At 71.7% G+C, this 110,104-nt stretch carries 99 protein-coding genes, 4 tRNA genes and 1 pseudogene (1 of these 104 cut by a window edge); 28 read left to right on the top strand and 76 right to left on the bottom strand.

The window, feature by feature from the left end:
• The 4 genes from GRQ65_RS22770 to GRQ65_RS12025 form a co-directional block, all read right to left on the bottom strand.
• A partial coding sequence (locus GRQ65_RS22770) for a leucine zipper domain-containing protein (protein WP_237448137.1) occupies positions 1 to 579 on the bottom strand: 579 nt, incomplete at its 3' end.
• 206 nt (positions 580 to 785) lie between these two features.
• Entirely contained in the window at positions 786 to 1,394 is a 609-nt protein-coding gene (locus tag GRQ65_RS12035; protein ID WP_160878193.1) for a VldE C-terminal domain-containing protein, read from the bottom strand.
• A gap of 109 nt (positions 1,395 to 1,503) precedes the next feature.
• On the bottom strand, positions 1,504 to 1,815 hold the full coding sequence (locus GRQ65_RS12030; protein WP_160878192.1) for a ribosomal protein L7/L12: 312 nt from the start codon (positions 1,813 to 1,815) through the stop codon (positions 1,504 to 1,506).
• A gap of 10 nt (positions 1,816 to 1,825) precedes the next feature.
• Positions 1,826 to 2,374, bottom strand: coding sequence for a GNAT family N-acetyltransferase (locus GRQ65_RS12025; RefSeq protein WP_337191674.1), 549 nt, complete (start codon positions 2,372 to 2,374; stop codon positions 1,826 to 1,828).
• 18 nt (positions 2,375 to 2,392) lie between these two features.
• On the opposite strand from GRQ65_RS12025, the gene serC reads away from it, so the two are divergent.
• Complete coding sequence (gene serC / locus GRQ65_RS12020) at positions 2,393 to 3,526, top strand: phosphoserine transaminase (protein WP_160878191.1); 1,134 nt, start codon at positions 2,393 to 2,395, stop codon at positions 3,524 to 3,526.
• A gap of 114 nt (positions 3,527 to 3,640) precedes the next feature.
• Here serC and GRQ65_RS12015 read toward each other — a convergent pair whose 3' ends face one another.
• The 4 genes from GRQ65_RS12015 to GRQ65_RS12000 all read right to left on the bottom strand — a co-directional run bounded on the left by GRQ65_RS12015 (position 3,641) and on the right by GRQ65_RS12000 (position 8,112).
• On the bottom strand, positions 3,641 to 5,662 hold the full coding sequence (locus tag GRQ65_RS12015) for a PhoX family protein (RefSeq protein WP_160878190.1): 2,022 nt from the start codon (positions 5,660 to 5,662) through the stop codon (positions 3,641 to 3,643).
• A gap of 205 nt (positions 5,663 to 5,867) precedes the next feature.
• Positions 5,868 to 6,359, bottom strand: a complete 492-nt coding sequence (locus GRQ65_RS12010) for an O-acetyl-ADP-ribose deacetylase (RefSeq protein WP_160878189.1) — start codon at positions 6,357 to 6,359, stop codon at positions 5,868 to 5,870.
• 11 nt (positions 6,360 to 6,370) lie between these two features.
• A complete protein-coding gene (locus tag GRQ65_RS12005; protein WP_160878188.1) occupies positions 6,371 to 7,378 on the bottom strand; it encodes a DNA topoisomerase IB in 1,008 nt (335 codons plus the stop codon).
• A 29-nt stretch (positions 7,379 to 7,407) separates the two neighbouring features.
• Positions 7,408 to 8,112: a TetR/AcrR family transcriptional regulator gene (locus tag GRQ65_RS12000; protein WP_160878187.1), complete on the bottom strand. Its 705-nt coding sequence runs from the start codon at positions 8,110 to 8,112 to the stop codon at positions 7,408 to 7,410.
• Between the two features lie 74 nt (positions 8,113 to 8,186).
• Here GRQ65_RS12000 and GRQ65_RS11995 point away from each other — a divergent pair, with 74 nt between their 5' ends.
• Complete coding sequence (locus GRQ65_RS11995) at positions 8,187 to 9,035, top strand: NAD(P)H-binding protein (RefSeq protein WP_439331859.1); 849 nt, start codon at positions 8,187 to 8,189, stop codon at positions 9,033 to 9,035.
• Here GRQ65_RS11995 and GRQ65_RS11990 read toward each other — a convergent pair.
• The 9 genes from GRQ65_RS11990 to GRQ65_RS11950 all read right to left on the bottom strand — a co-directional run bounded on the left by GRQ65_RS11990 (position 8,998) and on the right by GRQ65_RS11950 (position 20,079).
• Positions 8,998 to 10,092 carry an esterase-like activity of phytase family protein gene (locus GRQ65_RS11990; RefSeq protein WP_160878185.1) on the bottom strand — a complete coding sequence of 365 codons (1,095 nt, stop codon included), beginning with the start codon at positions 10,090 to 10,092 and terminating at the stop codon, positions 8,998 to 9,000. The two genes, GRQ65_RS11995 and GRQ65_RS11990, sit on opposite strands and share 38 nt — an antisense overlap.
• Before the next feature lie 21 nt (positions 10,093 to 10,113).
• Positions 10,114 to 11,319, bottom strand: coding sequence for a class I SAM-dependent methyltransferase (locus GRQ65_RS11985; protein ID WP_337191673.1), 1,206 nt, complete (start codon positions 11,317 to 11,319; stop codon positions 10,114 to 10,116).
• Positions 11,320 to 11,711: 392 nt separating this feature from the next.
• A complete protein-coding gene (locus GRQ65_RS11980; protein WP_337191672.1) occupies positions 11,712 to 14,513 on the bottom strand; it encodes an FAD-binding and (Fe-S)-binding domain-containing protein in 2,802 nt (933 codons plus the stop codon).
• A gap of 1 nt (position 14,514) precedes the next feature.
• On the bottom strand, positions 14,515 to 15,786 hold the full coding sequence (locus GRQ65_RS11975; protein WP_160878184.1) for an iron-containing alcohol dehydrogenase: 1,272 nt from the start codon (positions 15,784 to 15,786) through the stop codon (positions 14,515 to 14,517).
• Between the two features lie 9 nt (positions 15,787 to 15,795).
• The gene (locus GRQ65_RS24030; RefSeq protein WP_337191671.1) at positions 15,796 to 16,746 is read right to left on the bottom strand and encodes an NUDIX domain-containing protein; all 951 of its coding nucleotides are present in this window, start codon (positions 16,744 to 16,746) and stop codon (positions 15,796 to 15,798) included.
• 9 nt (positions 16,747 to 16,755) lie between these two features.
• Entirely contained in the window at positions 16,756 to 17,574 is an 819-nt protein-coding gene (locus GRQ65_RS11965) for a 1-acyl-sn-glycerol-3-phosphate acyltransferase (RefSeq protein ID WP_160878183.1), read from the bottom strand.
• 3 nt (positions 17,575 to 17,577) lie between these two features.
• Positions 17,578 to 18,840: a geranylgeranyl reductase family protein gene (locus GRQ65_RS11960; protein ID WP_160878182.1), complete on the bottom strand. Its 1,263-nt coding sequence runs from the start codon at positions 18,838 to 18,840 to the stop codon at positions 17,578 to 17,580.
• Between the two features lie 43 nt (positions 18,841 to 18,883).
• On the bottom strand, positions 18,884 to 19,129 hold the full coding sequence (locus tag GRQ65_RS11955) for a hypothetical protein (RefSeq protein ID WP_160878181.1): 246 nt from the start codon (positions 19,127 to 19,129) through the stop codon (positions 18,884 to 18,886).
• The gene (locus GRQ65_RS11950) at positions 19,129 to 20,079 is read right to left on the bottom strand and encodes an SDR family oxidoreductase (protein WP_160878180.1); all 951 of its coding nucleotides are present in this window, start codon (positions 20,077 to 20,079) and stop codon (positions 19,129 to 19,131) included. Before GRQ65_RS11950 ends, GRQ65_RS11955 begins: the two co-directional genes overlap by 1 nt.
• A 144-nt stretch (positions 20,080 to 20,223) precedes the next feature.
• Between GRQ65_RS11950 and GRQ65_RS11945 the strand changes: the two genes are divergently transcribed.
• Complete coding sequence (locus GRQ65_RS11945) at positions 20,224 to 21,057, top strand: MmyB family transcriptional regulator (RefSeq protein ID WP_160878179.1); 834 nt, start codon at positions 20,224 to 20,226, stop codon at positions 21,055 to 21,057.
• Here GRQ65_RS11945 and GRQ65_RS11940 read toward each other — a convergent pair.
• The 23 genes from GRQ65_RS11940 to GRQ65_RS11830 all read right to left on the bottom strand — a co-directional run bounded on the left by GRQ65_RS11940 (position 21,048) and on the right by GRQ65_RS11830 (position 47,582).
• Positions 21,048 to 21,560 (bottom strand): DUF4232 domain-containing protein, encoded by a 513-nt coding sequence (locus GRQ65_RS11940; protein ID WP_160878178.1) that lies wholly within the window; start codon positions 21,558 to 21,560, stop codon positions 21,048 to 21,050. The genes GRQ65_RS11945 and GRQ65_RS11940 overlap by 10 nt on opposite strands.
• A gap of 270 nt (positions 21,561 to 21,830) precedes the next feature.
• Complete coding sequence (locus GRQ65_RS11935) at positions 21,831 to 25,724, bottom strand: DNA-directed RNA polymerase subunit beta' (RefSeq protein WP_160878177.1); 3,894 nt, start codon at positions 25,722 to 25,724, stop codon at positions 21,831 to 21,833.
• Positions 25,725 to 25,870: 146 nt separating this feature from the next.
• Positions 25,871 to 29,380 carry a DNA-directed RNA polymerase subunit beta gene (gene rpoB / locus GRQ65_RS11930; protein WP_237448136.1) on the bottom strand — a complete coding sequence of 1,170 codons (3,510 nt, stop codon included), beginning with the start codon at positions 29,378 to 29,380 and terminating at the stop codon, positions 25,871 to 25,873.
• Positions 29,381 to 29,654: 274 nt separating this feature from the next.
• Entirely contained in the window at positions 29,655 to 30,446 is a 792-nt protein-coding gene (locus GRQ65_RS11925) for a DnaJ domain-containing protein (RefSeq protein WP_160878175.1), read from the bottom strand.
• A complete protein-coding gene (locus tag GRQ65_RS24025; protein WP_160878174.1) occupies positions 30,443 to 31,174 on the bottom strand; it encodes a hypothetical protein in 732 nt (243 codons plus the stop codon). Before GRQ65_RS24025 ends, GRQ65_RS11925 begins: the two co-directional genes overlap by 4 nt.
• Entirely contained in the window at positions 31,171 to 32,499 is a 1,329-nt protein-coding gene (locus tag GRQ65_RS11915) for an MCE family protein (protein ID WP_160878173.1), read from the bottom strand. The genes GRQ65_RS24025 and GRQ65_RS11915 overlap by 4 nt, the downstream gene beginning before the upstream one ends.
• Positions 32,496 to 34,025 (bottom strand): MCE family protein, encoded by a 1,530-nt coding sequence (locus GRQ65_RS11910; protein WP_160878172.1) that lies wholly within the window; start codon positions 34,023 to 34,025, stop codon positions 32,496 to 32,498. The genes GRQ65_RS11915 and GRQ65_RS11910 overlap by 4 nt, the downstream gene beginning before the upstream one ends.
• Positions 34,022 to 35,170: an MCE family protein gene (locus tag GRQ65_RS11905; RefSeq protein ID WP_237448135.1), complete on the bottom strand. Its 1,149-nt coding sequence runs from the start codon at positions 35,168 to 35,170 to the stop codon at positions 34,022 to 34,024. Before GRQ65_RS11905 ends, GRQ65_RS11910 begins: the two co-directional genes overlap by 4 nt.
• On the bottom strand, positions 35,170 to 36,150 hold the full coding sequence (locus GRQ65_RS11900) for an MCE family protein (RefSeq protein WP_160878171.1): 981 nt from the start codon (positions 36,148 to 36,150) through the stop codon (positions 35,170 to 35,172). The genes GRQ65_RS11905 and GRQ65_RS11900 overlap by 1 nt, the downstream gene beginning before the upstream one ends.
• The gene (locus tag GRQ65_RS11895) at positions 36,147 to 37,178 is read right to left on the bottom strand and encodes an MCE family protein (RefSeq protein ID WP_337191670.1); all 1,032 of its coding nucleotides are present in this window, start codon (positions 37,176 to 37,178) and stop codon (positions 36,147 to 36,149) included. The genes GRQ65_RS11900 and GRQ65_RS11895 overlap by 4 nt, the downstream gene beginning before the upstream one ends.
• The gene (locus GRQ65_RS11890) at positions 37,175 to 38,527 is read right to left on the bottom strand and encodes an MCE family protein (protein ID WP_160878170.1); all 1,353 of its coding nucleotides are present in this window, start codon (positions 38,525 to 38,527) and stop codon (positions 37,175 to 37,177) included. Before GRQ65_RS11890 ends, GRQ65_RS11895 begins: the two co-directional genes overlap by 4 nt.
• A complete protein-coding gene (locus GRQ65_RS11885) occupies positions 38,524 to 39,351 on the bottom strand; it encodes an MlaE family ABC transporter permease (RefSeq protein WP_160878169.1) in 828 nt (275 codons plus the stop codon). The genes GRQ65_RS11890 and GRQ65_RS11885 overlap by 4 nt, the downstream gene beginning before the upstream one ends.
• Before the next feature lies 1 nt (position 39,352).
• Positions 39,353 to 40,138 (bottom strand): MlaE family ABC transporter permease, encoded by a 786-nt coding sequence (locus tag GRQ65_RS11880; protein ID WP_160878168.1) that lies wholly within the window; start codon positions 40,136 to 40,138, stop codon positions 39,353 to 39,355.
• 5 nt (positions 40,139 to 40,143) lie between these two features.
• Positions 40,144 to 41,100: an ABC transporter ATP-binding protein gene (locus GRQ65_RS11875; protein ID WP_160878167.1), complete on the bottom strand. Its 957-nt coding sequence runs from the start codon at positions 41,098 to 41,100 to the stop codon at positions 40,144 to 40,146.
• 333 nt (positions 41,101 to 41,433) lie between these two features.
• The gene (gene rplL, locus GRQ65_RS11870; protein ID WP_160878166.1) at positions 41,434 to 41,826 is read right to left on the bottom strand and encodes a 50S ribosomal protein L7/L12; all 393 of its coding nucleotides are present in this window, start codon (positions 41,824 to 41,826) and stop codon (positions 41,434 to 41,436) included.
• 78 nt (positions 41,827 to 41,904) lie between these two features.
• Positions 41,905 to 42,555, bottom strand: a complete 651-nt coding sequence (rplJ, locus tag GRQ65_RS11865; RefSeq protein ID WP_160878165.1) for a 50S ribosomal protein L10 — start codon at positions 42,553 to 42,555, stop codon at positions 41,905 to 41,907.
• Positions 42,556 to 42,937: 382 nt separating this feature from the next.
• The gene (locus GRQ65_RS11860) at positions 42,938 to 43,888 is read right to left on the bottom strand and encodes an NAD(P)-dependent oxidoreductase (RefSeq protein WP_160878164.1); all 951 of its coding nucleotides are present in this window, start codon (positions 43,886 to 43,888) and stop codon (positions 42,938 to 42,940) included.
• A 45-nt stretch (positions 43,889 to 43,933) separates the two neighbouring features.
• On the bottom strand, positions 43,934 to 44,563 hold the full coding sequence (locus GRQ65_RS22765; protein WP_160878163.1) for a DUF1684 domain-containing protein: 630 nt from the start codon (positions 44,561 to 44,563) through the stop codon (positions 43,934 to 43,936).
• A 124-nt stretch (positions 44,564 to 44,687) separates the two neighbouring features.
• Positions 44,688 to 45,407, bottom strand: coding sequence for a 50S ribosomal protein L1 (rplA, locus tag GRQ65_RS11850; RefSeq protein ID WP_160878162.1), 720 nt, complete (start codon positions 45,405 to 45,407; stop codon positions 44,688 to 44,690).
• Between the two features lie 88 nt (positions 45,408 to 45,495).
• A complete protein-coding gene (gene rplK, locus GRQ65_RS11845; RefSeq protein ID WP_160878161.1) occupies positions 45,496 to 45,924 on the bottom strand; it encodes a 50S ribosomal protein L11 in 429 nt (142 codons plus the stop codon).
• A 194-nt stretch (positions 45,925 to 46,118) separates the two neighbouring features.
• On the bottom strand, positions 46,119 to 47,135 hold the full coding sequence (nusG, locus tag GRQ65_RS11840) for a transcription termination/antitermination protein NusG (protein WP_439331861.1): 1,017 nt from the start codon (positions 47,133 to 47,135) through the stop codon (positions 46,119 to 46,121).
• A 50-nt stretch (positions 47,136 to 47,185) separates the two neighbouring features.
• Positions 47,186 to 47,431, bottom strand: coding sequence for a preprotein translocase subunit SecE (gene secE / locus GRQ65_RS22760; RefSeq protein WP_337191669.1), 246 nt, complete (start codon positions 47,429 to 47,431; stop codon positions 47,186 to 47,188).
• Positions 47,432 to 47,509: 78 nt separating this feature from the next.
• A tRNA-Trp gene (locus GRQ65_RS11830) sits at positions 47,510 to 47,582 on the bottom strand.
• A gap of 184 nt (positions 47,583 to 47,766) precedes the next feature.
• On the opposite strand from GRQ65_RS11830, the gene GRQ65_RS11825 reads away from it, so the two are divergent.
• A complete protein-coding gene (locus GRQ65_RS11825; protein ID WP_160878160.1) occupies positions 47,767 to 48,975 on the top strand; it encodes a pyridoxal phosphate-dependent aminotransferase in 1,209 nt (402 codons plus the stop codon).
• Complete coding sequence (locus GRQ65_RS11820) at positions 48,972 to 50,003, top strand: adenosine deaminase (RefSeq protein ID WP_160878246.1); 1,032 nt, start codon at positions 48,972 to 48,974, stop codon at positions 50,001 to 50,003. The genes GRQ65_RS11825 and GRQ65_RS11820 overlap by 4 nt, the downstream gene beginning before the upstream one ends.
• Before the next feature lie 97 nt (positions 50,004 to 50,100).
• Here GRQ65_RS11820 and GRQ65_RS11815 read toward each other — a convergent pair whose 3' ends face one another.
• From GRQ65_RS11815 to GRQ65_RS11775, 9 genes are all read right to left on the bottom strand, one after another.
• On the bottom strand, positions 50,101 to 51,141 hold the full coding sequence (locus tag GRQ65_RS11815; protein ID WP_160878159.1) for a UDP-N-acetylmuramate dehydrogenase: 1,041 nt from the start codon (positions 51,139 to 51,141) through the stop codon (positions 50,101 to 50,103).
• On the bottom strand, positions 51,134 to 51,523 hold the full coding sequence (locus GRQ65_RS11810; RefSeq protein WP_160878158.1) for a MaoC/PaaZ C-terminal domain-containing protein: 390 nt from the start codon (positions 51,521 to 51,523) through the stop codon (positions 51,134 to 51,136). The genes GRQ65_RS11815 and GRQ65_RS11810 overlap by 8 nt, the downstream gene beginning before the upstream one ends.
• Positions 51,520 to 51,921, bottom strand: a complete 402-nt coding sequence (locus GRQ65_RS11805) for an FAS1-like dehydratase domain-containing protein (protein ID WP_160878157.1) — start codon at positions 51,919 to 51,921, stop codon at positions 51,520 to 51,522. The genes GRQ65_RS11810 and GRQ65_RS11805 overlap by 4 nt, the downstream gene beginning before the upstream one ends.
• Before the next feature lie 97 nt (positions 51,922 to 52,018).
• Positions 52,019 to 52,189, bottom strand: a complete 171-nt coding sequence (gene rpmG / locus GRQ65_RS11800) for a 50S ribosomal protein L33 (protein ID WP_160878156.1) — start codon at positions 52,187 to 52,189, stop codon at positions 52,019 to 52,021.
• Between the two features lie 36 nt (positions 52,190 to 52,225).
• A tRNA-Met gene (locus GRQ65_RS11795) sits at positions 52,226 to 52,299 on the bottom strand.
• A 49-nt stretch (positions 52,300 to 52,348) separates the two neighbouring features.
• Positions 52,349 to 52,421 (bottom strand) — tRNA-Thr (locus GRQ65_RS11790).
• Positions 52,422 to 52,507: 86 nt separating this feature from the next.
• Positions 52,508 to 53,122 carry a DNA-3-methyladenine glycosylase I gene (locus GRQ65_RS11785; RefSeq protein ID WP_160878155.1) on the bottom strand — a complete coding sequence of 205 codons (615 nt, stop codon included), beginning with the start codon at positions 53,120 to 53,122 and terminating at the stop codon, positions 52,508 to 52,510.
• A complete protein-coding gene (locus GRQ65_RS11780) occupies positions 53,122 to 54,132 on the bottom strand; it encodes a pirin family protein (protein WP_160878154.1) in 1,011 nt (336 codons plus the stop codon). The genes GRQ65_RS11785 and GRQ65_RS11780 overlap by 1 nt, the downstream gene beginning before the upstream one ends.
• Before the next feature lie 69 nt (positions 54,133 to 54,201).
• Positions 54,202 to 56,604, bottom strand: coding sequence for an FdhF/YdeP family oxidoreductase (locus GRQ65_RS11775; RefSeq protein ID WP_160878153.1), 2,403 nt, complete (start codon positions 56,602 to 56,604; stop codon positions 54,202 to 54,204).
• A gap of 173 nt (positions 56,605 to 56,777) precedes the next feature.
• On the opposite strand from GRQ65_RS11775, the gene GRQ65_RS11770 reads away from it, so the two are divergent.
• The gene (locus GRQ65_RS11770) at positions 56,778 to 57,440 is read left to right on the top strand and encodes an RDD family protein (RefSeq protein WP_160878152.1); all 663 of its coding nucleotides are present in this window, start codon (positions 56,778 to 56,780) and stop codon (positions 57,438 to 57,440) included.
• Between the two features lie 495 nt (positions 57,441 to 57,935).
• Here the strand turns inward: GRQ65_RS11770 and GRQ65_RS11765 are convergent, their stop codons facing one another.
• The gene (locus GRQ65_RS11765; protein ID WP_160878151.1) at positions 57,936 to 59,108 is read right to left on the bottom strand and encodes a glycosyltransferase family 87 protein; all 1,173 of its coding nucleotides are present in this window, start codon (positions 59,106 to 59,108) and stop codon (positions 57,936 to 57,938) included.
• 101 nt (positions 59,109 to 59,209) lie between these two features.
• On the opposite strand from GRQ65_RS11765, the gene GRQ65_RS11760 reads away from it, so the two are divergent.
• Positions 59,210 to 60,304, top strand: a complete 1,095-nt coding sequence (locus GRQ65_RS11760; protein ID WP_337191668.1) for a glycosyltransferase — start codon at positions 59,210 to 59,212, stop codon at positions 60,302 to 60,304.
• A 303-nt stretch (positions 60,305 to 60,607) separates the two neighbouring features.
• Here GRQ65_RS11760 and mptB read toward each other — a convergent pair whose 3' ends face one another.
• Positions 60,608 to 62,050 carry a polyprenol phosphomannose-dependent alpha 1,6 mannosyltransferase MptB gene (mptB, locus tag GRQ65_RS11755; RefSeq protein ID WP_160878150.1) on the bottom strand — a complete coding sequence of 481 codons (1,443 nt, stop codon included), beginning with the start codon at positions 62,048 to 62,050 and terminating at the stop codon, positions 60,608 to 60,610.
• Between the two features lie 112 nt (positions 62,051 to 62,162).
• Here mptB and GRQ65_RS11750 point away from each other — a divergent pair, with 112 nt between their 5' ends.
• Positions 62,163 to 63,110, top strand: a complete 948-nt coding sequence (locus GRQ65_RS11750; protein WP_160878149.1) for a metallophosphoesterase — start codon at positions 62,163 to 62,165, stop codon at positions 63,108 to 63,110.
• A gap of 37 nt (positions 63,111 to 63,147) precedes the next feature.
• Here GRQ65_RS11750 and GRQ65_RS11745 read toward each other — a convergent pair whose 3' ends face one another.
• Positions 63,148 to 63,801, bottom strand: coding sequence for a hypothetical protein (locus tag GRQ65_RS11745; protein WP_160878148.1), 654 nt, complete (start codon positions 63,799 to 63,801; stop codon positions 63,148 to 63,150).
• Between the two features lie 142 nt (positions 63,802 to 63,943).
• Between GRQ65_RS11745 and GRQ65_RS11740 the strand changes: the two genes are divergently transcribed.
• Both GRQ65_RS11740 and GRQ65_RS11735 read left to right on the top strand, forming a co-directional pair.
• Positions 63,944 to 64,504, top strand: a complete 561-nt coding sequence (locus GRQ65_RS11740; protein ID WP_160878147.1) for an RNA polymerase sigma factor — start codon at positions 63,944 to 63,946, stop codon at positions 64,502 to 64,504.
• A complete protein-coding gene (locus GRQ65_RS11735; RefSeq protein ID WP_160878146.1) occupies positions 64,501 to 65,106 on the top strand; it encodes a hypothetical protein in 606 nt (201 codons plus the stop codon). The genes GRQ65_RS11740 and GRQ65_RS11735 overlap by 4 nt, the downstream gene beginning before the upstream one ends.
• Before the next feature lie 182 nt (positions 65,107 to 65,288).
• Here the strand turns inward: GRQ65_RS11735 and GRQ65_RS11730 are convergent, their stop codons facing one another.
• Positions 65,289 to 66,116: a glycosyltransferase family 2 protein gene (locus GRQ65_RS11730; protein WP_337191667.1), complete on the bottom strand. Its 828-nt coding sequence runs from the start codon at positions 66,114 to 66,116 to the stop codon at positions 65,289 to 65,291.
• 177 nt (positions 66,117 to 66,293) lie between these two features.
• Here GRQ65_RS11730 and GRQ65_RS11725 point away from each other — a divergent pair, with 177 nt between their 5' ends.
• A complete protein-coding gene (locus tag GRQ65_RS11725; protein ID WP_160878144.1) occupies positions 66,294 to 66,731 on the top strand; it encodes a Fur family transcriptional regulator in 438 nt (145 codons plus the stop codon).
• A gap of 22 nt (positions 66,732 to 66,753) precedes the next feature.
• Positions 66,754 to 69,030 carry a catalase/peroxidase HPI gene (gene katG / locus GRQ65_RS11720; RefSeq protein WP_160878143.1) on the top strand — a complete coding sequence of 759 codons (2,277 nt, stop codon included), beginning with the start codon at positions 66,754 to 66,756 and terminating at the stop codon, positions 69,028 to 69,030.
• A gap of 95 nt (positions 69,031 to 69,125) precedes the next feature.
• Here katG and GRQ65_RS11715 read toward each other — a convergent pair whose 3' ends face one another.
• Positions 69,126 to 70,391: a dihydrolipoamide acetyltransferase family protein gene (locus tag GRQ65_RS11715; RefSeq protein ID WP_337191666.1), complete on the bottom strand. Its 1,266-nt coding sequence runs from the start codon at positions 70,389 to 70,391 to the stop codon at positions 69,126 to 69,128.
• A gap of 19 nt (positions 70,392 to 70,410) precedes the next feature.
• Positions 70,411 to 72,615, bottom strand: coding sequence for a thiamine pyrophosphate-dependent enzyme (locus GRQ65_RS11710; RefSeq protein ID WP_160878141.1), 2,205 nt, complete (start codon positions 72,613 to 72,615; stop codon positions 70,411 to 70,413).
• An 85-nt stretch (positions 72,616 to 72,700) separates the two neighbouring features.
• Between GRQ65_RS11710 and GRQ65_RS11705 the strand changes: the two genes are divergently transcribed.
• Positions 72,701 to 73,201, top strand: coding sequence for a VOC family protein (locus GRQ65_RS11705; protein WP_160878140.1), 501 nt, complete (start codon positions 72,701 to 72,703; stop codon positions 73,199 to 73,201).
• Between the two features lie 23 nt (positions 73,202 to 73,224).
• The gene (locus GRQ65_RS11700; protein ID WP_160878139.1) at positions 73,225 to 73,872 is read left to right on the top strand and encodes an FCD domain-containing protein; all 648 of its coding nucleotides are present in this window, start codon (positions 73,225 to 73,227) and stop codon (positions 73,870 to 73,872) included.
• 92 nt (positions 73,873 to 73,964) lie between these two features.
• On the opposite strand, the gene GRQ65_RS11695 is transcribed toward GRQ65_RS11700, so the two are convergent.
• On the bottom strand, positions 73,965 to 75,347 hold the full coding sequence (locus GRQ65_RS11695; RefSeq protein WP_160878138.1) for a M24 family metallopeptidase: 1,383 nt from the start codon (positions 75,345 to 75,347) through the stop codon (positions 73,965 to 73,967).
• A gap of 64 nt (positions 75,348 to 75,411) precedes the next feature.
• Here GRQ65_RS11695 and GRQ65_RS24020 point away from each other — a divergent pair, with 64 nt between their 5' ends.
• On the top strand, positions 75,412 to 76,092 hold the full coding sequence (locus tag GRQ65_RS24020) for a helix-turn-helix domain-containing protein (RefSeq protein ID WP_160878137.1): 681 nt from the start codon (positions 75,412 to 75,414) through the stop codon (positions 76,090 to 76,092).
• A gap of 4 nt (positions 76,093 to 76,096) precedes the next feature.
• Here the strand turns inward: GRQ65_RS24020 and GRQ65_RS11685 are convergent, their stop codons facing one another.
• Positions 76,097 to 77,473, bottom strand: a complete 1,377-nt coding sequence (locus GRQ65_RS11685) for an amidohydrolase family protein (RefSeq protein WP_160878136.1) — start codon at positions 77,471 to 77,473, stop codon at positions 76,097 to 76,099.
• Positions 77,474 to 77,688: 215 nt separating this feature from the next.
• On the opposite strand from GRQ65_RS11685, the gene GRQ65_RS24015 reads away from it, so the two are divergent.
• Positions 77,689 to 80,613 carry an amidase family protein gene (locus GRQ65_RS24015; RefSeq protein ID WP_160878135.1) on the top strand — a complete coding sequence of 975 codons (2,925 nt, stop codon included), beginning with the start codon at positions 77,689 to 77,691 and terminating at the stop codon, positions 80,611 to 80,613.
• Positions 80,614 to 80,703: 90 nt separating this feature from the next.
• On the opposite strand, the gene GRQ65_RS11675 is transcribed toward GRQ65_RS24015, so the two are convergent.
• Together GRQ65_RS11675 and GRQ65_RS11670 are read right to left on the bottom strand one after the other, a co-directional pair.
• Positions 80,704 to 81,573, bottom strand: a complete 870-nt coding sequence (locus GRQ65_RS11675) for a DODA-type extradiol aromatic ring-opening family dioxygenase (protein ID WP_337191665.1) — start codon at positions 81,571 to 81,573, stop codon at positions 80,704 to 80,706.
• Positions 81,574 to 81,586: 13 nt separating this feature from the next.
• Entirely contained in the window at positions 81,587 to 81,967 is a 381-nt protein-coding gene (locus tag GRQ65_RS11670) for a DoxX family protein (protein WP_160878134.1), read from the bottom strand.
• 89 nt (positions 81,968 to 82,056) lie between these two features.
• On the opposite strand from GRQ65_RS11670, the gene GRQ65_RS11665 reads away from it, so the two are divergent.
• Positions 82,057 to 82,560 carry a MarR family winged helix-turn-helix transcriptional regulator gene (locus GRQ65_RS11665; protein WP_237448132.1) on the top strand — a complete coding sequence of 168 codons (504 nt, stop codon included), beginning with the start codon at positions 82,057 to 82,059 and terminating at the stop codon, positions 82,558 to 82,560.
• Positions 82,561 to 82,587: 27 nt separating this feature from the next.
• Here the strand turns inward: GRQ65_RS11665 and GRQ65_RS11660 are convergent, their stop codons facing one another.
• Entirely contained in the window at positions 82,588 to 83,682 is a 1,095-nt protein-coding gene (locus GRQ65_RS11660) for an alkene reductase (RefSeq protein WP_160878133.1), read from the bottom strand.
• Positions 83,683 to 83,813: 131 nt separating this feature from the next.
• Between GRQ65_RS11660 and GRQ65_RS11655 the strand changes: the two genes are divergently transcribed.
• Positions 83,814 to 84,194: a MerR family transcriptional regulator gene (locus GRQ65_RS11655; RefSeq protein ID WP_202387971.1), complete on the top strand. Its 381-nt coding sequence runs from the start codon at positions 83,814 to 83,816 to the stop codon at positions 84,192 to 84,194.
• Positions 84,195 to 84,198: 4 nt separating this feature from the next.
• Here GRQ65_RS11655 and GRQ65_RS11650 read toward each other — a convergent pair whose 3' ends face one another.
• From GRQ65_RS11650 to GRQ65_RS11635, 4 genes are all read right to left on the bottom strand, one after another.
• Positions 84,199 to 84,576, bottom strand: coding sequence for a universal stress protein (locus GRQ65_RS11650; protein ID WP_160878132.1), 378 nt, complete (start codon positions 84,574 to 84,576; stop codon positions 84,199 to 84,201).
• 47 nt (positions 84,577 to 84,623) lie between these two features.
• Positions 84,624 to 86,132, bottom strand: coding sequence for a tripartite tricarboxylate transporter permease (locus GRQ65_RS11645; RefSeq protein ID WP_160878131.1), 1,509 nt, complete (start codon positions 86,130 to 86,132; stop codon positions 84,624 to 84,626).
• 9 nt (positions 86,133 to 86,141) lie between these two features.
• Positions 86,142 to 86,645: a tripartite tricarboxylate transporter TctB family protein gene (locus GRQ65_RS11640; RefSeq protein WP_160878130.1), complete on the bottom strand. Its 504-nt coding sequence runs from the start codon at positions 86,643 to 86,645 to the stop codon at positions 86,142 to 86,144.
• 94 nt (positions 86,646 to 86,739) lie between these two features.
• On the bottom strand, positions 86,740 to 87,756 hold the full coding sequence (locus tag GRQ65_RS11635; protein WP_160878129.1) for a tripartite tricarboxylate transporter substrate-binding protein: 1,017 nt from the start codon (positions 87,754 to 87,756) through the stop codon (positions 86,740 to 86,742).
• A 201-nt stretch (positions 87,757 to 87,957) separates the two neighbouring features.
• On the opposite strand from GRQ65_RS11635, the gene GRQ65_RS11630 reads away from it, so the two are divergent.
• The 5 genes and pseudogenes from GRQ65_RS11630 to GRQ65_RS24275 all read left to right on the top strand — a co-directional run.
• Positions 87,958 to 88,614, top strand: a complete 657-nt coding sequence (locus tag GRQ65_RS11630; protein WP_160878128.1) for a response regulator transcription factor — start codon at positions 87,958 to 87,960, stop codon at positions 88,612 to 88,614.
• Entirely contained in the window at positions 88,614 to 90,023 is a 1,410-nt protein-coding gene (locus tag GRQ65_RS11625; protein ID WP_160878127.1) for a HAMP domain-containing sensor histidine kinase, read from the top strand. Before GRQ65_RS11630 ends, GRQ65_RS11625 begins: the two co-directional genes overlap by 1 nt.
• Positions 90,020 to 90,961: a TAXI family TRAP transporter solute-binding subunit gene (locus GRQ65_RS11620; protein WP_160878126.1), complete on the top strand. Its 942-nt coding sequence runs from the start codon at positions 90,020 to 90,022 to the stop codon at positions 90,959 to 90,961. The genes GRQ65_RS11625 and GRQ65_RS11620 overlap by 4 nt, the downstream gene beginning before the upstream one ends.
• Before the next feature lie 93 nt (positions 90,962 to 91,054).
• Positions 91,055 to 91,774: a DUF433 domain-containing protein gene (locus GRQ65_RS11615; protein ID WP_160878125.1), complete on the top strand. Its 720-nt coding sequence runs from the start codon at positions 91,055 to 91,057 to the stop codon at positions 91,772 to 91,774.
• A gap of 8 nt (positions 91,775 to 91,782) precedes the next feature.
• Positions 91,783 to 92,034 (top strand): annotated as a pseudogene (locus tag GRQ65_RS24275) (PIN-like domain-containing protein); the annotation flags it as partial.
• A gap of 276 nt (positions 92,035 to 92,310) precedes the next feature.
• On the opposite strand, the gene GRQ65_RS11605 reads toward GRQ65_RS24275, so the two are convergent.
• Positions 92,311 to 92,392 (bottom strand) — tRNA-Tyr (locus GRQ65_RS11605).
• A gap of 96 nt (positions 92,393 to 92,488) precedes the next feature.
• Here GRQ65_RS11605 and GRQ65_RS11600 point away from each other — a divergent pair.
• On the top strand, positions 92,489 to 92,980 hold the full coding sequence (locus GRQ65_RS11600; protein WP_160878124.1) for a YajQ family cyclic di-GMP-binding protein: 492 nt from the start codon (positions 92,489 to 92,491) through the stop codon (positions 92,978 to 92,980).
• Between the two features lie 433 nt (positions 92,981 to 93,413).
• Positions 93,414 to 93,926 carry a 2'-5' RNA ligase family protein gene (locus GRQ65_RS11595; RefSeq protein ID WP_202387970.1) on the top strand — a complete coding sequence of 171 codons (513 nt, stop codon included), beginning with the start codon at positions 93,414 to 93,416 and terminating at the stop codon, positions 93,924 to 93,926.
• On the opposite strand, the gene GRQ65_RS11590 is transcribed toward GRQ65_RS11595, so the two are convergent.
• Genes GRQ65_RS11590 through GRQ65_RS11570 form a run of 5 tightly spaced genes read right to left on the bottom strand, consistent with a single transcriptional unit; the run spans position 93,866 to position 98,844 of the window.
• Positions 93,866 to 95,032 carry a geranylgeranyl reductase family protein gene (locus GRQ65_RS11590; protein ID WP_160878123.1) on the bottom strand — a complete coding sequence of 389 codons (1,167 nt, stop codon included), beginning with the start codon at positions 95,030 to 95,032 and terminating at the stop codon, positions 93,866 to 93,868. The genes GRQ65_RS11595 and GRQ65_RS11590 overlap by 61 nt on opposite strands.
• A gap of 38 nt (positions 95,033 to 95,070) precedes the next feature.
• The gene (locus GRQ65_RS11585) at positions 95,071 to 96,066 is read right to left on the bottom strand and encodes a sulfate/molybdate ABC transporter ATP-binding protein (protein WP_160878122.1); all 996 of its coding nucleotides are present in this window, start codon (positions 96,064 to 96,066) and stop codon (positions 95,071 to 95,073) included.
• Positions 96,067 to 96,102: 36 nt separating this feature from the next.
• The gene (locus tag GRQ65_RS11580) at positions 96,103 to 96,915 is read right to left on the bottom strand and encodes a sulfate ABC transporter permease subunit (protein ID WP_160878121.1); all 813 of its coding nucleotides are present in this window, start codon (positions 96,913 to 96,915) and stop codon (positions 96,103 to 96,105) included.
• A complete protein-coding gene (cysT, locus tag GRQ65_RS11575) occupies positions 96,908 to 97,789 on the bottom strand; it encodes a sulfate ABC transporter permease subunit CysT (protein ID WP_160878120.1) in 882 nt (293 codons plus the stop codon). Before cysT ends, GRQ65_RS11580 begins: the two co-directional genes overlap by 8 nt.
• Complete coding sequence (locus GRQ65_RS11570; RefSeq protein WP_160878119.1) at positions 97,789 to 98,844, bottom strand: sulfate ABC transporter substrate-binding protein; 1,056 nt, start codon at positions 98,842 to 98,844, stop codon at positions 97,789 to 97,791. The genes cysT and GRQ65_RS11570 overlap by 1 nt, the downstream gene beginning before the upstream one ends.
• Positions 98,845 to 99,097: 253 nt before the next feature.
• Here GRQ65_RS11570 and GRQ65_RS11565 point away from each other — a divergent pair, with 253 nt between their 5' ends.
• Both GRQ65_RS11565 and GRQ65_RS11560 read left to right on the top strand, forming a co-directional pair.
• Entirely contained in the window at positions 99,098 to 101,047 is a 1,950-nt protein-coding gene (locus GRQ65_RS11565) for a 2-oxoacid:acceptor oxidoreductase subunit alpha (protein WP_160878118.1), read from the top strand.
• The gene (locus GRQ65_RS11560; protein WP_160878117.1) at positions 101,044 to 102,123 is read left to right on the top strand and encodes a 2-oxoacid:ferredoxin oxidoreductase subunit beta; all 1,080 of its coding nucleotides are present in this window, start codon (positions 101,044 to 101,046) and stop codon (positions 102,121 to 102,123) included. Before GRQ65_RS11565 ends, GRQ65_RS11560 begins: the two co-directional genes overlap by 4 nt.
• Positions 102,124 to 102,348: 225 nt before the next feature.
• Here the strand turns inward: GRQ65_RS11560 and GRQ65_RS11555 are convergent, their stop codons facing one another.
• Positions 102,349 to 102,750 carry a hypothetical protein gene (locus GRQ65_RS11555; protein ID WP_160878116.1) on the bottom strand — a complete coding sequence of 134 codons (402 nt, stop codon included), beginning with the start codon at positions 102,748 to 102,750 and terminating at the stop codon, positions 102,349 to 102,351.
• Between the two features lie 101 nt (positions 102,751 to 102,851).
• Here GRQ65_RS11555 and rarD point away from each other — a divergent pair, with 101 nt between their 5' ends.
• Positions 102,852 to 103,760 carry an EamA family transporter RarD gene (gene rarD, locus GRQ65_RS11550; protein WP_160878115.1) on the top strand — a complete coding sequence of 303 codons (909 nt, stop codon included), beginning with the start codon at positions 102,852 to 102,854 and terminating at the stop codon, positions 103,758 to 103,760.
• Between the two features lie 4 nt (positions 103,761 to 103,764).
• Here rarD and GRQ65_RS11545 read toward each other — a convergent pair whose 3' ends face one another.
• From GRQ65_RS11545 to nuoL, 5 genes are all read right to left on the bottom strand, one after another.
• A complete protein-coding gene (locus tag GRQ65_RS11545; protein WP_160878114.1) occupies positions 103,765 to 104,505 on the bottom strand; it encodes a hypothetical protein in 741 nt (246 codons plus the stop codon).
• Between the two features lie 151 nt (positions 104,506 to 104,656).
• A complete protein-coding gene (locus GRQ65_RS11540; protein ID WP_439331858.1) occupies positions 104,657 to 105,676 on the bottom strand; it encodes a polyprenyl synthetase family protein in 1,020 nt (339 codons plus the stop codon).
• Complete coding sequence (gene nuoN, locus GRQ65_RS11535; RefSeq protein ID WP_160878113.1) at positions 105,673 to 107,340, bottom strand: NADH-quinone oxidoreductase subunit NuoN; 1,668 nt, start codon at positions 107,338 to 107,340, stop codon at positions 105,673 to 105,675. The genes GRQ65_RS11540 and nuoN overlap by 4 nt, the downstream gene beginning before the upstream one ends.
• Positions 107,340 to 108,911, bottom strand: coding sequence for an NADH-quinone oxidoreductase subunit M (locus GRQ65_RS11530; protein WP_160878112.1), 1,572 nt, complete (start codon positions 108,909 to 108,911; stop codon positions 107,340 to 107,342). The genes nuoN and GRQ65_RS11530 overlap by 1 nt, the downstream gene beginning before the upstream one ends.
• A protein-coding gene (gene nuoL, locus GRQ65_RS11525; RefSeq protein ID WP_237448131.1) for an NADH-quinone oxidoreductase subunit L crosses the window boundary here: on the bottom strand, positions 108,908 to 110,104 show its 3' portion. Its footprint extends 741 nt past the window's final position; 1,197 of the gene's 1,938 nt are visible here — the last part of the coding sequence; its start codon lies off the right edge, out of view; it ends in the stop codon at positions 108,908 to 108,910. The genes GRQ65_RS11530 and nuoL overlap by 4 nt, the downstream gene beginning before the upstream one ends.

Raw genomic sequence — 110,104 nt, 5'->3', positions numbered from 1 at the left:
CACTCTGGAGTGGTCGTCGATGACGGTGTGCAGGTAGCAGGTGCCGCGTCTGCTGGTGTTGGTCTTGGTGCGGGTGTTCTTGGTGCCTTGTTGTTTGCCGACGTAGCGCCATCCGCCGCCGTCGGGGACACGGGCGAGTTTCTTGACGTCGACGTGCAGCATCGAACCGGGGTAGGCGTGCTCGTAGCGGCGGATCGGTTCACCGGTGACGCGGTCGAGGTGGGTGAGCCGGTTCAGGCGGCATCGCACGAGGACTGCGTGCACGGTCGAGGCCGGCATCGCGAGCCGGTGACCGATCTCGACGGGTCCGAGGCGGTGCTTGAGGCGTAGGTGAACGATCTTGCGGACCACCGGTCGTGGGGTCCGCTTGGGTTGGGTGTGGCGTGCGGAGCTGCGATCACGCATCCCGTCGACGCCCTCGCGTGCGTAGCGCTCGGCCCACTTCTTCGCGGTGCGCCACGAGACGTCGTAGCGCTCGGCGGCTCGGGCGATGTCCCAGCCCTCGTCGATGATCAGGCGGGCCAGCTTGAGCCGTGCCGGCGGGGTCAGCGCAGCGTTGGGGTGGATAGCGTGGGGCATGAAGACCTCCTGTTGGTGAAGCGGTTTGGCCTAGACAGCTCCACTTCACAACAGGGGGTCTTCACCTATCTACGGCATCAGATCGTGTCGTCGCACGATCTCGACCAACGTGCCTGGACATCACAGCTAGCGCGACCTCCTCAACCGCCGTTCCGGTGGTTGAGGAAGGACGAATTCCTGTCTCGAAACCACTCTCGTCACGCACCTCACCCAGCGGCGAGCGCGAGGTAGAACGACGTCTGCCCGCGGGCGCCGGGGCGCGAGAGCGAGAGGTGCACGTGGTCGCGGTGGCGCAGCGTGACCGAGCACTTCTTGCGTGAGCGGCACGACGACGACAGGTAGGGCTCGGGCGCGAAGCCGTTCCACGCGGCGTACATCCGGTCGGCCCAGATGACGTACATCAGCCCCATCCGTCGGGCCAGCGCGGCGGGCTCCCCGCTCGCGTCGGGTGCGAACGCCGCGTCGAGGAACGACTGGGCCCGGGCCCGGTCGGCCGGGTCGGCGGCCGACAGCGTCCAGTCGATCGCCCGGCCGTCCTGGTGCTCGGACGTCGAGGTCTTGCTGCAGGCCCGGTTGACCGCTCCGCCGCCACCGCCGTACGTCGCGACCAGCCAGGTGCCGAGCGCGACGGTGCCGGGCTTGGGTCGCTTCGTGCAGGTCGTCTGGGGCTGGTAGGTCGCGAACGGCTCGAGGGGGTACGCCGCCAGCGCGTCGGCGCTCGGTCCCGGACCGGGAGCGGGCGCGGCGTCGGAGCTCGGCGTCGGGCCGGCGATGAGCGCGGCGAGGACCGCCGCCGCGACGAGGAGCAGGCGCATCCCTCGACGCTAGGTCGGCGCCCGCGCGGGCGAGGGACTCTCGCCCGAGATCTGACCGAACGGACGACGCCGCCCGGCGTGTCGCGCTGGACCCGGCCTGATCAGGCGCTCAGCTCCGCGACCACTCCATGGCCTCGACGGCGTCCTTCGCCTCCTTGAGGCCCGCGCCGGTGCCCTCACGGTAGACCTTGATCGCCTGGATCTTCTTGCCCCGCACGAGCAGGGAGCGCACCTCGACCAGCCAGGCCGGGTCGGGCGGCGGGGGCGCCGCCGCGACCGCGCCCCCGCCCGCGCCGAGCTGCGCCTCGAGGCGCGCGACCGCCGCCTCGAGCTGCGTCACCCGCGCGGTCAGGTCGGCGACCTGGCGCGAGTCGACGTCGGCTTGCGGGGAGTCGGACGAGGAACCACCGAAGAAGCCCATGCCCGGGACGCTAACGGGTGGGATCGAGCCGCGTCCGGGAGACGACCGGGAGACGCTTGGCGAAGCAGCGGTTGAGCGGAGCGTCCTTGTAGTGACCGAACGGCGCGATCGCCTCGTAGCCGGACGAGGTGTAGAGCGCGATCGCCTCCGGCTGGGCGGTGCCGGTCTCGAGCACCATCGCCTCGGCGCCGCTCTCCGCCGCCGTCCGCTCGAGGTGGGAGAGCATCGCGCGCGCGTGGCCGTGACCGCGGTGGGTCGCGGCGACGTACATCCGCTTGACCTCGGCCGTGCGGCGTACGCCGGCCGCGGCCAGCGAGACCAGGTCGGGGTGGTCGACGTGGCTGCGCCACGCACCGCTCGCGACCGGCTCCTCACCCTCGGGGCCGTCGACGTAGCCGACGAAGAACGAGCCCGTCGGCGGCTCGAACATCAGCGGGTCCAGCGGGGTCTTGTCGGCACCGCCGTAGCGGACGACGTACTCCGCCTGGACCTCGGCGATCAGCCGCACCGCGTCGGGGTGGCCGTAGTCGACCCGCTCGATCCGCAGCTCGTCTCGCACCCTGCCAGAATAGGAGCCGTGACCGACAGCGCCGACGCGTCCCTCCGGATCCCGGCGGAGCTCCTGCCGGCCGACGGCCGGTTCGGTGCCGGACCCTCGAAGATCCAGGCCTCCCACCTCGACGCGCTCGCCGCGACCGGCACCTCGCTGATGGGCACCTCGCACCGCCAGGCGCCGGTGCGCTCGCTCGTGGGCCGCGTGGTGGAGGGCGTCTCCGAGCTGTTCTCGCTGCCCGAGGGCTACGAGGTCGTGCTGGGCAACGGCGGGTCGACGGCGTTCTGGGACGTCGCGACGTACGGCCTGATCGAGCGCAGGAGCCAGCACCTGCGCTTCGGGGAGTTCACCGCCAAGTTCGCGCAGGCGGCGCAGGCCGCGCCGTGGCTCGACGAGCCGTCGGTCGTCGCGAGCGAGCCCGGCTCGCTGCCCGAGCCGGTCGCCGAGGCGGGCGTCGACGCCTACGCCTGGGCCCACAACGAGACCTCGACGGCCGTGATGGCGCCGGTGGTGCGCCCGGCCGGCGCCGACGACGGCGCGCTGGTGCTGATCGACGCGACCTCCGCCGCGGGCGGACTTCCGGTCGACGTCAGCGAGAGCGACGTCTACTACTTCGCCCCGCAGAAGTCCTTCGCCTCCGACGGCGGGCTCTGGCTGGCGCTCTTCTCCCCCGCCGCGATCGAGCGCGCGGAGCGGATCGCGGCCTCCGAGCGGCACGTGCCGGCGTTCTTCGACCTCGCGACCGCCATCGAGAACTCCCGCAAGCAGCAGACCTACAACACCCCGTCGGTGGCCACGCTGTTCCTCATGGCCGAGCAGCTCGACTGGATGCACGCCCAGGGCGGCCTGAAGGGGATGGTCGAGCGCACCACGGCGTCCTCCGACGCGCTCTACGGCTGGGCAGAGGCCTCACCGGTGGCCTACCCGTACGTCGCCGACCCGGCCCACCGCTCGCTGGTCATCGGCACCGTCGATTTCACCGACGACGTCGACGCCGCCCGGATCGCCGCCGTGCTGCGCGCCAACGGCGTCGTCGACACCGAGCCCTACCGCAAGCTCGGGCGCAACCAGCTCCGCATCTCGATGTACCCCGCCGTCGACCCCGAGGACGTCGCCGCGCTCACCCGCTGCGTCGACTGGGTCGTCGAGCGCCTCTGAGCGGATCGGAACGTCGAGTGGTTTCGAGACGGCGCTAGCGCGCCTCCTCAACCACCGGGCTCACCCGGTGGTCGAGGAAGGACGGAGTCCTGTCTCGAAACCACCCGGGGTGGGTCAGCGGCGCTTCTTGGTGACCTGTACGACGGCCGGGCGGGGCCCGGCGAAGTCGCCGGGCTTCGCGGTCGTGCCGGCGGGCACGTAGTCGGGGAAGTGCGACTGCGGCACCGCCCAGGTGCCCTCCTCGCCCGGGTGCTGCACGGCCACGAAGACCGAGCCGTCCTGGTCGTGGACGACCGGCCCGCACGTCTCCGCGCCGGCCGGGACGGCGAGGAACTGGCGGACGCGGCCGCGGTTCTTCCCCTCGAGGTCGACCTTGAACAGACCGTCGTTGAGGGTCAGCGCCGACGGCATGCCGTCGGTCGAGATCCACAGGTCGCCGACCGAGTCGAAGGCGAGGTTGTCGGGGCACGAGATCGGCGAGACCGGGCCGGTGTAGCCACCGAAGTAGGTGCCGGCGGTGCCGGGCTGACCGCAGATGAGCAGCAGGTCCCAGGAGAAGGTGCGCCCGGTGTGGTCCTTCTTGGTCGGCTTGATCTCGACGATGTGGCCGTCCTTGTTGGCGGTGCGCGGGTTGGGCTCGGTCGCGCCCTCCTTGCCCGTCTTGCCACGGTCGGTGTTGTTGGTGCACGCGACGTAGACGCGACCGTTGACGAGGTTGGGCTGCACGTCCTCGGGGCGGTCCATCTTGGTCGGCTGCACGGCGTCGGCGGCCAGACGCGTGTAGACGAGCACCTGCTCGGTGGTGAAGCCGGGCACCACGGACTCGCCGTTCACGGTCAGCGGCAGCCACTCGCCGGTGCCGTCGCTGACCCCGTCCTCGAGACCGTCGCCGTAGAAGCGGGCCACCGAGAGGTCGCCCTCGCTGAGCAGCTTCAGGTTGTGCTTGCGGGCCTGCTTGGTGTCGCCCTTGCGGAACTTCCGCTTCGAGACGAAGCGGTAGAGGTAGTCGAAGCGCTCGTCGTCGCCCATGTAGGCGACCACGTGGCCGTCCTTGTTGACGACGACGTTGGCGCCCTCGTGCTTGAAGCGGCCCATGGCGGTGTGCTTGACCGGCGTCGACGTCGGGTCGGTCGGGTCGATCTCGACGATCCAGCCGAAGCGGTTGGGCTCGTTGACGTAGTCGGGGTTGGTGGCGTCCCAGCGGGGGTCGACCGAGCGCCAGTTGCGCGAGTCCTGGGTGGCGGAGAGGCCGTAGCGGGTCTCCTTCACGTCGGTGCCCGTGGCCTTGAAGTACTGGTTGAAGTTCTCCTCGCCCGAGAGCACCGTGCCCCACGGCGTGGTGCCGCCGGAGCAGTTGTTCATGGTGCCGAGCACGCGGGTGCCGGTCGGGTCGGCGGCGGTGCGCAGCAGCGCCGAGCCGGCGGCCGGGCCGTCGAGCTCGAACGGCGTGGTGAGGGTGATGCGGCGGTTGAGCTTGCCGCGCTTCTCGTACTCCCACTGCTTGCCCGGGCGCTTGCGCTCGAGCTCGACGACCGACATGCCGTGCGCCTCCCACACGGTGCGGATGAGGGTGGCCGGGTCGGTGCCGGGCGGGAACATGATGTTCTCGTTGGTGTACTCGTGGTTGGCCACGAGCAGCGCCTTCGTGCCCTCGTCGTTCGTCACGATGATGTCGAGGTAGTCGTTGTTGTAGCCGAACTGCGCGGCCTGCGACTGCGGGGTCTGGGCGTTGGGGTCGAACGCCGGCGCGCCCTTCAGGATCGGGTCGCCCCAGCGGATGATCGGCTCCCAGCGCCAGCCGGCCGGCACGGTGAGCGCGTCGGCGCTGGCGGGCTGCGAGGCGATCGCGTTGAACTTCAGCTTCTTGGTCTTGGGGGCCGCGGCGGCCGGCAGGGCGCCGCCGGCGGCGACGAGACCGGCGGCGGTCGCGCCGGCGCCCAGGACGGCGCGGCGGCTGAGGGCCTGGCCGACCACGTCGCGGAAGTACGACGTCTCGGTCGCGTTGGGCGCCGGCACGGAGCAGGCGTCACCGCAGCGCAGGTGGCAGGTGACGGGGCTGCGCTTGCCGTGGGTGAGGCCGGCCATCGGGAGCAGCCGGGGGCGCTGGACGTCGTGGTCGGTGGTCGGAGCAGTCATGGGGAGCCTTCCCAGATGGTGCAGACGAGGACGGTCGCACCGTGCCGGGCGCCGATGAGCGGCTCGGAACCCTCCGGTGTACGCCGGGTGAACCTGCAGGTCAGGTGGCTTCGAGACGGGCCTGACGGCCCTCCTCGACCACCGGATCGGGTGGTTGAGGAAGGACGGGGTCCTGTCTCGAAACCATGCTCCGAGAGCAGGACGCTCAGAGCTGCGCAGCGATCCGCTCGTACGTCGCCGCGTCGAAGGCCACGAGCCGCGCCTCCTCGACCTGCGTCTCGGCGGCGCGGAACACCTCGAGCGCGCAGGCGATGGCGTCGTCCTTGGGCCACCCGTAGACCCCGGCGCTGACGAGCGGGAAGGCGACGGTGCGCGCACCGAGTTCATCGGCGACCTCGAGCGCCCGGGCGTAGCAGGAGGTGAGCAGCGAGCGGTCGGTCTCGCCGGCGTTGCGGTTGGGCCCGACGACGTGGATCACCCACCGGGCCGGCATCTCGCCGGCGGTCGTCCAGCCGGCGTCGCCGGTCGCGAGCCCGTGCGGGAAGCGCCGACGGCAGTCCTCGAGCACGGCCGGGCCACCGGCGCGGTGGATCGCGCCGTCGACGCCGCCTCCACCACGCATCGCCCGGTTGGCGGCGTTGACGACGGCGTCGACCTGCTGCTCGGTGATGTCGCCCTGGACGGCGGTGATCTCCACGTCCGGTCTCCTCAGCTCTCCTTGAGCAGCTTCAGCGTCGCGCGCTCGAGCGCGGCCTGCCGCTCGTCGGGGGTGTCGAAGGTGCGCCGCGTCGTGCGGTGGATGGTGCGGCCTTCCTCGTAGGCCTCGATCACCCGCGGGTCGACGTACGACGAGCGGGCGAGGGTCGGGGTGTTGCCGAGGAAGGAGCTGACCTCCTTCATCGCCCCCGACACCGCACGCTTGCGCGAGGCCTGGGTCTCCCCGTGCTCCGGGGTCTCGGCGAGCGCGGCAGCGGCCAGGACGGTCGCGTGCCAGGTGCGGAAGTCCTTCGCGGTCGCGTGCAGGCCCGTGGTCTCCTGGACGTACTCGTTGACCAGCTCGGGCAGGATCGAGCGCCAGCTGCGGCCGTTGCGGTAGGCGAGCAACCGCGGGTCGTCGGCGGCGCGACGGCGTCGCATCACCTCGATCGCGGCCACGACCACGGCGTCGTCGATCTCGATCGAGTGGTGGACGCCGGACTTGCCGACGAAGGTGAAGACCAGCTTCTCCTGCCGCTTGCGCACGTGTCGCCGCTCGAGCGTGGTGAGCCCGAACGAGCCGTTGTCGGCGGCGTAGACGTCGTTGCCGATGCGGAAGTAGCCGAGGTCGAGCAGGCGCACCGCGGCGGCGCAGGCCCGTTCGAGCGGCATCCCCTCGGAGCCGAGGTCGAGCACGACCCGCTCGCGCGCCTTGGTCAGCGCCTTGCCGAACAGCATCATCCGCTCGAACTTCTCCGCGTCGCGGCGGGTGCGCCAGTCCGGGTGGTAGAGGTACTGCTTGCGTCCCGCGGCGTCCGTGCCGACCGCCTGCAGGTGGCCGTTGGCGTACGGCGTGATCCAGACGTCCTGCCAGGCCGGCGGGATGACGAGCTCCTTCACGCGCTGCGCGTCGTCGGCGGCGAGCCGGTGGCCCTGCTGGTCGAGGTAGGTGAAGCCCGTGCCGGCCCGACGACGGGTCCACCCCGGCTGGTCGGGGGAGGTACGGCGCAGGCGCGGCATGCGGCCCCGGTAGCCAGTCGGCCCTGACGTCACGCTCCCCCGGCCGGATCCTGCCCGGGCGCGGCGATCCGGTCGAGCCAGTCCACCAGCAGAGTGCGCTCCGCGGGGTTGAGCGCCGTGACGTCGTCGACCTGCGCCCGCAGCGCGATCGCGGCGCCGGCGGGCCCCGGCCCGGGCGTGACGGGGGCGTCCGTGGTCAGCGCCCCGATGGTGGCCTCACGCACCTGCTCGGCGACCGCCAGGGCGACGGCACGGTCGGGTGCTTCGAGCACCATGAGGGTGGCCCCGTGGCCACCGGCCCGGAAGAGCAGCAGGGCGTGCTCCTCGGGCACGGCGAGCCGGCCCTGCTCGGCGATGCGCCGGATGATCGCGCGGAGGAAGTCGACCCCCGCCGCGACGACCGCACCCGGGTCACCGAGACGGGGCTCGGTCATGAGGACGTAGAGCGCCGGGTTGGCGACCGCGAACTCCAGGTGGAGCTGCCAGCCGCGCCGCAGGTCCTCGACCGGGTCGTCGGAGGCGGCGCGGGTGAGCTTGTCGGCGACGTAGTCGGCGTAGCCCTGCTGGGCGACCGCGTCGAGGAGTCCCTGCTTGTCGCCGAACAGCCGGTAGATGGTCGGCGCCTGCACCCCGGCCGCGGCCGCCACCGCCCGGGTCGAGACCGCCTCACGGCCGCCGGCGGCGAGCAGCCGGGTCGCCTCGCGGACGATGCGCTCCGCCGTCGTACCGGACATGTTGCCAACGTTAACAGGATCCGGTTACCGTCGTTGTTATCAACGGAAACAACATGGAGGTAGCGATGATTCTGGTGACAGGTGCGACGGGACGGCTGGGCGGTCTCGTGGTCGAGCGGCTCCTGGAGCGGCACCCGGCGTCCGAGGTGGCGGTCAGCGTGCGGGACCCGGAGAGGGCCACCGCCCTCGCGGAGCGCGGGGTGGACGTGCGCCGCGGCGACTTCGCCGACCCCGCGAGCCTGGGCACGGCCTTCGCCGGGGTCGGCACTGCGCTCGTCGTGTCGTCGGGCGGGCTGGGTGAGGAGGGGCCACGGCTCCACGGCGCGGCGATCACGGCCGCCCGCGAGGCCGGGGTGGGGCGTCTCGTCTACACCAGCCACCAGGGCGCCGGCGCCGACTCGGCGTTCGACCCCATGCACACGCACGCCCGGACCGAGGAGCTGCTGGCGGCCAGCGGTCTGCGCTGGACCGCGCTGCGCAACGGCTTCTACGCCTCGACGATCGCGATGCTCCTCCAGCAGGCCCGCGACGGGGTGCTGCGCATCCCCGGGGACGGCCCGGTCTCGTGGACGACCCACGAGGACCTGGCCGAGGCCGCCGCCCTCGTGCTCCTGGACGACGAGGCGCCCGACGGCCCGACTCCCCCGCTGACGGCGGGGCGCGCCGTCGAGGTCGCCTCGGCGGTGGGCCCGGAGGTGCGCGTGGAGCTGGTCGACCCCGACGCCCACCTCGCCGCGATGCTCGGCCACGGCGTGCCCGAGGACCGCGCCCGGATGGTGCTGGGCATGTTCGCGGCGTTCGCCGCCGGAGAGTTCGACGTGGTCGACCCGCACCTGGCTGTCCTGCTGGGGCGTGAGCCGGTCAGCCAGCCGGTCAGTGGGCCGGTCAGCGCGTCCGCAGCGAGCGGGCCAGCACCACGATGAACCCGACCGCGAGCAGCCCGGTGAGGAACCACGGCCAGGCGTTGGGCTCGGTCCGGGTCGCCTCGGGCAGCTCGCGGTCCTCGCGGGACTCGGTGGTGTACGGCGAGCCGTCGCTCGCGCTGGGAGCGGGGCCGGAGCTCGCGCTGGCACTGGGCTCGGCACTGGGCTCGGCGCTGGGCTCGGCGCTGGGCTCGGCGCTGGGCTCGGCGCTGGGCTCACTGCTCGGACCGGCTGCGCCGCCGCCGAGCAGCTCGGCCGGCACCTGCGCCGGGACCACCTCCGCGCCGACCCCCTCCGAGCTCAGCAGCAGCCGCCCGGTGTCGTCGACCACCGCGAGCCCCTCACCCTGCTGCTGGGCGGGCAGCGCGAAGGTGCCGAGCCGCTCCATGGCGGGGAAGGAGTAGACCGCGGCCGCGGAGTAGTTGCGCACCACCAGGTGGCGACCGTCGGGCAGGAACCCGCCGTCGGTCGCGATCGGGAGCACGCCCTCGGCGACCTGGGTGAGCCGGTTGGGTCCGTCGGTGCGCAGCTGCTCGGGCGCGGCGTACAACGCACCGCCGAGCACCGACTTGGTGGCGACGTAGAGCCGCCCGGTGGTCGGGTCGGCGAGCAGGGTCTCGGCGTCGTGGGCGCCGTCGGGATAGGTCAGCTCGTAGACGGGCACGTCGACCTGGGCGTCCTCGCGCCCGACCGGGACTCGCGCGACCTGCACGCTCGCGCGACGCTTTAGGTTGTCGCCGATGTCGCCGACCCAGGCCTCGCCGGGGCCTGCCGGGGCGAGGCCCTCGACGTCGGTGGGGTCGTCGGACCAGGTCGTGACGCCGACGGTCTCGCCGGTGGTGGCGTCGACCGCGAAGACGCGGCCGGTGTCACCGGAGTCGTTGACGGTCCAGACGGTGTCCGGGTCGCCCGGGTCGACGACCAGGCCGCTCGACTCGGCGATCTCGCGGTCGGCGAAGGCGAAGGCCGGACGGGCCTCGTCGGCACTCGGCACGGAGGCCGCGCCGAGGACGAACGGCACGACGAGCAGCCCCGCGAAGGCTCGGTCGCTCCACACGTCGCTCTCGCCCGCCCTCTCTCAGTCGTCGAGGAGGACGGACAGGCGCGGGGTGATCTGCCAGGTCGACACGAGCTCGTCGTACTCGCGCCGCAGCGAGCCGCCGGCGACCCGCGACCCGGCGCGGGTGGCGCGCAGCAGGGTGTTGCGCGGGGTGTGCTGGCTCTCGACGAACTGCACCACGTCGACCTTGTAGCCCTGCAGCCGCATCAGCGTGGCCCGCAGCGCGTCGGTGAGCGTGTCGGCGAACCTCTCGCGCAGGATGCCGTGGCGGGTGAGCATGGCGTACGGCGAGGGCGTGGGCGAGCGACGCAGCTGGGCGGCGACGTCGTGGTGGCAGCACGGCGCGGCCAGCACCAGGGGCGCCTGCCAGCGCACGGCCTGCGCGAGCGCGTCATCGGTGGCGGTGTCGCAGGCGTGCAGCGCCAGCACCACCTCGGGCGCGGGGTCGAGCTCGACCCCGCCGATGGTGCCGACGACGAACTCCGCGTCGACGCCGAGCTCGCCCGCGACCTTCTGGTTGTGCTCGCGCGACTGGTCCTTGACGTCGACGCCGGTGAGCTTCACCGGCAGGCCGCGGACGCCGGCGAGGTAGCGCTCGGCGGCGAAGGTCAGGTAGGCGTTGCCGCAGCCGAGGTCGACCACCCGTAGCGGGTCCTGCTCGGTGGGCTTGCGCAGCTGGCCCTTGGAGATCGCCTCGGTGACCGCGGTGTCGAGCAGGCGCAGGAACTCCTCGACCTGGCGGTGCTTGTCGCGTCGGCTCGGCTTGAGCCGCCCGTCGGCGTCGGCGAGGCCGAGCGCTCGGAACAGCGGGTCGTCCTCGGGCAGCAGGCGCTGCTTGCCGCGGTCGTGGCCGCGCTCGATCTCGACCTCGGTGGCGCGCGGCGTGACGTGCAGCAGCGCCTGGCCCTTGCGCGTCACCCGCAGCTGCAAGGTCTCGACCATCGTCTCGACGTGCCAGTTGGCGAACGCCTCGTCGAGCAGCGCGTCGACCGCCTCCCGGTCGCCGACCGGGTGGTTGGAGGTGTGCGCCTGCGTGTCGTCGTACGCCACGACCTGGAGGTGGCGACCCGCCTTGAGGTCGACGTACCTCAGCTCGACGCGGCGCCAGCGCGGCTGCTGGCCCTTCTGCCGACCCGACGCCACCGCGCGGACCAGCGCGTCCGGGTCGACCAGCGCGGCCCGCACCTGCGACATCGCCCGCAGCAGGTTCTCCGGCCCGCTCACCGCAGCACCGCCGCGACCACCACCACGACCAGCAGCCCCACCAGCGCCACGGGGATGACCAGTCGACGGTGGCGCGGGTTCACCCCTCGATCGTACGGAGGCGTGGGTGGGCGTCCGTCGGGTGTCCCCGCCGTCGACAGTCGAACTTTCGGGACACCAGGTGACCCCGGATGTTGCACTGTCGACGGCTGAGCCGGTGCGCGAGGCGTCTGTGCAACTTATGGGTCATCAGGTGACCCGGAAGTTGCACAGATCCATGGCCGGGCCCGTCCGAGGCGCCCCCGCGTCGACAGTCGAACTTCCTGGTCACCAGGCGACCCCGGAAGTTCGACAGTCGAGGACTGCAGCCATCGAGAGGACCACAACCCTCGACTGTCGAGGAGAACGGCGGCTCAGCGCACTCGCGAGGCGAACAGCTCGGCGAGGTGGAGGGTGGGGACGTCGGCGAGGTCGTCGAGCTGGACGCGACACGACATGCCGTCGGCGAGGACGACGGCGTCGGGGTGGGAGCGGACGGCCGGGAGCAGGTGGGTCTCGGCGACGGCGACGGAGACGTCGTAGTGGCCCTGCTCCATGCCGAAGTTGCCGGCGAGGCCGCAGCAGCCGGCGACCCGGGTGACGGTGGCGCCGGCCTTCTCGAGCAGGGCCTGGTCGGCGGCCCAGCCGAGGACGGCGTGGTGGTGGCAGTGCGGCTGGGCGACGACCTCGACGCCGGTGAGGTCGGGGAGCTCGAGGTCGAGGCGGGTGACGAGCTCGGCAAAGGTCAGCACGTCGGGCATCTCGCCGACGAGCTCCTCGGCGTCGCTGCGCAGGGTGGCCAGGCACGACGGCTCGAGACCGATCACTGGCACCCCCGAGGCGACGTAGGGCCGCAGCCGCTCGACCGTACGACGCATCAGGGTGCGCGCGGCGTCGAGCTGGCCGGTCGAGATCAGGGTCAGGCCGCAGCACGCGTCGGCGGGGACGACCCGGGCGGTGAGGCCCCGCGCCTCGAGGAACTCGATCGCCGCGTGCCCGTTGCCCGGGAAGAAGTGGTCGCTGAAGGAGTCGGCCCAGATCCACACGTCGGGCGTGCCGGTGACCGGGGGCGCGGAGCGGCGCAGCGTACGACGCGCGAAGGCCGGGATCGAGCGGCGCTGGTCGATGCCGGCCGTGGCGCGGGCGATCCGGGCGACCGGTCCGAGGCGGGTGAGGGCGTTGGCCAGCGGCGCCACCGGCGCGGCGAGGTCGGCCCAGCGCGGCAGCCGGCCGAGCAGGTGGTGGCTGCGGGGACGGCGCACGCCCTGCACGTCGTGCTTCTGGTGCAGCGCCTCGGCCTTGTACGTCGCCATGTCGACACCGGTCGGGCAGTCGGAGGCGCACCCCTTGCAAGCCAGGCACAGGTCGAGCGCGTCGGTGACCGCCGGGTCGGCGAGACCGCCGGGCAGCCCCCCGGTGACGGCCTCCTGCAGCACGCGCGCGCGGCCGCGGGTGGAGTCCTTCTCCTCGTGGGTGGCGAGGTAGGAGGGGCACATGACCCCGGTGGTGCGCGGCGCCACGCACTTGCCGACGCCGGTGCAGCGGTGCACGGCGTCGCCGAGCGAGCCGCCGTCGTGGGGCAGGCGCAGCAGCGGCGTGATCGGCAGCCGCTCGCGCACCGGTCGCAGGGCCTCGTCGAGCGGGTCCGGGTCGACGATGTTGCCGGGGTTGAGCAGGTTGGTGGGGTCGCAGACCGCCTTGACGGCGGCGAAGAGCCGGAGCGACTCGGCGTCGTACATCAGCGGCATCAGCTCCGAGCGCGCGCGGCCGTCGCCGTGCTCGCCCGACAGCGAGCCGCCGTGCTCGCGCAGCTTCAGCGCGCAGGCGGTGAGGAAGTCGCGGAAGACCCGCGAGGACCCGGCGTCGCCGGGCGCGAACGGGAAGTCGATGCGCACGTGGACGCACCCGTCCGCGAAGTGGCCGTAGGGCACCCCGTCGAGGTCGTGGTCGCGCAGCAGGCCGTCGAAGTCGCGCAGCCAGGCGCCGAGCCGCTCGGGCGGCACGGCGGCGTCCTCCCAGCCGGAGTACGCCGGGGTCTTCAGGGAGCGGGCGGCGAGCCCGGCGCCGTCCTCGCGGATGCGCCACAGCGCGGTCGCCTCGGCGGCGGAGCCGACGTGGCGGTGGCCGAGGGCGCCGGACTCGGCGACGACCCGGCCGACCAGAGCGCGGGCGTCGGGGCCGACCAGCTCGACGAAGAGCCACCCGGCGCCGGGCGGCAGGTCGGGCACCGCGTTGCCCTTGGCGCGGACCAGCTCGACGATCCGCGCGTCGAGCCCCTCGCACGCCGTCATCGCGGCGTCCTCCTGCCCAACGGTGGCGGCCAGCAGGGCGGGCACGGCGTCGGCGGCCTCGATCATCGAGGGGTAGCCGAGCACCACGAGCTGAGGGTCGGCCGGGTCCTCGACCAGGCGCACGGTGGCCTCGCGGATCAGCGCGAGGGTGCCCTCGGACCCGGCGAGGAGCCGGTCGAGGGAGCGGCCGCGCTCGGGCAGCAGGTGCTCGAGGGAGTAGCCGCTGACCTGGCGCCCGAAGCGGCCGAACGTCGTGCGCACGTGGCCGAGGTGGCCGTCGACGACGCGGGCGAGACCGGCCTCGACGTCGGCCCGGCTGCCCGCCCCGGGTCCGAAGGCCGCGTCGAGGGCGACGACGTTGTCGACGGTGCGGCCGTAGCCGAGGGCCCGTGAGCCGCAGGCGTTGTTGCCGATCATCCCGCCGATGGTGCAGCGGGGGTGCGTGGACGGGTCGGGGCCGAAGCGCAGCCCGTGCGGCGCGGCCGCACGCTGCAGGTCGGCGTGCACGACGCCGGGCTGGACGCGGGCGGTGCGGGCCTCGGGGTCGATCTCGAGCACCCGGTCGAGGTGGCGTCGGGTGTCGACGACGATGCCGGGGCCCACGGCGTTGCCGGCGATGGAGGTGCCGGCGCCGCGCATGGTGATCGGGGTCTGCGTGACGCGGGCCGCGTCGAGGACCGCGTCGAGCTCGTCGGCCTCGCGGGGGCGGACGACGACCTGCGGCAGGATCCGGTAGAGCGAGGCGTCGGTGGAGTAGAGGGCACGGGCCAGTGGCGAGTCGTCGACGTCGCTCACGCCGCGGGCGCGCAGCTCGGCGACCACGTCGGCGGTGTCAGAAGCGCCGGCGGCGCCCGTCCCGGCCGGGGTCTCGACGGTGGAGCTCACCTCACCAGTGTTCCATCGAGCCGGCGAACACCCGCGCCAGGTCCTCGTCCGTGGGCACCTTGGGCGCACCGGCCAGGAGGCGCTGCTGCTGCACTGCGCCGGCCACGAGGTCGTCGACGTCGGACTCGGTGTAGCCGACCTCGCCGAGGCCGTTGGGGATGCCGATGTCGCGCATCAGCCGGGTCAGCACCCCGGGCAGCACGTCGGGTCCGTCTCCACTCACGTCGGGCTCGAGCAGCCGCGCGGCCGCGAGGTGCCGCTCGGGGCTGGCCTCGAAGGTGAACCGGAACGCCTCCGGCGCCGTCAGCACCACCGCCATGCCGTGCGGCACGATCGCCTCGCCCTCGGGGTAGCCGTCGGGGACGTAGGACCGCACCCGCCCGGCGATCGGGTAGGCGTTGGCGTGCGGGATGTGCAGTCCCGCGTTGCCGAAGCCCATCCCGGCGAACGTCGCCGCGAGCGCCATCTGCTCGCGCGCCTCGTCACGGGCCGGCCCGTCGTCCTCGCGCACGGCGCGCCGGAAGGTGCCGGACAGCAGCCGCAGCGACTCCTGCACCCACAGGTCCGAGATCGGGTTGGCGCCGCAGTAGGGCACCCGCTGCTCGGGGGTCTTGGCGTCGAAGTCGCCGAACCACTTCGCCGTCCAGCTCTCGAGGGCGTGGCACAGGATGTCCATGCCCGAGGCGGCCACGACCATCGCGGGCTGCGAGACGGCCAGCGACGGGTCGACGACGGCGAGGCGGGGACGCAGCGCCGGGTGGCTGATGCCGGTCTTGACGTGGAGCGAGAGCACGTCGAGCACGCACACGGTCGTGCTCTCGCTGCCCGTGCCGGTGGTGGTCGGCACGGCGACCAGCGGCAACAGCGGCTTCTCGGGCGCACGCGCCTTGCCGACCGGGGCGTTGACGTAGTCCATGAGCTCGCCGGGGTTGGTGAGCAGCAGCGCGACCGCCTTGGCGGTGTCGATCGAGGAGCCGCCGCCGACCGCGACGACCCCGTCGAAGGGCCCGGCGTCGCGGGCGAAGGCGATCGCCTCCTCCATCGAGGTGTCGGTGGGCTCGACGCGCGCGCCGTCGAAGACGACGGTCTCGATGCCGTGGGCGCCGATCTGCTCGGCGATCCGGGTCGGGTGGCCGGTCGCCATCACGCCGGCGTCGGTGACGAGCAGCGCCCGCGTGACGCCGTACGTCGAGAGGTCGTGGCCGACCTCGGCACTCGCGCCCGCGCCGAACTTGAGCCCGGGGGCGCCGTAGGTGAAGACGGTCTCGCTCACTCCTGCAATCTACGTCGGCCCACCGACACCGGCAGCGCGGCGGCGCCGCGTCTCGAGAGCGCGCGCGACGACCGGGCGCACGTCCATCTCCCCCAGCCGCGCCAGCGGCACCCACGCCGCCTCCGCGGTGGTGCCGTCCTGCTCGACGACCCGAGGCTCGCCAGCGTCCACAGCGGCGTCGAAGACGACCATCACCGCGTGGAAGTCCTCGCGGCGCCCCGACGGCGCCGTGCCCTCGAAGTGGCTCGAGACCACGTCGAGCACTTCGCCGGGCCGCGCGGTCAGACCGGTCTCCTCGTGCACCTCGCGCACGACCGCGTCGCGCGGGTCCTCGCCGTGGTCGATGCCGCCACCGGGCAGCGTCCAGGCCCCGGGGTGCGGCCCCCGCGCCGAGAGCCGGGTCAGCAGCACCTCGACCCCGGGCCCGTCTCCCGTGTCGGAGCCCCGCGTCACCAGGGCGTACGCCGCGACCCGCTGCAGGCGGAACGGCCGGTGCTCGGCCAGCACCTCGGCCACCATCGGCACGGTCGGCACGGTGCCGTCGAGGACGTCGGCGAGCGGCTTCCAGGCGGCGTCCATGGTCGAGCCGTCGACCTCGACGACGTGCGGCTCGGGGCTGTCGACGGGCACCCAGCCGTCGTAGACGATGCGCAGCGCGTGGGAGTCGGCGCGGCGTCCGTGGCGCCAGGCGTTGCGCACGTGGGCGGAGTAGACGTGGGCGGTCTCGCCGATCTCGACGTCGAGACCGGTCTCCTCGTGCACCTCGCGCACGACGGCGTCACGCGGGTCCTCGCCGTGCTCGACGCCGCCGCCGGGTAGCGTCCACAGCTCCTTGGAGGTGAGCCGGTCGGCGAGGCGGCTCAGCAGGATGCGGTCCTCACGCAGCACGACGGCGTACGCCGCGACGCGCTGGACCTTGCGCACCGGGCGCGTCGGCCGTGCCTGCCGCTTCTCGCCCACCGCTCCAACCTATGCGTCGCCGTCAGCCGGCGGGCCGGGACCCCACGTCGGCGCGATCGCGGCCCGCGGCAGCCCGTCGAGCGCGAAGGACTCGGCCCGCGGCACGGCGTCACCACCGAGGTGCGCGGGGTGCCAGGGCGCCCACTCCCCCGGCCGCGGCCGGTGCTCGGGCAGCCGCTGCAGCGTCTCGAGCCCCGCCTGGAGCACGTGACCCAGCGCCTCGGTCGTCGGCTCGGCCAGGGGCGGGTGGAACACGACGTCGACCAGCCGCCCGCGCGCCGGCGTCGGCCGCGGGAACGGGTCCTCGAGGGTGCGCTTCTGAGGCCACAACCGCTGCCCGCCCCACACGCTCACCGGCACCAGCGGGGCCCCGGTCTCGCGCGCCAGCGCCACGGCGCCGGGCATGAGCGCCCGCACGACGTACGCCGCAGAGATGCCGGCCTCCGGGAAGACGCAGACGGCCTCGGCCTCACGCAGCAGCGCGCGGGCCCGGAGGTACGCCGCGGCCGGGGCGGCCCGGTCGACGGGCACCTGGCGCATCCGGTCCATCGCCGCGCCGACCACCGGCACGCCCCAGATCTCGTGGCGGCACAGGAACCGCGCGAGCCGACCACCCGAGCCGGCCGGACCCGCGAGGAGCGCCTGCTGCACGAAGACGAAGTCGGGGAACGACACGTGGTTGGCGGCGAGCACCACCGGCCCGGTCGCCGGCACGTGCTCGTGGCCCGCCGAGCGGACGGTCAGGTCGAGGGCGCGCAGCAGCCCCCGCCCGCCGGCGACGACCGCACGCTGCAGCCCGTCCCCGCGCCGACGCCCGACCCGCGCCACGGCTCAGCTGAACGGCGGGCGCGCGTCGACCGCGAGGGAGCGGCGCCCGGCCCAGCGCCAGACCCGCGCCGCCCGATCGCGGTCCTCGTCGGTGACGAGGTTGCCCATCCAGCGCAGCGCCAGCGTCATCAGCCAGTCCGAGCGCATCCCGAGTGGCCCGAGGCTCTTGAGCACGCCCGGCACCGTCGTCAGACCGGCCAGGCGCCGGGCGATCGAGAACGCCTCGCCGTAGTGCTCGCGCAGCAGCGCCGGCCACGCGGTCTCGAGCCGCTCGCCGGCGGCGATGCTGTCGGCCACCAGACGACCGGTCTCGAGGCCGTAGTCGATGCCTTCCCCGTTGAGTGGGTTGACGCACGCGGCCGCGTCGCCGATGAGCGCCCAGTTGGGCCCGGCCACGCCGCTGACCGCGCCGCCCATCGGTAGCAGCGCGCTGGTCGGGGCCCGCAGGTCGCCGGAGAGGCCGAAGTCGGAGCGACGCTGCTCGGCGTAGTAGGCCATGAGCGGCTTGATCGCGAGCTCCGCGGGGCGCTTGCTGGTCGCGAGCGCACCGACGCCGAGGTTCACCTCACCGGTGCCGAGCGGGAAGATCCAGCCGTAGCCCGGCAGCACGGTGCCGTCCTCGCCGCGCAGCTCGAGGTGGCTGCTGATCCACGGGTCGTCCGACATCGTGCTCGCGACGTAGGAGCGTCCGGCCACGCCGTAGACGGTGTCGCGGTGCCACTCGCGACCGAGCTGCTTGCCTAGCGGCGAGCGCACGCCGTCGGCCACGACCAGGTGGCGGCACGCGATCTCGCTCTCGCCGGTGGCGGTGCGGAACGTTACGCCCTCGACCGCGCCGTTCGAGCCGCGGCGTACGCCGACCGCACGGGCGCCGTCGACGGCCGTCGCGCCGGACTTGATCGCGGTCGTGCGCAGGTGGTCGTCGAGCTCGGTGCGCGGCACGGCCGAGCCCCACTCCGGCAGGGTGTCGCTCGAGGCGACGCCGCGTCCGGCCGACCAGGGCAGCAGCAGTGTCTGCCCGAAGCCGTGGGCGCGCAGGCCCCGGTTGACCGGGTGGGCCCGCAGCCAGTCCTCGAGGCCGAGCGCGGTCATCTCGTGGACCGCGCGCGGCGTCAGTCCGTCGCCGCAGGTCTTGTCGCGGGGGAAGACCGCCGCGTCGGCGAGCACCACGTCGGCGCCGCCCCTGGCCGCCCAGGCCGCCGCGGCCGACCCGGCCGGACCGGCTCCCACGACGAGGACGTCGGCGCTGGAGGGCGTGCTGCTCACCCCTCCAGTGTCTCAGGCCCCCGAAGAGCCCGGGAATCAGCGCTCAGACCTCGGTGCTGAACTCCTCGTCGGTCTGCTCGTAGTCCTCGGAGTCGGTGAACATCCCCTTGGCCGCGTCGAAGTCGCGGTCGGTGTTGTCCACCTCGGCGTGGTCGGGCCGGTTGTCGGGGTCGAGGCGTCGCTCCCGCTCCTCGGCGATCGCCGCCTCGTCCTCCGGGTCGATCTCGGCCTCCTCCGACGTAACGCCGGACTCCGCGTCTGACTCTGCGTCTGAATCTGTGCCGCTCATCACACGGCGGTACCCGAGATGGCCAGTCCCGTCATCTCCTCGCTGACCTCCCAGATGCGCGCGCCGTCCTCCGCGCTGCGCAGCGACCGGTAGGGCCGCTGCTCAGCCGGCGGGCCGCCGAGGTGCCCGAGACCGCGCGGACCGTAGAAGCCTCCGCCCACCGCCTCGGGCGACGTGGCGGCGAGCAGCGCCGGACCCGTGGCCGACTCGGGGGTGCCGACCAGGATCCCGCGGCGTGACAGCGCCCGGATCAGCCGGACCTCGCGACTGTCCTCCGCACGTCCCAGCTCGGGCTGGGCGGCGAGCAGGTTGGTCGGCGCGACGCCCGGGTGCACCAAGTTGCTGGTGACGCCCCAGCCGCCCGCGGCGCTGCGGCGTTCGAGCTCGAGGGCGAAGAGCCCCACCGCGACCTTCGAGGAGGCGTACGCGCGGAACGGGTGGTAGTCGCGCTCCCAGTTCAGGTCGTCCCAGCGCACCGTGCCGCGGTTCGCGGCCACGCTCGTCACCGAGGTCACCCGTCCCCGCCCGGCGACGAGCAACGGCATCAGGTGCGCCACGAGGGCGACGTGCCCGAGGTGGTTGGTCGCGAGCTGCAGCTCGAACCCGTCCGGGCTCGTGCGGCGCTCCGGGGGCGCCATCACCCCTGCGTTGGCGATGAGGACGTGGACGGGATCTCCCTCGGCGCGCAGCGCCTCGCCGAGGCGGGCCACCGACGCGAGCGAGGCGAGGTCGAGCTCGCGCAGCGTCACGCGTGCTTGCGGGTGCTCGTCGCGGATCGAAGCCACGGCTGCGTCGCCCTTGGCGCGGTTGCGGACCGGCAGCACCAGGTCGGCGCCCGCACCGGCGAGCCGGGCGGCGAGCCGCAGACCCATCCCGTCGCTGGCGCCGGTGACGACCACGCGCCGACCGGTGAGGTCGGGAACGGTCGGGTCGGGCTGGGTGCGGGGCATGTCGTCTCCTGGGTGCAGCCCTCCTCGGGGACGGTCCGCCGGGGTGCGGGCTGCGGTCGGGCACCACGCTGCCTCGCGCCGCGGGGCGCAACCACGGTCTGTCAGTCCGTGGCTCCGGGCTCGGGGTCCGGGTAGGAAGGACACGTGATCGACCGCTCCGGCCTGGCCGGCTTCCTGCGCAGCCGCCGCGAGGCGCTGCAGCCCGAGGACGTCGGCCTGCCACGTGGCCAGCGACGTCGCACGAGCGGCCTGCGGCGTGAGGAGGTCGCGGGCCTGTGCCACATGTCGACCGACTACTACTCCCGGCTCGAGCAGGAGCGCGGCCCCCAGCCCTCCGCGCAGATGGTCGCCGCGATCGCGCAGGGGCTCCGGCTCGACCTGGACGAGCGCGACCACCTGTTCCGGCTCACCGGACACCCCGCGCCCGGTCGCGGGTCACCCGGCGACCACGTGTCCCCGGGGCTGCTGCGCATCCTCGACCGCCTCGACGACACCCCGGCCGAGGTCGTCAGCGAGCTCGGCGAGACGCTGCGCCAGACCCGGCTCGGCGTCGCGCTCACCGGCGACCTCACGTCGTACGTCGGACCGGCGCGCAGCCTCGGCTACCGATGGTTCACCGACCCGGCGACCCGGGCCCGCTACGACCCCGACGAGCACGAGTTCCTGAGCCGGATGTGGGCCTCGGGGCTGCGCGGCCTCCTCGCCCTGCGCGGGCCCGCCTCGCGCGCCGCCCACCTCGCGGAGCTCCTGCTCGAGCAGAGCGAGGAGTTCCGTGAGGTGTGGGCGCGCCACGAGGTCGGCATCACCCCGCGGGAGACCAAGCGCTTCCTGCACCCCGACGTCGGACCGCTCGAGCTGACCTGCCAGAGCCTGGTCGACACCGGCCAGTCCCACCACCTGCTCGTCTACACGGCGGTGCCGGGCACGCCCAGCCACGAGCGTCTCCAGCTGCTCGACGTGGTGTCGCCTCAGCGGTAGGCCTTGTGCGACAGCAGGTGCACGTCGGTGTCGGCGCACCCGGTGGTCGGGTGCTCCACGAACTGCGAGCGGGTCTCGTCCGGCAGGTAGACCCGGAACCCCGCGACCTTCTGCGGGTCGCACTGCTGGTCGGAGTAGGGTCCGGTGGAGGTCTCCTCGACCTGGCTGCGCACCCGCTCGCCGGGCGCCACGAGCGTGCGCGGCGTGGGGCTCTTCGTGCGGTCGGCCGCGGCACCGACCTGACGCCCGTGCGTGCCCCCGACGTACGACAGCCCGCCGTAGCCCTGGACCCAGCACGACTGGTCGGAGGTGTTGCGCAGCACGATCCGGCCGTAGACGTGGCCCGCCGCGCCCTGCCCACCGGCGTACGACGCCGTCAGCTCGGCGTTGGTGCACTCCGGCGGCGCGGCCGCGCTGGTGGCGGCCCCCGCGGCGGGGGCGACGGCGAACGCGGTGGTCGCGACGAGCGCGGCGGCCGCGAGGGTGCGGAAGGGGTGGTGCATCTGCTCCTCCTCAGGACCTCGGACGCCGTGGTCGGCGTCCTGTCACGAGTGTGATCCGCGAAGGTGCAGAGGAGTTGCGGGTGCGCGCTGAACTTCTGCTGAGAAGCGTCGACGGTGGTTGAGGAGGTCGCGCTGGCGACCGTCTCGAAACCACCTGCCGTCGGTCAGGTGGTTTCGAGACAGGACTTCGTCCTTCCTCAACCACCGCCAGCAACGCCGACGCCCCCGGCAGCCGAGGCTGCCGGGGGCGTCGTGCGTCGAGCGGGTGACTCAGTTCTGGTAGGACCCGAAGTCGAAGTCCTCCAGGGCGACCGCCTGTCCGCCGGAGCCGGCGAACTCGTAGTCGTAGGAGTCGTAGCCGGTGACGGAGTACGCCGCGGCGCGGGCCTCCTCGGTCGGCTCCACCCGGATGTTGCGGTAGCGCTCCAGGCCGGTGCCGGCCGGGATCAGCTTGCCGATGATCACGTTCTCCTTCAGCCCGCGCAGGCTGTCGGAGCGACCGTTGATCGCGGCGTCGGTGAGCACGCGGGTGGTCTCCTGGAAGGAGGCCGCCGAGAGCCACGACTCGGTCGCGAGCGAGGCCTTGGTGATGCCCATGAGCTCGGGACGACCCGAGGCCGGCTTGCCGCCCTCGGAGACCACGCGGCGGTTCTCCTCCTCGAAGGTCACGCGGTCCACGAGGTCGGAGGGCAGCAGGCGGGTCTCGCCCGACTCCAGCACCGTGATCCGGCGCAGCATCTGCCGCACGATGATCTCGATGTGCTTGTCGTGGATCGCCACGCCCTGCGAGCGGTACACCGACTGGACCTCGTCCACCAGGTGCTGCTGGGTGCGACGGACACCGAGGATGCGCAGGACCTCCTTCGGGTCGGGCGTGCCGACCGTCAGCATGTCGCCGACCTCGATGTGGTCACCGTCGGAGACCAGCAGGCGCGAGCGGCGGCTGACGACGTACTCGATGACGTCGGAGCCGTCGTCGGGCGTGACGAGGACCTTGCGGGCCTTGTCGCTGTCCTCGATCTCCACGCGACCGGCGACCTCGCTGATCGGCGAGACACCCTTGGGCGAGCGGGCCTCGAAGAGCTCGACCACGCGGGGCAGACCCTGCGTGATGTCGTCGGCCGAGGCCACACCACCGGTGTGGAAGGTGCGCATCGTCAGCTGCGTGCCGGGCTCACCGATGGACTGCGCGGCGATGATGCCGACCGCCTCACCGATGTCGACCAGCTTGCCGGTGGCCAGCGAGCGGCCGTAGCACTTGGCGCAGGTGCCGGTGCGGGCGTCGCAGGTCAGCACGGAGCGGACCTTGACCGTCTCGATGCCGGCGGCGATGAGCTCACCGATCTTGACGTCGCCGAGGTCGTCACCGGCGCCGGCGAGGACCTCGCCGGTCTCCGGGTGGGTGATCTCGACGGCCGCCGTGCGGGCGTACGCCGCGGTCTCGGCGTTGTCGTCCTTGCGGACGGTGCCGTCCTCGGTCTTAACGCCGATGCGCTTGTCGAGACCGCGCTCGGTGCCGCAGTCGTCCTCACGGATGATGACGTCCTGCGACACGTCGACGAGACGACGGGTCAGGTAGCCCGAGTCCGCCGTGCGCAGCGCGGTGTCGGCCAGACCCTTGCGGGCACCGTGGGTCGCGATGAAGTACTCGAGGACGGTGAGGCCCTCACGGAAGTTCGACTTGATCGGACGCGGGATGATCTCGCCCTTCGGGTTCGCCACCAGACCACGCATGGCAGCGACCTGCCGGATCTGGTTCATGTTCCCCGACGCACCCGAGTCCACCATCATGTAGATGGGGTTCTTCTTGTCGAAGTTCTTCTCCATCGCGTCACCGACCATGCGCGAGGCCTCGGTCCAGATCTCGATGAGCTCCTGGCGACGCTCGTCGTCGGTGACCAGACCGCGCTCGAACTGCTTCTGCACGCGCTCGGCCTGCGCCTCGTAGCCCGACAGGATGTCGGCCTTGTCGGCGGGGGTGACGACGTCCTCGATCGACACGGTCACACCGGAGCGGGTGGCCCAGTGGAAGCCGGTGTCCTTGAGGGCGTCGAGCGAGGCCGCGACCTCGACCTTGGTGTAGCGCTCGGCGAGGTCGTTGACGATCGCGCCGAGAGCCTTCTTGCCGACCTCGTAGTTCACGAACGGGTAGTCGGCGGGCAGGGTCTCGTTGAACAGCGCCCGACCCAGGGTGGTCTCGAGGGTCAGCGGCTGACCCGCCTCGACCTCCTCGACCTCCTCGCCGAGCGGCGGCACCACGTCGGTGAAGCGGATCTTGATCTTCGACTGCAGCGTGATCTCGCGGCGGTCGAAGGCCATGATCGCCTCGGCCGACGACGCGAACGCGCGGCCCTCGCCGGGCTCGCCCTCGCGGTCGGTGGTCAGCCAGAACAGACCGATGATCATGTCCTGCGAGGGCATGGTCACCGGACGGCCGTCCGAGGGCTTGAGGATGTTGTTGGTCGACAGCATCAGGATCCGCGCCTCGGCCTGGGCCTCGGCCGACAGCGGCAGGTGCACCGCCATCTGGTCACCGTCGAAGTCGGCGTTGAACGCGCCGCAGACGAGCGGGTGGATCTGGATGGCCTTGCCCTCGATCAGCTGCGGCTCGAAGGCCTGGATGCCGAGGCGGTGCAGCGTCGGTGCGCGGTTGAGCAGCACCGGGTGCTCCATGATGACCTCTTCGAGGACGTCCCAGACCATCGCGTAGCGCGAGGCACCGGAGGTCGCGCGCTCGACCATCCGCTTGGCGGACTTGATGTTCTGCGCGTGCGAGAGGTCGACGAGCCGCTTCATCACGAAGGGCTTGAAGAGCTCCAGCGCCATCATCTTCGGCAGACCGCACTGGTGCAGCTTGAGCTGCGGACCCGAGACGATCACCGAGCGGCCGGAGTAGTCGACGCGCTTGCCGAGGAGGTTCTGGCGGAAGCGACCCTGCTTGCCCTTGAGCATGTCGGACAGCGACTTCAGCGGCCGGTTGCCCGGGCCGGTGACGGGACGACCGCGGCGGCCGTTGTCGAACAGCGAGTCGACGGCCTCCTGGAGCATCCGCTTCTCGTTGTTGACGATGATCTCGGGCGCACCGAGGTCGAGCAGCCGCTTGAGGCGGTTGTTGCGGTTGATCACGCGACGGTAGAGGTCGTTGAGGTCCGAGGTCGCGAACCGGCCACCGTCGAGCTGCACCATCGGGCGCAGGTCCGGCGGGATCACCGGGACGGCGTCGAGCACCATGCCCTGAGGCTGGTTGCCGGTCTTGCGGAACGCGTCGACGACCTTGAGGCGCTTGAGGGCGCGGACCTTCTTCTGGCCCTTGCCGGTCGCGATGGTCTCGCGGAGGTTCTCGACCTCGGCCGCGATGTCGAAGGACTGCAGGCGCTTCTGGATCGCCGTGGCGCCCATGTGGCCCTCGAAGTACTTGCCGAACCAGTTCTTCATCTCGCGGTAGAGCATCTCGTCGCCCATGAGGTCCTGGACCTTGAGCGACTTGAAGGTGTTCCACACCTCGTCGAGGCGGTCGATCTCGCGCTGCGCACGGTCACGCAGCTGCTTCATCTCGCGCTCGGCGCCGTCGCGGACCTTGCGACGCTGGTCGGCCTTGGCCCCCTCCGCCTCCAGGGCGGCGAGGTCCTCCTCCAGCTTCTTGGTGCGGTCCTCCAGCGACTGGTCGCGGCGCTTCTCGAGGCGCTCGCGCTCCAGGCCGACCTTGCCCTCGAGCGAGGACAGGTCGCGGTGACGGGCGTCCTCGTCGACCGAGGTGATCATGTACGCCGCGAAGTAGATGACCTTCTCGAGGTCCTTCGGGGCGAGGTCGAGCAGGTAGCCGAGCCGGCTCGGGACACCCTTGAAGTACCAGATGTGGGTGACCGGGGCGGCCAGCTCGATGTGGCCCATCCGCTCGCGGCGGACCTTGGAACGGGTCACCTCGACGCCGCAGCGCTCGCAGATGATGCCCTTGAAGCGCACGCGCTTGTACTTGCCGCAGTAGCACTCCCAGTCCCGGGTGGGACCGAAGATCTTCTCGCAGAAGAGGCCGTCACGCTCGGGCTTGAGCGTGCGGTAGTTGATGGTCTCCGGCTTCTTGACCTCGCCGTGGCTCCAGGTGCGGATGTCGTCCGCGGTGGCCAGGCCGATCTTCAGCTGATCGAAGAAGTTGACGTCGAGCACGTAGGTGTCCCTCGTTAGATCTGTGGTGCTGCAGTAAAGGGGGGCGGAGAGGGGGTTTCGAGACAGTCGCTGCGCGACTTCCTCAACCACCGGTTCGTCACCGGTGGTTGAGGAGGGCCGCTAGGCCCGTCTCGAAACCACCTGACTCACACCTCTTCGACGGAGCTGGGCTCGCGGCGCGACAGGTCGATCCCGAGCTCCTCGGCGGCGCGGAAGACGTCCTCCTCCGCGTCACGGAGCTCGATCTGCGAACCGTCCTGGCTCAGGACCTCGACGTTCAGGCAGAGCGACTGCATCTCCTTGACGAGAACCTTGAACGACTCCGGGATGCCCGAGTCGGGGATGTTCTCGCCCTTGACGATCGCCTCGTAGACCTTGACGCGACCGGGCACGTCGTCGGACTTGATCGTCAGCAGCTCCTGCAGGGCGTAGGCGGCGCCGTATGCCTCCATCGCCCAGACCTCCATCTCGCCGAACCGCTGGCCACCGAACTGGGCCTTACCGCCCAGCGGCTGCTGCGTGATCATCGAGTAGGGGCCGGTGCTGCGCGCGTGGATCTTGTCGTCCACGAGGTGGTGCAGCTTGAGGATGTACATGTAGCCGACCGAGACCGGGTCCGGGAACGGCTCGCCGGAGCGACCGTCGAACAGCGCGGCCTTGCCGTCCTCCTTGACGACGCGGACGCCGTCGCGGTTGGGCGTGGTCGCACCGAGCAGACCGGTGATCTCGTCCTCGCGCGCACCGTCGAACACCGGCGTCGCGACGCGGGTGTTGGGCTCGGCCTTGTCGGCGTGGATCGCGATGAGGCGGTCCTTCCAGTCGGCCTTGCCCTGGTCGTCGTGGAGCGCGAGGTCCCAGCCCTGCTTGGCCAGCCAGCCGGTGTGCAGCTCGAGGATCTGGCCGATGTTCATGCGGCGCGGGACACCGAGCGGGTTGAGCACGACGTCGACCGGGGTGCCGTCCTCCATGAACGGCATGTCCTCGATCGGCAGGATCTTCGCGATGACGCCCTTGTTGCCGTGGCGACCGGCGAGCTTGTCGCCGACGGAGATCTTGCGCTTCTGCGCGACGTAGACGCGGACGAGCTGGTTGACGCCCGGGGGCAGCTCGTCGCCCTCCTCGCGGTCGAAGACGCGGACGCCGATGACGGTGCCGGACTCGCCGTGCGGGACCTTCATCGAGGTGTCGCGCACCTCGCGCGCCTTCTCACCGAAGATCGCGCGGAGCAGGCGCTCCTCGGGGGTCAGCTCGGTCTCGCCCTTCGGCGTCACCTTGCCGACCAGGATGTCGCCCGTGGTGACCTCGGCGCCGATGCGGATGATCCCGCGCTCGTCGAGGTCGGCCAGCATCTCCTCGGAGACGTTGGGGATGTCGCGGGTGATCTCCTCGGGGCCGAGCTTGGTGTCGCGCGCGTCGACCTCGTGCTCCTCGATGTGGATCGAGGTGAGGACGTCCTCCTGGACCAGCCGCTGGCTGAGGATGATGGCGTCCTCGTAGTTGTGGCCCTGCCACGGCATGAAGGCGACGAGCAGGTTGGTGCCCAGCGCCATCTCGGCCAGGTCGGTGCACGGACCGTCGGCGATCGGGCTGCCGGCCTCGAGCCGGTCGCCCTCGCTCACCAGCGGGCGCTGGTTGATGCAGGTGCCCTGGTTGGAGCGGCGGAACTTGTCGAGGCGGTACGTCGAGTAGGTGCCGTCGTCGTTCATCGTCTCGACGATGTCGGCGGACACCTCCTTGACCACACCGGCCTTCGTCGCGGTGACGACGTCACCGGCGTCGACGGCGGCGCGGTACTCGATGCCGGTGCCGACCAGGGGCGAGTCGCTCTTGATGAGCGGCACGGCCTGGCGCTGCATGTTGGCACCCATGAGCGCGCGGTTGGCGTCGTCGTGCTCGAGGAACGGGATCAGCGCGGTCGCGACCGACACCATCTGGCGCGGCGAGACGTCGATGTAGTCGACCTCGGCCGCCGGGACCTCGGAGACCTCGCCGTCGCGCTGGCGGACCAGGACCCGCTCGTCGACGAAGCGCATGTCCTCGCCGATGACGGCGTTGGCCTGCGCGATGACGTAGCGGTCCTCGTCGTCGGCGGTGAGGTAGTCGACCTGGTCGGTGATGAGCCCCTGCTCCACCTTGCGGTAGGGGGTCTCCACGAAGCCGAACGGGTTGATGCGCCCGTAGGAGGCCAGCGAGCCGATCAGACCGATGTTGGGACCCTCAGGGGTCTCGATGGGGCACATGCGGCCGTAGTGCGACGGGTGGACGTCGCGGACCTCCATGCCGGCGCGGTCGCGGGACAGACCACCGGGACCGAGCGCCGAGAGACGACGCTTGTGCGTCAGCCCGGCGATCGGGTTGGTCTGGTCCATGAACTGCGAGAGCTGCGAGGTGCCGAAGAACTCCTTCAGCGCCGCGACGACGGGGCGGATGTTGATCAGCGACTGCGGCGTGATCGCCTCGACGTCCTGGGTCGTCATCCGCTCGCGGACCACGCGCTCCATGCGCGCCAGGCCGGTGCGGAGCTGGTTCTGGATCAGCTCGCCCACGGTGCGCATGCGACGGTTGCCGAAGTGGTCGATGTCGTCGGCCGCGATCTCGAGGGCACCCTGCGGGCTCTCGACCTCGGTCTGGCCGTCGTGCAGCGCCACGATGTAGCGGATGGCGGCGACGATGTCGCTGAGGGTCAGCGTCTGCTGGTCGAACGCCTCGGTGAGGCCCAGCTTCTTGTTGACCTTGTAGCGCCCGACCTTGGCCAGGTCGTAGCGCTTGGGGTTGAAGTAGTAGTTGTTCAGCAGCGTCTGCGCCGCCTCGCGCGTGGGGGGTTCACCCGGACGCAGCTTGCGGTAGATGTCGAGCAGCGCGTCGTCCTCGGCCTGCGTGTTGTCCTTGTCGAGGGTGAGCTCGATGGACTCGTAGGCGCGACCCTCGGTGGAGGCCGGGTCGGCGAACTCGCGGCGGATGTCCTCGACGGTCATGCCGAGGGCCTTGAGCAGGACGGTGACGTTCTGCTTGCGCTTGCGGTCGAGGCGGACGCCGACCATGTCGCGCTTGTCGATCTCGAACTCGAGCCAGGCACCGCGGCTGGGGATCAGCTTGGCGGTGAAGATGTCCTTGTCCGAGGTCTTGTCGGCGGAGCGCTCGAAGTAGACGCCCGGGCTGCGGACCAGCTGGGAGACGACGACGCGCTCGGTGCCGTTGATGATGAACGTGCCCTTGGGCGTCATGAGCGGGAAGTCGCCCATGAAGACCGTCTGGCCCTTGATCTCACCGGTGTCGTTGTTGGTGAACTCCGCGGAGACGTAGAGCGGGGCGGAGTAGGTGAAGTCCTTCTCCTTGCACTCGTCCACGGTGTACTTGGGGTCGTAGAAGACCGGGTTCTCGAACGAGAGCGACATCGTCTCGGAGAAGTCCTCGATCGGGGAGATCTCCTCGAAGATCTCCTGCAGACCCGACTTGCTCGAGACGTCCTCGCCGTTGGCGCGACGCCGCTCGACGGCGGCGTCCCACGCCTCGTTGCCGACCAGCCAGTCGAAGCTGTCGGTCTGGAGGGAGAGCAGCTGCGGGACCTCGAGCGGCTCGTGGATCTTCGCGAAGGAGATGCGGTGACCATTGTTACCGCGGTCGGGGCTGGACGGACGGGAGGCTGTGAGCGCCAAGAGTTGTCCTCGTACGAATCGCAGAGTGAATGGCGTCTGGCGACCACTCCCGCACCCATCCGGACAGGGTGAAGAGCATATGAGGGCAGACGCAAGGACCCACGATAGGGCACAGAGGGGCAGCATTCAAGACCGCGCCGGTGTCCGCCGTACGACGTCCCACGATGATGGGCGTTCGTCGCGTCGAGGTCAAGCACCCCGGTGGTACCCCACCCCGCACCGGTCCACACACCTCGCTGCCGAACGCGCACAGCCACGCCCGGAGGAGGCGGCCTCAGGAGGCGGTCGGGCTGGTCTCCATGTCGTCCACGAGCCAGTCGTCGCCGCTGCGCACCATCGTGATCCGGACCTGGTCGCGGTAGGTCCGCGGAGTGGTCAGGTCGGCCCGCTCCGTCGGCCGGTTGACGAAGACGAGCACCTGCACGCGGTCCTCGCCCGAGCGCACGATCCCCGAGGCGATCACCTCGCAGCTCACGACGACCTTCAGGTCCGGGGCGTTGGCGGCGAGCTGGGCGAAGAGCTTGTCGTAGTCGGCGCGGTAGGACGCGGTCATCAGCTCGCCGGCGGCCTTCTGGTCAGCGTCCATCTCGCGGTAGTCGTAGGACAGGATCGTCACGACCGAGCGCTCGGCGGTGGACTGCGCGTCCGAGGTGGCCTCCGCGATCGCCTCGTCGGAGGGCTGGGTCAGCAGGTAGCCCGCGGCCACCATCATCACCGCGGTCAGCACGGCGAGGGCGGCCAGCAGCCAGGCCGGCACGCCCCGGCCCGCCGGCGCCGGGTCCTCGGCCGGCGCGTCGTCCTCGACCGGGCTGTCGTCCTCGACCGGGCTGCCGTCCTCGACCGGCTCCTCGACCGGCTCCTCGACCGGCTCCTCGACCGGCTCGAGCTCGGCGTCGTACGCCGCGCGGCGCTCCTGGTCGAGCAGCACCTCGGCGGCCTCGTTGAGCGAGCGGAAGCGGCGGTCCCCCGGCTCGAGGTCGGCGATCGCGCCGCGCCACGCCGCCCGGATCTCCTCGCTCGAGGCGGTTCGCTCGACGCCGAGGACGTCGTACCAGGTCGGGGTCACGGGGTCGTGCCTCCGCTCGGCTCCGCGCTGCCCGTGGCGCCCGTCGAGGGGTCGGCAGTGGGGTCGGCAGTGGGGTCGGCAGAGGGATCGGTCGAGGGCAGGATCGACGGCAGCTCGCTCGGCGAGCCGCTCGGCAGCCCCGACTGCGGCGTCTCGCCGGTGAGCGGGGTGAAGTCGTCGACGAGCCAGGTCCCCTTCACCTTGAGCAGGTCGACCTGCACGCGGAACGGCGCCGGGTCGGTCTCGACCCGGTCGTCGGAGCCCGGGGAGGACGGGTAGGAGTTGGTGAAGGAGCCGGCGACGAGCGCGGTGGCGGAGTCGTCGTCGATCGAGGAGACACCGGTGCTGAAGACCTCGCAGGTGCGCGCCAGCCCCGCCTCGGCGACGGTCTGCTCGGCGGCGGGGACGTTCTTCTCGAAGTCCGCGGCGAACTTCGGGGTGATGACCTCCTCGACGAGCGAGCGGTACTTCGGCATGGTGTCGCCCTCGAGCAGGTCCGGGCCGTAGGTGTTGACCCGTTTCATGAACTGCTCGGCCTGCGACATCACCGTCTCCCGCTCGCTCTGCAGCGCCGCCTGCTCCCCGCCCAGCCCGACGGCGGGCACGGGGCGGGTCGCCGCGAGGTAGGCGACGGCGGCCGTCGAGCCGAGGAGAAGGACCAGCAGCACGACCAGCAGGGCGAGCCGGAAGGTCCTGGAGGTCTGCCGCTGGGTGGTCTGCGCGCTCACTCCCGACCCGAGGTCAGGGGCTGGAGGAACAGCCACTTCCAGGACTCCTCTCCGAGCGTCGGCGGGGCCACGCTACCGGTGGGCGCCAACGCGGCGGCCTGGTCGTCCTGCTCCCCGCCAAGTGCGGAGCGCTCGGCCGGGTCGCCCCAGGCGAAGGCCCCGGTCTGCTCGTCGTAGGAGCCGACGACCGGGGCGTCGTAGCCCGGCGCGGCCCGGTTGAGCGGGATGTTCTGCGCACCGCGGGCGTTGGACTCGCTCGCCGGCTCGGTGCAGCGGGCGTCGGTGTTCATCGGGCGGTTCTCGCCGTCCTGCGGGGGCCGGGTGTCGGTGCCCTGGTAGCCCTGGTGGCAGACCGGCTGGCTGGTGATGATGAGCCCGAAGTGCGCGTCGTAGAGCCCGGTGTCGGGCGACTTGGCGACGACGGTGAAGCCGCCCTCGACGACGTAGGGGTAGAGCACGAGCAGCTGCTTGACCCCGTCGAGGTGCTCGACCGTGATCTGGCCGGTCGTGACCAGGTTGTTGAGCAGGTCGCCCAGCTCGACCTGGTTGTCCTCCAGGAACGTCCGCAGCTGGTTGGCAGCGGGGCCGCCGTTGTCGATCAGGCGGCGCAGGTCCGGGTCGGAGCCGGCCAGCACGTCGGTGAACTTCGACAGCTGCGAGGAGAAGTTGCGGATCGCCGACTCGGACTCGACCTGGGTGGTGAGCACCGTGTTGCTGTCGCGGATCAGGTTCGTCGTGAGGTCGAAGTTGGCGTCGGCGGTCTGGATGAAGTCGCCGCCGGTGTCGATGATGCGCTGCAGGTCGTCGCCGGTGCCCGCGAACGCCGTGCCGAGCTCGTCGATCGTGGTCCGCAGCGCCTGCTGGTCGACCGAGCTCACGGTGCCGGAGATGTCGGTGAGCAGCTTGTCGGTGGCGATCGGGATCTCGGTGTTCTTCTGCTCGATCACCGAGCCGTCGCGCAGGAAGGGCCCGTCGTCGCGCTGCGGCTGCAGCTCGACGTACTGCTCCCCCACGGCGGAGCGGTTGCCGACGACGGCGAGCGCGTCGGAGGGGATGTCGTCGTAGTTCTTGTCGATGCTCATGACGACGTCGACCCCGGACTTCGTCAGCTCCATCTTCGAGACCTGGCCGATGCCCACGCCTCGGTAGGTCACCTCACCGCCGGCGAAGATGCCCCCGGAGTCGGGGAACTGTGCGGTCACCTCGTAGCTGTCGTCGACGAAGACCCGGTCGAGCTGGGCGTAGCGCGCGCCGACGTAGCTGACGCCGAGCAGCGTGATGATCGCGAAGACCAGCAGCTGCACCTTGGTGCGGCGGGTGATCACTGGCGTGCTCCCTTCGAGCCCTGGCCGGACTGCTGCTGACCCGAGCCGGTCACCATCTGCGGCACGAGCAGGTTGACCAGGTCGGGGTCGTAGACCTCCTGCAGCTGGGCCATGGTCGGTCCGCGCGCGTCGACCTGGGTGCCGGTGCCGGGCGCGGCCCGGTTGAGCCCGAGCCCGTTGAGCGTGCCGCCCAGCAGCCCGTTGGACGTCAGTGGGAGCCCGGGCAGGCTGATCGACGGGAGCGTGATCGAGGGCAGCGTGGGCAGCGGCACCCCGGGGGTGGCCGAGCCCGCGCCGGGGCACAGGACCGGGATCGCGACCTGCTGGCAGACCTGGGAGATGAGGAAGTTCGGCAGCCCCTGGCAGTTCTGCAGGCTCGGGCTCTGCAGGCACTTGTTGATGGCGTCGATCGCCCCCGCGCAGAGCGTGTCGAGCGGCGGCAGCGGGCCGACGTCGGGGATCTGGCCGAGCGGGGTGCAGACCACCTCGGTGGGCAGCCCCGGCAGCGTCGGCAGACCCTGCGTGAGGTCGAGCTGCAGCTGGACCGACAGGTTGGTGTAGTCCCCCATGTGCAGGTTGCGGGCGACCTGCGGGTCGCGGCCGACCGCCTCGTCGACGAAGGGGTAGGTCAGGAAGACGTTGAACGCGTTGACGAAGTCGTCACCGGAGTTGGCCAGCTGGGCGAGCACCGGCTGCAGCTGCTGCAGCGAGCCGATGGTGGCGTCCTTGGAGGCGTTGATGACCCGGACCCCGACGTCGCTGAGCTGGTCGAGGGCCTTGAGCATCTTCACCAGGTCGCGGCGCTGACCGTCGATGCTGGTCAGCGCGCTGGGCAGCTCGTCGAGGGCGAGGTCGATCTTGTCCTGCTGCTGGCGCACCGAGATGGAGAGCCGGTTGAGGGCCTCGATCGCGTCGACGATGTCGCCCTTGTTGTCGTCGAGGGTGCCGGTGAAGGTGTCGACCTGGTCGAGCAGGGAGCGGACGTCGTCCTCGCGCCCGGTGAGGACCTTGTTGACCTCCTTGACGATGCTCTGCGCCTGGGCGATGCCACCGCCGTTGAGGATCAGGCTCAGCGCGCCGAGCACCTCCTCGACCTCCGGGTTGCGCCCGGAGCGGTCGAGCGGGATGTCGTCGCCGTCGGACAGCCGGCCCTGCGCGCCCTCGGCGGGGGCGGAGAGCGACACGAACTTCTCCCCCAGCAGGCTGGTCTGGCGGATCTGGGCCAGCGCGTTGTCGGGCAGCTCGGTGTCCTTGCGCAGCTCGAGGGTGACCTCGGCGGTGTAGCCCTTCAGCCGGACGTCGCTCACCTGGCCGACGGTGACGTCGTTGACCTTGACGGCGCTCTTGGGCACCAGGTCGAGCACGTCGGCGAACTCCACCGTCACCGTGATCGGGTCGTCGCCGACGTCGGCGCCGCCGGGCAGCGGCAGGTCGTAGACGCTGAAGTCGCAGGCGCTCAGGGCCAGGGTGCCGACGAGGACCCCGGCGACCGCGTGCGCCAGCCGGCGCAGTCCCCCGCGACTCACTTCGCCTCCTCCGCGGCCACGAGCCCGCCGAGCGTCGGGTCGAACCGCTCGCCGTACGACGTGCCGGTGCCGAACGGCGCCGAGCGCGGCAGGATGCTGTCGACCAGGTTGCACAGCTGCCCGGACTCGTCGGCCTGGTTGACGATGCCGCACAGCAGCTCGGCCGGGTTGCCGATCACCTGGTTGAGGGTCTCGCCGAGGTTGGCGTTGACGTCGAGCGTGCCCGCCTGGGGGTTGTACGTCGCGCCGAGGTTGTTGAGCGCGACCGGTGCGGTGCGCAGCGTCTCCTCGAGGGCGTCGCGCTGCTTGACCAGCACCTTGGCGACCCGGTTGATGTTGGTGATGTTCTTGCCGAGGATCTCGCGGTTCTCCTTGACGAAGGTGGTGACGTCGCCGAGGCCGACCGAGAGGTTCTTCAGCGCCGCCGCGAGCTCCTGGCGCTCACCGGCGAGCACGTCGGAGACCGAGGAGAGCGAGGTGTTGAACTGACGCACCGTGTCGTCGTTGGTGGCCAGGGTGTTGATGAACCCCTCGAGCTGGGCGGCGGAGTCGAACAGCTCGTCCTTGTTGTCGTCGAGGGTGGCGCTCAGCTGGGAGAAGTTGTCGATCGTCTGGTGGAACTGTGCGCCCTGCCCACCGAAGTTGGCCGCGGTGGTCTGCAGCAGGTCGGTGAGGGCCCCGGTGCGGTTGGCGCCGTTGGGGCCCAGCGCGACGGTCAGGTCGTCGAGGCTGGAGTAGATCTGGTCGAGCTCGAGCGGCACCGAGGTGTCCTCCACGGCGAGCGTCGAGCCGTCGGGTAGCGTCGGGCCGCCGGAGTAGGCCGGCGTGATCTGCACGTAGCGGTCACCGACGATCGACGGCGCCACGATGACGGCCTTCGCGTCCTTCGGCAGCTTGACCGACTTGTCGTAGCGGACGGTGACCGCGACGTCGGTGCCCGAGGGCTCGACCTTCTCGACGCTGCCGACGCTGACGCCGAGCACCCGCACGTCGCTGCCCTCGTAGATCGAGATCGCCCGCGGGAAGTTCGCGGTGAGCGTCTTGGAGTCGTCCTCGTTGAGCATCGTGATCCCCGCCGCGGCGAGCAGGAGCACGAGCACGACCGGGATCGCGAACTGCTTGACCTTGTCCATGGTGGCGTCCATCAGCCGAGCCCCCCGCCGTTCTCGAGGTCGGGCACCGGCGGCAGGTTCTGGATGTAGGTGTCGAACCACGGGCCGTTGCCGAGGGTGTTGGTGAAGACGCGGTAGAACGGCGCCAGCAGCCGCAGGCTGTTGTCGATGTTGTCCTCGTTCTTGTTCAGGACACCCACCACGTCGTTGAGCTGGGTCAGCGCCGGGTTGAGGTCCTCGCGGCTCTGCCGCACCAGGGCGCTGAGCTCCTGCGCGAGGTCGGACGTCGAGACCAGCAGCTGGTGGATCGAGTCGCGGCGCTGCACCAGGGCCTGGAACAGCACGTCGGCGTCCTTCATCAGCGCCACGATGTCCTGGTCGCGGTCGTTGAGCACGGTGCTGACGCGGTCGAGGTTCTTCAGCAGGGTGTTGATCCGCTCGTTCTTCTCGGCGATGTTGCTCGACAGGGCCGAGACCCCGGACAGCGCGGCCTTGAACTCCTCGGGGGTGTTGCGGGTCAGGTCGGCCAGGGTCGTGAGCGAGGCGGCGAGCTGATCGGTGTCGATCGCCTCGGCGGTGTTGCCGAGCCCCTCGAAGACCTGCACGACGTCGTACGGCGAGGTGGTGCGGCTCGCGGGGATCTCGCTGCCCGCGGCGAGCTGCCCCGAGCCGGCCGGCTCGAGGGCGAGGTACATCGCGCCCAGCAGCGTGTTGATCCGGATCGAGGCGCCGGTGTCCTTGCCGAAGTCGGCCTTGTCCTCGATGCGGAAGGTGACCTTGACCTGGTCGCCGTCGAGGGCGACCGACTCCACCTTGCCGACGCGGACGCCGGCGATCCGCACGGGGTCGTCGGCCTCGAGGCCGCCGGCCTCGCGGAACGCCGCGGTGTAGGTGTCGCCGCCGCCGATCAGCGGCAGGTCCTGGGCGCGGAACGCGCCGACCAGCAGCGCGAGCAGCAGCGCGATGCTGATCGCGCCGATGATCACGGGGTTGCGCTCGCGGAAGGGCTTCATCCGAGATCACACCGTTCGGAGCCGGTGTTGTAGGTGATCGGGACGCTGATCCCCGGCAGCTTCACCCGTCCCTGGAACTGGCAGAGGTAGAAGTTGAACCACGAGCCGTAGGTCGCGGTGCGCCCGATCTTGTTGAGCTTGATCGGCAGCACCTGCAGCGCCCGGTCGAGCTCGCCCTCGTTGCGCTGGATGTTGCCGGTGAGCCGGCGCAGCTCCTTGATGTCGGCCACCAGCGGCGAGCGCACGCCCTCCACCAGCGAGGCGGTCTGCACGGACAGCTCCGAGATCTGGTCGAGCGAGCCCAGGATCGCCTCACGGTCGTCCTTGAGCCCGGAGACGAAGGTGCGGAACGTCGTGATCAGCCGGTTCAGCTGCTGGTCGCGGTCGCCGAGGTGGTCGAGCACCTGGTTGAGGTTGTCGATGAGCTGGCTGATCACCTGGTCGCGCGAGGCGAGCGTGGAGGTGACCGAGGCGGTGTGGCCGAGCAGGCTCTCGACCGTCCCACCCTCGCCCTGGAAGACCTGGACGATCTCGTAGGACAGCTGGTTGACGTCGGAGGGGCTCAGCGCCTGGAACAGCGGCTTGAACCCGTTGAACAGCACCGTGAGGTCGAGCGCGGGCTGGGTCTGGGAGAGCGGGATGGTCGCGCCGTCCTCCAACCGCTCGGACGAGCCGATCTCCTGGCTCAGCGCGATGTAGCGCTGGCCGACGAGGTTGCGGTACTTGATCGTCGCGAACGTCGCGCCGGTGAGGGTGCTGGTGTCGGCGACGGAGAAGGTCACGAGCGCGCGGGTGCGGTCGGTGACCGCGACGTCCTTGACCGAGCCGACCTTCACCCCGGCGATCCGGACGTCGTCGCCCTTCAGCACCCCGGTGGCGTCGCTGAACACCGCCTTGTAGGTGCGCGAGCTACCGAAGGTGAGGTTGCCGATGAGCACGATCAGCAGGCCCGTCGCCATCGCGGTGACGACGACGAAGACCATCAGCTTGACCAGGTCGCCCGAGGTCTTCTTGTCGAAGAGCTTCACGGCGTCTCACCCCCGTCCCCGATCGAGACCGTCGCGCCGCGCACCGCCGGGCCGAGCAGCAGCCCGCCGAGGTCCGGCACGTCGTCGGCGCTCGTGCCCAGCCCCGGCGCGAGCAGCTCGGAGAGCACCGCCGTCTCCTCCGGGCTGCCGGCGTAGCCGCCGAAGCCGCCGAGCTGGTCGCCCGCCGCGACCTGGGGGGCGACAGACCCGTCGGTCGGCGCGTAGGCCGTGCCGACGCGGGAGGTGCCCTTGCCGGTCGGGCTGTTGATGCCGTCGTTGAAGTTCGGGATGTCGGTGAAGGGGTTCTCCTGGGTGCCCGGCGGGCTCGGGAGGTCCAGGCAGTTGGGGCCGCGGTCGTCGCCGAGCACCGGGGTGTCGGCCGGGGTGTAGCCGCGCGGCTGGTTCGGGATCGTCTCCAGCACGATGTGGAGGGTGAAGTTGCGGAACGCCTCGGCCTGCCGCTTGCCGCCGTTCACCAGGCCGCCGAGCAGGCACGGGAACTCCGAGGAGTAGCGCGCCAGCACGGTCGCGGTCTGCTCGGTGAGCTGGCCGAGCGAGACGAGGTTGTCCTCGTTGGTGTCGAGGAAGCCGCGCGCGGTGTCGCTGAACGCCGAGACGTCGTTGAGCAGCGCGTTGAGCTTCTGCTCGCGCGTCTCGAGCGTCGTGGTGGTGGTGACGGTGTTCTGCAGGACGTTGCCGATCTCCGGCAGCACGTCGGCGTAGATGTCGGAGACCTGCGAGGCCAGGCGGAGGTCCTCGACCAGCGCCGGGAGCTCGGGGTTGAGCTTGGTGAGGTAGGCGTCGAGGGTCTGGAGGTTCTGCCCGAGCTGGTCGCCCCGGCCCTCGAGGGCGGTCGACAGCGCGGTGAGGGTGGCGTTGAGCTGGGCCGGGTCGATGCTCTCCAGGAGCGGGTAGAGGTCGTTGAGCACCTGCTCGACCTCGGTCGCCACCTGGGTGCGCTGGATGACCGCCCCGGCCTGGATCGGCTTGGTGGCGGGGTCGCTGGGGATGATCAGCGAGACGTACTTCTCGCCGAAGAGGGTCTTCGGCACGATCGAGGCCGAGACGTTGGCCGGGATCTCGCGGGTGTCCTCGGGGTAGAGCCCCACCTCGATGGTGGCGCCGTCGGACGTCGCCTCCGTGCTCAGCACCTCGCCGACCTGGACGCCGCGGATCTTCACGTCGGCGCGCGAGGGCAGCTGCAGGCCGGTGGTCGAGGCCTTGACCTCGATGACCTCGTAGGACGCGAACTTCTTCGTGAACGCCGCGTAGGTCAGGTAGACCGCGGCCAGCACGAGGACGAGGAAGACGACGCCGAGGAGCTTGACCTGGCGCAGGACGGCGTTCATCCGGCCAGCCTCACCGTCGTCGAGGCACCCCAGATCGCCATCGAGAGCAGCAGGTCGATGACGTTGACGGCGACGATGCTGGTGCGCACCGCGCGACCCACCGCGATGCCCACGCCGGCGGGACCGCCACCGGCGTTGTAGCCGTAGTAGCAGTGGATGAGGATCACGACCACGGCGAAGACGAGCACCTTGCCGAAGGACCAGAGGACGTCGCCCGGTGGCAGGAACTGGTTGAAGTAGTGGTCGTAGGTGCCGGCCGACTGGCCGTAGAACTGCGTCACGACGAGCCGGCTGGCGACGTAGGAGGACAGCAGGCCGACGACGTAGAGCGGGATGATCGCGATCAGGCCGCCGACGACGCGGGTGGCCACCAGGAACGGCATCGAGGGGATCGCCATCACCTCGAGGGCGTCGACCTCCTCCGAGATGCGCATGGCGCCGAGCTGGGCGGTGAAGCCGCAGCCGACCGTGGCGGCCAGGGCGATGCCGGCGACCAGCGGGGCGATCTCGCGGGTGTTGAAGTACGCCGACACGAAGCCGGAGAACGCCGCGGTGCCGATCTGGTCGAGGGCGGCGTAGCCCGACAGCCCGACCTGCGCCCCGGTGAAGAAGGTCATGCCGAGGATGACGCCGACGGTGCCGCCGATGATCGCCAGCGACCCCGAGCCGAGGGTGACCTCGGCCAGGATCCTCGCGATCTCCTTGGGGTAGCGCGTGACCGAGCGCGGCACCGCGACGAGCACGCGGATGTAGAAGGCGAGCTGGCCGCCGATGCCGTCGAGCGCGGAGGCGGGCCGGGTGTAGAGGCTCCTGAGGTTGGCCACGTCATGCCACCTTCGGTGGAACGATCTGGAGGTAGACCGTGCTCAGGATGAAGTTGACGACGAAGAGCAGCAGGAACGTGATGACGACCGACTCGTTGACGGCGTCGCCCACGCCCTTGGGACCACCGCCGGCGTTCATGCCCTTGTAGCTCGCCACGATCGCCGCGATCAGACCGAAGATGAGCGCCTTGATGAGACCGATCCACAGGTCGGGCAGCTGGGCGAGCGCCGTGAAGCTGGCGAGGTAGGCGCCGGGGGTGCCGTCCTGCAGGACGACGTTGAAGACGTAGCCGCCCGAGACGCCGACGACGCTCACCATCCCGTTGAGGAAGACGGCGACCATCATGCAGGCGAGCACCCGCGGGACGACGAGGCGCTGGATGGGGTCGATGCCCAGCACCATCATCGCGTCGAGCTCCTCGCGGATCTTGCGAGCACCCAGGTCGGCCGCGATCGCCGAGCCGCCGGCACCCGCGATGAGCAGCGCCGTGCCGATGGGCGCGGCCTGCTGGATCACCGCGAGGACCGACGCCGAGCCCGTGAACGACTGTGCGCCGAACTGCTTGATGAGGCCACCCACCTGCAGCGCGATGACGGCACCGAAGGGGATCGCCACGAGCGCCGTGGGCACGATCGTCACGGAGGCGAGGAACCACGCCTGCTGGATGAACTCGCGCAGCTGGAAGGGGCGCCGGAACAGCCCGCGCAGCACGTCGAGGGCGAAGGCGAAGAGGCTCCCCGCGGTCCCGATCGGCTTCAGGACCCGCGAGGCGGTCAGGTTCGACATCGGCGTCAGGACCCGCCGGTCGCCATGGTCATGCCCTCCTCGAAGGAGCCGGGGGGCGGCGTCACGCCGTTCTCCCGGCACCAGGCCCCGGGCTCGCGCTGCGAGCGCCGCGGGATGCCGTTGGACGGCTCGAGCTGCATCGGGATCGGCGGCAGCGGCGGGAGGTCCTGGTCCTTCTCGGCGGCCAGCTCGTCGGCGTCCTTCTCCTCCGACATGCCGATGGGGCCGACGCGCTGGGCGTTGAGGAACTGGCGCACCACCGGCTCCTCCGAGCTCAGCAGCATCTCGCGGGGCCCGAACATCGCCAGGTGCCGGTGGTAGAGCAGCCCGATGTTGTCGGGCACCGTGCGCGCGGTGTTGATGTCGTGGGTGACGATCAGGAACGTCGCGTCGATCTGGGCGTTGAGGTCGACGATCAGCTGGTTGAGGAACGCCGTGCGCACCGGGTCGAGGCCCGAGTCGGGCTCGTCGAAGAGCACGATCTCGGGGTCGAGGACCAGCGCGCGGGCCAGGCCGGCGCGCTTGCGCATGCCCCCCGAGATCTCGCCCGGCAGCTTGTCCTCGGCGCCGAGCAGACCGACGAGGTCCATCTTCTCCATGACCACGTCGCGGATCTGGGACTCGGTCTTCTTCGTGTGCTCGCGCAGCGGGAAGGCGACGTTGTCGTACAGGTTCATCGAGCCGAACATCGCGCCGTCCTGGAACAGCACACCGAACAGCTTGCGGATCTCGTAGAGCTCGCGCTCGGGGCAGCTCGCGATGTCGGTGCCCTCGATGATCACCGAGCCGCGGTCGGGCTTGAGCAGCCCGATCAGCGTCTTGAGCAGCACCGACTTGCCGGTGCCGGACGGACCGAGCATCACGCAGATCTCGCCCGCGGGGACGGTGAGCGTCACGTCACCCCAGATGAGCTGCTTGCCGAAGGACTTCGTCAGTCCCTCGATCTTGATCTCCACACCCATGTCGCGCTCTCCCCTTCGACCGAGTCGACTCCACCCGGTCGCTCCCTGAGGCCCGGTCCGGACCGTGAGCAGCCCGAACCACACTGATCAGTAACAACGGCGTCGTCGCAGCGAGGTTACGCATCTTTGAGACGCCCGTCACCACTGTCCCGAGAACGGTGCCGGATCGAGACGTACCCAGATGTGACCTGCAGCACGCTCGTGCACCCAAACGCCACCCGGGGGCCCCTGAGACACGGTGTCCGGGAACGCAGCGAGGCGACCACCCCCCGCAGGGGATGGCCGCCTCGGCTGTGGATCAGCTGTGCGCGGGCGAGCCCGGCACAGCACGCATCACTTGACGGTGACGGTGGCTCCGGCGCCCTCGAGCGCCTCCTTGGCCTTGTCGGCCGCAGCCTTGTCGACGCCCTCGAGGATCGGCTTCGGCGCGGCCTCGACGAGGTCCTTGGCCTCCTTCAGACCGAGGGAGGTCAGCGCGCGCACCTCCTTGATGACGTTGATCTTCTTGTCGCCAGCGGCCTCGAGGACGACGTCGAAGCTGTCCTGCTCGGCGGCCTCCTCGGCACCACCAGCGGCGCCACCGGCGGCCGGGGCGGCGGCCACGGCGACGGGGGCGGCGGCGGTGACGCCGAAGGTCTCCTCGAACTGCTTCACGAACTCGGACAGCTCGATCAGCGTCATCTCCTTGAACGCGTCGAGCAGCTCGTCGGTGCTGAGCTTCGCCATGGTGGCGGTTCCTTCCAGTCGGTGGCTCGCGGCGCTGCCGCGGGCCGGGTTTCGTTACAGGTGGTGGTCAGCCCTGGATCAGGCTTCTGCGGCCTCGTCGGCGGCCTCGTCGGTGGTGGCCTCCTCAGCGGGGGCCTCCTCCTCAGCAGCCGGCGCGGCCTCCTCAGCGGCGGGCTCAGCCGGCGTACCGGCTCCACCTGCGAGGATCGAGGGGTCCTGCTCGGCCTTGGCCTGCAGCGCACCCGCGACGCGGGCGGCCTGGGCGAGAGGCGCGTTGAGCAGGTAGACGGCCTGGCTGAGCGAGGCGAGCATCGCGCCAGCGAGCTTGCCCAGCAGCACCTCGCGCGACTCGAGGTCGGCGAGCTTCGCCACCTCCGCCGCGTCCATGGCCTTGCCGTCGAGGTAACCGCCCTTGATGATCAGGGCGGGGTGGGCCTTGGCGAAGTCACGCAGCCCCTTCGCGGCCTCGACCACGTCGCCCTTCAGGAAGGCGATCGCGGTCGGTCCGACCAGGAGCTCGTCGAAGCCCTGCATGCCCGCCTCGGAGGCGGCCAGCTTGGCCAGCGTGTTCTTGACCACGGCGTAGTCGGCGTTCTCGCCGAGGGAGCGGCGCAGTTCCTGCAGCTCCTTGACGGTGAGCCCGCGATAGTCGGTCAGCACCGCGCCCGCGGCATCGTTGAACGCGCCAGCGATGTCGGTGACAGCGGCTTGTCGGTCTGCCCGCGCCATCGGTCTCCTTCTCTCGTGAGTGAGACCGGTCCCGCGGTGAGAGATGACGGACGCCCTGAGCAGCGCAGGCTCAGGGCGTGATCATGGTGGTGCAGATCGTGCTCTGTCCCCTGCGCAGGCCGTCCGCATCGAGTGCGGAACCTTCGGTCAGGCTGCTTGCGCAGCCGGACGACCGGCGGTCTCTGGTTACTCGGAGAACTGTACGGACGTGGCGAGCGTCGGGCCAAATCGGACCGCAACACCGCTGGTGGTCTCGAGACAGGACTTCGTCCTTCCTCAACCACCGGCACCGGGCCGGCTAAAGCCGTCTCGAGACCACCACCGGCACCGGTGGTTGAGGAGGCCGGCTACGGCCGTCTCGAGACCACCACCGAGGCGCGGCTCAACTCAGCTCGCGGACCGGGCTGCCGGCGAGCCAGGCGGCGACGTCCTCGACGGCCTCGGTGAAGAAGAGCCGGTAGTTGGCCTCGGTGACGTAGCCGAGGTGCGGCAGCGCGAGGACCGACGGCATCGTGCGCAGCGGGTGGTCGGGCGGCAGCGGCTCGATGTCGTAGACGTCGAGACCGGCTCCGCCGAGTCGGCCCTCGCGCAGGGCGTCGACCATCGCGTCGGTTTCGACGAGACCGGCGCGGGCGGTGTTGACCAGCAGTGACCCGGGCTTCGCGGCGGCGAGCTCGTCGCGACCGAGGAGGCCGCGGGTGGAGTCCGAGAGCTGCAGGTGGAGCGTCGTGACGTCGCTGGCGGCGAGCAGGTCGGTCAGCGACCCCGCCCGTCGTACGCCGGCCGCCGCGGCCCGCTCGTCGTCGAGGTGCGGGCTCCAGGCGGCGACGTCCATCCCGAAGGCCAGCCCGACCCGGGCCACGGCGGTGCCGATCCGGCCCAGCCCGACGACCCCGAGCCTGGCTCCGGCCAGGTCGCGGCCCACCGTCGACTGCCAGGGTCCCCCGTCGGCCATCGCCCGGGACTCCTGCGCGACGTGTCGCGCCAGACCGAGCACCAGCGCCCAGGTGAGCTCCGCCGGCGGGCTCGACAGCGACGACGTGCCGCACACGGTGATGCCCTGCGCCCGCGCGGCCTCGACGTCGATCGAGGCGTTGCGACGCCCCGTCGTGACCAGCAGACGCAGGTCGGGCAGCCGGGACAGCACGCCGGCGGGCAGCGGGGTGCGCTCACGCATCACCACCACGACCTCGGCGCCGGTCAGCACGTCCACCAGCCGGTCGGGGTCGTCGTGGTGCTCGCGCTCGGTCGACACCTCCACGCCGTCGAGGACCGACCAGTCGGCGTACTCCAGCGCTACACCTTGGAAGTCGTCGAGGACCACGCACCGCACGGGCTCACGATACGCAGCCGCGGCCCGCGTTCCTGCGGGCCTGCGTCAGGCGCCCGCGGACCGCTCCCCCACCGGGACCTCGACCTCGAGGACGTTCCCGGGCTGCGCGAGGGGGCAGGCCCAGGCCGGGTCGTAGGCGCACGACGGGTTGTAGGCGAAGTTGAGGTCGAGCACGATCGTGCCCGCCTCGCCATCCGTCCCGAGGTCGGCTCCCTTGATCGTGTCGACCAGGTAGCGACCACCGCCGTACGTCCCGCCCGGTCTGCCGGCCAGGGCATCGCGCACCGGGATGAACAGCCCGCCGCCGTACGTCGTCAGGCGCCAGACGTCGAGCGACCCGACCCCCGGCAGCTCGACGAGGGCGATCCGCTCGAAGGGCACCACCCCGTCGGTGCCGGTCGCGAACTCGAACCCGCCGGGCTCGGCGGGCTGCAGCTCCACCTCGAAGCGCCAGGACAGGTCGTAGGGCGCGACGGGCACGCCACCGAAGGCGGCCCGGTCGTCGGCGAGGACCGGGGTCGCGGGGTGGTGGGCCAGCAGGTCGTCGCGCCCCCGCTGCCACAGCGCGTGCCCCGTCTCGGGGTCGGGCGCGGCGCGCACGGCGTCGTACAGGGCGAAGACGCGCCGGCGCCAGTCGACGACGTCGAGGGCGGTGCGCGCGGCCGTGGGGGTCACCGCCTCACGCTACGCGGCGCCCGGGAAGGGCACGGGCAGCCCCCGAACAGCGCAGCACCGCCCGTCGGCCGGAGCCGACGGGCGGTGCTGGGAACTGCTGGTGCCTCGAGACAGGCAGCGGGGCTCAGGCCTCCGCAGCGTCCTCGGTGGCGAGGTTCTTGGTGCGGTTGGGGTCGACCTGGACACCGGGGCCCATGGTCGTCGAGACCGTCACCTTCTTGATGTAGCGACCCTTGGAGCTGGCCGGCTTGAGCCGGAGCACCTCCTCGAGCGCCGCGGCGTAGTTCTCCGCGAGGCGGACCTCGTCGAAGGAGGCCTTGCCGATGATGAAGTGCAGGTTGGCGTGGCGGTCGACGCGGAACTCGATCTTGCCGCCCTTGATGTCCGTCACGGCCTTGGCCGGGTCGGGCGTCACGGTGCCGGTCTTCGGGTTCGGCATGAGGCCGCGGGGACCGAGCACGCGGCCGAGGCGGCCGACCTTGCCCATCAGGTCCGGGGTCGCGACCACGGCGTCGAAGTCGAGGTAGCCGCCGGCCACCTTGTCGATGAGCTCGTCGCCACCGACCTCGTCGGCCCCGGCGTCGAGCGCGGCCTGCGCCTTGTCGCCGTTCGCGAAGACGAGGACGCGGGCGGTCTTGCCGGTGCCGTGGGGCAGGTTGACGGTGCCGCGCACCATCTGGTCGGCCTTGCGGGGGTCGACCCCGAGGCGCATCACGACGTCGACGGTCTCGTCGAACTTCTTCTTGGAGCTGGTCTTGGCGATCTTGATCGCCGCGAGCGGGGCGTAGAGCTCGTCCTTGTCGAACGTCTCGGCCGCCGCGCGGTAGGTCTTGCTGCGCTGCATGGTCTCAATCCTCTGTGTGGTGGCGCCGTGCGTACGGTGCCGGGAAGGTCGTGGTCAGGTGGGCCAGCGCGGCCCTGCCACTGGGGCGTCAGTCGGTCGTGACGCCCATGGAACGAGCGGTGCCCTCGACGATCTTCATCGCGGCGTCGATGTCGTTCGCGTTGAGGTCGGGGAGCTTGGTCTGAGCGATCTCGCGCACCTGGTCCTTGGTCAGCTTGCCGACCTTCTCCTTGTGCGGGACGCCCGAGCCCTTGCCGAGGCCGGCGGCCTTCTTGATCAGCTCGGCGGCCGGCGGGGTCTTGGTGATGAAGGTGAACGAACGGTCCTCGTAGATGGTGATCTCGACGGGGACGACGTTGCCGCGCATGGACTCGGTCTGGGCGTTGTAGGCCTTGCAGAAGTCCATGATGTTGACGCCGTGCGGACCGAGGGCGGTACCGACCGGCGGCGCCGGGGTCGCGGACCCGGCCTGCAGCTGCACCTTGACCAGCGCAGCGATCTTCTTCTTGGGAGGCATGCTCTCTTCTCTCTCGTGTGGTCACAGCGGAGCTGGTGCTCCTGCCACTTTCCTGCTCAGCGCCCGTCGACTCGAGACGGGTGCCGACCCTCAGCCCTCTGGATTTCGAGACACGTCGGCTGTCGGCTCCTTCGTCGCCGTCAGCCGACGCTCCTCAATCCAACGCTTGCCTGAGGAACTCGCAAGCTCGTTCCTCAGACGCGTTGAATCTGGCTGAAGCTGAGCTCGACCGGGGTCTCCCGGCCGAAGATCTCGACCAGCGCCTTGACGCGCTGGGACTCGGGGTTGATCTCGGTGATCGTCGCGTGCAGCGTCGCGAACGGACCGTCGACGACCATGACGCTGTCCTGCACGTCGAAGTCGGCCACCTCGACCGGCTTCTTCGCGGCCTGGACGGCAGCGGGCGAGGCGGTGCCGGCGGCGGCCGCCTCGGCCTCGGCGCGGGCGACCACGGCGGGGGCCAGCATGTTCTCGACCTCGCTCATGCTCAGCGGCACCGGCTGGTGGCTGTGGCCGACGAAGCCGGTCACCGACGGCGTGTGGCGCACGGCGGCCCAGGACTCGTCGGTCAGGTCCATGCGGACGAGGACGTAACCGGGGAGGACGGTGCGCTTGACCATCTTGCGCTGGCCGTTCTTGATCTCCGCGACCTCCTCGGTGGGGACCACGATCTCGTGGATGTAGTCCTCCATGTTGAGGGAGATGATGCGGTTCTCGAGGTTCGACTTCACCCGGTTCTCCATGCCGGAGTAGGTGTGCACGACGAACCAGTCGCCCGGCTTGGCCCACAGCTCGCGGCGGAAGGCCTCGAGCGGGTCGGAGTCCTCGGGCTCGGCGTCGGCAGCGTCGTCCTCGTCGAGGTCGGCGTCGTCCGCCTCGGCGCCCAGCTCGGCGGTGTCCTCGTCGGCGTCCTCGTCGGAGCCGTCAGCGTCGCCGTCAGCGTCGTCGAGCTCCGGGGCCTCGTCGCCGTCGGCCTCGGAGAGGTCGCGCGAGGAGAAGCCGGGGTCGCGGACGTCCTCGACGCCCATCTCCTCGTCGGTGTCCTCGTCGGTCACCTCGAGGTCGAGCCGCGCGTCGTCCTCGACGTCGGGGCCGTCGTTCGCCTCGCCGTACTCGTCCTCGAGCTCCGGGTCGGGCTGCTCACCGTCGGCGAGACCCTCGGGGAGACCTTCGGTCTCGTCGTACTGCTGCGACACGCGTTGCTCCATCAGTCACTGATCGGGGAGGCCGCCCGGACGGCGGCCGCGGGGGCCGGGATCGGCTACGAGCCGGACCGGCCGTCGAAGACCTCGAAGGCCAGCCGACCGAACGCCAGGTCGAGGAGGGAGACGATCGCCATCATGATCACCACGAAGACCATCACGACGATGAAGTACGTCGTGAGCTGCTCGCGGGTCGGGTAGACGACCTTGCGGAGCTCGGCGACGACCTGGCGGTAGAACGTCGGGAGGCTCGTGCGCTGCGGGCCGGTGTCCCGGGGCCCGCGGACCGCCTTGCTCTCGCTCACGTCGAATCCCTTCGGTCCTGCTCGTCGGTCTGCTCGTCGTCTGGTGCTTCTCTGGCGCTCGTGCGGTGGTGCGTCCTGCAGGGCACGAGGGACTTGAACCCCCAACCTTCGGTTTTGGAGACCGATGCTCTGCCAGTTGAGCTAGTGCCCTCCGGTGGTCGAGCCCCGGGCAGGCCGAAGCCTGTGGGAAACCACCAAGCGGACAGTCTACGCACCGCCCGCGTGAGCAGCCAAAAGAGGACGTCTCGCCCTGCACAACGCCGAGGCGGTCGCAGGCGTTCCCAGGGCTCGGAGGCCCGGGAGGCACCCGGGCCCGCCACCCCTACGATGGGGCCATGACGAGCTCCCCGCGCGAACGACGTGTCTCCCAGCGACTCGGTGCCATCGCCGAGTCGGCGACGCTGAAGGTCGACGCCAAGGCGAAGGCGCTCAAGGCCGAGGGTCGTCCGGTCATCGGGTTCGGTGCCGGCGAGCCGGACTTCCCCACCCCCGACTACATCGTGGAGGCGGCCGTCACCGCCGCCCGTGAGCCCAAGAACCACCGCTACACGCCCGCCGGCGGCCTGCCCGAGCTCAAGCAGGCGATCGTCGACAAGACCCGGCGCGACAGCGGCTACGAGATCGAGCCCGCGCAGGTGCTCGTGACCAACGGCGGCAAGCAGGCGATCTACGCGGCGTTCGCGGCGATGCTCGACCCGGGCGACGAGGTGATCGTGCCCGCGCCGTACTGGACGACCTACCCGGAGTCGATCCAGCTCGCGGGCGGCGTCGCGGTCGAGGTGCTCGCCGACGAGACCCAGGACTACAAGGTCACCGTCGAGCAGCTCGAGGCGGCGCGCACCGAGAAGACGAAGGTGCTGCTGTTCGTCAGCCCCTCCAACCCCACCGGCGCGATCTACACCTCCGAGGAGATCAAGGCGATCGGGCAGTGGGTCGAGGACCACGACCTGTGGGTGCTGACCGACGAGATCTACGAGCACCTCGTCTACGACGGCGCCGACACCGGGTCGATGCCGGTGCTGTGCCCGTTCCTCGCCGACAACTGCGTGATCGTCAACGGCGTCGCGAAGACCTACGCGATGACCGGCTGGCGGGTCGGTTGGATGATCGGACCCAAGGACCTCGTCAAGGCGGCGACCAACCTGCAGTCGCACGCCACCTCCAACGTCGCCAACGTCGCCCAGCGCGCCGCGATCGCCGCCCTCGAGGGCGACCTTGCGGCCGTCGAGGAGATGAAGGTCGCCTTCGACCGGCGCCGGCACACGATCGTGTCGATGCTCAACGAGATCGACGGGGTCGTCTGCCCGATGCCCGGTGGCGCCTTCTACGCCTACCCCTCGGTCAAGGGGCTGCTCGGACGCCAGCACGACGGCCGCATGGTCGAGACCTCCGCCGAGCTGTCGGAGCTCATCCTCGAGAAGGCCGAGGTCGCGGTCGTGCCGGGCGAGGCGTTCGGGTCGCCGGGCTACCTGCGGCTGTCGTACGCCCTGGGCGACGACGACATCGTCGAGGGCGTCACCCGCCTGCAGAAGCTGTTCTCCTGAGCCCCGCCGCACCGCGCGACCTGCGGACCCTCCCCAAGGCGCACCTGCACCTGCACTTCACGGGCTCGATGCGGCACGCGACACTGCTCGAGCTCGCCGAGCGCGACGGCATCCGGCTGCCCGAGCAGCTGGTCACGGAGTGGCCGCCGGAGCTGAGCGCGGCCGACGAGAAGGGCTGGTTCCGCTTCCAGCGGCTCTACGACGTGGCGCGCTCGGTGCTGCGGACGCCGGACGACGTGCGACGGCTGGTGCTCGAGGCTGCCGAGGACGACGTCCGCGACGGCGGCGGCTGGCTGGAGATCCAGGTCGACCCGAGCGGGTACGCCGCGCGCTTCGGCGGGGTCACGGCGTTCACCGACCTCGTGCTCGACGCGGTGGCCTCGGCCTCGCGCGAGACCGGGCTCGGCATGGCTGTCGTGATCGCCGCCAACCGCACCCGCCACCCCCTCGACGCCCGCACCCTCGCCCGTCTGGCGGCGCAGTACGCCGGACGCGGGGTCGTCGGCTTCGGGCTCTCCAACGACGAGCGCCGCGGCTCGACGACGGAGTTCGCCGGGGCGTTCCGCATCGCCGAGCGCGCCGGCCTGCTGCTCGTGCCCCACGGCGGCGAGCTGCGCGGCGCGGACCACGTGACGCAGTGCCTCGACGCGCTCCACGCCCAGCGGCTCGGCCACGGCGTGCGCTCCAGCGAGGACCCCGCGGTGCTGGATCGGGTCGTATCCGCCGGCGTCGCCCTCGAGGTGTGCCCCACCTCCAACGTCGCTCTGGGGGTCTACTCCGACCTCACCTCGGTGCCGCTGCCGACCCTGCTGGCGGCCGGCGCCACCGTCGCCCTCGGCGCCGACGACCCGCTGCTGTTCGGCTCCCGCCTGGCCGGCCAGTACGCCACCATGCGCGCCGCCCACGAGCTCTCCGACGACACGCTCGCCGAGCTCGCCCGGATGTCCGTGCGCGCCTCCTGCGCACCGTCCGACGTGCGTCAGCGGCTGCTCTCCGGCATCGACGACTGGCTGGCCGCGCCCGACTGACCTGCGCGGCCAACCCACCGCTGGTCGAGTGGTTTCGAGACGGCCGTAGTCGGCCTCCTCAACCCACGGCGGCGCTCGACCAGCGGGCGGCGCGGCGCTACAGCGAGCAGCCGAGCAGCACCGGCTCGTTCTCGAGCCGGATGCCGAAGGCCAGCTCGACACCGTCACGCACCTCCAGCGCCAGGCGCAGCAGGTCGGAGGTCGTGGCCTCGCCGCGGTTGGTCAGCGCCAGGGTGTGCTTGGTCGAGAGGGTGACCGGGCCCGTGCCGTAGCCCTTGCCGAACCCCGCGTGCTCGATCAGCCAGGCGGCGCTGGTCTTGACCCGCCCGTCGGGCTGCGGCCAGGCCGGGGCGCCGGCGGGCACGGCGGACGCGTCGACGACGGGGTTGGTGAAGAACGACCCGGCGCTCCAGGTGTCGTGGTCGGCCTCGTCGAGCACCATGCCCTTGGCGCGACGCAGCTCCAGCACGGCCGCGCGTACGTCGGCCAGCGGGGCGCGCTGCCCCACCTCGACGCCGAGGGCCCGGGCGAGCTCGGCGTAGGCCACCGGCTGCCCGAGGGTGCCGGGGCGCAGCTGGAAGGTGACGTCGAGGACGACGTGGCGGCCCCCACCGGTCGGGAGCTGGTCGGCCTTGAAGCGGGAGGTGCGGTAGCCGAAGCCGCAGTCGGCGTTGGCGAAGGTGCGCACCCCGCCCAACGTGCGGTCCCAGACCCGCACCGAGGCGATGGTCTGCGAGACGTCCTGGCCGTAGGCACCGACGTTCTGCACCGGAGTGGCCCCGACGCTGCCGGGGATGCCGGCCAGCGCCTCGACGCCGGCCCAACCGCGCCCGACGGCGTGGGCGACGAAGCCGTCCCAGGACTCCCCCGCCGCGACCCGGACCAGGACGCCACCGCACGAGGGGTCGGTGTCATCGGGCGAGGTGTCGGGGGTGATCCCGCGCGTGGCGACCTCGACGACCGTGCCGTCGTAGCCCGCGTCGCCGACGACGAGGTTGCTGCCGCCGCCGAGCACGAGCAGCGAGCCCTCGGCGGTGCGGAGGGCCTCGATCAGCTCGGCCTCGGTGGTCGCCCGGACCCAGCGGGCGGCGGGACCGCCCAGGCGCAGCGTGGTGTGGTCGGCGAGACGCTCAGCCACGTGCGCGGACCACGGCCTTGGGCATGCCGAGCACCTTCTGGCCGCCACAGGTCACCGTGAGCTTGACCGTCGTCAGCCCGTCGGCGTCGCGATCACCGGCCTCGCCGGCGACCTCGACCTCGGCGCCGCCCTCGGCGGGCACGACGACGGGGCTGGTGAACTTGCAGCCGAACGAGACCACCTCGGACCCCGGGAACCACTCGGCGACGGCGCGGGCGGCCAGCGCCATGGTGTACATCCCGTGGGCGATGACGCCGGGCAGGCCGACGCTGGTGGCGACGGCCTCGTCCTGGTGGATGGGGTTGTGGTCGCCGCTCGCCTCGGCGTAGGCGACGAGGTCGGCGCGGGTGATCGTGAAGGTGCGGGGCGCGAGGCTCCTCATGCGGCACCGCCGCGGTGCACGAGCGTGGCCGAGGTGGAGCAGACCAGCGCGCCGTCGGCGTCGGTCACGGCGCTGGTGGTGCCGATGATGTCGTTGCCGCCGATCTGGCGAAGCGAGGCGACGGTCAGCGTGGCGGTGAGGACGTCACCCGGCACGACCGGGCGCTCGTAGCTGAAGCGCTGCTCGCCGTGGACGATGCGGAACAGGTCGACCTGCTCGGCCTCGAGGAAGGCGTTCATCGCCTCGAAGGCCAGCACGATCGGGTACGTCGCGGGCACCGGCCCGCCGTCGTACGTCGCGCCGGTGGTCTCGGCGAAGGCGCGCACGCGGGACTCCTCGACCTCGTGCGGGGCGGTCGGTGGGAACTCCCGACCGACGAGGGACTGGTCGATCGGCATGGGTCCCAGGATAGGGCCCGGGGCGGGTGGAACGGTCAAGCGCGCGACCCCGCCCGGCGGTGCCGGACGGGGTCGGGACGTGCAGAGGACGCTGAGGTCAGCGGGTCTCGCGGTGCACGGTGTGCTTGCGGTCGCGCGGGCAGAACTTCTTCATCTCCATGCGATCCGGGTTGTTGCGCCGGTTCTTCTTGGTGATGTAGTTGCGCTCCTTGCACTCGGTGCACGCGAGCGTGATCTTCGGGCGAACGTCAGAGCTCTTGCTGGCCACGGTGAATCCTCAGGTCGTCTGGTCGGTGCTGCGCAGTAGCGGGGGCGGGACTCGAACCCGCGACACCACGATTATGAGCCGTGTGCTCTAACCACCTGAGCTACCCCGCCACGGGGGCACGACCACCGATCGCTCTCGCCACCGGTCCGGTCCTGCCAGAGCCCCTTTACGGAATCGAACCGTAGACCTTCTCCTTACCATGGAGACGCTCTGCCGACTGAGCTAAAGGGGCCTCGGCACCACTGAGTGGCACCGTCGGAGAACGATACACAGCCCCTGCGCGGAGTCTGAAATCGGTGGGCGGATGTGCCCCCACGCTCAGTTCGCACCCCGTCGGAAGCAGCCCACCAGGTGCGGGTCGAAGACACCGATCGCCTCCATCAGCGCGAACATCGTGGTCGGTCCGACGAAGGCGAAGCCATGCTTCTTCAGCGCCTTCGACAGTGCCGTCGACTCCGGCGAGGTGGTCTGCAGCTCGCTCACCGTGCGCGGCGCCGGCGGCTGCGCGGGCGCGAAGCCGAGCACGAACGCCTCGAGCCCGCCGTCGCCGCGCAGCGCCACGGTGGCGCGGGCGTTGACGACGGCTGCCGCGACCTTGGCGCGGTTGCGCACGATGCGGGCGTCCTGCAGCAGCCGCGCCTCGTCGTCGGGTCCGAACGCCGCCACCGCCTCGGCGTCGAAGCCGCAGAAGACCTCGCGGAAGGCCTCGCGCTTGTGGAGGATCGTCGACCACGACAGCCCGGACTGGAACGCCTCCAGCGTCAGGCGCTCGAGGTAGGCCGACTCGCCGCTGACGCGGTTGCCCCACTCGGTGTCGTGGTAGTCGCGCATCACCCCGGGCCCGCCCGCCCACGGGCAGCGGGCGACCCCGTCCTCGCCCACGATCGGCCCGCCCTCCGGCCCCTCCGCGGCGGGCCCGGCCTCGACGGTCATCAGCGACGCTCGCGCAGCCGGGCGTTGGGCAGCGCCGGGGCCGGGATCGGGGCCATCTCGTTGCCGACGGGGACGCCGAACCGGCCGTCGGCGAGCTCCCCCTCGCCCTCCCCGAGCTGGGCCTGCCACTCCTCGCGGAAGCCGACGACCTCCTCGTGGGTGCGGCCGACGAAGTTCCACCACATGACGATCGGCTCGCCGAACGGCGGCCCGCCGAGCACGAGCAGGCGGGCGTCGGCCTCGACCTCCAGGACGGTCGACCCGGTGCCGGGGGCGAGGTAGGCGAGCTCGTGGCGAGCGACGCGCTCGCCGGCCACGACGACCTCGCCTCTGTCGACGAGCACCCCGTGCTCGAACGCCGCGTCGAGGTCGAGCTCGAGGCTGGCGCCGGCCTCGAGGAGGAGCTCGGCCCCCAGCAGCGGCGTCGCGGTCGCGACCGGCGAGGTGGAGCCGAGCAGCGAGCCGAGGAAGACCCGGGCCGTCCAGCCCGGCCCGGTGACCGGCTCGGGCACGTGGTGGGCGAAGCCGGGCGCGCCGTCGCGGGCGTCCTCGGGCAGGGCGATCCACAGCTGGGCGCCGTGCAGGACGGTGGTCTCGGCGGTGGAGACCTCGGTGTGGCTGATGCCGTGGCCCGCGGTCATGAGGTTGAGCTCGCCGGGCCGGACGACGGCGTGGTGGCCGGCCGAGTCACGGTGCTCGATCTCGCCGGTGAAGAGCCAGGAGGCGGTCTGCAGTCCCGTGTGGGGATGCGGCGCGACCGACATGCCGCCGGTCTCGGCGACGTCGTCGGGGCCGTAGTGGTCGAGGAAGCACCAGGCGCCGATGAGGGAACGCTCTCGGGAGGGCAGGGTGCGGCGCACGGTCATCGCTCGCGGACCGCCGAGCGGCACCTCCCGTGGCGCCAGCACGTCCACACCGGTGCCGTCGGCAGCTGGGTCTCGACGACGCTCGCTGGCGCTCGCTGCTCGACCAGCGCGCACCTCGTCAGGACGGTCCTCGAGGTTGCTCACGCGACGATCCTGGCACCGACCTCCGACAGTGTCAGGAGGCCGGCGCGAGGACCGCCGTCAGGACCGGTGTCAGGACAGGTGCAGCGGCTGCACGTGACGCTTGTGGTCGGGGTCGTCGCCGGAGGTGGTGCCGCCGCTGAAGCCGGTGTCGGCGCGCTCGTCGTCGCCGTCGGCCCCGTCACCGTCGCCGGGCACCCGCTCGGGGACCAGGCGCACGACGACCGACTTGAACGCCGGCTGGTTGCTGCCCTCGGCCTTGGAGTCGAGAGGCACCAGCGCGTTGGTCTCGGGGTAGTAGGCGCCGGTGCACCCGCGCGGGGTGTCGTAGGAGACCACCCGGAAGCGCGGCGCGAGCCGCTCGGAGCCGTCCTCCCACTCGCTGACGATGTCGACGAACTGGCCCTCGCGCAGACCGAGCTCGACCATGTCGTCGGGGTTGACGAACACGACGCGACGGCCGTTCTTGATACCGCGGTAGCGGTCGTCGAGGCCGTAGATCGTCGTGTTGAACTGGTCGTGCGAGCGCATCGTCTGCAGGATCAGCCGACCCTCCGGCACCTCGAGGACCTCGGTGGGGCTGACGGTGAAGATCGCCTTGCCCTTGTCGGTCGGGAAGGTGCGGGAGTCCCGCGGCGGGTGGGGCAGGACGAAGCCACCCGGCTGGTCGACCTTCTCGTCGTAGCCGGCGCAGCCGGGGACGACGTGGGCGATGCGGCGGCGGATCTCGGTGTAGTCGTCGCGGAACGCCGCCCAGGGCAGGTCGTGACGCTCGCCGATGGTGGCCAGCGCCATCGAGCAGACGATGTCGACCTCGGAGCGCAGGTGCTCGGAGGCCGGCTTGAGCGGCCCGTGCGAGGCGTGGACCGAGCAGAGCGAGTCCTCGACCGTGACCCGCTGCGGGTGACCGCCGGTGAGGTCCTTCTCGCTGCGACCCAGCACCGGCAGGATCAGCGCCTGCTTGCCGTGCACGACGTGCGAGCGATTGGGCTTGGTGGACACGTGCACCGTGAGGTCGGCGTTGCGCATCGCGGCCTCGGTGACCTCGGTGTCCGACATCGCCGAGACGAAGTTGCCGCCCAGACCGAAGAAGAACTTGAGCTCGCCGTCACGCATCGCCTTGACGGCCGCGACCGCGTCGTAGCCGTGCTCGCGCGGCGGCTCGAAGCCGAACTCGTCGCGCAGGGAGTCCAGGAAGCTGGCCGGCGGGCGCTCCCAGATGCCCATGGTGCGGTCGCCCTGCACGTTGGAGTGGCCGCGCACGGGGAACAGACCGGCGCCGGGCTTGCCGATGTCGCCGCGCAGGAACGCGAGGTTGCTGATCTCCTTGACCGTCGCGACGCCGTTCTTGTGCTGGGTGATGCCCATCGCCCAGCAGTAGACGGTCTTCTCGGAGTCCGCGATCAACCGGGCGGCCTCCTCGATCTCGGCGCGCGTCAGACCGGTGGAGCGCAGGACGAGGTCCCAGTCGAGGGTGCGCAGGTGCTCGACGTAGGCGTCGTAGCCCCAGGTGTGCTGGGCGATGAAGTCGTGGTCGACCTCGCCCCACTCGAGCAGCAGCGAGGAGATCGCCTGGAAGAGCGCCAGGTCGCCGTTGATCCGCACCGCGAGGTGCAGGTCGGCCATGCCGGTGCCGTTGCCGATGACGCCCTTGACGTTCTGGGGGTTCTTGAACCGGACCAGCCCCGCCTCCTTGAGGGGGTTGATCGCGATGACCTTGGCGCCGTTCTTCTTGGCGATCTCGAGCGCCGAGAGCATCCGGGGGTGGTTGGTGCCCGGGTTCTGGCCGGCGATCACGATGACGTCGGCGTCGTGGACGTCCTCGAAGCGCACCGACGCCTTGCCGATGCCGATGACCTCGGCGAGCCCGACCGAGGTCGACTCGTGGCACATGTTGGAGCAGTCGGGCAGGTTGTTGGTGCCGTAGGCCCGAGCGAAGAGCTGGTAGACGAACGCCGCCTCGTTGGAGGTCTTGCCCGAGGTGTAGAAGACCGCCTCGTCCGGCGAGGCCAGGCCGTTGAGGGTCTCGGCGATCAGCGCGAACGCACCGTCCCACGAGATCGGCTCGTAGTGGGTCGCGCCCTCGCGCAGCACCATCGGCTGCGTGATCCGCCCCTGCTGACCGAGCCAGTAGTCGGTGCGCTGCTCGAGCTCGGCGATCGGGTGGGCGGCGAAGAACTCCGGGCCGACCCGGCGCAGCGTCGCCTCCTCGGTGACCGCCTTGGCGCCGTTCTCGCAGAACTCCGCGGTGTGGCGGTGCTCGGGCGAGGGGTCGGGCCACGCGCAGCCCTGGCAGTCGAACCCGTCGGCCTGGTTGAGCTTGAGCAGCGTCTGGGCGGTGCGGACCACGCCCATCTGCTCGATGCCGCGCTTCATGCTCACCGCGACGGCCGTGGGTCCGGCCGCGTGGTGCTCGGCGTGGGACACCTGGAGGTCGGACTCGTCGATGTCGGCCGTCGGGGGCTTGCGGATCATGGACACATCCTGCCGGTGCCCAGGTCGGGGGTCCCGCCAACAGGGTGCGACCGACCCGTCGGGGTGAGGTCGCGCGTCCCTGCCCGTGGGGCCCCCGATCCCGCTATGTTCGGGCGCGACCGTGTGCGGGTAATACCGTGCACACCTTGGAGAACATCCGAACGGAGCACGACATGAGCAGCACCGAGCCCCCCAACGGCCCGACTCCGCCCTACGGCGAGGGCAGCACGCCCCCGCCCCCGCCCCCGCCTCCGCCGCCGCCGGCGGGAGGGCAGTACGGCGCCCCGCCGCCGGCCCCGAGCTACGGCTCGGAGTCGCAGTACGGCGCCCCCCAGTACGGCACGCCCCCGCCGCCCGCCCCGGGCTACGGCGGCACGCAGCCCGGTGAGCTGCTCCCCCGCTTCCTGGCCCGCCTGATCGACGGGATCCTCGTCGGGATCGTCGCCGGCGTCATCACCGCCATCCTGACGGCCGCGTCCGACTCGTGGCTGCTGAACAACCTGGTCAGCTCGATCCTCTCGGCCGCGATCTACCTCGGCTACTTCGCCTTCCTGGAGTCGAGCCGCGGTCAGACCCTCGGCAAGCAGATCCTGAAGCTGAAGGTCGTCGGACCCGACGGGCACAGCAACCCCACGATGGAGCAGGCCGTGCGCCGCAACATCTGGGCCGGCCTCGGCATCCTCGGCGTGGTGCCGATCCTCGGCGCCATCGTCGGCGGACTCGCCCAGCTGGTCGCGGTCATCCTGATCGCCGTCGGCATCAACTCCGACACCGCCCGCCGCCAGCACTGGTTCGACAAGTTCGCCGGTGGCACCCAGGTGCTCAAGATCGGCTGATCATCGCGAGCGGTTTCGAGACGGTCCTGGCGGACTTCCTCAACCACCGCACCGGTGGTTGAGGAAGGACGAAGTCCTGTCTCGAAACCACACCCGCACCACCCGGCCGCGCCGGTCCCCTCGTGGGGGCCGGCGCGGTCGTGCGTCTGGCTACGGTGAGGACGTGGTGGACGACGCGTTCCGGGCCCTCTTCGACGTCCCGCTGGCGGCCGCGGAGGCCGGCGACCCGCTGCTCGCCTCGGCCGTGGTCGACGACACCGATCTCGCCGCGGTCGCCTTCGACGGGCCGATGACGGTGCGCGTCACCGGTGGCGCCGGCCAGCTGGCCGGACCGGCCGCGATGGCCGAGCGCCGCGGGCTCGACGTGACGGCCTACGAGACGACGGTGCGCGACCTCGACGACCCAGCGGGCGCCGTACGCCGCATCGTGGCCGCCGCCGACGCGGCCGGGGTGACCGACCGGGTGGTCGTGGTGCTGCCGGAGGTCGAGCCCGGCTACGGCTGGCTGACCGCCGCCGACGAGGTCGCGGCGGTCGAGATGACCCTGGGGCTGCCGGCGGGACCGGCGTTCGAGGCGTGGGTCGAGGCGGCGCTCGACCGCGAGACGGCGTTGCGGGTCACGACCACGACGTCACCGAGGCTCCTGCTGGAGACCGTGCTGCGGGTCTTCGACGGCGGACTCGAGAGCGGGGCCGACGACGCTCCCGACCTGGCCCGCGCCCGGCGCTGGCTCACCTCGGTGCGAGCGACCAGCACCGCCGAGCACGCGACGAGCCCGAGCGCCAGCCAGGCGTAGGCGTCGACCAGCAGCACCGCACCCACGACGTACGCCGTCCAGCGCGGAGCGCGCGAGGCGAGCACGACCACCAGGGGGACGGCCCAGACCCAGGGCCGCTCGGACGGGGTCGACGAGCCGAGCACCGTCGCGGTGCCGGCGAGGACGAGGCCGACGTCACGGGCCCCGCGCCGCCACCACCAGGCGGCCAGAGCGAGCGCGAGCAGCGCCGCGGCGCCGCCGAGGAGCCGGGCGGCGGACGCACCGTCGAGGACACTGGACCACAGCGCCGGACCCCAGAAGTCGGCCGCCTCGCCCGGGCGCAGCACGACACCGACGAGCACGGTCGCAGCGAACGCACTGACGGCGCGGCACGCCTCGGCACGACGGCCCACGGCGACCAGCAGGACGACCAGGAGCAGGGCCGGGAGCGCGACTCCGGCGACGACGCCCACCAGGACGCCGCTCCACCGCCCCCTCAGGACCAGCAGGTCCCAGGTCAGGAGGCCCATGAGCACGAGGTCGAGACGTCCGGTGAGCAGCGCTTCGCGCACCGGCTCGAGGAGGAGCGCGCCGAGCGTCGCCGCCGTCAACACCGGGTCGGCGAGGCGTCGCCCGGACTCGCGGGCGACGGCCCGGAGGGTCAGCGCCGAGGCGGCGACGCCGCCACCGGCGAGCGCGGCGGTGGCGACCGGGAGCGAGAGGAGGGCGAGCCCGCTGAAGAGCAGGGCCGCGAACGGCGGCCCGTCGGGCGACGCGGGGGCCGGCGAGGTCCACCGCTGCGTGGCCACGGCGCCCACCAGGGCGACCAGGAGCACCAGCAGTCCGACCAGTCCGACCGGGGTCGGGTGACGACGGGTCGTCGACACGACCCCGGACGTCGTCGTCACCATGGCCCCCAGCGTCCGTGCGCCCGGCGTCCCGCGCGTGAACGGACGCTGCTGCGTCGGTGTCGGTTGGCTGTCCGTTCATCCGGGCCGGGGAGGGTCCAGGGGTGCGCATCGCCCAGCTGGCCAACTTCGTCGGACCCGCCTCGGGCGGCATGAAGACCGCGCTGGCGGCGCTCGGCTCCGGGTACGCCGCCGCCGGGTGCGAGCGGCTGCTCGTCGTGCCCGGCCCCGTCGACTCGGTGACCGAGACCCCGGACGGGCGTGTCGTGCAGCTGCGCGCCCCCCGGGTCGGTGGTGGCTACCGGCTGATCGTCGAGCCGTGGCGCGTGGTCGACGTGCTCGAGTCCTTCGGACCCGACAGCATCGAGCTGAGCGACAAGCTCACGCTGCTGCCGGTGGCGCGCTGGGCGCGCCGCGCCGGGGTGCGCTCGGTGCTGTTCTCCCACGAGCGGCTCGACGACATGTTCGCGCTGCGCAGCGGCCTGGACCGCAGCGCCCGGGTCTCGGTCGCGCTGCTCAACCGGGTCCTGGTGCGCAGCGTCGACGAGGTCGTCGTGACCTCGCGCTACGCCGAGGAGGAGTTCGCCGGCCTCGTCACACCGCAGCGGGTGCCGCTCGGCGTCGACCTCGCGACGTTCCGGCCCTGCCCGGCCACTGCCTCGCCCCCCGACGACGGGCTCCTGCGCCTCGTGCACGTCGGGCGGCTCTCCCGCGAGAAGTCGCCCCACCTGGCCGTCGCCACCGCGGTCGAGCTCCACCGGCGCGGGGTGCGCGTGCAGCTCGACGTGTACGGCGAGGGCCCGCACCTCGGCGAGCTCCGGGCCGTGGCCGGCGACGCCCCGGTGACCTTCCACGGCTACGTCGACGACCGCGCCGAGCTCGCCCGCCGGATCGCCGCGGCCGACGTGTCGCTGTCGGTGTGCCCGGGCGAGACGTTCGGCCTGGCCGTGCTCGAGGCGCTCGCCTGCGGTACCCCCGTCGTGACCGCCGACCGGGGCGGCGCCCGCGAGCTCGTCGACGCCGGCTCCGGCGCCTGGGGCGCTCCCGACCCGGTCGCGCTCGCCGGCGCCGTCCTGCGCGCGACCTCCGTCTCCCGCGCGGGGGCCCGCCGTCGCGCCGAGCTGTTCCCCTGGGCCGCCACCGTCGAGCGGATGCTCGCGGTGCACGCCGCGCCCCAGGCGGTCTCGGCTACGGCCTGAGGTCGCCCTGACCGGTGGTTGAGGAGGCGCGCCAGCGCCGTCTCGAAACCTCCCTCGTTGCGGCTGAGTGGTTTCGAGACAGGACTCCGTCCTTCCTCAACCACCGGCGCGGTGGTCGAGGAGGCCGGCTACGGCCGTCTCGAGGCCACTCGTCGCGACCGGTGGTCGAGGAGGCCGGCTACGGCCGTCTCGAAACCTCCCTCGTTGCGGCTGAGTGGTTTCGAGACAGGGCTTCGTCCTTCCCCAACCACCGGCGCGGTGGTCGAGGAGGCCGGCTACGGCCGTCTCGAAGCCACCTCTGCGTCAGATCGGCAGCCGCTCCGAGAGCCGGGAGACCCGCTCGCGGGCGCCGGGGGTGAGCAGCAGGAACGGCAGCACGGCGGCGACGGCGACGCTGCCCATGGCGATGGCGAGCCAGGCGCCGCGCAGCGAGGAGTCGAGCGGGGAGACCATCCCGGCCACGACCGAGACCGCGACGACGGCCGCGGCGCTGCGCCGGGTGAGGGCCTGGACCGCGAAGAACGGGACGGTCCACAGCAGGTACCACAGGTGCACCACCGGGCTGGTCAGCACGAGGGCGCCGGTCACGAGCGCGACGGCGGCGACGGCGCGGTCGCGGCGGCCGGTGTCCCAGCGCAGCGCCACCCAGCCGGCGACGCCGACGGCGACGACGCTGCCGAGCGTGCGGGCGAGGTCGCGGAACGTCGCCGGGTCGGTGCCGAGGCCCACCAGCCGGGCCCCGAGGTCACCGAGACCACCCACGACGGTCGTCAGCGACAGCGGGGTGTTGATGACGCCCGGCACCGTCAGCCCCTCGACCCAGCCGTGGCCGAGGCCGCTGACCACGCCGAGCCCGAGCAGGGTGCCGAGCGCGACGACCGCGACGCCCGTCGTACGCCGCAGCCGGGCGCGCAGCCCCGCCGCGACGGGCAGCGAGACCAGGACGACGCCGATGCAGACGACGCCGCCCGGCACCTTGACGGCGGCGGCGAGCCCGCCGAGGGCCGCGCCCCACGCCCAGCCGTGCTCGGCGGCGAGGACGAGGGCGCAGGCCATCAGACCGACCATCAGCAGGTCGTTGTGCAGCCCGGCGACCCCGTTGGCGACCATGAGGGGCGAGGCGAGCACCAGCGCCGAGGCGAGGGCGGGGTCGGCTCCGCACCAGCGCGCCAGACGGGGCACCGCCCAGGCCAGCATCACCAGGCCGAGCAGGGCCACGGCGCGGTGGCCGGTGACGAGCAGCCACGGGTTGCCGGTCTGCGCGGCGAACACCTCGCCGAAGACCAGAGGCAGCGGGCCGTACGGCGTGTGGGTGTGCATCCACATGGGGTCGACGGCCTGGACGACCGGCCCCGTCAGCACCCCGGGTCCGTGCTCGTAGGGCGAGATGCCGAGGTGGGCGAGCATCCCCTGCGCGGCGTAGGACCAGCCGTCGCGCGAGAACAGCGGCGGGGCCAGCACCAGCGGCGCGCTCCACACCAGCGTCGCGAACCGCACGTCCTCCAGGGCACCGACCGGCCCGGTCGCGACCCACCGGCACAGCCGCAGCCAGGCCGAGGCGAGCAGGGCCAGCCCGCTCAGCACGACGAGCAGGGCGGCGACCCGGGTCAGCTCGTGGCCGCGCAGCGTGCGCAGCAGCTCGCCGAACCCGCCCCAGTGCAGCACCGGGGTGCTCCAGGGCAGCGTGGACACGACCAGGCCACCGGCCAGCACGAGCACGCTGCCGACGACACCGCGGGTGAGCACATCGGGAGGCTAGGCGCGGTGCGCCACCGACACGGGTCGCTCGCCGGACCGCCGGCTGAACGCAGGCTGAACAGGCTGGCCCACCCTCCAGCGGATGCCCTAGCGTCCTCGCGTGCAGTACGGCCAGCACCCCGCACCCCGCTTCTCGATCGCCCACCTGAGCGACGTCCACCTGCTCCCCGACGGGGTCCGCCAGTACGGCGTGGTCGACCCCGTGGCCGGGCTCCGGCTCGCCCTCGCGCGCCTCTCCCGGCTCGAGCGCCGCCCGGACGCCCTCGTCTTCACCGGGGACCTGGCCGACCGCGCCGATCCCGAGGCCTACGACTGCCTGCGCGAGCTCGTCGAGCCGGCGGCGGCCGAGATGGGCGCCGAGGTCGTGTGGGTGATGGGCAACCACGACGAGCGGGCGCCGTTCGCCCGGGGGCTCTGGGGTGAGGACACGGACCCCGAGCGGCCGCTCGACCGCGTGCACGACCTGGGCGGTCTTCGCCTCGTCGCGCTGGACACGACGGTGCCGGGGTGGCACCACGGTGAGCTCTCCGACGACCAGCTGTCGGGGCTGGCCGACGTGCTCTCCGAGCCGGCCGAGCACGGCACGGTGCTCGCGATGCACCATCCGCCGATCCCCGTGCCGATGGTCGAGGTCAACGCCGTCATCGAGCTGCACGACCAGCACCGGCTGGCCGAGGTCGTGCGCGGCACCGACGTGCGCCAGGTGCTGGGCGGGCACTTCCACTACTCGTCCTACAGCACCTTCGCCGACGGCGTGCCGGTCTCGGTCGCCTCGGCGTCCTGCTACGTCTCCGACCCCGCGCCGCTGCAGCGGTTCATCTCCGGGGTCGACGGCCACCAGTCGTTCACGATGTGCCACGTCTACGACGACCGGATCGTCCACACGGTCGTGCCGCTGGCCGACGTCCCCGAGGTGTCCGGCTTCCCGTCCGACGTGCGCGCGGAGGTCGAGGCGCTGTCGTGGGCCGAGCGGCACGACATGTTCGCCCGCAAGGACTCCGACTTCAACAGCGTCCACGAGGACCACTCGCCGCGCGACCGGGGCTGAGACCGACCCCGGTCGCGCGGCGGCTACGAGCCGTAGCTCAGGAGCGGTCGCTCGAGTCGCCGATGACGACGACGTAGAAGCGCTTGCGGTTGTCCCCGGTGGTCACGCTGCCGTCGCTCAGGCGCGGGCTCACGGCGAACACGTTGGGCACGGCGGTGCCGGCCGGGGCGCACGCCGTGATCGGGGTGCCGCACTGGCTGACGGAGATCTCGCCGGAGAACTCCGGGTTGGTGCCGGCACCGCGACCGTTGGTGACGCCGTCGCCGTTCTGGTCGACGGTGTTCTGCAGCACGATCTGGGCCGTGATCGCGTTGTTGCCGAGCGGCTCGCCCGCGTCGATGTAGACGTTGCCGTTGGCACGCAGGCCCTGGGCGTCGGTCGCGGTCGGCGCGAGCGTCGGGTAGGCGCTGACGACGTTGAAGCCGCCCGACTGGGCCTCGATCTGACCCGCCGCGTTGACCAGCGCCCAGCGCGCGCCGGTGGGGATCGTGCCCGGCTTGAGGTCCTTGCCCTTGATGGAGCCGTTCTTGATGTCGCGGCCGGTCAGGCTGTTGTTCTTGACGTCCTTCGTGGTGATCGTCCCGTTCTTGATGTCCTTGCCGGTCACCTGCACGGCGGCGTACGACGTGCCGCCGAGCGCGACGAGGAGCGCGGCGGAGGAGACGATGATGGACGGGCTGGGCTTCTTCATGGTGGACCCTTCGTCGGCGCGGCCTCGGAGCGGCGCGCGCTGGAGAGTGCTGCACCCCTGCATGGCACGAGGGCGCCGAACGTCACACACCGATCCGGCGGACGACCTGTGACGAACCACGGCCGTGGCTCATGCACCACCGATGGACGACGACCCGGCCGACGAGAGGCGCCTGGTCGACCGCGCCCGCGCGGGCGACCCGGACGCGTGGGAGCTGGTCTACCGGCGGGCCTACCCGCGGCTGATCGCCTACGCCCGCCACCGGCTCGCGACCCACGAGCAGGCCGAGGAGGCCGTCAGCGAGACGATGCTGCGCGCCATCGGCTCGATCGCGAGGTACGAGCGCACCGACGCGGGCCTGCAGGGGTGGTTGTTCGGGATCGCGCGCAACGTCGTGCTGGAGACCTACCGCGCCGGTGCGCGCCAGCGCACCACCGACCCCGCCGTGCTGGTGACCGAGACGGCTCCGGCGCACACCGAGCCCGAGGCGGTCGCGGTGCAGGGCGAGCAGAGCCGGCTGCTGGCGCGCGCCTTCCACCGGCTCTCCGAGGCGGACCGCGACCTGCTCGAGCTGAGGGTGCTCGGCGGGTTGGGGGCGGAGCAGGTCGGGGCACTGACAGGGCGACGTGCCGGAGCGGTCCGCATGGCGCAGTCACGGGCCCTGGCCCGGCTGCGCACCGAGTACGAGGGGCTGATGGCGTGAGTGACGACGAGCGGTACGCCGCGGGGTCGGACGCCGAGGGGCCCACCGAGAACGACGAGTCAGCACTGCTGGGAGAGCTGGGCCGCGCGTTGGGACACGATCCCGCTGCGACGCCTCCACCCGAGCGCGTCGAGTCCGTCCGCGCCGCCGCGGCGGCGATGGCACCCGCCCCGACACGACTGCGGCCCGGACGGCGCGCACTGCTGGGCGGCCTCGCGGCCGGGGTGGGCGGCGTCGCGGGCTACCTGCTGCACGACGTCCGCACCGACGAGGGGCCCACGGCCTCACCGGTCCCGATGGAGTCGATCGCGTTCGCTCCGCTGACCGACCCGGCCGGCACCGTCAGCGCCTCGTCGCTGATCAACCACACCTGGGGCACCGAGCTCGTCGTCGACCTCAGCGACCTCGAGGCGGGCACGGCCTACGACGTGGTCTTCGAGACCGTCGGGGGCGAGGTGGGCGCGGGCTCGCTGCTGGCGGTCGCGGGCGTGCTCATGCGGTGCCGCTTCAACGCCGCGCCACTGCGGGCCGACGTACGCGCCATCGAGCTGCGCACGGCCGCCGGGACCCCGGTGCTGCGGGCCGACCTGCCCTCGGTCTGAGGCTGCTCAGGCTGGCCACACCGGTGGTTGAGGAAGGACGAAGTCCTGTCTTGAAACCGCCGACGATGGACGTGGTTTCGAGACGGAAGCTGTGCAACCTCCTCAACCACCGACCGAGACGGTCGCTAGCGCGACCTCCTCAACCACCGGCGCAGCTGACCTCCTCGACCACCGAAGTCCGCTCAGGCGGCGGTGGTCTCGCGGAGGGCGGCGCGGCGGGCGCGGCGGGCGCGAGGGGCGGCGACCATCTTGCCGGCGCTGAGGCGCATCCGCTCGACGATGATCGTGCGGAGGACGCGCAGGCCGTCGCGGACCGCGTGCAGGTTGCTCTCGCCGTGGATGCGGTCACGCTCGACGCTGGGCACCTCGGTGATCTCGGCGCCCGAGGCGGCCATCCGGACATTGATGAGCGTCTCGATCTCGAAGCCGTCGCCCCACACCATCTCGGGCTCGCCGGGCTCGGCGGGCGTGCTCGCGTCGGGCAGGTCGAGGACGGGCGTCATGTCGGCCCAGAACGCGTTGTAGCCGTAGCACAGGTCGGTGAACTCGGTGCCGAACGCCGTGTTGGCCACGGTGTTGAGCGCGGCGTTGCCGGCGCGGCGCACCGGGGTGATGTCGCTGCTGCCGCCGCCCTCGGTGAAGCGGCTGCCCTTGGCGAAGTCGGCGCCCTCGACGAGGGCCTCGACGAACGCCGGGATCTCCTCCGGGTCCGCGCTGCCGTCGGCGTCGAACATCACCACGACGTCGCCCTCGGCGTGCTCGAGACCGGTCGCGACCGCGTTGCCCTTGCCGGCGCGGGCCTGCTCGACGACCTCGGCGTCCGGCAGCACCGCGTGCGCGGTGGCCACGGTGTCGTCCACCGAGCCGCCGTCGACCACGATCACCTCGTGCTCGCCCGGGAGCCGGTCGAGGACCTCCTCGAGCTCCGGCAGGACGACCTCGAGGTTGGCCGCCTCGTTGAGGGTCGGGACGATGACCGTGATGTCCGGCTCGGTCTGGCTGCGGTCCACTGGAGTCCCCCGTCTGGCGTCTGACGCGCGAGGGACCCCACCGCCCCCCGGCACGGACACCATGCCCCGCGCCACCCCACCCCCACACCTGGTCCAGACCGCGGGCCTCGGGGTCGCACCCGCAATTCTCAGGAGTCTTTTCTTGACTGACTCAAGAAGAGGTGTCAGGGTCGAACCATGCCCGCCACGGTCGACCTCGAGCGGCTGCTGCGCTCGGCCGACCTGCGCGTGACCCGCCCGCGGCTCGCCGTTCTCGCCGCGGTGCACGCGCTGCCGCACGCCGACACCGACACCCTGATCGCCGCCGTGCGCGCCGAGTCCGGCGACGTCTCGCACCAGGCCGTCTACGACGTGCTGAAGGCGCTGACCGGCGCCGGACTCGTGCGCCGCATCCAGCCGGCCGACTCGGTGGCCCGCTACGAGTCGCGGGTCGGCGACAACCACCACCACGTCGTGTGCCGCAGCTGCGGCGAGATCGCCGACGTGGACTGCGCCGTGGGCGAGGCTCCCTGCCTCACGGCGACCAACGACGCCGGCTTCGTCATCGACGAAGCCGAGGTCATCTACTGGGGGCGCTGCCCCCGGTGCACGACCGCAGCCAGTGACCTGCAGTGATCCAGACCCGGAAAGGTTGCCCATGACCGACAGCCAGGACCCCAACGCCCCGCACGCCAGCGCGCAGGGCGTCGACCGCAAGGAGGCGGCGGGGTGCCCCGTCGCCCACGGCGTCACCGCCCACGGCAGCGAGAGCGAGAACCCGGCGATCGACTCGCCGACCCCCCACACCGGCGGCCGTCCGCGCACGATCCAGGACTGGTGGCCCAACGCCCTCGACCTCTCGGTCCTCCACGCCCACTCCAGCAAGGGTGACCCGCTGGGTGAGGACTTCGACTACGCCGCGGCGTTCGCGGAGGTCGACGTCGAGGAGCTCAAGCGCGACGTCACCGAGGTGCTGACCACCTCGCAGGACTGGTGGCCCGCCGACTTCGGCCACTACGGCGGGCTGATGATCCGCCTCAGCTGGCACGCCGCCGGCACCTACCGCATCCACGACGGCCGCGGCGGCGCGGGTGACGGCTCGCAGCGCTTCGCCCCGCTCAACAGCTGGCCCGACAACGCCAACCTCGACAAGGCCCGCCGCCTGCTCTGGCCGGTCAAGAAGAAGTGGGGCCAGAAGGTCTCCTGGGCCGACCTGCTGGTGCTCGCCGGCAACGTCTCGCTCGAGTCCATGGGCTTCGAGACCTTCGGCTTCGGCTTCGGCCGCGAGGACGTCTGGGAGCCCGAGGAGATCTACTGGGGCCCCGAGGACACCTGGCTCGGCGACGAGCGCTACAGCGGCGACCAGGAGATGGTGCCCGACGTCGGCGCCACCGAGATGGGCCTGATCTACGTCAACCCCGAGGGCCCGCGCGGCTCCGGTGACGCCAAGGCCGCGGCGTACTTCATCCGCGAGACCTTCGGCCGGATGGCGATGAACGACGAGGAGACCGTCGCGCTGATCGCGGGCGGCCACACCTTCGGCAAGACCCACGGCGCCGGCATCGCCGACGACCACGTCGGTCCCGAGCCCGAGGGTGCCGACCTCGAGGCGCAGGGCCTCGGCTGGCTCAGCACCTACGGCTCCGGCAAGGGCCCCGACACCATCACCAGCGGGCTCGAGGTCACCTGGACCGACCGCCCGACCGAGTGGAGCAACCGCTACTTCGAGCTGCTCTTCGCCCACGAGTGGGAGCTGACCACCAGCCCCGGTGGCGCCAAGCAGTTCGTGGCCGTCGACGCCGACGAGATCGTGCCCGACGCCTACGACCCGGAGAAGAAGCACAAGCCGACCATGCTCGTCACGGACGTCGCGCTGCGCGTCGACCCGACGTACGAGAAGATCTCGCGCCGGTTCCTCGAGCACCCCGACGAGTTCGCGCTGGCCTTCGCCAAGGCGTGGTACAAGCTGCTGCACCGCGACATGGGCCCGGTCACCCGGTTCCTCGGCCCCTGGGTCGCCGAGCCGCAGCTGTGGCAGGACCCGGTGCCCGCCGTCGAGGGCGAGCTCGTCTCCGACGCCGACGTCGCCTCGCTGAAGCAGGAGATCCTCGACAGCGGGGTCGCGGCTGACAAGCTCATCCGCACCGCGTGGGCCTCGGCCGCGTCGTTCCGCTACACCGACCGTCGCGGAGGCGCCAACGGTGCCCGCATCCGCCTCGAGCCCCAGCGCAGCTGGGAGGTCAACGACGCCGCCGAGATCGACGAGGTCGTCGACGCCCTGACCGCGATCCAGGAGCGGTTCAACGGCGCGGGCGGTGCGCAGGTCTCGATCGCCGACCTGATCGTGCTCGCGGGCTCCGCCGCCGTCGAGCAGGCCGCGAAGGCAGCCGGTCACGACGTGACCGTGCCGTTCCACCCCGGCCGCACCGACGCGACGCAGGAGCAGACCGACGTCGAGTCGTTCGCGGTGCTCGAGCCGCGGGCCGACGGGTTCCGCAACTACGTCCGCACCGGCGAGAAGCTGATCCCCGAGAAGCTGCTCGTCGACCGCGCGTACATGCTCAACCTGACCGCGCCGGAGATGACCGTCCTGGTCGGTGGCCTCCGGGCCCTCGGCGCCAACCGCGGCGGTGCGAAGCACGGTGTGTTCGGCGAGACCGGTGCGCTGACCAACGACTTCTTCGTCGAGCTGCTCGCCCCCGGCACGCAGTGGAAGGCCGGTCACGAGGAGCACGTCTACGAGGGCCGCGCCACCGGCTCCGACGAGGTCACCCGCACCGCGACCGCCGTGGACCTGGTCTTCGGCTCCAACTCGCAGCTGCGGGCGCTCGCCGAGGTCTACGCGAGCGACGACGCGAAGGAGAAGTTCGTCTCCGACTTCGTCGCCGCCTGGGTCAAGGTCATGGAGAACGACCGCTACGACCTGCACAGCTGACCCAGCTCAGCAGCGCACCCAGCACGACACCGGAGCCCCGGTCGCCTGTCGGCGGCCGGGGCTCCGGCGTACGGCGGTGTGGTCGGGCCGGCGGGTCAGACGACGAGGCGGACCGGCTGCTCGAGCAGCTCGACGAGCGCACCGAGCCAGCGGGCGGCGAGCGCACCGTCGATGACGCGGTGGTCGACGGAGAGCACCAGGCCGAGCTGGGTGGCGACCGCGAGCTCGCCGTCGCGCACGACCGGCGCCTGCCGGCCCGCACCGACCGCGAGGATGCACGACTGCGGCGGGTTGATGATCGCCGCGAACTCCTCCACGCCGTACATCCCGAGGTTGGTGACGGTGATCGAGCCGCCCTCGAGCTCGGACTGCTGCAGCCGACCCGCGTCGGCCCGCGTCGCGAGGTCGCGCACCGCGCTCGAGATGGAGGTCAGCGTGCGGTCCTGGACGTCGCGCACCACGGGGGTGACGAGGCCGCGCTCGGAGGCGACGGCGACGGCGACGTCGACCGACGGGAGCCGGACGGTCGCGTCCTCGGTCCAGATCGCGTTGACCTCGGGCACGGCGACGTGGGCGAGCCCGACGGCCCGCACCACGAGGTCGTTGACCGAGATCTTGACCGGCGCGTGGGCGTTGACCTGGGCCCGGAAGGCGAGCAGGTCGTCGATGAGTGCCGTGCGCTTGAGGTAGAAGTGCGGCACGTCGCGCTTGCTCTGGGTGAGCCGCGCTGCGACGGCCCGGCGCAGCCGGGTGTGGGGCTCGCGCTCCCCCGCGACCTCGGGTGCAGATGAGGGTGCGGGCGCGGGCGCGGTGGGGGCCGGCGCCTCCCGGTGCGCCGCGATGGCCGCGTCGGCGTCGCGCCGGGTGATCCGGCCGTGCGGGCCGGTGCCGCGCACGTCCTCGGGCCCGAGCCCCGCCTGCTTCAGCAGCTTGCGGGCCAGCGGCGAGATGAAGATGCGGCGCGGCGCGGTGCTCGACGGCGTCTCGACCGGGTCGGGTGCCGTCGGCACCTCGGCGGCCTCGGGGGTCGGCGACTCCGCCTCCTCGGCCGGTAGGTCGCGCCGCGGCGCGGCGGGCTGCTCGGGCGCCGACGCCTCCACGCCCAGCTCGGCCAGCAGCCGGTCCTCCTCCCCCACGTCGGCACGGGCACCGACCAGGGCCATCGGCGCGCCGACGGCGACGACCGCTCCCGGGGAGACCAGCGCGCGCAGCAGCACGCCGCTGGCGTCCGACTCGACCTCGACGGTCGCCTTGTCGGTCTCGACGACGGCGACCGGCTCACCGGCCGACGCCTCCGCGCCCTCGACGACGAGCCACTCCGACAGCACGACCTCGGTCGCGCCGGCGGCGACCTCAGGCACCCTCAGCAGCTGCGCCACGTCACTCACCCGTCCCGGACAGCTCGGCCGCGATCGAGCGCAGCGCGGTCACGACCTCCTCGGTGCGGGCGATGGCCGCCCGCTCGAGGACCTTGCTGATGCTGGGCGACGCGGTCGCGCCGTGGACGCGCTCGACGGGCGCGTCGAGCCAGTCGAAGAGCCGCCGGCTGATCTCGTCGCCCAGCCACCCGCCGTACGACGTGCCGACGGCGCCCTGCTCGACGATGAGCACGCGGTTGGTGCGGCGCACGCTCTCCTCGATGGTCTCCCAGTCGAGCGAGGCGCGGTCGAGCCAACGCAGGTCGACCAGGTCGGCCTCGAGCTCGGGCACCCGGTCGAGGGCCTCGGCGCAGTGGCCGACCATCGAGAGGTAGCTGATGACGGTGAGCTGGTCGCCGCGCCGTCGTACGGCGGCCCGCCCGACGGGCAGGTGGTAGTCGAGGTCGTCGACCGGCACGGGCCCGGTGGTCGGGTAGAGGTCGACGTGCTCGAGCACGACGACCGGGTCGTCGCAGGTGAGCGCGGTGTTCATCAGCCCGACGTAGTCGTAGGGCGTCGACGGCGCGACCACGCGCAGCCCGGGCGCGGTGGTGAGCACGCCGGCGGGGTCCATCGAGTGCTGGGAGCCGTAGCCGGTGCCGGCGGCGAGCTTGCTGCGCAGCACGAACGGCACGGCGCTGTCGCCGCCGAACATGTGGCGCGCCTTGGCGACCTGGTTGAAGAGCTGGTCGGCCGCGACCCACATGAAGTCGGCGTACATGAACTCCACGACCGGGCGCACCCGGCCGTCGAGGGCCATGCCGCCCGCCATGCCGGTGAAGGCGTTCTCGCTGATCGGGGTCCCGAGGACCCGGTCGGGGAACTCCTCGAGCGGTGCGCGGGTCGCGCCGTTGGTGCCGCCCTTGAGGCCGTCGACGTCCTCGCCGAGCACGACGACGGACTCGTCGAGCTCCATGCGGCGCGCGACCACCTCGCTGGCCACGTCGATGAAGCGGCGCTCGGTCGTCTGGTCGTGGTCCTCGAGCTCGGCGGTGCGCACGCCCTCCAGCTCGGACAGGTCGCCGCGCACGCCGACGTCGACGAAGTCGGTGCGCGGCCACAGGGCCGGGCGGATGCGGCGTTCGTCGGGCTTGCCGCCGGGGACCGGCTCGAGCAGCTCGTCGCCGATCTCGCGCATGGTCTGCTCGGCCAGCGCCGCCGCGGCGTCGAGCTCCTGGGTGGTGGCGAGCCCCCGCTCGACCGCCTCGGCGCGGAGCCGGGCGATCGGGTCGCGCTCGCGCCAGGCGGCCTCCTCGGCCTTGTCGCGGTAGCCGAAGGCGCTGCCCGGGTAGGGGCCGTTCTGGTGGAAGTAGCGGTAGACCTCGGCCTCGACGATCGTCGGGCCGTGGCCGGCGCGCATGTGGTCGACGGCCTCGCTCATGGCGGCGTGCACCGCGAGCGGGTCCATCCCGTCGACGCTCCAGCTCGGGATGCCGAAGCCGAGGCCGCGGGCCGAGAGCCGGGTCTCGGCCGTGACGGCGGAGACGGGCGTCGAGACGGCGTACTGGTTGTTCTCGATGAAGAAGCAGACCGGCAGCTTCCACGCCGCGGCGAGGTTGAGGGTCTCCAGCACCGAGCCGATGTTGACCGCGCCGTCGCCGAAGTAGGTCACGCTGACCGCGTCGGTGCCGGCGTGGCGCATGGCGTACGCCGAACCGGCGGCCTGGGGCACACCGCCGCCGACGATCGCGTTGGTGCCCATCGCGCCGGCCTCGCGCCACTGCAGGTGCATCGAGCCGCCGCGGCCGCGGCAGTAGCCCTCGGCCAGACCGCAGATCTCGGCGAGGGTGCGGCGCAGGACGGTGCGCACGTCGGCGGTGAGCTCGGGGAGCTCGGGCAAGCCCTCCGCCCGCCCCTCGGCGACGTGGCCGAACGCCTTGGCCAGGAACTGGTGGTGACCGCGGTGCGAGCCGCTCACGTGGTCGTCGGAGCGCAACGGCAGCACGGAGCCGACGGCGCCGCCCTCCTGGCCGATGCTCGAGTGCGCCGGGCCGTGGACGAGCCCCTTGCCGGCGAGCTCGAGGACGTACTCCTCGAAGGATCGGATCCACTGTGCCCGGCCGAGCAGCGTCAGGGCGACGGACGGGTCGACCGCGCCTCGCTCCTCAGGGCTGAGCGTGAGCTCCACCCAGGGCGCGGCTGGGGTGAGGGGACGACGGTCGGGCACGGGGACCTCCTGCGGCGTGCAGTGACACTGAACACAGCACACGCTAGGGTCTGATTGGATCCATTGCAACCGCGAGGAGAGTTCGATGCCCGTCCTGCCCGGCGTCCGCGCCGTCGACCACGTCGGCTTCACCGTCCCCGACCTCGACGAGGCCCACCGGTTCCTCGTCGACGTGCTCGGCGCGACGTACCGCTACCGCCTCGGACGGCGCGAGGGCGAGGGCACGTGGATGAGCGAGCACCTCGGGGTCGACGACCGGGCGGCGATCGCCGAGATCCGCTTCTTCGCGATCGGATCCACCGTCTTCGAGCTGTTCGCCTACGACGCCCCCGACCAGGCGTCCGCTCCCCCGCGCAACAGCGACGTCGGCGGGCACCACGTGGCGTTCTACGTCGACGACCTCGACGCCGCGGTCGAGGCGCTGCGGGCCGCCGGCGTCGAGGTGATGGGGTCGCCCGTCACCAGCGGTGGGGCGCACCTCGGTCAGCGGTGGGTCTACTTCCGCGCGCCCTGGGGCATGCAGTTCGAGCTGGTGTCCTACCCCGAGGGACGCGCCGTCGACCGCGACCCCGCGCCGTACCGGTGAGAGCGTGACCTGGTGAGGGTCCCGTGAGCACCACCAGTCAGCGGATCGCCGACGTCCTCGCCGGGCGGATCCTGCGCGGCGAGCTCGCCCCGGGGCAACGCATCACCCAGGACGAGCTGGCCGCTGACCTGTCCGCGAGCCGCATCCCCGTGCGCGAGGCGTTGCGCATCCTGGAGCAGCGCGGCCTCGTGACGCTGCGGGCCAACGCGGGGGCGTGGGTGGCCAGCATGAGCCGCCGCGACCTCGAGCTGTCCTACGAGATCCGCGAGCGGATCGAGCCGCTGCTGCTCCTCGACAGCCTGCCCGGCCTCACCGACGAGCACCTCGACGCCATGCGCACCACCCAGGACGAGATCGCCGCGACCGACGACGTCGAGACCTTCCTCGACCTCGACCGCCGCTTCCACTGGACGTCGTACGCCGGGTCGAGCGAGACGCAGCTCTCCGCGATCATCGCCCGCCTGTGGGACACCACCCAGCCCTACCGCCGCGCCTTCGCCCGCCTCGCCGGCAGCCAGGGCTCGTGGGTCATCTCGGCCGAGCACGAGCTGCTCCTCGAGGCCCTGCGCCGCCGCGACGGCGACGTCGCGGCCCACGTGCTCAGCCTGCACATCCGGCGCACCAAGGTCGCCCTGCTCGAGCACGGTGACCTGCTGAGCACCGGTGGTTGAGGAGGTCCGCCAGGACCGTCTCGAAACCACTCATGCCGTAGAGGTGGTTTCGAGACAGGACTTCGTCCTTCCTCAACCACCGGCGGCCGCCGTCACGCCTCGCCGCGGCCCCAGGTGGTGTTGAGGTGCGACTGGGGGTCGCGCTGGAGCGGCAGGGCGCCGTCGACGGTGAAGTAGCGCTTGCCGGCGACGATGAGCTCCTCGGCGGGGAACTTCGTGATGACCTCGCACCCGTCGGCGGTCACGACGACCTCCTCCTCGATGCGGGCCGCGCCCCAGCCGTCGGCGGAGGGCCAGTAGGTCTCGAGGGCGAAGACCATCCCCTCCTGCAGCTCCTCCGGGTGCTCGAGCGAGACGAGGCGGGAGAAGATCGGCTTCTCCCAGATCGACAGCCCGACGCCGTGGCCGTACTGCAGCGCGAACGCCGCCTCCTCGTCGGGGAAGCCGAACTCCTGCGCGGTCGGCCAGACCGAGACGATGTCGGCGGTGGTCGCGCCGGGTCGCACCAGGGCGATGGCGCGGTCCATGTACTCCCGGGCACGGGTGTAGGCGTCGCGCTGCGCCGAGCTCGCCGAGCCGACGGCGAAGGTGCGGTAGTAGCAGGTGCGGTAGCCGTTGAAGCTGTGCAGGATGTCGAAGAACGCCGGGTCGCCGGGGCGGATCAGCCGGTCGGAGAACACGTGCGGATGCGGCGAGCAGCGTTCGCCGGAGATGGCGTTGACGCCCTCGACGTACTCCGAGCCGAGGTCGTAGAGCGTCTTGGCGACCAGGCCGACCGCCTCGTTCTCGCGGACGCCGGGACGCAGGAACCGGTGCAGCTCCTCATAGGCCGCGTCCACCATCGAGGCGGCCTGGGTGAGCAGCCGGATCTCGTCGTGGGTCTTGATCCGCCGGGCCTCCATGAAGACCTGCTGGCCGTCGACGACGGTGATGCCCTGCTGCTGCAGTGCGAAGAGGATCGGCAGCTCGACGACGTCGATGCCGAGCGGCTGGTCGGCGACGCCGAACTTCTCCAGCTCGCGCTTGATCTTGCGGGCCACCTCCTCGGCGATGCCGGCGTCGGGGGTGAAGGCCCCGCGCAGCGTCGAGATGCCGGCCCGGGCGCCGCTCTCGAGCCGCGGCCGGGTGGCGCCGTGGTGCGGCGCGTGCGGGTCGGCGTCGAGCTCGCTGGAGGTCCGGTCGAGCCAGGGGTTGTAGAGCGCGTGGTGCTTGGCGGCGGAGCCGAAGTCCCACGAGATCGGGTCGGTGCCGCGGGTGAGCAGGCTGAAGCGGATCAGCTTGTCCATCGCCCAGGTGCCGATGTGGGTCGCGGTCATGTAGCGGATGTTGGAGAAGTCGAAGGCCAGCACCGCCCCGAGCTCGGAGCGCTCGAGCTCGGCGCGCAGGCGGGCGAGCCGCTCGTCGCGCAGGCGGTCGAAGTCGACGCGCTGCTCCCAGTCGACGGCGGTCGTGCCGGTGGTGCCGGTGGGCTTCATCGGGGTCCTCTCAGGACGTGCTGGTGCACGGGGTCGTGACGGGGAGACGGCTAGAGTCCGGGCGGTGACGACGGAGATCGGGGCGCAGCTGCGCGACGCGCGACGGGCGCGCGGGCTGAGCCTGCGCAGCGTCGCCCAGTCGCTGGGCGTGTCCGCGTCGCTGCTGTCGCAGGTCGAGACGGGCAAGGTGCAGCCGTCGGTCTCGACGCTCTACGCGCTGGTCAACCACCTCGGTGTCTCGGTCGACCAGCTGCTGGGGGTCGAGGTCGGCACCGGCGACCCGGCGTACGCCGTGCCGGACGGGACGCCGCCCGTGCAGCGCGCCGGCGAGGGCGCCGTCCTCGAGATGGAGAACGGCGTCACCTGGGAGCGGCTGGCCGCCGGAGCGGGCTCGCCCGTCGACCCCATCCTGGTGACCTACGCACCCGGCGCGTCCAGCTCGGTGGAGGGCCGGATGATGCGCCACGCGGGGGTGGAGTACGCCTACGTCACCGAGGGACGACTCACGCTGCAGCTCGACTTCGAGAGCCTCGAGCTCGGCCCGGGCGACTCGCTCCACTTCGACTCCGCGCGCCCGCACCTCTACACCAACCACGGCACCGAGATCGCCCGCGGCGTGTGGTTCGTGGTGGGTCGTCGCGCGCAGAACCAGTCGCTGCCCACGGCTCCCGGCGAGCCCGAGGGACCACCGGCCAACCTCACGTCGGCGGTCGACGTGCTGCGGGCGATGGACGACCTCCACTAGCCGCTCATCCCAGGTCCGGGTGCCAGCCGCCGCCGATCTCGGCCTCGGGCATGGCACCGACGATGTGGTCGCGCGAGGCGTTGACGCGCTCGCGCAGGGCGTCGAGGTCGACCCCGACCAGCTCGCCGTCGGCCTTGACCCGCTCGCCCGCCACGAAGACGTCCCGCACGAGACCCGGGTGGGCGTTGTAGACGACCGCGCCGAGCGGGTTGTTCATCGGCAGGAAGCCGAGCGAGCGGTGCTCGAGCACGACGACGTCGGCGGCCTTGCCGACCTCGAGCGAGCCGGTGACGTGGTCGAGCCCGGCGGCACGCGCGCCGTCGATGGTGGCGAACTGCAGCACCTCGGCGCAGGTGAGGCCGATCCGGTCGATGGCCTCGTCGGCCTCGAGGTGCGGGGCGTTGTCGAGCGCGCGCTGCATGCCGATCGCGGTGCGCATCGTGCCGAACATGTCGCCGCCGTTCGAGCTGCACACGTCGATGGAGAACGTCGGCCGGATGCCGGCGCGCAGCAGCCGCCCGGTCGCCGGGAAGCCGTGGCCCATCTGCATCTCGACGTCGGGCGCGACCGAGGCCGTGCCGCCGGAGTCCGCGATCAGCTTCAGCTCGTCGTCGGCCAGCGTGCAGCAGTGGACGTAGGTGACGCGGTCGGAGAGCAGCCCGTCCTCCTGCAGGATCCGCACCGGACCCGACTTGCCCCACGAGCCGTCCCCGACGTGCACCGTGACGCGCAGGTCGAGCTCGTCGGCGAGCGCGTAGTCCTGGCGGTTGACCTCGCGGGTCGCGAACTGCGGCCCGCGCAGCGCGAGCGCCATCGTCACGAGGCCGTCGTCGCCGGAGAAGTGCTCCTCGCGCACCCGCCGCGCGTCGTCGGGGTGGGGCACCGCGCTCGGCAGCGGCGCACTCCACTGCGGGGCGCCGCCGCCGTGGGCGAAGACCGCGCGCATCCGGGTGTCGCGCAGCGCCTGCACGGCGGCGTCCGCGTGCTCGGGGCTGAACAGGTTGTGCGACCAGTCGACGAGCGTGGTGATGCCGCTGTCGAGGGCCTCGAGGGCGCCGAGGTAGTTGCCGGTGTAGGTGTCCTCGGCGCGGAAGTACTGGCTCAGCCCGGTGTGCAGACCGGCGAAGTACTCGGTCAGCGACCAGTCGGAGGCGATGTTGCGCACCACCGACTGCCAGGTGTGGCGGTGGGTGTCGACGAAGCCGGGCATCACGATGCGCCCGGTCACGTCCAGCACCTCGGCACCGTCGGCCTCGAGGCCGCGCCCGATCGCCTCGATCGTGCCGTCGGCGCCGATCAGGACGTCGGTGTCCTCGAGCACCTCGCCGGGGCTGCGCGAGGTGAGGACGGTGCCACCACGGAGGAGGGTGCGAGCGGCCATGGGTCACGACTCCTGTCGGTCCGACGTACGGCGTCACCTCGGCGTGGCGCCGATCACATCGTGCACCTGCACTCACGACTTGTCCAGTCTCACTGAACACGCCTCGATGCTGTGAGCCTCCTGAGACTCGTGCTCGAACGCAACGGCGACGACATCCGCCCGAGACACGCGCTCGCTTGACTCCGCTGACCACCCCACGAGCAAGGAGCCCGTCCGTGACCTCATCGACCCCGCGTCGACCGCACCACCGAAGGCGGTTCGCACGCCGCCTCGTGCCCGGCCTCGCCGCCGCCAGCCTCGTCGGTGGCGTCCTGGCCGTCACCCCCACGACCGCCGAGGCGTGGAACTCCGTGCCCACCACCGGCGGGGACAGCTGGGGCGTCCACGACGCGGCCAACCCGGGTCTCGACACCGGCAGCGTGCGCAACACCGTCGGCAACGCCGCGACCGCGGGCGGCGCCCTGCAGGGCTACGGCGGCATCCGGATGAAGGTCGACCGCGGCACGAGCCGCCTCAACGGCATCCTGCTGCGCGGCTTCGGCCTGACCTACGACGGCTACCAGAGCTTCACGAGCACCCAGGGCGTCGACGTCGACGGCGTCGTCGTCCGCCGCGAGCTCGTGGTGCCGACCGGCTCGAGCTACGGGCGCTTCTTCGACACCTTCACCAACACCACCCACGCACCGGTCACCTTCGACGTCGCCTTCGGCGGCCAGCTCGGCTACGACACCGGCGAGAACCAGTCGGAGATCAGCCGCACGGGCAGCGGCGACCAGTCGATCACCAGCGCCGACGGCTGGGCGTCGTGGTTCACCCCCGTCCGGACCACCGCCGGCAACCCGAGTCAGAACGGCCCCTCGGCGACCGTCTTCGGCACGCCGGGGTACGCCGCGTCGCTGAAGCGGATGGGCAACTTCCTGCTCGACCCGTTCACCCAGGCGCTCCCGACCAGCGGCGACGCCGCCAACTTCCCCGGCTTCGTCAACACGCTGACGGTGGCCCCCGGCGCGACCGCCTCGGTGCTGCACTACGTCGTCACCGGGCTGCCCGAGGGCCGCGCCGTGCTCGGGTCGACGCGCGCGGCCGGCAGCGAGGTGGCGACGGTCGAGAACACCGCGACCACGCTGACCGCGGCCCCGGTCACGACCGGCCTGAGCACCGCCGAGCTGTGCTCGGTCACCAACTTCACCCCCGCCTCGCTCGGCCTCGGCAGCTCCGACTGCACGCGCCGGCCCACGAGCGAGCTCGTCGACACCCCGGTCGGCTCGACCGCGGCCGCCACGCCGACCACCACCTCGCCGTACGACGTGGTCGGCAAGACGCTCACCCAGCTCGTCGCCGACCTGCGCAGCGGCAGGACGACCTCGCAGCAGATCATGCGCGCCTACCTCGACCGGATCGCGGCGTACGACCGCGGGCCCGGCGGTCTCAACTCGGTGATCACCGTGGCCCCGGACGCGATGGCCCAGGCCAAGGCGGCCGACGCCGCGCGCGCCGCGGGTGACACCCGCCCGCTGCTGGGCATCCCGGTGATGGCCAAGGACATCATCGACACCTTGGACATGCCGACGACGGGCGGCTCGCGCGTCTTCGACGGCTACCGACCGAAGAGCGACGCCTTCCAGGTCGACCTGATGCGCAAGGCCGGCGCGATCATCATGGGCAAGGCCAACCTCGCCGAGTTCGCCAACGACGGTCACGCCAGCCCCAACGGCTACGGCGCGGTGTGGAACGCCTTCGACCCCTCGCGCAGCCCGATCGGCTCCAGCGGCGGCTCGGCCGTCGCGGTGGCGTCGAGCTTCACCGCCGCCGCCTGGGGCACCCAGACCGGCGACTCGCTGTGGGGTCCGTCCGGCGCGGCGAGCCTCTACTCCCTGCGCGGCACGGACGGCATGCAGTCGAGCGGCGGCACCATGCCGCTGACCCTCATCCAGGACTACGTCGGCTGGATCGGCCAGTCCATCGAGGACCTCGCGCTGCTGCTCGACGTGACCGCGAAGGACAACCCCGCCGACGTGCTCGACGACGTCGCCAACGGCAAGCGTCCGACCGACTGGTCGGCGACCCTCAAGGCGGACGCGCTGCGCGGCAAGGTCATCGGGGTGCCGGCGACGGCGTTCGACGACCCGTTCCAGACCACGACGGTGAGCAACGCGCTGCGGGCGAAGTTCGACGTGTTCCGCCAGGCCGGGGCGACGATCAAGACCATCCCCGACTTCACCGACGTGCCGGCCCGGGGCAACTACGGCAACACCGGCTACGAGGGCTGGCTGCAGTGGCTCGAGGCGCACCCGGACGCGCCGTACTCGCGGCCCGAGCAGATCACCAACAACCCGCTGCGGGTGCCGTACCAGTATCCCGGCCCCTACACCGGTGACGGCACCGGGATGACCGACCAGCAGCAGCGCGACTTCGAGGCCTACCGCGCGCTCTACCGGTCCAACCTCGCCGGCTGGATGGACTCCAACGGCGTCGACGCGGTGCTCTACCCGACCGAGCTCAGCGAGATCCACCTCAACGACACGGTCCAGCCGAGCTTCGGTCGCAAGGACCCCCAGTCCTCGGCCTCGGGCGTGCCGACGGTGATCTTCCCGGCGGGCGCGACCGTCAACGGCAACCCGGTCGGCTTCCAACTGCAGGGCAAGGCGTTCCAGGACGCCGAGCTCATGGGCTTCGCCTACGCCTTCGACAAGATCGCGCAGGGCCGCATCCTGCCGACGAAGGTCACGCCGCGGCTGGCCTACGACGCCGACGCGGTGCCCGCGGTGGTCACGCCGCTCACCCCGACCCCGTCCTCCAAGCGGCTCACCGTCGTCTCCTCGCGGGCCCTGGCGAAGATCTCGCGCAAGGGCAAGGCCAAGGTGGCGCTGTCCGTCGGCTGCGCGAGCGCGAGCGACCCGTGCGTCGGCCGCGTCGTGGTCACGGTGAAGGGCCGGGCGTTCTCGGCGCCGGTCACCGTCGGGGCCGGTGGCCTGAAGACCGTCACCGTCACCCTCAGCCGCAAGGCCTCGAAGGCCCTGCGGCGCGGCAAGGCGGGCAAGCCCGCCAAGGCGGTGAAGGCGAAGGTGACCTTCGTCGGTCTCCTCGGCACCACCAGCACCACGACCCCCGTGACGGTCACGGTGCGCGCCCGGCGCTGACCCGAGCCACGGCGTACGACGAGGGCCTGGTCTGCGGCTGCAGGCCAGGCCCTCGTGCGTGTCCGTCGTGCGTGTGAGTCGGGTGGACGGTCAGTCGACCTGCACGGAGCGGATGTGGTTGCCGAGCACGACCCGGTCGAAGACGGTGCGAGCCGAGCCCGGGTCGTGGGCGGCGCCCATCGTCAGGAGCAGCGGGACGAAGTGGTCGGCGGTGGGGTGCGCGATCGCGGCCCCGGGCGCCTTGAGCCGGTAGTCGACGAGCTCGTCGACGTCGCCGCGGTCGATCGTCCGGCCGGCCCACTCGTCGAAGGCGCTCACGTGACCGACGAGCGACGGCTGGCGCATGGCCGCGAAGCTGTGGGTCATGAACCCCGAGCCGATGACGAGCACCCCCTCCTCGCGCAGCTCGCGCAGCCGCGCCCCGAGGGCCAGCAGCGCCGCCGGGTCGAGGCTCGGCATCGACAGCTGGACGACGGGCACGTCGGCCGCGGGGTACATCGCCATCAGCGGGATGAACGCCCCATGGTCCAGACCCCGCTGGGTGAACTGGTGCACGGGTGTATGGCCGAGCGTGCCGGCGACCCGGCGTGCGAGGTCGGTGGCGTCCGGGGTCGCGTAGGGCAGCGTGTAGTAGCGCGGGTGGAAGCCCCCGAAGTCGTAGAACAGCGGCGTGCCCGCCGCACTGCCCGCCAGGGCGGGCGGCGCGGTCTCCCAGTGCGCGGACACGATGACGATCGCCCGCGGCTTGGGCAGCGACTGGCCCCACGCGAAGAGGTCGTCGAGCCACGCGGCGTCGTCAAGCGTCGGCGGTGCCCCGTGGCTGACGAACAGCGCGGGCAGCGGGCCGTCGGCCGGCTCCCAGGCGCGCTGGGCCCGAGCCAGCGGCAGCGCCCGAGCCAGCAGCGCGTCGTACGCCCCGGCCGGGACGGCCGGGTCGAGCAGCTCCTCGATCGTGGTCACCGGCGCGCCCGTCTCACGAGCCGAAGGACTGCGGCCCGAAGCGCCCGACGGCCACGACGACCGCCAGGACCAGCAGCACGACGTTGATGCCGATCATCGGCGTCTCCTCGCGCCGCGCGTGCGTGATCGCGGCGCCCACCATCAGCAGGGCGAGGCCCGTGGCGGCGACGGGGACGAGCACGGGGGCCACGTCGACCAGCGCCGGCACGATCAGGCCCACGGCCCCGAGGACCTCGGCCGCGCCGATGAGCTTGACCTGGCTCGGCGAGAAGTCGTGCACCCAGCCGAGTCCCGACTCGGCGAGCTTCTCCCGCGGCTGGGTGAGCTTCATGGCCCCGGCGGCGGCGAAGGCCACGGCCAGCAGCCCCGCCACGATCCACAGTGCGACGTTCATCCGTGTCCTCTTTCGGGTCGATCACTTCAGTGTTGAAGTAAACGTAGCGTCCGTTACTTCAACCTTCAAGTCATCCGTACGATGGCGACATGGATGGCGACATGGAGGAGCGCACGGACGACGACGCCCCGCAGTGGCTCGCCCCCGACGAGCAGGAGAGCTGGCTGGCACTGGTGAGCCTGCTGGTGCGGCTCGAGTCGGCGCTCGACACGCAGATGCGGGCCGACGCGGGCATCACGCACTTCGAGTACGGCGTGCTCTCGGCGCTCTCCGAGACGGAGGGGCGCACGATGCGGCTCAGCGACCTGGCCGTGATGGCGGAGGGGTCGCTCTCCCGGCTGTCCAACGTCGTCACCCGGATGGAGAAGCGCGGCCTCGTGCGGCGCCACCCCGACCCCGACGACGGTCGCTACACCCTGGCGACGCTCACCGACGCCGGCTGGGACCTCGTCGTCGCAGCCGCCCCGGGGCACGTGCGTGAGGTGCGCCGCCTGGTCTTCGACCCCCTCACCCGCACCCAGGTCGGCCAGCTCACCTCCATCGCGCGCCGCATCGTCCGCACCATCGACCCCGCCGACCGCTGCCTCGGCTGAGTGCGTCCTCGGTGTGTCTCGGCGCCGTCAGGCGGTGTGGCGGTAGGTCGGGTAGTCGACCAGGCCGGCCGCGCCGCCGCCGTAGAAGGTGGCCGGGTCGGCCTCGGCCAGCGGCAGGCCCAGGCGCAGTCGTTCGACCAGGTCCGGGTTGGCGACGTACGCGCGCCCGAAGCTGATCAGGTCGGCGCCGAGGCCGAGCCAGTGGTCCGCGATGGTGCGGTTGGTCGGCACGGGACCGTACGGCGCGCCGCCGCGCTGCAGCCAGGTGCTCGGGTTGACCACCAGCGGGCCCGTCCACCGACGGCGCAGCGCCCGCATCGTGTCCTCGTCAGTCGTCGCCTCCAGGTGGACGTACGCCGGGCCGGTCCGCTCGAGCTCACCGAGCAGCGCGTCGTAGAGGTCCGGCACGTCCTCCTCCACGGCGTCCCAGATGCCGGCGTCCGGGGAGAGCCGGATCCCGACCCGGTCGCCGCCGACGGCATCGACCGTCGCCTCGACCGCCTCGACGGCGAACCGGATCCGCCCCGCGACCGACCCGCCGTAGCGGTCCGTGCGCAGGTTGGCGTTGCTCGAGAGGAACTGGCCGATCAGGTAGCCGTTGGCGCCGTGCAGCTCGACCCCGTCGAAGCCCGCGTCGAGAGCTCGCACCGCGGCCTCGGCGTAGGACCGGGCCTGCTCCGGCACCTCATCGGTGCCGAGGGCCCGCGGCACCGGCGCGGGCAGCGGTCCGGACGTCGTGAAGAGCGAGGCCCGGGCAGCGACGGCGGACGGGCCCACCGGCTGCAGCCCGCTGATCGAGGGGTGGCTGATGCGCCCGCCGTGCATCAGCTGCGCGACGATGCGCCCCCCGTTGGCGTGCACGGCGTCGGTGACCTGTCGCCAGGAGGCCGCCTCCGCGTCGGTGCGCAGCCCGGCCGCGCCCGGGTTGGACGTGCCGACCAGGTTGGGCGCGACGCCGTCGCTGATCAGCAGTCCCGCGCTGGCGCGCTGGGCGAAGTAGGTCGCCATGGTCGCGGTCGCGAGGCCGTCGGCGGTGCCGCGCACCCGCGACATCGGGGCCATCACGACGCGGTTGGGCAGCGTGAGCGGCCCGAGCTGGACGCGGTCGAACAGGCTGGTCATCGTCGTTCTCCTCCGGCGTGCGACGTTCGCGCACTTGCCGTTGACGACGCTAAGACCTGACACTGACGTCAGAGGCAAGTCGCGAGCGACCGGTGAGAGCCGGATCACCCGGACCGGATCGGAAGGGGGCCATGGTGCGGATCGGTGAGCTGTCGGAGCGGACGGGCGCCAGCGTGCGCTCGCTGCGCTACTACGAGGAGCAGGGCCTGCTGGTCTCCGAGCGGAGCCCGTCGGGACAGCGGCACTACGCCGACGACGCGGTGAGGCACGTCGCCCTGCTGCGCCAGCTGTACGCCGCGGGGCTGACCAGCGCGGTCATCGCCGAGCTGCTGCCCTGCACCTACGCCCCCAGCGTCGCCGCCAACGACGACGCCTTCGAGCGGCTGCAGGTCGAGCGGGAGCGGCTCGAGGCCCACATCGCGGAGCTCACCGAGACGCTGGCCGCCCTGGACGTCGTCATCGGCAACAACCGCCGCTGGCGCGCCGCCCAGGAAGCCCCGCTGCCCAGCTGAGCCGTCACTTCACGCAGAGCACCGGCACCTCGCTCTCGAGCACGACGCGCTGGGAGACGCTGCCCAGCAGCAGCTTGCCGACGGGGCTGCGGTGGCGCACGCCCACGACGACCAGGCTCGCTCCGATCTCTCCGGCGCGGGTGAGGACAGCGTCGGCCACGTCGGGGTTGCGCACCTGCTCCGCACTCGCCTCGCTCGCGTCGAGCTCGTCGGTCAGGGCCGCGACGCCGTCCGGGGAGAGGGCGCTCTCCACCAGTGGCGCCGACTCGGTGAGCACGTTGAGCACGAGGGCCTGCTCGCCGAGGCTGCGCGCGTACCGCAGTCCCGTGTCGAGCACCTCGCGCGAGGTCTCGCTGGGGGTGTAGGCGATGAGGACGGTCATGGCTGCTCCTGGTTCGGGGTGGGCGGATCGGGGTCGTACGACGCGGCTCAGTCGTCCTCGACGAAGACGAGGTCGCGCTTCTTGCGCATGGCCGGGAGCACCGAGACGAGCAGGGCAGCCGCGGCGACGGCGAGCAGCGAGGCCGACAGCGGTCGGGTGAGGAAGGTGCTCGGGTCGCCCTGCGAGATGAGCATCGCCCGGCGGAAGTTGTCCTCCAGAAGCGGGCCGAGGACGAAGCCGAGCAGCAACGGCGCCGGCTCGCAGCCGCACTGGATGAGCACGAAGCCGAGCAGGCCGAAGACCGCGATCATCAGCACGTGGTAGGCGTTCAGCCCCACCGCGTAGGTGCCGATCGAGGCGAGGATGACGATGGTCGGGAAGAGGATCCAGTAGGGCGTCTTCAGCATCCGCACCCAGATCCCGATGAGCGGCAGGTTGAGCGCGACCAGCAGGGCGTTGCCGATGAACATCGACACGATCAGGCCCCAGACCAGCGCGGGCTGCTCGTCGATGACGGTGGGACCGGGGGTGATGCCCTGGATGATGAAGGCGCCGATCATCAGCGCCATCACGGGGTTGGACGGGATGCCGAGCGTCAGCAGCGGGATGAACGACGTCTGCGCGGCGGCGTTGTTGGCCGACTCCGGCCCGGCGACGCCCTCGATCGCGCCGTGGCCGAACTCCCCCGGGTTCTTCGAGATCCGCTTCTCGGCGGCGTAGGAGGCGAACGACGCCAGGATGTGGCCGCCGCCGGGCAGGATCCCGAGCAGGGAGCCGATGACCGTGCCGCGGCCGACCGGGCCACCCATCCGCCGGAAGTCCGAGCGGGAGGGCCACAGGCTCGAGACGCCGCTGATCGTCCCACCGCGGCTCTGCGGGTCGCGCAGGTTGCGCAGGATCTCGGCGATGCCGAAGACGCCGACCGCCAGCGCCACGAAGCTGATGCCCGAGAAGAGCTCGGGGATGCCGAAGGCGAAGCGCGGCTGGCCGGTGTAGGTGTCCTGGCCGACCGCGCCGAACAGGATGCCGAGCATGATCATGGCGAGCGCCTTCAGCACCGAGCCGCGGGCCAGGGCGATCGAGACGACGAGGCCGAGCACGACGAGCGCGAAGTACTCCGCCGCCCCGAACGACAGCGCCACCTGCGCCAGCGGGGGCGCCGCCACGGCGAGGACGACGGTGGCCACGGTGCCGGCGGCGAAGGAGCCGAGGGCCGCCGTCGCCAGTGCGACCCCGGCCCGGCCGCGCCGGGCCATCTCGTGGCCGTCGATCGCGGTCACCGCCGAGGACGACTCCCCGGGCAGGTTGATGAGGATCGCGGTCGTCGACCCGCCGTACTGCGCGCCGTAGTAGATCCCGGCGAGCATGATCAGCGCCGTCGTCGGGTCGTCGAAGTTGAAGGTGATCGGCAGCAGCATCGCGATGGTCGCGGTGGGGCCGATGCCGGGCAGCACGCCCACCGCCGTGCCGAGCGCGACGCCGATGAGGCAGAACAGCACGTTCTGCCACTGGAACGCCGTCTCGAGGCCGAGGGAGAGGTTGGAGAACAGGTCCACGACGGCTCCTCAGAACCAGTAGAGCGGCAGCCGCAGCTGCAGCGCGAGGACGAAGATGACGTAGCAGGCGAGCGTGATCCCCGCGGTCGCCAGGACGGCGCGCACGATCGTCGTCGCCGGCGAGGCGAGCGCGCTCACGAACACGGTGACGACGGTCGTCGGGATCAGCCCGACCACGGGGATCAGGTAGGCGAAAGCCACGATCGCGCCGCCGACGCACACGATCGCGCGCCACGGGATGCGTGAGAGACCCTCGGTCACCTCGCCGCCGCGGACCCCACCGAGGGCCACGGAGACACCGAGTCCGACGAGGATCAGTCCGACGACGAACGGGAACATGCCCGCGCCCATCTCGTCCCACGAGCCGAGGCCGTAGCCGAAGCTGGCGAAGGCGAAGGCCCCGCCGAGGACGGCGAAGAGACCGCCCGCGACGAGCTCGCCGTGGCGCTCGTGGAGGGCACCGCCGGACGGCGGCTCCTGGGTGGTGGGGACGGGGTGCTCGGACGACGACATGACGCTCTCCAGTGGTCGACGGGGACGGGTGCGGGCGCGCGGCGGTGCCGGCCGGGCCGCGCCTGGGCGCGACCCGACCGACGACCGGGCGGACTCAGCTGAGGACGTCGCCCCAGAGGTCGATCTGCTCGTTGAGCGTGGTGGTGACGGCCTCGGGCTGCACGTCCTCCGCGGCGACCGGGGCGGTGCCGAGGCTCGCCATCTGGTCGATGACGGCCTGGTCCTCGAGCGCGGTGGCCAGCGAGCCGCGCAGCTTCTCGACGACCGCGTCCGGGGTGCCGGCGGGGGCGTACAGCGCGTGCCAGACGGCGACCTCGACCCCGGGGAAGCCGGCCTCGGCGGTGGTCGGGAGGTCAGGTAGCGACTCGACGCGCTCCGGCGTCGTCACGGCGTAGGCCTGGACGTCGCCGCCCTCGATCTGGCCGGTCGTGTTGGTGGTCTGGTCGCACATCACGTCGACCTGGCCGCCGACGAGGTCCGCGATGGCCGGCGCGGCACCGTCGTACGGCACCTCCTGGAGCTCGATGCCGAGCTCCTGCTGGATCAGGCGGCCGCACAGGTGGGAGGCCGAGCCCACGCCGGCGTTGGCCAGCGTCACGTCGCCGGCGTTCTCCTCGAGGTAGGCGAAGAGCTCCTCGAGGCTCTTCGGCTCGAGGTCGCCGCGGGCGATGATCGTCATCGGCACCTCGGTGACCAGGCCGATCGGCTCGAAGTCCTCGACCGGGTCGTAGGCGAGGTCCTCGTAGAGGGTCGGCGCGGTGGACATGCCGATGTGGTGCATGAGCAGCGTGTAGCCGTCGTTCTTCGCGTTGGCGACCTCGCCGGCGCCGACCGTGCCGCCGGCACCCTCGACGTTCTGCACGATCATCTGCACGCCGAGCTCCTGGGACATCGGGTCGCCGACGAGGCGGGTCACGGTGTCGGTCGGGCCACCGGCGGCGAACGGCACGACGACCTCGATGTTGCGGTCGGGGTAGGAGTCCGACGCCGCGGCGTCGTCGCCGCCACCGCCGGGGGCGCAGGCGGTCGAGGCGAGGGCGAACGCCGCGACGCCGACGGTGGCGGCGATGCGGCGGGCGGACGTGCTCCGGGCAGGGCGGGACGCGGTCATGAGAGCTCCGTACGACGGGCAGCCGGGACGGCTGCAGCGGTGGTCGGTCGGTGCCGGGGAGTTCCGGCGCCGGGCTGTGTCAGGACCGTAGGTGTGACAGCGGTCACGCGTCATCAGGTGGAGCCCGTTCCTAACGTTGCCTTAGGGAAACCGGTGACATCGCCGCCGCGTCATCGCCGCCCGCCCTCCTACGATGCGCGCATGAAGATCCTGGTCGTCGAGGACGACGACTCGGTCGCGGCCGCGCTGCGGGCCGTGCTGGAGCGTCACGGCCACAGTGTGACCCGCGCGTCGCGCGGCGACGACGCCCTGCGCCGCCACCGCGACGCGGACACGGTCCTGCTCGACCTCGGGCTGGCCGACGGCGACGGCTTCGACGTGCTCCAAGCGCTGCGCCAGATCTCGACCGTGCCGGTCGTCATCGTCTCGGCGCGCGGCGACGAGCGCTCGGTGGTGCGCGGCCTGCACCTCGGCGCCGACGACTTCCTGGTCAAGCCGATCCGGATGAGCGAGCTGCTGGCGCGCCTCGAGGTCGTGACCCGGCGCCGCAGGCCGACCGGGCCGGCCGAGGGGGCACGGTTCGGCGACGTGGAGGTCGACCTCAGCACCCGGCGCGTCGAGGTCGACGGCGCTGCGGTCGCCCTCACCACCAAGGAGTTCGACGTCCTGGCTGTGCTCGCGCGGCGCCCGGGCGAGGCCGTGAGCAAGCAGCTGCTGCTCGACGAGGTGTGGGGTGACACGTCGCAGAGCACCGCGCGCTCCCTCGACGTGCACCTGACCCAGCTCCGCAGCAAGCTCGGCCGCCCGGGGCTGATCGAGACCATCCGCGGCTACGGCTACCGCATCGGGGCCGGCTGATGCGGCTGCGGATCGCGGGGCCGCTGCTCCTCGCGGTCCTCGCCGCGCTCGTCCTGCTCGTCACCCCGATCATGCAGTCCATCGCCGAGCGCCGGACCAACGCCGTCGAGACCGAGCGCCGGGAGGCGATGGCCCGCACGACCGAGCTCGCGCAGGTCGCCCTCGAGGACGGCGACCTGACACCACTGCGCCGCCACCTGCAGCGCTACCACGCCCTCTTCGGCGAGGATGTGCTCGTGCTCGACGCCGCGGGCGAGGTGCTGCTCTCGGTCGGTGACCTCGACCCGGGCTCGGGCGAGGTGCAGCGGCGCGTGCGCGACTTCGGGGCCAACCTCGCCCAGCTCGACGTGCCGACCCTATCGCCGTGGTCCCCCGCGACGGCGCTGCTGTCGGCACCGGTCGCCATCGAGCGCGACCTGGCCGGGGGCGTCGTCGTCATGGAGGTCGACCTGCGTGAGGCCCGCACCGAGGTGCGCGACGAGTGGCTGCTGCTGCTGGTGCCGGTCTCGGCCGGTCTGCTGGCCCTGATGGCCGCGACGCTGTGGGCGACCGGGTGGATCCTGCGTCCCGTGCACCGGCTCAACCGCGCGACCCACGCCCTCGCCAGCGGCGACCACGTCGACGACCTGACGCTGTCGGGCCCGCCGGAGCTGCGTCGGCTGGCGAGCTCGTTCCAGATCATGGCCTCCACGCTGGAGACGACCGTCGCCCAGCAGCGCGACCTGGTCGCCGGGACCTCCCACCAGCTGCGCAACCCGCTGGCCGCCGTACGCCTGCACGTCGACCTGCTGGCCGACGAGCCGGCCGCCGACCGCCACGTCGTCGAGGCCGTGCAGCGCGACCTCGACCGGCTCGACGCGACCGTCGACCGGCTCCTGGGGCTGGCCGAGGCCGAGCACCGCGTCAACGAGCGCCGGGCCGCGCTCGCCGTCCAGGAGGGCGGGCCGCCGGTCGCCGAGGCGACCGAGGCGACCGCCGTCGCGACCTACGTCCGGGAGCGCTGGGCCGACCTGGTCGGGCCCGGACTGACCACGGCGACCGAGCCCGGTCTCGTCGTCGGCGTCGGGTCGCACGACCTGCTCGAGATGGTCGACACCGCCCTCGACAACGCCGTGAAGTACGCCGGGCACGAGCCCGTCGTCCGCGTCGTCCTCGCCGCCGGGCCCGCGGGGCGGGCGCTCGTGCGCATCGAGGACGACGGCGCCGGGCTGTCGCCCGAGGAGCTGCACCACGTCGGCGAGCGGTTCTGGCGCTCCTCGCGCCACGCCGACGCCCCGGGGACCGGGCTCGGCCTCGCGCTGGTGCACGCCCTCGCCCGCGCCCACGACGGCTCGATGACGGTCGGCCGCTCCGAGCTGGGCGGGCTGTCCGTCACCCTCGACCTGCCGCGCTCCGAGGGCCTCGCGTGAGGCTGGACCGGCGCACGCTGCTGCGCGGCACCGGCGCGGCCGGCCTCGTGCTCGGCCTCGGCGCGGCCACGGCCGTCGGCGCCGACCGCAGGTCAGCGGGCAGCGGCGTGACGACCGACCTGACCGTGGCGGGGGGCGAGCTCTACGGCTCGTTCACCCGGTTCGCGCGACTGCTCGCGGGCGAGCTGCGCGGACGCGAGGCCGTCGGACGCGTCTCAGTCACCTCCTCCGCGGGCTCGGTCGCCAACCTCGCCCTCCTGCGCTCGGGCGAGGCCGACCTCGCGCTCGCACTGGCCGACTCGTTGGCCGGCGACCCCACCGGGATCGCCGCGGTGGCCCGCCTGTACCAGACCACGCTGCACTGCCTCGTCCGGGCCGACAGCCCGATCCGCTCGGTGGTCGACCTGTCCGGCCGGACGATCGCGGTCGGGCTGCCGGGCTCCGGGACCGAGGAGACCGCCCGCCGGCTGCTGTGCCCCCGGGTCGACCTGGCGCTGCGGGCGGCCACCCAGACCGACGGCGCGATCGCACTGGCCGGCGGCCGGGTCGACGCGATGCTCTGGTGGGGCGGGCAGCCCTCCCCCGAGCTGGCCTCCCTCAGCCGCACCCACCCGCTGCGGGCGATCGACCTCGGCGACCTGGTGGACGCCGAGGTGGGCGCGGGATCGGCGTACCAGAGTGTCCGGCTGCCGAGCGACGTGTGGGGCCAGGCCGACGACGTGCGCACCGCCGGCGTCGCGGTGCTGCTCCTGTGCCGCACCGGGCTCGGCGACGACGCCGTCCGCACGGTCGTCGACACCCTCTTCACAGCCAAGGCGCAGCTCGTGCCGCAGCCCTCCGGTGGGCTGCAGTACCTCGCCCCCGCCAGCCTGATCGACACGTTCCCGGCCGATCTGCACCCGGCCGCCGTCGCCCGCTACCGCCAGCGGCACGGCTGAGCCGTGGAGGTCGCACCGTTGCCCAGCACGCCTGGCACGCATCGTCGGTGCCCTGCGTCATGATGGGCGAGACCAGAGGGAGGGAGATCGATCATGACTGCACTGGCTGAGCCAGCGGCCGTCGACAAGTTCGAGGCCGCCCTCTGCACCCAGACCGAGGCAGCCCGATTCCTCGCCCTGTCCGAGTCGACCTTCCGCAACTGGGCTCGCGGCTACCACGTCGATGTCGACGGAAGACACGTCGTCGGGGCACCCGTGTTGAGCACTGTGCCCAAGGTGGGTCCGCGCGGGCCGAACATCCCCTTCGTGGGCCTCGCCGAGGGCTACGCACTCAGCGCGATCCGGAAGACCGGAGTTCCGCTGCAGCGCATCCGACCCGCACTCGAGCGACTCAACCAGGAGGTCGGCCTCGGACACGCGCTCGCGTCCGAGCAGCTCTTCACCGACGGCGCCGAGGTGCTCTTCGACTACGGAGAGCGCGAGGGCGGCGAGCAGCGTGACGCCGTGCAGGAGCTCGTCGTCGTGCGCAACGGCCAAAGGGTGTTCGCCGAGGTCGTCGTCGAGTACCTGCAGCGCATCGAGTTCGGCTCTGACGGCTTTGCAACCGCCATCCCGCTGCCGGGTTTTCGACGGGCCGGCCTGGTGGCCGACGTCCGCAGGTCCTTCGGCCAGCCCGTCTTCACAGCGAGCGGCGTGCGTCTGGAGGATGCGATCGCACTGTTCAAGGCCGAGCGGGACATCGACGTCGTCTCGGAGGAGTACGGCATCCCTCGCATCGAGCTCGAGGACGCCCTCGCCGTTCTGCTGAACTGAGACCGGCTGTGGACGGGCTGCTCTTCTTCGTCGACCGTAGCCTCGGACGCCTCCGACTCCCGCGACTCCTGCGCGCTGACGGCTGGCCGCTGCTCACCATGTCCGAGCACTACGGCGAGAGACAGGGACAGGCTGTCGTCGATACCGACTGGGTCCGGCTGGCCGGTGACAACGGGTGGACCGTCCTGGCCAAGGACGAACGGATCCGCTACCGGCCCGCAGAACGCGCGACGATCACGGCCTACGGTGTTCGAGCCTTCCATTTGACGTCCGGCAACCTCACGGCGGACGAGATGGCGGAGGCCTTCATCGCACACCGCGACGTGATCTGGGCGAAGTCGTCCGAGAGCGGCCCGGCGCTGTTCGCGTGTCTCGAGCGGCCGTGCGTCAGATCGACCTCGACTGAGGCCGAGAGGTCACGCCGACACCCTTTGCTCGACCCTCTGCCCGAGTTCGGCCCTCGTGCGGCACGACTGAGTGCCTGGAACGGCAGAGCCCCCGGCCGCATCGCTGCGGGCCGGGGGCTCCGATCCCTGTGGCAGGTGAAGGATTCGAACCTTCGAAGGCAAAGCCGACGGATTTACAGTCCGCTCCCATTGGCCGCTCGGGCAACCTGCCAGGGGTGTCAGGGACCCGCGCTTGGCCGGTCCAGGACAAGACGGAACAATAGCGCAGCGTCCCGGAGACGCGACAACTCGTGGAGGAGCAGCAGACATGGCCGACTCGTCGTTCGACATCGTGAGCAAGCTCGACCGTCAGGAGGTCGACAACGCTCTCGGGCAGACCGCGCGGGAGATCGCGACCCGCTTCGACTTCAAGGGCACCGGTGCCACCATCGAGTGGCAGGGCGAGCACGCCATCGAGATCAGCGCCTCCGCCGACGATCGCGCGAGCGCGGTGCTCGACGTCTTCCAGCAGAAGCTCATCAAGCGCGACGTGAGCCTCAAGGTGCTCGACGCCAGCGAGCCGCGCCAGTCGGGTCAGCAGTCGAAGATCTCGATCGCGCTCAAGGAGGGCATCTCCTCCGAGGACGCCAAGAAGATCTCCAAGCTGATCCGCGACGAGGGCCCCAAGGGCGTCAAGGCGCAGATCCAGGGCGACGAGCTCCGTGTCTCGTCCAAGAAGCGCGACGACCTCCAGGCCGTCCAGGCCCTCGTCCGCGGCCAGGACTACGACTTCGCGGTCCAGTTCACCAACTACCGCTGAGGCCGGGTGGGCGGTCCGACTGCCCGCGTCCCCGCCAGTTGAGGGTCCCCGACAGTCGAGGATTGCAGTCACCTGCTGGCCCACGAACCTGCACTGTCGGTACGACCCGCGGCCGCCCGCGATCTGTGCAGCCGCGCAGTCACCCAGCGACACCAGACCTGCACAGTCGCCCGCCGACGAGATCCGGATCCGACAGTCGAGGTCTGCAGCCACCCAGGAGGCCACGAACCTCGACTGTCGTCGGCCTGGTCCGCCCCGGCCTCTCACGACGTCTGTGCAACTTCCGAGTCATCCAGTGACTGAGAAGTTGCACAGTCCGCCAGGGCCAGACGCCCTGCCGTCGACAGTCGAACTTCTGGGTCACCTGGTGACCCCGGAAGTTCGACAGTCGACGACCCGGACCCCCGCGCACCCGGCCCGTAGGTTCTAGATCGTGGACCCGTTCGTGGTGACGCTGGAGCTCGATGCCGACACGATGGCGCGCTTCGACGCCGAACGGCGGGAGCTGTTCCCGGCCGGCCGGACGCAGGTGGGGGCGCACCTCACGCTGTTCCACGCGGTGCCGGGCGAGCTCGAGGACCGGGTGCGCCACGACCTGGCCGAGGCGGCGCGGGAGCAGGAGGCCTTCGACGTCCGGGTCGCCGAGGTGATGTCGCTGGGCCGCGGGGCGGCCTACCGGCTCGAGGCACCGGAGCTGGAGCAGGTCCACCGGCGGCTGCAGCGGGCCTGGAGCGACCACCTCACGCCCCAGGACGCGCAGGGGCTGCGCGCCCACGTCACGGTGCAGAACAAGGTGGCGCCCGAAGCGGCGAAGGCGACCGTCGAGCGGCTGCGGTCGACGTTCTCGCCGTCGACGGCGAGGGCCGAGTCGCTCGCGCTGTGGCGCTACGTCGGCGGGCCCTGGGAGCCCGTCGAGACCTTCGCCTTCGCGCCGGGCACCGACTGAAGCACCCGCAGCCCCGCCCGCACCGGCCGCCGTCGTACGGCGCGCGTCAGGGTGGTCTCGCCGCGCACCAGCCGCTCGAACTGCCGCCAGCCCACCGGCGTCGAGCCGATCAGCTCGTGGAAGACGCCGGGTGCGGCCTCGAAGGCGCGCAGGCAGCGCTCCCCCGCCGCCATCTCGGGCAGCAGGTCCACGGCGAGCGCCTCGCGGTAGCGCTCCAACGCACCCGCAGCGCCGTCGGCCGCGACCGCGCCGGCCAGGGCCCCCGAGCGGGTCGCGAACGAGATGCCCTCGCGCGTCCACGGCTCGAGCAGCCCGGCGGCGTCGCCGGCGAGCAGCACCCGGCCGCGCCCGAGCGGCGAGTCCGGGGTGCGGCAGCGGGTCAGGTGGCCCGAGTCGTGGACGACGCGCAGCCGGTCGAGGCCGAGACCCGCGACGAACGAGCGGAGGTAGGCCCGGGTCGCCTCCCCCGCCCCGCGCGCGGCGATGACGCCGACGGTGAGCGTGTCGCCCTTCGGGAAGACCCAGCCGTAGGAGCCCGGCACCGGGCCCCAGTCGAGGTGCACCCGCTCGGCCCAGTGGGCCGCGGTCGGGCCGGTCTCGAGCTCGACCTCGAGACCGAGGTCCACCCGCGAGAGCCGTACGCCGGCAGCACGAGCGAGCCGGCTCGACGTGCCGTCGGCCGCGATCACGACCCCGGCGCGCAGCGTCCCCTCCGAGGTGGAGACGAGCGCGCCGTCGGGGCCGTCGGTCACGTCGAGGACGCGGCAGGGCAGCCGGGCCTCGGCGCCGGCGGCGACGGCCCGCTCCAGGAGCCAGGTGTCGAGCTCGGAGCGGGCGACGAGCTGGAGGAACGAACCAGCGGCGGCGCGGGCGCGCCGCCGCTGGCCCCGCAGCGTGAGGTCGAGCCGGGTGACGGAGGCGCGGACCGGGGGTGCACCGGGCAGCGCCGCCGCGGACGGACCGATCAGCCCCCCGCCGCAGGTCTTGTAGCGAGGGAACTCCGCCCGGTCCAGGACCACGACGCGCGCCCCGCGCTCGGCCGCCGCGCGGGCCGCGGACGACCCTGCGGGACCGGCGCCGACCACGGCGACGTCGTACTCCTCCACGGACCGGACACTACGAGCCCCCTCCCGAGCGCCGGGCCTCAGACCGCCGCCACCGGCGCCGGCTGGGTGCCGCCCGCCGGGACGGTGATGGCGCCCTCGGCGATGCTCAGCCAGACCTTCGCGCCCTCCTCGAGGCCGAGCGAGCGGGCGTGGGTCCTGGTCATCGTGACCAGCACGTCGTCGCCGCTCTCGGTCCGCACGGTCACGCGCACCTCGAAGCCGACGCGCAGCACGCGCTCGACCGTGCCCGCGACCGTGCCCGGACCGCCGGGCGTGGTGGTCGCCTCGATGTCGTGCGGGCGCACGGTGTGACCGTCGAGCAGGGTGGTCTCGCCCAGGAAGCGCATGACGAAGTCGTTGGCCGGCTGGTCGTAGAGCTGGTCGGGGGTGCCGATCTGCTCGACCCGACCCTCGTTGACGACCACGATCTCGTCGGCGACCTCGAGGGCCTCCTCCTGGTCGTGGGTCACGAATACCGTCGTCACGTGCACCTCGTCGTGCAGGCGGCGCAGCCAGTCGCGCAGCTCCTTGCGGACCTTGGCGTCGAGCGCGCCGAACGGCTCGTCGAGCAGCAGCACGGTCGGCTCGACCGCCAGGGCCCGGGCGAGCGCCATGCGCTGGCGCTGACCGCCGGAGAGCTGCGAGGGCATCCGGTGGGAGAACTGCGAGAGGTGGACGAGCTTGAGCAGCTCGTCGACCCGCGCGGCGATCTCGTCCTTCTTGCGCTTGCGGATCTCGAGACCGAAGGCGACGTTCTTGGCCACGGTCATGTGCTTGAAGACCGCGTAGTGCTGGAACACGAAGCCGACGTTGCGCTTCTGCGGCGGCAGCTTGGTCGCGTCGGTGCCCTCGATCTTGATGGTGCCGGCGTCGGCGGTCTCGAGGCCGGCGATGATGCGCAGCAGCGTGGACTTGCCGCCGCCGGAGGGGCCGAGGAGGGCGGTCAGCTGACCGGTCGGGATCGAGACGTTGACGTCCTCGAGGGCGACGAAGTCGCCGTACTTCTTGGTGACACCGCTGATGTCGATGCTCATGGGATTGTCTCCTAGGACAGTGCCTGGACAGGGAGGTCAGTGGTCGGTCTTCGGACGCAGCAGCGCCACGACGACCAGACAGGCGATGGAGACCATCACCAGGAGGAACGCGATCGCGTAGGCCTGGTCCTGGGCGAAGTTCTGGTACTTCTCCTCCACCGCCAGGGTCGCGGTCTGCGTCTTGCCGCTGATGTTGTTGGAGACGACCTTGACCGCCCCGAACTCACCCACGGACCGGGCGAGGCTCAGCACCACGCCGTAGACGACCGCCCACTTGATGCTGGGCAGCGTGATGCGCCAGAACGTCTGCGGACCGCTCGCCCCGAGGCTGCGCGCCGCCTGCTCCTGGTCGTCGCCGATCTCGTGGAGCACCGGCACGACCTCGCGGATCACCAGCGGCAGCGCGACGAAGCAGGTCGCCATCACCAGACCCGGCGTGCTGAAGATGACCCGCAGTCCGAGGTCGTCCTCCAGCGTCGGACCGAAGAGCCCGTCGCGGCGGTTGTAGACCAGCACGAGCGCGAGACCGACCACGACCGGGGAGACCGAGAGCGGCAGGTCGACGAGCGCCGAGAGCAGCCGCTTGCCCGGGAACTCGTAGCGCACCAGCAGCAGCGAGATCGTCACGCCGAAGAGCAGGTTGATCACGACCGCGATCAGCGCGACCTGCGCGGTGAGCGTCAGCGCGGCGGTGACGTCCTCGTCGCCGAGGGTGTCGAGCAGGTTGCCGAAGCCGTCCTGGAACGTGCGCCAGGCGAGCAGACCGGTCGGCCAGGCGACCAGCAGGAAGACGTAGCCGACCGCGAGCAGCCGCAGGGCCCACTTCGTGGGCGTGGAGACCTCAACCACGACGCGCCACCCGCCTCTGCACGATGTCGAGCACGACGATCACGACGAGGGCGATGAACAGCATCACCGAGGCGAGCGCCGCCGCCGAGGCGTAGCTGCCGTTCTCGATGAACGACAGCACCCGCACCGAGACGACCTCGGTCTCGAACGGCCGGCTGCCGCTGAGCAGCACCAGCGAGCCGAACTCCGAGATCGCCCGGGCGAAGCTCAGCGCCGCACCCGCGAAGATCGCCGGCACCAGGCTCGGCAGGATGATCCTGCGGAAGATGGTGAACCGGCTGGCACCGAGCGAGGCCGCAGCCTCCTCGACGTCGGCGTCGAGCTCCTCGAGCACCGGCTGCACCGTGCGGACGATGAACGGCAGCGTCACGAACGCGAAGGCCAGGAACACCGACTTCTGGGTGAAGGCCCACTCGAGACCGAGCGGGCTGTTGGGACCGTAGAGCGCGAGCAGCACGAGGCCGGCCACGATCGTCGGGAGCGCGAACGGCACGTCGATGATGACGTTGAGGATCGCCTTGCCCGGGAAGCGGTCGCGGACCAGCACCCAGGCGATGACGGTGCCCATGACGATGTTGAGCAGCGTGACGAGTGCAGCCTGCACGACCGTGAGCCGTACGGCGGCCCAGGTCTGCTGGTTCTGCAACACGTTGAAGTAGCTGTCCCACCCACCCGCCGCCGCCCGGGCGACGATCATGGCCAGGGGCACGAGGACCAGCAGGCTGAACCACAGCATCGCGATGCCGAGGCCCAGGCCGGAGCCGGCCCCGAGCGTGGACCGAGGCGTCGTACGACGGACGCGCCGCCGCCGGCCCCCCTCAGGGGAGGCCGGCGCGGGCTTGTCGATCGTCGCGCCGGAGAGGGCGCCCGACACTACTGCTCGCCGACCTGACCGGTCTGCTGCTGCAGCTCGGTGATGATGCCGAGGGGGTTGCCCTCTTCACCGTCGCCGAAGTACTTGTCCGCCGCCTCGCCCCAGCCACCGAAGTTGTCGTCGATGGTGTAGAGCGTGTCGGGGGTCGGGAACGGGTCGGACGGGTCGTTGGCGCCCTCGACCTCGGGGATGTCGACGCCGTCGACCACGGGGCGGAAGCCGAAGCTCGCGTAGTCGGCCTGGGCCTCGGGACCGGTGAGGAAGTCGAGGAAGTCCTTCGCGGCCGGCTTCTTCTCACCCTCGGTCGTGACCGCGGCGGGGTTCTCGATCAGCAGGGTGTCCGGCGGCACGACGTAGTCGATGTCCGCGCCGTTCTGCTTGGCGAGGATCGCCTCGTTCTCGTAGGACAGCAGGACGTCGCCGCTGCCGTCGGTGAAGGCGGTGGTCGCCTCGCGGCCCGAACCGGGGAGCGCGATGACGTTGCCGAGGAGCTTGGTGATGAAGTCGCGACCGGCGGCCTCGTCGTCACCGCCCTGCGTGGCGTGGGCCCAGGCGGCGAGGATGTTCCAGCGCGCCGAGCCCGAGGAGCCCGGGTTGGGCGTGATGACGTCGACGCCCGGCTGCACCAGGTCGTCCCACGTCTCGATGCCGTCCGGGTTGCCCGGGCGGACCACGAAGACGACGACGGAGGACGTCGCGATGCCCTTGGTGGCGTTGTCCTTCCAGTTCTCCGCGACCAGGCCCTCCTTGACCAGACGGGTCACGTCGGTCTCGAGGGAGTAGTGGACGACGTCCGCCTCGTTGCCGGCGACGACCGCGCGGCTCTGGTCACCCGAGGCGCCGTACGACGGCTCGAAGTCGACGTCCTGGCCGGCGTCCGTGTCCTGGAAGTCCTCGAAGATGCCCTCGTTGGCCGCCTCGAGGATGGAGAAACCGCTCAGCCTGATCGTCTCGCTGCCGCCGGCGTCGCCACCGGAGCCCGAGTCGCCACCGCACGCGGTCAAGGCCAGCACCCCGGCGAGCGCGAGCGTCGCCGCAACCTTGAACTGCTTCATCGTGTTCCGTCTCTTTCCCGCCACTGCCCGAACAGCGCGTGTCCGTATTAACCCGAGCAGACTAGTCGAGTTAAGTGAGTCGATGTCAAACGCGGAGTTCGCCCCCGCGTGTCGGGGCGTGTGTCGCGCCTCACGCGCCCGAGGGCAGAGACGCTTTCGGGCCTGCGGTCAGGGCGGCCTAACCTGGAGGGGACCGCTCGATGCGCGCGCCAGCCGGGCGCGCCGCAGAGCCCCCGAGACGAGGCAGGCGCACGTGGCCCAGCAGGCCAAGAAGGTCCAGCAGCTGGACCGGGTGATCATCCGGTTCGCAGGCGACTCAGGCGACGGGATGCAGCTGACCGGTGACCGGTTCACCGCGGAGTCGGCGGCGTTCGGCAACGACCTGGTGACGCTGCCCAACTTCCCCGCGGAGATCCGCGCGCCCCAGGGCACGCTGCCCGGCGTCTCGTCGTTCCAGGTCCACTTCGCCGACCACGACATCCTCACCGCGGGCGACGCCCCCGACGTGCTCGTCGCGATGAACCCCGCGGCCCTCAGGGCCAACCTCGGCGACCTGCCCAAGGGCGCGACGATCATCGTCGACACCGCCGACTTCACCGCGCGCAACCTCACCAAGGCCGGCTACGCCGACAACCCGCTCGACAAGGTCGGCGAGCCCGACGACTCGCTCGGCGAGTTCACCGTGCACGCCGTCGACCTCACCGGCATGACGGTCGCCGCGGTCAAGGAGTTCGGCCTCTCGCGCAAGGACGCCTCGCGCGCCAAGAACATGTTCGCCCTCGGCCTGCTGTCGTGGATGTACGGCCGCCCGACCGAGACCACCGTCGCCTTCCTCGAGCGCCGCTTCGCCAAGGTCGCCGACATCCGCGACGCCAACATCACGGCGTTCAAGGCCGGCTGGAACTTCGGTGAGACCACCGAGACCTTCGCCGTGCAGTACGAGGTCAAGCCGGCCCCGATGGCGCCCGGCACCTACCGCAACATCTCCGGCAACCTCGCCCTCGCCTACGGCCTCGTGGCCGGCGGGGTCGCCTCGGGACTGGACCTGCTGCTCGGGACCTACCCGATCACCCCGGCCTCCGACATCCTCCACGAGCTCAGCAAGCACAAGGCCTTCGGCGTCACGACCTTCCAGGCCGAGGACGAGATCGCCGGCATCGGTGCCGCGATCGGCGCCTCCTTCGCGGGCAAGCTCGGTGTCACCTCCACGTCCGGTCCCGGTGTCGCGCTCAAGTCCGAGGCGATCGGCCTGGCCGTGATGACCGAGCTCCCGCTCGTGGTCGTCGACGTCCAGCGCGGCGGCCCCTCGACCGGCCTGCCGACCAAGACCGAGCAGGCCGACCTGCTGCAGGCGATGTTCGGCCGCAACGGCGAGGCGCCGGTGCCGATCGTCGCGCCGCAGTCGCCCGGCGACTGCTTCGACGCCGCCGTCGAGGCCGTGCGCATCGCCGTCACGTACCGCACCCCGGTCTTCCTGCTCTCCGACGGCTACCTCGCCAACGGCTCCGAGCCGTGGCGGATCCGCGAGGTGGACGAGCTGCCGTCCATCGACCCGGCGTTCGCCACCGAGCCCAACCACGTCGTCAAGGTGCGCGAGGACGGCACCGAGGAGACGGAGTTCTGGCCCTACCTGCGCGACGAGGAGACCCTCGCCCGCCCGTGGGCGATCCCCGGCACCCCCGGTCTCGAGCACCGCATCGGCGGTCTGGAGAAGGGCGACGGGCACGGCAACATCTCCTACGACCCCGGCAACCACGACTTCATGGTCCGCACCCGCCAGGCCAAGGTCGACCGGATCGCCGCCTCCCTCCCGCCGCTCGAGGTCGACGACCCGTCGGGCGAGGCCAAGGTGCTGGTCATCGGCTGGGGCTCGACGTACGGCCCGATCGGTGCCGGCGTACGCCGCGTCCGCAAGGCCGGGTTCAACGTCGCGCAGGTCCACCTGCGCCACCTCAACCCGTTCCCGAACGACCTCGGCGACATCCTGAAGCGCTACGACAAGGTGCTCGTGCCCGAGATGAACCTCGGCCAGCTCTCCCTGCTGCTGCGCGGCAAGTACCTCGTCGACGCCATCGGCTACAACCACGTCCGCGGACTGCCCCTCAAGGCTGCCGAGCTCGCCGAGGCGATCGGACAGCTCGTGGCCGACGCCGAGGGCGTCTCCGTCGACCTCACCCCCACCACCGCTCAGGAGGTCTCGTGACCACCACCGACCTGCCCGTCCCGGGCCTGCGATCCGGCACCGAGGGAGTCCCGGCCGCCGACGGCCCGCAGACCTCGAAGGAGTTCTCCTCCGACCAGGAGGTCCGCTGGTGCCCCGGGTGCGGAGACTACGCCGTGCTCAAGGCCGTGCAGTCGTTCCTGCCCGACCTCGGTCTGCGCCGCGAGAACATCGTCTTCGTCTCCGGGATCGGCTGCTCCTCGCGCTTCCCGTACTACCTCGACACCTACGGCATGCACTCGATCCACGGTCGTGCGCCGTCGATCGCCACCGGCATCGCGACCGCGCGCGAGGACCTCTCGGTCTGGGTCGTCACCGGTGACGGCGACGCGCTCTCGATCGGCGGCAACCACCTGATCCACGCCCTGCGCCGCAACGTCAACATGACGATCCTGCTGTTCAACAACCGGATCTACGGCCTCACCAAGGGCCAGTACTCCCCCACCTCCGAGGCCGGCAAGGTCACCAAGTCCACCCCGATGGGCTCGGTCGACCACCCGTTCAACCCGGTGTCGCTCGCCCTGGGCGCCGAGGCGTCGTTCGTGGCCCGCACCATCGACTCCGACCGCAAGCACCTCACCTCGGTGCTCGCTGCGGCCGCCGCGCACCGTGGCACCTCGCTGGTCGAGATCTACCAGAACTGCCCGATCTTCAACGACGGTGCGTTCGACGCGATCAAGGACAACGACACCAAGGCCGACGCGATCATCCCGCTCGTCCACGGGGAGCCGATCGTCTTCTCCGGTGGCTCCAGGGGCCTGGTCCGGGCCGCCAACGGCGGCGTCGAGATCGCCAGTGTCGAGGAGGTGGGCCTCGACGCCGTGCTCGTGCACGACGCCCACGACGCCGACCCGACGACGGCTTTCGCCATCAGCCGGCTGACCGAGCTCGGCTACCTCGACCGGTCGCCGATCGGCATCTTCCGCCAGGTCGAGCGGCCGACGTACGACGACCAGGCGCGCGCCCAGGTCGAGACCGCCCGCAGCAACGTCGACGGCACGCCCCACGACCGCCTCGCGGCGCTCATCGGCGGCGGCGACACCTGGACGGTCGTCTGACTCGCCCCCGGTGGTCGAGGAAGTCGCGCTAGCGACTGTCTCGAAACGCCGCCCGTCGAGAGTGATTTCGAGACGGGCCTAGCGGCCCTCCTCGACCACCGACCTGTCGGCCCGGTAGACCCCGCGGCTCTCGTCCACGACTGGGGGGCCGCACCGGACGCAGAACGGCCCCCACCGTGCGGTGGGGGCCGTTCTGCGTCTCAGCGTGGAGCCGGTGGCGCTGGGTCAGCAGCCGCCCTTGCAGACCTGGATGACCTTGGAGACGCCGTTGCCGACGCGGACGGCGTAGTAGCCCTCCTTCTTCAGGCCACCGAAGCTGAACTTGCCCTGCTTGTTGGTCTTGGTCGTCTTGAAGGAGCGGTACTTGCCCTTCTTGGAGGTGGCGCGCAGCAGGATCGCCTTCTTGTTCTTGGCACCGCTCGCCTTGCCGTAGAGGCGGAAGGACTTGGCGCCGTTCGCGGCGAACTTCAGGCTGACCTTGGTCTTGGCCTGAGCGGCGGCAGCGGCCGGCGCGGCGGGCTGCGCGGCGCTGGCGGGCGACACCAGGCCCTGGGTCATGGCGGCGGCGAGGACGAGGGCGACGATCGCGGCGACGAAGCGCGAGGCGAAGCGGCTGACGAGGCGCATGGGCAGGGGGTTCCTCTCGGGAAGGGAGAACAGTCTCGGGTCTGTCCCAGGCACCTTATCCCCGCCGTTGCACGGCGAAACCCGAGCACTAACGTGGTCTGGTGAGTGACCAGCGACGCGGCTTCCTGCTCGGTGTGGCGGCGTACGTCATGTGGGGCGCGTTCCCGCTCTACTGGCCGCTGCTCGAGCCCGCCGGGGCGCTGGAGATCCTCGCCTACCGCGTGCTCTTCTCGATGGTCACGATGGCGGTGCTCGTCGTCGCGTTGGGCCGCTGGCCCTACGTGCGTGCCGTGCTGGCGAGCCGGCGCACCACGCTGCTGCTGGCGCTGGCCGCCGTCGTCGTGACGGTCAACTGGGCGACCTACATCTGGGGCGTCAACAACGGCAAGGTCGTCGAGACCTCGTTGGGATACTTCGTCAACCCGCTCGTGACCGTGCTGATGGGCGTGCTGGTCCTCGGCGAACGACTGCGCCGCCTGCAGTGGGTGGCCCTCGCGGTCGCCTCGCTGGCCGTCGTGGTCCTGACCCTCGACTACGGCCACCTGCCCTGGGTGGCCCTGGTGCTCGCATTCAGCTTCGGCACCTACGGCCTGGCGAAGAAGTCCGCCGGAGTCGGGGCCGTCGAGAGCCTGGCCGTCGAGACGACGTTCATCGCGCCCGTCGCGGCGGCGTACCTCGTGGTGCTGGGGACCACCAGCCAGATCAGCTTCGGCCAGCACGGTGTGGGCCACGCGGTGCTGCTCGTCTCGGCCGGCGTCGTCACCGCCGTGCCCCTCATCTGCTTCGGCGCCGCCGCCAACCGGGTGCCGATGGTGACCCTCGGCCTGCTGCAGTACCTCGCCCCGGTCATCCAGTTCGCCCTCGGCGTCCTGTACTTCCACGAGGACATGCCCCCCGGGCGCTGGGCCGGCTTCGGGCTCGTCTGGATCGCCCTCGTCGTCTTCTCCGTCGAGGCCTGGACCCACCGCCGCCACCAGCTGCGGCTCACCGCGCTGGCGACGACGGCGTGAGTCCTCAGCGCACTCGGACCTTGATCTTGCCGGAGGTGTCGCCGAGGTATCCGGGCGCACCCTCGAACAGCACCCTCATCTTGTAGAGGCCACGCCCACTGGTCCGGTACGTGAGCTTGAAGGCGCCGTCGGCCGCGCTCGTCTTCTCTCCCACCGTCGCCCAGCCGACACCACGCTGCTTGAGCTGGAGCTTGACGGGGACGGCCAAGCCGGGCGAGACCTGACCGGCCACCTTGATCTTGCGGCCCACCTTGGCGGTCGCAGGCGCGCTCGCCTCGACGGTCGTGGTCTTGGCGACGTACGGGGTCATGGAATAGGCCCAGGGCTTGTAGTAGTAAGCACTGATCGCCAGGAGGTAGTCCCCGGCCGTAGGCGCGACGAACTGCAACTGCGCCTTGCCGGAGGAGCCGGTGCTTCCGCTCTCGAGACAGTTCTGGCTGCCGACGGTGAAGTCGGTCGTCGTGGGCGCGAAAACACAGAGAGCGGTGGCGTCACCTGTTACGGTCGCGAAGTCCACCGTCAGTCGGTCGCCGAACCCGACCGCCACCTTGTAATACTGAACGCCCGACTTGCCGGCCGAGTTCGGCGAGACCGTCTGCGGTGCGGTTGCTCCGCCAGTCACCGTGGCCCCCGACGCCACCAATGGCGCGTTGGACGGGTAGTTCCCTCCGTCCGCGCTCGCCGCGGGCGCGGTCAGCGCCACCCCTGCCAGTGCCATGACGATCGTGCCGACCAGTCGACGCATCTCGAGCTCCCCCGTGGGTCTGTCAGGTCTGACCGGCCGGTCAGACGCGCTGAACATAACCGCGTCTGTGGCCGCTGGTCCATGGGGAGTTCTGCCCATCTTTGCCCCGCCCGAGCGAGCGAACCGGTGCGTGTTCCGCGGGCGACTTGGTTCAGCTGGACCGGGTCGCCACCGCGTCGGCGAAGGCCTCGAGGGCGTCGCGGACCGGGCCCGCGGGGAGCACGTCGAGCAGCGCCTTGGCCTCGGTGGTGCGCTCGAGGACGTAGGCGCGGGCCTCGTCCATCGCCGGGTGGGCGCGCAGCAGCGCGAGCGTCTCGGCGTGGGCGGCGTCGTCGGTGAGGTCGCTGGCGAGCAGCTCGAGCAGGCGCGCGTCGGCCGGGTCGGTCGAGCGCTGCGCCATGATCACCGGCAGGGTCGGCACGCCCTCGCGCAGGTCGGTGCCGGGGGTCTTGCCGGACTCCTCGGAGTCGGAGGCGATGTCGATGATGTCGTCGGAGAGCTGGAACGCCGAGCCGACGATCTCGCCGTACGCCGCGAGCGCCTTCTCGACCTCGGCGCTGGTGCCGCCGAAGCGGGCGCCGTAGCGGGCGGAGGTCGCGATCAGGGACCCGGTCTTGCCGGCGACGACCTCGAGGTAGTGCGCGAGGGCGTCCTCGTCGGGGCCTGGCGTCACGGTCTCGAGGATCTGGCCCTCGACGAGCCGGCTGAACGTCTCGGCCTGGATGCGCACGGCGTCGGCGCCGAGCGTGGCGGTGAGCTCGGAGGACTTGGCGAACAGGAAGTCGCCGGTGAGGATCGCGACGAGGTTGTCCCAGCGGGCGTTGGCCGAGGGCGAGCCGCGACGCAGCTCGGCCTCGTCCATCACGTCGTCGTGGTAGAGCGAGCCGACGTGGGTCACCTCGACGACGCAGGCCGCGGTGACGACCTCGTCGGACTCGGGGTGCTCACCGGCCTCGGCCGCGAGCAGCACCAGCAGCGGACGGAACCGCTTGCCGCCCGCGTCGAGCAGGTGCGACGCCGCCTCGGTGACGTAGGGGAAGCGGCTCTGCACGTGGGCGTAGAGCGCCTTCTCGACCTCGTCCATCCGGGTGCGCAGACGGGCCTCGAGGGCCGGGTCGGCGACCGGCAGGGCCAGGCCCTGACCCGCACCGGACGGCTGGGGTGAGCTCACCTGATGAATTGTCCCGCATCACCCGCGAGGTCGAGAATCGGCCCGGGCACGAGGCCGAGCAGCACGACGAGCAGCACGCAGACGGCGATCGTCCCCGACGTCAGCAGCGACGGCTTCGTCACCGCGGCGGTCTCCACCCGCTCCAGCGTCGCGGTCACCGTGCCGGCGCCCCAGCCGGTCTCGGCGTCGGTCACCTCGCTGGTGTCGTCGTCGCTGAAGAACATCAGGAGGATCACGCGGACGTAGAAGAACACCGAGATGATGCTCGCGACGATCGCGACCAGCACGACCGGCCAGGCGCCCGCGGCCATGGCCACGGTGAAGACCGACCACTTGCCGACGAAGCCGCCGGTGAGCGGGATGCCGGCCATCGAGAGCAGCAGGAAGCCGAAGGCGCCCGCGACGAGCGGCGAGCGCTGGCCGAGGCCGGCCCACTTCGAGAACGCCGTGGCCTCGCCGCCGGCGTCGCGCACCAGCGTGACGATGGCGAAGGTGCCGACCGTCGCCGGGGCGTAGGTCGCGAGGTAGAACAGCACCGACTGCAGCGCGGTGATCTCGTCGGTGCCGACGGCCCCGGCCGAGCGCACGCCGAGCACGCCGACGAGCAGGAAGCCGGTGTGGGCGACGGAGGAGTAGGCGAGCATCCGCTTCACGTCGGTCTGCACCGCCGCCAGGATCGCGCCGGCCAGCATCGTGAGGATCGCGATGACCCACAGCATCGGCTGCCAGTCCCAGCGCTCGGCACCGAAGGCGACGTAGAACAGCCGCAGCAGCGCACCGAACGCCGCGATCTTCGTGCAGGCGGCCATGAACGCCGTGACCGCGGTCGGAGCGCCCTGGTAGACGTCGGGCGTCCAGGCCTGGAACGGCACCGCGCCGACCTTGAAGAGCAGACCGACGGCGAGCAGCCCCATGCCGATGAGCAGCAGGGCGTTGTTGCCGGTGCCGTTGCGCACGGCCTCGCTGATGTCGGCGAACTGCATCGACCCGGCGTAGCCGAAGACCAGCGCGGCGCCGTACAGGAAGAAGCCGGAGGAGAAGGCGCCGAGCAGGAAGTACTTCAGCGCGGCCTCCTGGCTGAGCAGCCGGCGGCGGCGGGCGAGACCGCACATGAGGTAGAGCGGGAGCGAGAGGACCTCGAGGGCGACGAACATCGTCAGCAGGTCGTTGGCCGTCGGGAAGAGCATCATGCCGCCGACGGCGAACATCAGCAGCGGGTAGACCTCGGTGTGGTGCAGCCCGCGGGTCGACGCCTCGCGCTCGGCCTCGCTGCCGGGCAGCGCGGCGGCCTGGCCGGCGAACGTCGAGACCCCGCCCTCGAGCCGGCGCTCGGCGAACAGCAGCACCCCGGCGATCGAGAAGAGCAGCACCAGGCCCCACAGGAAGATCGTGGGGCCGTCGACGGCGAGGGTCTGCCCGGCGGCGAGCTCGCCGCGGGCGACCACGCCCTGGCCGTCGACGCGGATCTCGTCGAGCTGCGTCCAGACGTACGCCGTGCCGCCGAGCGCGACGAGCAGGCCGAGGACGGCGAGCACCGACTGCGCGACGAAGCGGCGCTCACGGGGCAGGAACGCCTCGAACAGCACGCCGACGACGGCGACGCCGAAGACGACGAGCAGCGGCCACAGCGTGGCGTACTCGATGGTGGGCTTGGTGAACTCCATCAGCGACCCGCCTCCTGGGCCTCGACGGGCACGCGTGGCCCGTCATCGGTGACACCGGTCTGCTGCAGCAGCGACTCCGAGAACGGGTTGCTGACGTCGAGCAGCGGCATCGGGTAGAAGCCGAACAGCACCAGGGCGGCGACCAGCGGCACGAGGACGCCGATCTCGCGGCGCCCGAGGTCGGCCACGCGCTGGCGCATCTCGGGGTCGCTGGAGCCGTCGGCGGCGACGACGTCGGCCTGCAGCACGCTCGGGTTGGGTCCGGTGAAGATGCGCTGGTAGGCCCAGAGCACGTAGATCGCGGCGAGCACGATGCCGGTCACGGCGATCGCGCCGACGTACCACCGGTAGTCGAAGGCCGAGATCAGCACGAGGATCTCGGAGACGAACTGGCTCAGCCCGGGCAGGCCCGCGGTGGCGAGGCCGGCGACCAGGAAGAGCCCGGCGCTGACCGGCGTGACCTTCTCCAGTCCGCCCATCTGCGAGATGCGCGAGGTGCCACGGCGCTTGATGACGAAGCCGGCGATCAGGAACAGCGCGGCCGTCGCGACCCCGTGGTTGACCATGTAGAGGATCGAGCCGCTCGCGCCCTGGGCGGTGAACACGAAGATGCCGAGGGTGATGAAGCCGAAGTGGCTGAGCGAGGTGAGCCCGATCAGGCGGAGCAGGTCGTCCTGGCCGATGGCGATGAACGCGCCGTAGACGATCGAGATCAGCGCCAGGGCGATGACGAGCGGCGTCGCCCACTCCGAGGCGCCCGGGAAGAGCCCGAGGCAGAACCGCAGCATCCCGAAGGTGCCGATCTTGTCGAGCACGCAGACGAGCAGGACGCTCGTGGCCGGGGTGGCGCGCTCGGTCGTGTCGGCGAGCCAGGTGTGGACCGGGAACAGCGGCGCCTTGATCGCGAAGGCGATGAAGAAGCCGGCGAACAGCCAGCGCTCGGCGCTCGTCGACATGTCGACCTGCTGCAGGTCGGTCAGGAGGTACGACGGGGAGCCGGCCTGCGCGGAGACGACGTAGAGCCCGATGACCGAGCCGAGCAGCACGAGACCGCCGCCGAGCTGGAACATCAGGAACTTCAGCGCCGCCGCCGAGCGTCCGGCGCGGCCGAAGCCGCCGATGAGGAAGTAGGCCGGGATCAGCGTGGCCTCGAAGACGACGTAGAAGAGGAACACGTCGGTGGCGAGGAAGACGACCAGCGACAGCGCCTCGAGCGCCAGCGCCCACGCGTAGAACTGGCGTGCGGTGTCGTCGGGGGCGTCGTTCCACGCCGCGACGAGCACGACCGGCACGAGCGCGACGGTGAGCAGCACCAGCAGCAGGCCGAGCCCGTCGAGCCCGAGGGCGTAGTGGACACCGAAGGCGCCGATCCACTCGTGGGTCTCGGTCAGCTGGAAGCCGTCGGTCCCGCGGTCGAACTGGGTGGCGACGACGACACCGACGACCAACGTGAGCAGCGAGACGACGACCGCCGTCTGCTTGGCGAGCGCCCCGCGCGGCCCGAAGGCGACGGCGAGGGCACCGACCAGCGGCACGACCCAGAGCAGGGTCAGGAGGGGGAAGTCGTTCATGCCAGGTTCACCGCCAGGAGCGCGAGGACGACGAGCAGCACGCCGCCGAGGACGGAGAGCGCGTAGGAGCGGACGTAGCCGTTCTGCGCCCGACGGGTCAGGGCACCGATGCCGCCGACGAGCACGACGCCGGCGCGGAACGTGCCGTCGACGACCGAACGGTCCATGCGCACCAGGCCGGTGGTCAGGGCGCGGCCCGGCTCGACGATCACCTGGTCGTTGAACGCGTCGCCGTAGATGTCGGCGCGCGCGGCGCGGGTGGCGAAGGAGACCTCCGTGGGCGCCTCGCGCGGCACCGGGCGACGGGCGACCAGCGCGACCGCGAGGGCGACACCGGCGGCGACGACGAGCACCGCGAGGCCGGTGACGGCCAGGGCCGGGATCGGCGGCTCGTGGTGGTCGGGCACCCCGGTGACCGGCTCGAGCCAGTGCTCGATCCAGCCGCCGAGCAGCAGGACACCGGAGACGACCGAGAGCGCGGCCAGCACGATCAGCGGGAAGGTCATGACCGAGGGCGACTCGTGCGGGTGCACGTCCTTCTCCCAGCGCTTCTCGCCGAAGAACGTCATGATCATCAGCCGCGTCATGTAGAAGCCGGTGACGCCGGCGCCGAGCAGGGCGCAGACCCCGACGATCCAGTTCTCGGCCAGTGCGGTCTCGATGATCTTGTCCTTCGACCAGAACCCGGAGAACCCGGGGAAGCCGATGATCGCGAGGTAGCCCATCGCGAAGGTGATGAACGTGATCGGCATGGCCTTGCGCAGCGCGCCGTAGTGGCGCATGTCCACGTCGTCGTCCATCCCGTGCATCACGGAGCCGGCGCCGAGGAACATGTTGGCCTTGAAGAAGCCGTGCGTGAGCAGGTGGAAGATCGCGAACGCGTAGCCCGCCGGGCCGAGGCCGGCGCCGAGCATCATGTAGCCGATCTGGCTCATCGTGGAGCCGGCGAGCGCCTTCTTGATGTCGTCCTTGGCGCAGCCGATGACCGCACCCCACAGGAGCGTGACGGTGGCGACGATGACGACCACGGTCTGCGCGTTCGGTGCGTAGTCGAAGACGAAGTTGGAGCGCACGACGAGGTAGACGCCGGCGGTGACCATGGTCGCGGCGTGGATGAGCGCCGAGACCGGGGTCGGGCCCTCCATCGCGTCGAGCAGCCAGGCCTGCAGCGGCACCTGGGCCGACTTGCCGCA

The sequence above is a fragment of the Nocardioides flavescens genome (assembly GCF_009823805.1).
GTDB lineage: Bacteria > Actinomycetota > Actinomycetes > Propionibacteriales > Nocardioidaceae > Nocardioides > Nocardioides flavescens.
The sequence above is the reverse complement of the archived record's forward strand: the minus strand, read 5'-3'. Positions and strand labels throughout refer to the sequence as shown.

Coding starts and splice junctions, on each gene's coding strand:
- GRQ65_RS12035 (WP_160878193.1), bottom strand. CDS start 1,394: ATGCGCCTGCTCCTCGTCGCGGCGGCGGTCCTCGCCGCGCTCATCGCC.
- GRQ65_RS12030 (WP_160878192.1), bottom strand. CDS start 1,815: ATGGGCTTCTTCGGTGGTTCCTCGTCCGACTCCCCGCAAGCCGACGTC.
- GRQ65_RS12015 (WP_160878190.1), bottom strand. CDS start 5,662: ATGACTGCTCCGACCACCGACCACGACGTCCAGCGCCCCCGGCTGCTC.
- GRQ65_RS12005 (WP_160878188.1), bottom strand. CDS start 7,378: ATGCCGCGCCTGCGCCGTACCTCCCCCGACCAGCCGGGGTGGACCCGT.
- GRQ65_RS12000 (WP_160878187.1), bottom strand. CDS start 8,112: ATGTCCGGTACGACGGCGGAGCGCATCGTCCGCGAGGCGACCCGGCTG.
- GRQ65_RS11955 (WP_160878181.1), bottom strand. CDS start 19,129: ATGAGCGGCACAGATTCAGACGCAGAGTCAGACGCGGAGTCCGGCGTT.
- GRQ65_RS11950 (WP_160878180.1), bottom strand. CDS start 20,079: ATGCCCCGCACCCAGCCCGACCCGACCGTTCCCGACCTCACCGGTCGG.
- GRQ65_RS11940 (WP_160878178.1), bottom strand. CDS start 21,560: ATGCACCACCCCTTCCGCACCCTCGCGGCCGCCGCGCTCGTCGCGACC.
- GRQ65_RS11905 (WP_237448135.1), bottom strand. CDS start 35,170: ATGGACGCCACCATGGACAAGGTCAAGCAGTTCGCGATCCCGGTCGTG.
- GRQ65_RS11900 (WP_160878171.1), bottom strand. CDS start 36,150: ATGAAGCCCTTCCGCGAGCGCAACCCCGTGATCATCGGCGCGATCAGC.
- GRQ65_RS11890 (WP_160878170.1), bottom strand. CDS start 38,527: ATGAACGCCGTCCTGCGCCAGGTCAAGCTCCTCGGCGTCGTCTTCCTC.
- GRQ65_RS11880 (WP_160878168.1), bottom strand. CDS start 40,138: ATGTCGAACCTGACCGCCTCGCGGGTCCTGAAGCCGATCGGGACCGCG.
- GRQ65_RS11875 (WP_160878167.1), bottom strand. CDS start 41,100: ATGGGTGTGGAGATCAAGATCGAGGGACTGACGAAGTCCTTCGGCAAG.
- rplL (WP_160878166.1), bottom strand. CDS start 41,826: ATGGCGAAGCTCAGCACCGACGAGCTGCTCGACGCGTTCAAGGAGATG.
- rplJ (WP_160878165.1), bottom strand. CDS start 42,555: ATGGCGCGGGCAGACCGACAAGCCGCTGTCACCGACATCGCTGGCGCG.
- rplA (WP_160878162.1), bottom strand. CDS start 45,407: ATGCAGCGCAGCAAGACCTACCGCGCGGCGGCCGAGACGTTCGACAAG.
- rplK (WP_160878161.1), bottom strand. CDS start 45,924: ATGCCTCCCAAGAAGAAGATCGCTGCGCTGGTCAAGGTGCAGCTGCAG.
- GRQ65_RS11825 (WP_160878160.1), top strand. CDS start 47,767: ATGACGAGCTCCCCGCGCGAACGACGTGTCTCCCAGCGACTCGGTGCC.
- GRQ65_RS11810 (WP_160878158.1), bottom strand. CDS start 51,523: ATGAGGAGCCTCGCGCCCCGCACCTTCACGATCACCCGCGCCGACCTC.
- GRQ65_RS11805 (WP_160878157.1), bottom strand. CDS start 51,921: ATGCCGATCGACCAGTCCCTCGTCGGTCGGGAGTTCCCACCGACCGCC.
- GRQ65_RS11785 (WP_160878155.1), bottom strand. CDS start 53,122: ATGACCGTCGAGGCCGGGCCCGCCGCGGAGGGGCCGGAGGGCGGGCCG.
- GRQ65_RS11775 (WP_160878153.1), bottom strand. CDS start 56,604: ATGATCCGCAAGCCCCCGACGGCCGACATCGACGAGTCCGACCTCCAG.
- GRQ65_RS11770 (WP_160878152.1), top strand. CDS start 56,778: ATGAGCAGCACCGAGCCCCCCAACGGCCCGACTCCGCCCTACGGCGAG.
- GRQ65_RS11765 (WP_160878151.1), bottom strand. CDS start 59,108: ATGGTGACGACGACGTCCGGGGTCGTGTCGACGACCCGTCGTCACCCG.
- GRQ65_RS11745 (WP_160878148.1), bottom strand. CDS start 63,801: ATGAAGAAGCCCAGCCCGTCCATCATCGTCTCCTCCGCCGCGCTCCTC.
- GRQ65_RS11740 (WP_160878147.1), top strand. CDS start 63,944: ATGGACGACGACCCGGCCGACGAGAGGCGCCTGGTCGACCGCGCCCGC.
- GRQ65_RS11725 (WP_160878144.1), top strand. CDS start 66,294: ATGCCCGCCACGGTCGACCTCGAGCGGCTGCTGCGCTCGGCCGACCTG.
- katG (WP_160878143.1), top strand. CDS start 66,754: ATGACCGACAGCCAGGACCCCAACGCCCCGCACGCCAGCGCGCAGGGC.
- GRQ65_RS11705 (WP_160878140.1), top strand. CDS start 72,701: ATGCCCGTCCTGCCCGGCGTCCGCGCCGTCGACCACGTCGGCTTCACC.
- GRQ65_RS11695 (WP_160878138.1), bottom strand. CDS start 75,347: ATGAAGCCCACCGGCACCACCGGCACGACCGCCGTCGACTGGGAGCAG.
- GRQ65_RS11685 (WP_160878136.1), bottom strand. CDS start 77,473: ATGGCCGCTCGCACCCTCCTCCGTGGTGGCACCGTCCTCACCTCGCGC.
- GRQ65_RS11670 (WP_160878134.1), bottom strand. CDS start 81,967: ATGAACGTCGCACTGTGGATCGTGGCGGGGCTGCTGGCCGTGGCCTTC.
- GRQ65_RS11665 (WP_237448132.1), top strand. CDS start 82,057: ATGGATGGCGACATGGAGGAGCGCACGGACGACGACGCCCCGCAGTGG.
- GRQ65_RS11660 (WP_160878133.1), bottom strand. CDS start 83,682: ATGACCAGCCTGTTCGACCGCGTCCAGCTCGGGCCGCTCACGCTGCCC.
- GRQ65_RS11655 (WP_202387971.1), top strand. CDS start 83,814: ATGGTGCGGATCGGTGAGCTGTCGGAGCGGACGGGCGCCAGCGTGCGC.
- GRQ65_RS11650 (WP_160878132.1), bottom strand. CDS start 84,576: ATGACCGTCCTCATCGCCTACACCCCCAGCGAGACCTCGCGCGAGGTG.
- GRQ65_RS11640 (WP_160878130.1), bottom strand. CDS start 86,645: ATGTCGTCGTCCGAGCACCCCGTCCCCACCACCCAGGAGCCGCCGTCC.
- GRQ65_RS11635 (WP_160878129.1), bottom strand. CDS start 87,756: ATGACCGCGTCCCGCCCTGCCCGGAGCACGTCCGCCCGCCGCATCGCC.
- GRQ65_RS11630 (WP_160878128.1), top strand. CDS start 87,958: ATGAAGATCCTGGTCGTCGAGGACGACGACTCGGTCGCGGCCGCGCTG.
- GRQ65_RS11625 (WP_160878127.1), top strand. CDS start 88,614: ATGCGGCTGCGGATCGCGGGGCCGCTGCTCCTCGCGGTCCTCGCCGCG.
- GRQ65_RS11615 (WP_160878125.1), top strand. CDS start 91,055: ATGACTGCACTGGCTGAGCCAGCGGCCGTCGACAAGTTCGAGGCCGCC.
- GRQ65_RS11600 (WP_160878124.1), top strand. CDS start 92,489: ATGGCCGACTCGTCGTTCGACATCGTGAGCAAGCTCGACCGTCAGGAG.
- GRQ65_RS11585 (WP_160878122.1), bottom strand. CDS start 96,066: ATGAGCATCGACATCAGCGGTGTCACCAAGAAGTACGGCGACTTCGTC.
- GRQ65_RS11570 (WP_160878119.1), bottom strand. CDS start 98,844: ATGAAGCAGTTCAAGGTTGCGGCGACGCTCGCGCTCGCCGGGGTGCTG.
- GRQ65_RS11555 (WP_160878116.1), bottom strand. CDS start 102,750: ATGCGCCTCGTCAGCCGCTTCGCCTCGCGCTTCGTCGCCGCGATCGTC.
- GRQ65_RS11545 (WP_160878114.1), bottom strand. CDS start 104,505: ATGCGTCGACTGGTCGGCACGATCGTCATGGCACTGGCAGGGGTGGCG.
- nuoN (WP_160878113.1), bottom strand. CDS start 107,340: ATGGAGTTCACCAAGCCCACCATCGAGTACGCCACGCTGTGGCCGCTG.
- GRQ65_RS11530 (WP_160878112.1), bottom strand. CDS start 108,911: ATGAACGACTTCCCCCTCCTGACCCTGCTCTGGGTCGTGCCGCTGGTC.